The sequence below is a fragment of the Sphingobacterium sp. HJSM2_6 genome, assembly GCF_049316305.1.
GTDB lineage: Bacteria > Bacteroidota > Bacteroidia > Sphingobacteriales > Sphingobacteriaceae > Sphingobacterium.
In genome coordinates, this window is sequence record NZ_JBMOXB010000020.1 from 1 (window position 1) to 82702 (window position 82702).

Below are 82702 nucleotides of genomic sequence, written 5' to 3' on the forward strand. Positions count from 1 at the left end.
ATGGGAGTTGTTAATGTGCTAACAGCTCCTATCCAAAGGTTCACAAATCTTGCTAATAAAATAGTATTGTAATAGCTTACTTCCTGGTCTTAGGAAATACCTTAGGGGATCATAAGGAGTGATTTGACTTCAAGTCTAATAATTTTATTGCTTATATTTCTTCTTCCTCTTCATAGAATTCCAAGAGGGAAGCAATATAGGTATCATTCCATCCTTCGACGATTTCCTCGTAGGCTTCTTCTGGAATATTTTGATGGATAACTTCTAAAGAGGTTCCTTTTTTATGTTCGTGTAATTTGAGTGTAACGATGGAATCTTCTTCTTGTTCACCGAAATACCATTGTTGTACAATTTTTTGGTAGGGCTTAAGTTCGAGGAACTTACCCGTTATTGCAGCATCCCACATGGAAAATTCGCCTCCAATTTGTGGGTCTATTTCCACTAAATCACCAGTCCATAATCGGATGGTAATCTCCGTCGTCAAGGCTCTATACAGTTCCTCTGGGCTTGCTGGTATGATGTAGTATTTCTTAAAATCTTTCATTTGCTTATTAAAAAAAGGATAATTCCTGTAAATTTACATAGATTTATTAGCAAAACATGAGTAATATCCTGCCAAATGCGCTTATTAGAAAATTAGGTGCCAATCCATATTTCGATGAACAAGCATTTTTAGATGCTCATGAAAACGGAAATAAATTAACTTCAATTCGCACAAATCCATTTAAAAGAACTTCTTTTGATTTTAATTTGGGAACACCTGTACCATGGTGTGATACGGGTTTTTATTTAAATACTCGGCCTAAATTTACACTTGATCCCCTATTTCATGCGGGTTGTTACTATGTACAGGAAGCCTCTTCCATGTTTATTGCACATATTGTCGCTCAATTGGGATTAGCAGATGACCCCATTAAAGCATTGGATCTATGTGCTGCACCTGGTGGTAAAAGCACATTATTAGATTCGTATTTAAATCCTAAAAGCTTCCTGGTAGCCAATGAAATTATTAAAGCTAGAGCCAATATCCTTCAGGATAATTTAATGCGCTGGGGCCTGTTTAATATCGCTGTCAGCAATAATGATCCTGCGGCATTTAAACGTTTACCTGGCTTTTTTGATTTAGTTTTGGTAGATGCACCTTGCTCGGGATCTGGCATGTTTAGAAAGGATGAGGATAGTATTGATGAATGGTCTGAAGCTGCCGTAAAACTGTGTAGTGAACGACAGAAACGAATTTTGGCAGATATGATGCCTTGTCTTGCGAGTTACGGAACCTTGATTTATTCGACTTGTTCGTATTCAGAGGAGGAGAATGAAGCTATTGTAGATTGGCTTATGGAGGAATATGGTTTTGAATCTATTCAGATTCCTATCAATGAATCTTGGGGTATGGAAGAAACCAGGTCTAGCATGAAGCAAGGTTATGCTTATCGTTTTTATCCACATCGAGTGGAAGGGGAAGGCTTTTTCGTCGCTGTATTGAAGCTGAAAGATGTTCAGCCTTCGTTTGCGCTTAAGAAATTGAAAGTGGAAAAGCCTGTAGTTAGCTTCGAGCAGGTTAAACAATGGTTGAATGCTGGGCATGATTTAACAACCTTGGTTCACAATGATGAAGTGCATGTCTTTTTAAAGGAACATGAATTGTACGTAAAGGCGATACAACAGGTGCTCTACTTGAAAAATGTAGGAACAACTATTGGAAAGTGGATGGGAAAGGAGCTATTGCCTTCGCATGATTTGGCAATGAGTATTTATTTGAATGCTGATATTCCTGCTGTGGAATTGGATTTAAATGCGGCGCAAGATTACCTTCGGAAAGAGTCGCTGGATATGAAAAGTTTTGATTCGGTGGGTAAGGGATGGTGCTTGGTGAAGTATAAAGGCATTTCATTGGGCTGGGTAAAGGCATTGGGCAATCGGGTAAATAATTACTATCCGAAAGAGCTTAGAATAGCTAATTTATAAGAGGCCTTCTGATTGTTGATGTTCGACGATGAGTGCACAAATGTCTTGAGCAACTTCATCCTTTGACTTGAGTTCAAAGGGAAATTCTTCTCCTGATCGCTTGATAACCGTGATTTTATTCGTGTTATGTGCAAATCCGGCACCTTGATCGTTCATGGAATTGAGGACGATAAAATCGAGGTTTTTTCTTTGGAGTTTGTCCTTGGCATGCGCTATTTCATTGTTGGTTTCTAACGCAAAACCTACTAAAGTTTGTTTTTCGGTTTTTAATGTTCCTAAATGACTTAGAATATCTTTGGTTTTCGTTAATGCGATGCTAAACTGCTCTTCTTTTTTCTTAATTTTTTGCGTAGCGACTTCTTGTGGGGTATAGTCTGCAACCGCTGCACTCATGACTATAATAGCTGAATCCGAAAAATTGCTTTGCATAGCATTGAACATATCATTCGCAGAAACCACATCTATTCGTTTTACCGATGCTGGAATTGGTTGGCTGCTTGGCCCACTAACTAGAGTAACTTCTGCGCCTAATTTCTGCAATTGAGCCGCGATGGCATAACCCATTTTACCTGATGAATGATTCCCAATAAAACGAACAGGGTCTATAGCTTCATAAGTTGGTCCTGCTGATACTAATGCTTTTTTACCAAATAACGGTTTGGACTGTTGGAAAAAATGGTTGATGTATGCGAGCATATCTGCTGGTTCGGCTAATCGGCCTTCACCTATTAAACCACTAGCGAGTTCTCCATTGCCAGGCGGAATGATATCATGACCATATTGTGTTAATAGCTGAATGTTTCTTTGGACCGCTGGGTGTTTCCACATGTCTAAATCCATCGCTGGAGCAAATGCAACGGGTCCTTTGGCAGATAAATAAACGGCTAATAATAGATTGTCACATAACCCTAAAGCACATTTGGCAAGCGTATTTGCTGTTGCTGGTGCTATGAGAAGGAGATCTGCTGACTCGGCAATATGGACATGGTTATTCCACTCTCCTGTGTTTTCCTTATAATAATCCACCAAAACGGGCTTATTAGATAAGGTTGAAAGGGTAAGGGGGCTAATGAATTGGACGGCCTCATTCGTCATGATGACTTGAACCTCGGCCTCTGCTTTGCGAAGAAGTCTTATTAAGGTTGCAATTTTATAAGCGGCAATACTGCCGCTTATTCCAATTACAATATTTTTGCCTTTCAAAGACATAGAATTAGTTTATTCTTGTTCTTTAGATGGATTTCTGTAATACACCTTCTCATGTAAAAATTCGTCTAGCGCTACTAAAGATGGCTTTGGCATGCGCTCATAGTGTTTTGAAATCTCGATTTGTTCACGATTTTCAAATACCTCTTCCAAGTTATCATTGCTACTAGCAAACTCAGAAAGCTTTTGATTAAGCTCTTCCTTTATATCTACAGAAATCTGATTAGCACGTTTGCTAATGATTACGATTGATTCGTAAAGGTTATCGGTACCTTTGTCCAATTCTCTTAAGTCACGAGTGACTGTTGAATTTGGAACTGTATTTTTATTTTGGCTCATATATACTTAAATATGTATGTTCTAAATATTGTTTGCTTATTAAATTAATTCGTTTCTACTGGTACAGCAGATTTCTCTGTTACCCCAAGCTCTTCTTGACGTTTCTTGCGCGCCTCTTCATCATCGTTAACTAACTTGATTGCTGCTGCAATTTTACGTTCTGCACTGGATCTAAGGGAGTTCAACTCCGCATTATACTTGCTTTCTGGGAAGTGTTCTGTGAAAGAATCGTAGTAGTCTAACATCTGATTGAACCTGTCTTCTTGACGGTGAGGAAAGCTATTGTCTGCGAATAAATATTGTGATTTTACCAATAAGAATTCTACTTCTTCAGCATGTTTGGTATCAGGATATTGTTTTAATACGTTTTCCAACGCAATAACTGCAGCTCGGTAATCATCTGGTAAGCCCATGTTAAAGTATAACTTGGCATTATCAAATGCTTTTTTCTCCAACTTATCTCTTAAGTCTTGAATTAAATTTCCAGCTTCTTCAGCGCGTTCTGATTCAGGGTATAGATTGACAAATAATTGAAGCTGGTCAATGGCCTTCTTCGTATTATCTTGGTCTAAATTTGATCTTGGTGAATCTAAATAATAACAATACGCAGACATGAATCTACACTCTTCTGCTCTTGCACTATTTGGATAATTGTCTGCAAATGATTTAAAGTGATATCTAGCAGAAATATAGTCCTTTAGACGATAACTCGCATAGGAAGTATAATAGAATAAATCTTCCGCTTCTGCAGTTCCTCTATACTTGGCTACTAATTCTTCAAATAATGTTAAGGCTTTGGAGTACTTACCTTTCTCGTAGTACTTCACAGCTTCCTGATACTTCATTTGAATATTATTACTGGCTCTTAATTTTTCGAATTTACTTTTACAGCTCGTTAATCCGCTGAAAAGCAATAAAACGACAATAAGGCTAAATACATGATTCTTTAAAAACATTTTACAAAGATACGTCAATTAATACTAATTTTCAATTATATTTATTACACGAAAATAATGCTTTAAATACGAGTTTAAACCAGCACGCTAGCCTTTTAACACTCTTTAACTTACGGGTTTTTGTTCTCCTTAGCGCTCGTATTTTAATTGGCATGTACTTTTTCATGTTTAATAATGAAATGAATAGGGCACACTTTGGTCAAAACAATGTTGAAATCAAGGTTGAAAAAGGAATTTTCTAAGAAAATGATTATATTTACACATAAAAATTGATTTTAGATTATTGTAACAAAAATGGATTTATTAGAGAGAGTAGAGCAGGCATTAGATTCAATTAGACCGTATTTGGAAACAGATGGTGGCAATGTTTCTGTGGAAGAAATCACACCAGATAATGTGGTCAAGTTGAAATTACTTGGTACTTGTGCGAATTGCTCTATGAGTATCATGACATTTAAGGCTGGTCTTGAACAAGCAATCAAGAAGGCTGTGCCAGAAATAGTAGCGGTTGAAGCAATTAACCTAACGGATATGAATGATCCAAATGCTATTAATCCGAATCAATTATAAAGAGATTGGAAGAGGTTAACACAATTTAACATCGTCCTTTTTGGATTTAATTTACATTTGTAGGGTGATACCATTGAAACTGAAATATATAGGACTTATACTGATTTTGTTTTTGAGTTTGACAAGTCAAGCGCAACAGAAGAAAATTGTCCAATTTTCAGGTTTTGTTACAGCTACGGGTACGGATGTGGCTGTCCCCTATGTGACCGTGAGAAACGCGAGTTATGGTAATGAAACTTTTGCCGCAAATCATGAAGGGTATTTTACTTTTGTAGCGCATACCGGTGATGTTATAGAAATTTCCTCTATCGGATACCAATCGGTATCAATCACTATCCCTAATGTAGAGGATGATAAGTATTCTGTATCTGTGGAAATAATGCCATTGGTTAAGGAACTTCCTGTTATCGTGATGGGTAGACCCATGCCTTGGGCTAGTATTGAAGAGTTTAATCGGGAGTTTTTATCCTTGAATGTGAATAATGATGAGGTGCTTTCGGCTAAGCGAAATTTAACGCCTCAGGCTTTAGCTTCTCTTTCACGGGTATTACCACGCAGTGCCGAGGAAATTCAAGCATTTAATAATTTACAAAGACATATGAATATGTCGAATAAAGCCATTAACCAAAACATGGCTAATCCGCTGTTGAATCCTTTTGCTTGGGGGAAATTGATCAATCAAATTAAACGTGGTGATTTTAGTCGGGAACGATTGAAATACTAGTTTGAATCTAGCATATTAATCTTATTAAATTCTCGAATATTTAAGCGACTAGCTAAGTATGATACTAGGGTAGATACAACTAATATCGTCACGATAATTATGAAAAAGTCTGAATAACGAATATCTACTGGATAGGCATCAAATAAAGAGCCTTCTGATGTTTTAACAAAGCCAAACACATCTTGTGCTATACAAAAGCCTAATCCTAGCAAGGCTCCAACGGTGCTGCCAATCAGGGCAATCATTATGCCTTGGTAAAAAAAGATATTTTGAATGAGCTGATGGTTTGCGCCTAAGCTTTTTAATACAACAATGTCTTTTTTCTTATCGATTACCAACATGGTTAAAGATCCGATAATATTGAATATGGCTATGATGCCTATGATGGTGACAATAAAGAATACTATCCATTTTTCGGACCGTACGGTCTTATACAGGGTTGGGTTTTGTTCTTCCCTATTTTTTACCAGATATTCTTTGCCAAGCTTTTTCTGTATTTCATTTTTTAGCTGTGCTGAGTTGTCATTACTTCCATAAAGCTCGATTGCGGTGATTTGATCGTATTCGTTTAGTAGATCTTTCGCAAAATCAATAGGCACCAGGATTAAATCATCAAAACCCGGTTGATTATTTAATATGGCGCTGGCAGGAATTTTCCTTGTCCGAATATCTTCAATAGGATTTATATTGTTTGGGGAAGCTTTTTTATCGGGAATGTTTAGTGTCAGTTGGTTATTTAAGCCCTGTATGGGGACTTGAAGATTTGCTTGAACCAGTGCGCCTAAGATGGCATGATCAATGCTGTCTAGCCGTACATTAAGGGTGCCAGCAAAGAGCATTTCGTGAGAGGCATGGGTCAAAATACTTTTTGGCTCAATGCCTTTTACTTTGGCTATAAATTGATGGTTATTGTACTCCGCAAGGACCTTATCTTCCAATACTTCGCTATAGGATGTTACTTTAGGGTTTTTGCGTAGTTCCTCAAATTTTGGATCCTTGGTGCTGAATACCTTGCCTTTGACAGGTTCAATCCGTAATTCGGGGGAAAATACACTGTATTGCGAAAGGATGAACTTTTCTAGACCATTATAGAAGGATAGGACGATAACTAATGCGGCTGTGCTAATTAAAACGCCGACAACGCTTATTGCCGAGATGATATTGATCGCATTAATCGTTTTTTTTGAAAATAAATACCGGTTTGCAAAGAATATAGGCAGCCTCATATGCTTATGCTCTTAAGAATGGATTGTTTTCCTTCTCGTCTTGGATATTGGTCGGCTGACCATGACCTGGATAGACAAGGGTATCTCCTGCTAAGGTGTAAATTTTATTAGCAATGCTGTTTAATAGTTGTTGATGGTTTCCTCCTGGTAAGTCAGTTCTTCCTATGCTCCGATAAAATAGGACATCGCCACCAATTAGAAATTTATGTTCTTCGCTATATAAACATAAATGACCTGGTGAATGGCCTGGTGCTAGGATGAGACTCAATTGGTTATTGCCTATCGTGATTTTATCATTTTCTGTAAGGAAACGGTCGGGAATAGGTGAGGGTTCGTACCTAATGCCCATCTGTGGTGCATAGTTTTGTACTTGGATGATTAATGGAAGTTCATTCTCATGAAAATTAGGTAGTACATGGTAGGTGTCACATATGAACTTATTCCCTAATACATGATCGATATGTCCATGGGTATTAATTAAGCTACATACGTTTAACTCATTCTTTTGGATATAGGAGGCAAAATATTCTTCTTCTTGATAATTGTGCATTCCTGGATCTACAACAACACAATTCTTTTCATCATCAAAAATGAGATAGGTGTTCTCTTGATAAGGATTAAATGTAAATGATTTTATATGTAGCATATCCAAAATTAGGAATTATTTCCATTTTAAGGATATTATTAATTGGTTTATATCGGTTTTAATAAAATCTAAAACAGGTTGTATTGAATCTAAATTTGGCTTTTCATTAAAATATAATGCGCCTCGTATAAAATGTTTGGTACTATCTGTTAAATAAAATTGATAATTGGAGGCTGTATTTCCCCCTATTTGATAGGCTATCCCAAACTTGTTTTCATTTGGGATACGGATGTTCTCTTGATCTATTGATGTAGCCTTACTGGTATGCTTGAATGCAAAGATTCGCGCATCTTCCGATAATTGTTCTAACGTGATTTTGTTTTGGAAATTAAAGTAACTGATGTGTAGTGTGGCATTGAATTGAGGGAATTGTATATTCTTCCAACATGGTTCCTCTTTGTCTGCATTGACAAAGTCTGTTACTTTTGCGTATGTGGGAATTGAAAATTCATAGGGACATCCTATAGTTGTTTGTACGTATTCTTTTTCAGGAAATGGAATGCGAAAGTATCCATTTGGTTTAGGGGAATAATCATTATTTGCACAAGATAGTATGCTTGTTGCTAGTAATATGAAGAATGATATGATTATTCTTGATTCCAAATTTCCCAATTTTTCTCTGCTTGAAGTATTAGCATTTCATAGCCGTTTTTAATAGTGGCGCCTTTTGATTTTCCAATAGTTAAAAACTTCGTTTCCTCTGGATTGTATATTAGATCGTATAGTAAATGTTCCTTGCTAATACCGCTGTAAGGTATATTAGGACATTCGTCTAAATTTGGATACGTACCTACAGGGGAGCAATTGATGATGAGTAAATGATCTTTGATTATATTTTCATTCAATTGATCATACGAAAGACTTTGTCCATTGGCTTTTCGACTTACGATCTGATAGTCAATACCAAGTTGTTTTAGACTGTAGATAACCGCTTTGGTTGCTCCACCATTTCCTAATATTAATGCCTTTTTGTGATGGCTTTTTAGTAGTGGTTTTATGGATTCAGAAAAACCATAGGCGTCCGTATTAAAGCCTTTTAAATAAGGTTCAGATTGACCTTCAATACGTTTAATTTGAATACAATTTACGGCTGCAATTTCCTTGGCTTCTTCAGAAAGTTCATTTAAGAGAGGGATAACCTCTTGTTTATAGGGAATAGTAACATTAACTCCATATAAGTTGGCCGTGTTATTGTATAATGCTTTAAAATCATTGATGGAAGGTATAGGATATAAATCGTAATCTATATGCTTGATACCTTCATTCGAGAATTTTTCTAAGTAATATTTTTTTGAAAATGAATGACTTAATGGATATCCAATTAATCCTAACTTCCTCATTTATTGTTTGTGTATTTTTTAATAATATCAATGATCACTTGGTTCCCTTGCAATTGAGGTAAGTATTCAAAAAGAATATAATTTTTTTCTGGATCTATATTTAAAGCTAAATCCAAGAAATTTAATGCATCATTATACTTGCCTGCGGCAAATAAATAGGCGACCATTCGATAATATAAAAGTGCATCATCAGGGTTGCATTTTATTGCCTCGGATATTACATCGATAGCTTCTTGTAGATGTGATTGTTCATACAGTAAGGAAGAATAATCTAACCATGCTTCTACATCGGTAGGATTTAGTTCAACCACTTTTCCGTAGGCTTCGATGGATTGATCATACTGTTTCAATTTATATCGTGCATCTGCAATAGCGAACCAATAATCTGGATTTTCATCATCTATTTCTAATGCCTTTTTATAAAAGTGCAAGGATTCAAAATAACGTTCTTCAAAATCTAATGTTACTCCAATACCAAACCAAGCATCACTTTGATTACTATCTAACTTTACTGCTTTTTTATAATATTTACGAGCCTCATCCATTTTCTCCAATTTCTCGTAACATTCACCAATGGCACAGTAAGTATCTGCTGTAGGTGGTTCATATTCAAAAGTTTGCTTATAGACCTCTATCGCTTCGTTGTAACGATCAAGATTAACTAAGGCATTTCCTTTATTAAAATATGCTGATGAAAAGTTGTCTTTAATTAATATTGCATAATCGTAGGCATCAATAGCCGCAGCAAATTGTTCTAATTTATGGTATGCATTTCCTAAGTTATACCATGCAGCGAAAGAATAGGGATCTGAATCAATATATTGAAGGTAAAATTGAACACTTTCTTCATGTTTACCTAAAACATCATAACAGAAAGCGATTTCGTACAAAGCTTCTTGGTTGTCTTTATTGATATTCAAACACATTTTCAAATTTTCAATTGCCTTCAGGTAGAAGCCTTGAATTTGATAAAGATTCGCAATTTGATAATACACTTCATCAGGATTTTCACTCAACTCCAATGATTTCATGAAGTTTTCCTCAGCCAATTCATGTTCCGATAGCGTGGAAAATATCGTCCCTTTAATAAGGTAAATGTCAGCCTCTGATGGCTCTAGAAACTCGGCTTTAGTAAGGGCTTCTAATGCTAATTCAAATTGATGTGTACTGGTTAATAACTGTGCTTTTTTGATGATGAAAAGGGTTTCAAAAGGGTGCTGAGCTATCGCATAATCGATAACTTGCAAAGCTTTTATAGGATCATTTTTAGAAATATAATAATCAATAATACTTTCAAATGCTTTAGTATCAAAGAAATATTGATCTTCATTTCTCAACATTTCCTCGTACCTATCTACAGAAAATTTTTGTTCTTCTGGAGAGTCAAATTCAAAATCTTCTTCCATATATCGACTAATTTATTAAATATGCAGCAATTATTCTCTTAGTTATGTTGAAAATAGCGTTTTTTGTTGAGCATTCTTTTATTTTGTTTTCCACATATCCACAGTATATTGACTGCTTGACTGTTAAAAAGTAAAATCTGTAAAATATATTTTAATAAAAAAGCCAGTTCATATGAACTGGCTTTTTATATAAGCAATTGTTAAAATTAACAATTATTTTTTGATTTCAACACGACGGTTTTGAACACGTCCTTCTTCAGTGCTGTTAGAAGCAATTGGATTAGCTTCTCCGTAACCTGAAGCTGTGATGCTTGAAGCAGACACACCAGCGTTAACTAAGTATTGTTTTACAGCGTTAGCGCGGTCTGTAGATAAAGTCAAGTTGTAAGCTTCAGTACCTTCAGCAGATGCATATCCATCTAAAGAAACTGATGAACTGTTATCTTTCAATTCTTTAGCTAATTTATCTAAAGTAGAGTAAGATTCAGTTTTCAATACAGAGCTATCAAATTCAAATTGAATTGGAGAATAGTAAGCTGAAGTATTGTTAGTTAATTGTTGAGGCTCAGGAAATTTGATTGGACATCCAGAACCGTCAACTACTGTACCAGCAGGAGTTCCAGGACATTTGTCAAATTTATCAGATACACCGTCACCATCAGAATCTTTGCTTAATTGATCAACAGTACCTTCTAAAGCAGATACGCGTTGTTTTAAAGCTTCAACTTCGTTACGTAATGAAGGATCTTTCAACTCATCATATAATGTAGCAACTGGGTTAGCGAACGTTAAGTTTTCTTTATCACGAGAACCTAAAGTGAATTCTAAACCACCGTATACATTAGAGAATTTTTGTTTTCCGTCATATCTTACTGGTCCGTATAACAAGTTATCATCAGTGAAGTTCATTGTGTAACCTAAGTTCAAGGCAACAACTTCAGATAATTTGAATTTAACACCAACACCAACTGGTACGAATCCAGTTAAACGGTTGTCACGGTCACCAGTTTGAGTACGATCTCCGAAAACTTCTTCACCCCATTGTCCTTCGTTGTTGTAAACAGGATTTCCAGTGAAATCAGTAGTACCGTATTGTACTGGGTTATGAGCCATAACACCTAAACCTACTTTAGCGTAGAAATTAACTGCATTTTCTCTTCTTAAGAAATCAACAGTACCTAATTGGAATACTCCATTTAAGCTAGCTGCCCAATTTACTGAAGTGATTGCAGATTTTGCACCATTTGCAGTTTCAGAAGCAGTAATCATTTCGTGGTTGTAAGTTTTGATCTTACCACGGTTTCCTTCTAATTCTAAACCGAATAAGTGAGAGAATTGTTTACGGATAGTTAATCCATAATATTCACCTACTTTATTTTGGAAATAACCAACTTTTTGACCGAAACCATTTTGGCCACCTAAAATAGTGTTTGGAGTTGTGATACCACCTTGTACTCCGATAGACCAAGTTTTGTATTGAGATCTACCACCAAATACTGTTGGGGTTTGTGCTTGAGCATTTTCTGCAAAGCCTAAAGCGGCTACTAGAGAAGCTGCAACAGCTGTTTTTTTAATTGTAGAATAGTTCATACTCTTTTTTTTAAGGTTATTAAAATTTTTAATTGTTTCTAGTTTAAAAATCATTTAACATTACTTAACAATAACAATGCCAAAAAATGTTAAACTTCTCATACATAAGTCTTCTGATTTAAATCAGAGGGTTTTGCCGCGTAAAAATAGTTATTAACATTTTATAACGCAAATATTTTGATAAATCTTTATTACAAATCAATAAATTATTAATTCACGCCATTCCTTTGTAGTTTTTTAGCTACAAAATTAAGTGTATTGCGGCCAATGTTAATCCACCCAAAATAGCGCTCACAGGTATTGTCAAAATCCATGCCCACAATAAACTGATGGTTACTCCCCATCGAACTGCAGAAACTCTTTTAACAACCCCTACACCAATGATGGATCCTGTAATAGTATGTGTGGTAGAAACTGGAATACCAAAATGTTCGGTAATACCAAGAGTAATTGCTCCAGCAGTTTCCGCACTTACTCCCTCTAATGGAGTTACTTTGGTAATTTTTGTACCCATGGTTTTCACAATTTTCCAACCACCACTCATGGTACCTGCAGCAATAGCAGCGTAACAAGCTAATGGAACCCATTCTGGCATGGCTTCAAAGTTTGGAATAATACTTTGAGCAATTAAAGCTGTGGCAATAATACCCATTACCTTTTGTGCATCGTTACCACCATGAGCAAAACTTAAGCCTGCAGATGAAACCAATTGCAGTATCTTAAACCATTTTTCAGCAACACTTGGACGAGCTTTTTTACAGATATTAATAATGATTAAAGTGATAATGATGGAAATCATCATACCTACCAGCGGTGCCAAAACGATAAATGATAGAATTTTTAGTGTAGCACTGACATTAATAGCATCTAAAGGATTGGAACCCATAAACAAGGCATAGGTCATACCAGATCCAGCAAATCCACCAATTAAGGTATGACTAGAACTGGAAGGAATACCGTAATACCAAGTAAACAAATTCCAGGCAATCGCCGCGACCAGTCCAGCAAATATCACCTCGAGGGTTATATACTCCTCGATGACGGTTTTGGCAATCGTGTTTGCAACTTTATGATCTGTAAAAACGAAGTAGGCAACAAAATTGAATATTGCGGCCCAGAGAACGGCCATAAATGGGGTCAATACTTTGGTCGATACGATGGTAGCGATAGAGTTGGCTGCATCATGAAAGCCATTAATATAATCGAATGCTATAGCCAATACAATGACTATAACTAATAGCGTAGTTATTCCCATTATTTCTTATTTATGGAATGATCAATAAAAAAATGCTTATGCATTTTTTACTAAAATACTTTCTAAAACATTTGCTACATCTTCACACTTATCTGTAGCATCTTCCATAGCAGAAAGAACTTCTTTGTTTTTAATTAAGTTGATTGCATCTTTTTCATATTCGAACAATTCTGCAACAGCTTTATCAAAAATATAATCCGCTTTATTTTCAACACTATTAATTCTTACACATGAATCGGTGATATTGCGAATGTTTTTCAAATCTTTCAATTCATATAATGCTTTTGCAACATGTTCCGTTGCTTCTAAGATCAAGCTTGAAATTTCTTTCATCGCTTCACTAGCTACAGTAACTTTGTACAATTCCATTCTGTTGGATGCACCATGAATGAAATCTGCTACATCATCTAAGGAACTAGCTAATGCATGGATATCTTCTCTATCGAATGGTGTGATAAAGTTTTTACCTAATTCTAAGTGAATCTGATGGGTTAGGTTATCGCCTTTGTGTTCTAAATCTTCTAATAATTTAGAATTGTTTTTTCTTAATTGAAGGTCAGAAGTGTGCACACTTTCTTTAAGCAATTTAGCCATATCGATTAGATTAGACCCTGCTTGTTCAAATAGCGGAAAGAACTTTTTGTCCTTAGGGACAAAATATTGAAAAATGCTGTTAAAAGACATATTTTTTGTTTTATAATAGCGCAAAATTATGCACTTAATGTTAAGTTAATGTTAAGTTTTATAATATTGTTAAAACTCTTTAGACTTTACTCAATGTAAAAGAGAACGTTGTGCCTAATCCTTCTGTACTTCTAACATGTACATTTTGTTTATGAGCTTCAATAATATGTTTCACAATTGCTAATCCTAAACCTGATCCTCCGATGTCTCGGGATCTACTTTTATCCGTTCTAAAGAATCGCTCAAATACCCTTGGAAGGTTTTTTTCCTCTATTCCTTGGCCATTATCTGTGATTTCAATAAGGATTTGATCAATTAAGGGATGGGTTTTAATGGTAGTTTCTCCGCCATGTTTTCCATATTTGATGGAATTATCAATTAAATTAATCAATACTTGTTGTATTTTTTTTCTATCTGCAACAACAAACTGTGGTGTATTGTTTTTAATGGAGAAAAGTAATTTAATTTTATTTTCGTTCGCTTTATAGCTTAAATCATCAACAATTTCTTTTATCAATATGTTGAGGTCGAATTTCCCTTTTTCTATCAGCACTTCTCCAGATTCGAGTTTAGCAATTTCATCCAAATCATGGATTAGGTAGCTTAAGCGATCTAAATTACGGGAAGCTTTATTTAAAAAACTAAGAGCCATTTCCGGATCCTCTTGTAACATGCCATCTTGCAGAGTTTCGACATAGCCTTGAATGGTAAATAAAGGCGTTTTAAATTCATGAGAGATATTCGACAAAAACTCCTTCCTAAATTTTTCTTGCGCTTTGAGTTGGTCTATTTCCGAGGCCTTTTGCTTTGCCCAATCTTTCACTTCTTGCTCGGCATCTCCTATTGGATCATCAGACTTATGATCCCCTAGGGCATCCTTAAGTTCTTTGCCTAATTTTAAATTATGAATAAGTTTATAAACGGATTTAATACGTTCGTAAACAAATTTTTGAAAAACATAATTTAAAATAGAGAAGGATAATACAAAAGATAGGATTAAGATAAATGTAAATGTAGGCCAATCACGCTCATAATAGTAATTCATTCCCGATAAGACTAAGGAAAACACAAAACTAATGATGAGAATCAAGGACCTAAAATTCATTTTTCCTCGTTTTATGAACGTTGATTACGATAATTTTGCGATGATACTTTTACCTCCAGTAACTGTATCACCAATCTTTACATGAACTTTTGCATCCAAAGGTAAAAACAAGTCAACCCTGGAGCCAAACTTAATAAATCCAAATTCTTGACCTTGCTCTACTTGGTCTCCCTCTTTCACGTACCATACTATTCTTCTGGCTAAGGCTCCAGCAATTTGTCGAAATAAAATTTCTGTCCCATTGTTTTTCTTAACCACTACAGTAGTTCTTTCATTATCTGTAGAAGATTTCGGATGCCAAGCAACCAAGAACTTACCTGGATGATATTTGAAAAATGAAACTAGACCAGAAACAGGATTTCTGTTCACATGAACATTTATTGGAGACATAAAAATAGATACCTGTAGTCTGCGTTCTTTAAAATATTCCGTTTCTTCCGCTTCTTCGATTACAACTACTTTACCATCTGCAGGACATAAAATAACCTCATCATTTAGCGTAATAACTTTTTTAGGACTTCTAAAAAACTGTACGATGGTGACAAACAAAAATCCCGACAGGATATAGATAAACCATTTGATAAGCGTAGATGCATCATAATAATGTGCTATCGCATTGATAATGAAAATAAACAATACGACTATTGCTAAACTGGTGTATCCTTCTTTATGAAATTTCATAATTTTAATTTCTGCAAATATAATGATATTCCTTAAAAACTATGTTTCACAGGGACATGTCCTGGGATAATCATAGCTTATGATGTTGAATTAGACGCTTTAAATATATTAATGTGCCGCTAACCAATTGCTGCCTTCCCCAATTTCTATTTCAATAGGCACTTCCATAGATATCGCATTTTTCATTCGATCTTCTATGATTTTCTTAAATTGTGGTACCTCTGACTGTGGCACATCAAAAACAAGTTCATCATGCACCTGCATAATCATTTTGCCGGCAAGTCCTTGCTCTTCAATGTCCCGTTGAATGTTAAGCATGGCAATTTTAATCAAGTCGGCAGCCGAACCTTGAATCGGAGCATTAATCGCATTACGTTCCGCAAAACCGCGCACAGTCATATTTGCAGAATTAATGTCTCTTAAATATCTTCTTCTTTTCAGGATCGTTTCTACGTATCCTTTTTCTTTCGCAAATTCGATGATATCGCCCATATATTTGCGAATCCCCGTGTATTGTTTGAAATATTGATCTATAATTTCTGCAGCCTCTTTCCTCGAAATACCTAAATTTTGAGATAAACCAAATGCCGATTGACCATAAATAATCCCAAAATTTACCGCCTTTGCATTTCTACGCATATCATTTGTCACTTCCTCCAACGATACATTATATACTTTTGCAGCCGTAGCTTTGTGGATATCCAATCCTTGTTGAAATGCATCTAACATATTTGCATCCTTACTTAACTCGGCCATGATACGCAATTCGATCTGGGAATAATCCGCAGAAAGTAGCGTCCAATTTGGATCTCTGCTGATGAATGCTTTGCGCACTTCTCTTCCTTTCGCTGTCCGAATCGGTATATTTTGTAAATTAGGATTGGTGGAACTTAAACGGCCAGTCGCTGCAACAGCTTGATTGTAGGAGGTATGAATAAGCCCTGTCTGACTATTAATAAGAGTCGGTAAGGCATCCACATAAGTGGATTTTAATTTCTGTAATTGCCTAAACTCTAAAATATCTTTAACAATATCCGATTTGGAGGCTAATGTCAACAGAACCTCTTCCCCAGTTTTGTATTGCCCAGTTTTCGTTTTTTTAGCTTTGGGGTCTAATTGCAATTTATCAAACAAAACCTCTCCCAATTGTTTAGGTGATGCAATATTAAACTTCAAACCAGCCTTTTCATAGATTTGGGTTTCAAGAAGTTTCACATCAACCTCTATCTCTTTTGAAAAAACATGTAAGGTCTCTTCATCAATTTTAACCCCGTTTTGTTCAATTTTTGCCAACACTTGAACCAATGGAAACTCGACTTGTTGCGCCAGATCCAAGGTGTTTGTTTCAATCAGTATAGGCTTTAATTTCTCTTTAAGCTTTAACGTAATATCGGCATCTTCAGCCGCGTATTCTTTGATTTTTTCAAGCGCTACATCGCGCATATTGCCTTGGTTTTTGCCCTTTGCGCCTATTAATGTAGTGATGGATACAGGGATATATTGTAAATAAGTTTCTGCCAAGATATCCATATTATGTCGGGTATCCGGATCAATCAAGTAATGGGCTAACATCGTGTCAAAGATCTTTCCTTTCACCTCTACACCATATCTTGAAAGCATCAAAATATCGTATTTTAAATTTTGACCTATTTTTTCTATGGCTTCATTTTCAAAAACTTCTTTGAATAAGTTTGTGGTTTTCAACGCTTCTTGCTGATCTGCTGAAACAGGAACATAGAAAGCCTTTCCAGGCTCAAAACTAAAAGACATGCCCACCAATTCAGCCGTTAATGCATCCAATCCCGTAGATTCCGTGTCAAAGCAAATAGCTGTTTGAGATTTCAGGGTTGCCAATAATGATAGCTGATCCTCTAAACTTTCGCATAAAGTATACTGATGCTCTGTTGTTGTAATGTCTGAAAATGTACCGCTACTATCTTCTTCCGAATTGGCGGTTTTAGCCTGTAAATCAGCAGGTAAATCTGTTTGGATGGCAAATAAATCCATTTGCCCAGTTTTATTTCCTGTTTGCTCTAGTACAGTAAACTGGTCACCAAAGACTCTTTTCCCTAAGGTACGGAATTCTAATTCCATAAATAAAGGCTCTAAGAGCTCTTTGCTCGGTTCTTCCAAGATCAATTTATCCTCTTCTAATTCAACAGGAACATCAAGGATAATGGTCGCTAGCTTTTTAGAAATTAATCCTTGTTCTGCAAATGTTTCTACGTTCTCTTTAAGTTTTCCCTTTAGCTTATCGGTATTTTGAATTAGTCCCTCTACATTTCCAAATTCTTGAACGAGTTTCTTCGCTGTTTTCTCTCCCACTCCTGGAATTCCTGGAATATTGTCTACAGCATCACCCCACAAGCCTAAAATATCGATAACTTGAGATACGTCCGTAATTTCCCATTTTTCTAATATCTCAGGTACACCCAAAACCTCCGCGCCATTGCCCATCCGAGCAGGCTTGTAAATGAAAATATTGTCAGAAACCAATTGACCAAAATCTTTATCCGGAGTCATGCAATAAACTTGGTAACCTTCTTTTTCTCCTTTTTTCGCCAAAGTACCGATGATATCGTCGGCCTCGAAACCATCCATCGTAATGATGGGAATATTAAATCCTTCAATTAATCGAAAAATATACGGTATCGATGCAGAAAGATCTTCGGGCATCTTTTCACGATGTGCTTTATAGGATTCAAATTCTATATGACGGTTGGTTGGAGCTTCTGTGTCAAAAACAACGGCAATATGGGTAGGTTTCTGATTATTTAATACATCCAACAAGGTGTTTGTAAAACCCATTATTGCGCCTGTATTTAATCCATAAGAGGTTAATCTTGGCGTTTTACTCAACGCAAAGTACGCTCTATAGATTAGCGCCATCCCGTCTAATAGAAATAACTTTTTCAAATTCTTAATTTTTAGTAGTTAGCAAAGTTAACAATTTCAGTACACCCAAAGATTAATAAATTTTTACCATTTTTGCGAAGGTGTATTCGTAAGAAATACGGTAAATAATATATGATGCGAGGATTGGTAACTAAATCTACTGGAAGTTGGTATATCGTTGAGGATGATCAACATAAGCAATATGAATGCCGAATTAAAGGTAAGTTTAGAACCCATGGTATCAAAACGACCAACCCGATTGCTGTCGGGGATTTTGTAGAATTTGAACTGGAACATGGTCAACAAAGTGCCATTATCACCAAATTAGAACCTCGAAAAAATTATATTATTCGTAAGTCAGTTAACCTTTCTAAGCAAACGCAAATTATTGGGGCTAATTTAGATCAGGCCATACTATTGATTACCTTAGCATCTCCAGCCACCTCCACCGGCTTCATAGATCGTTTTCTCGTCACTGCGGAGGCGTACCATATTCCGGCGATTTTAGTTTTCAATAAATTAGATTTATTTTCTGAAGAAGGATTAGAAATTTTGGAAGAGTATACCCAGTTGTACGAGCAGTTGGGTTATCCATGTTTTGTGGTTTCTGCATTGGAGAAAAAGAACCTCCACCCATTGCAAGAACTACTTAAAGACAAAACTACCTTAGTATCAGGCCATTCTGGAGTAGGGAAATCGACGTTTATTAACGCCCTTATTCCTGATTTGGATTTAAAAACTGGTCATATTTCCGAATGGTCGGATAAGGGAAAGCACACCACAACTTTTGCCGAAATGTTTGACCTGCCATTTGGTGGTAAATTAATTGATACCCCAGGTATTCGTGAATTGGGGGTCGTCGATATTGAAAAACAAGAACTTTCCCATTATTTCCCAGAAATGAGACAACTGTTGAGTCAATGCAGATTCCACAATTGTCGGCATATCAATGAGCCTGGATGTGCCGTTTTGCAGGCTTTGGAAGAGGGAGACATTGACCCTTCTAGATACGACAGCTACATCAGCATCTATAACAATGAAAATAATCGGATCTAATTAAACATATTGGCCAAATAATTGTTTCTATTAGCAAATCGTTGTAAACCAATTTGATAATATGAGGCCAGTTTGGAAATGGATTATAGGAATTGTAGTATTTCTAATTATAGTAATAATAGGTGTAGGATTATATTTCAATAGCAATTGGAAGCCTATTTTGGAAACTAAACTTAAAGAAGTGGTTTCCAACTCTACAAATGGGCTATATTCCTTGAAATACGATGATTTAGATTTAAATCTAACCTTAGGGAATGTTACCCTCAAAAATGCAGAACTTATTCCCGATTCTGTCGTTTACCAGCAGTTGGTTCAGAAAAAACTCGCCCCAAACAGTCGATACCACATCAAGCTTGATGCCTTAAAAGTCCGTAGGTTTAACCTTTGGGATGTGATTATGAATCGAAAATTATTCATAAATAACATCGCATTCGACTCTCCAAGTATCCATTTGATGAGTGAAAGGCATGATTTTAATGATACCCTAGGCAATAAACAAAATAAGACTTTGTATGATAACATTAAAGAAATTTTCAGTTCTGTAAATGTTAAAGATATTGATATTCAAAATGTTAAATTTAAATTTTCTAAAATAGAACAAGGAAAATCCAGTGCTTTAGAGCTGGATAGTATTGCTATTAAAATCCACGATGTATTACTGGATGAGACATCCGTAAAAGATACCTCTAGGCTATTCTATACGAAGATGGTCGAAATTAATGTGCCTGGTTTTGAATATGAATTGTCCAATGGGATTTACCTCGCTAAATTTGATCATTTAACCATCAATACCTTGGAACAGAATGTGTTGATGACAAAAGTGGAATACAAACCTAAAATGAGTAAAGCAGATTACTTTAAGGAAAGGAATCAAAATGTAACCATGGCCGTGTTGAAGTTCGATACCCTGCGGTTCGAAAAACTTGATTTTAAACGGGTTATTGACGTACAACAAACCATTGCAAAATTAGTTCAAATTAAGAATGGAACAGTCTCCCTATATAATGACAAACGATACCCTAAAAAAACTTCCTCAAAAATAGGCATGTCTCCACATCAACAATTGATGAAAGTGAAGCAGTTGATAAAAATTGACAGTATATTGGTCGATAATATAGATTTGTTGTATAGTGAACATAGTGCAAAATTTAATCAAGAAGGGACGTTAACTTTTAATCAAGCTAAGGGAGTTATTAGCAATGTCACTAACGATAGTGTGACCTTACAAAATAATAAATTCATGAAAGCAGCTTTAGAAGCTAAAATAATGAATGCAGGATTATTAAAGATTCAATTTGCGTTTGATATGTTAAGTACTACTGGAGAACATACCTATAAAGGAAGCTTAGGCCGAATGAATGCCACAGCTTTTAACAAAATATTGAGACCTTTATTAAATGTGGAATTGGGATCTGGGAATATCCGATCGGTAAGTTTTAATATGCAAGGTACCGATCGAAAAAACTGGGGAGATTTTAGATTTGACTATGATCATCTCAAATTAAATTTGTTAAATGCGCCTAACCAAGATATGAGTAAAACTAAAAAAGGAATTTTATCTTTTGTAGTCAATAATATCCTGATCAATGATAGTAATCCAGATGCCAATGAAAAATATCATGTGGCTAAAGTTAATTACACCCGTGTACCCGAACATACTTTTTTCAAAACACTTTGGCAAAGTTTACTCGATGGGATTAAACAATGTGCTGGCATCAGTAAAGAAAGAGAAGCAAAATTAATGGGAACTGCTGAAAGTGTCAAAGATGTCGCCTCTGAATCCAAAAAAGTGATAAATAAAACGGGTAATTTCTTCAAAGGTCTGTTTAAGAAAAAAGACGACCAAGAAAATGAATAAATGGAAATGAAACTGCTTGATCAAATTCCCAAGCTTATTCCTATGTTTGTAAGTAATGGCTAATATTATCAGCTTCATAAAGTTTATTTTCCGATATCATAACAAAGTTGTAGATCGCATTTTGTTTTATGTGAGTCTTCTCTGCGCGTTGACGATGATTTTGCATGTCGGTTATATTACCAATCCTGAGATTGCTCTTCACAGTAAAAGAGTAATCATCATCATGTACTACGGATTGTTTCTTTTTGAAATTATTCGAACGGGCTCATCCATCTTAGCGGCTCGAGGAATTAATGTATCTCATTATTCTGGAGTAATTGTAGCAGGGTATTTCTTTTTGATCACGCTTGGACGTTTTATGGGGGGCTTTCTTGAGACCTTTTCCAAAGACGAATGGATGTACTTAGGTATTGCGATCGTATTTATTTCCGAGCTCTCCAAAAGCAGCCTATTCTTTGATAATTTCTACTTTAATCCGACCATCTTATTCGTGGTTTCCTTTCTGGGGCTTATCTTGTTAGGCGCATTTTTACTTATGCTGCCAAGAACCAGTATCGAGGCTCCACTAAGCTTCGTCGATGCCTTTTTTATGGCTACCAGTGCCGTGTGTATCACCGGACTTTCTGTAACAGATATCTCGACCAATTTCTCCTTGTTTGGCCAGTCTGTTATTTTGGCGCTTATCCAAATCGGGGGTTTAGGAATCATGACCTTTACAGGTTTTTTTGGGTATTTTTTCTCTGGCGGTTTTTCATTTAAGAATCAATTGATGTTTGGTGAAATCTTAGGGGAGGACAAATTGAACTCTGTGATTTCCACCTTATTGAAGATCATTTTTATAACCCTTTTATTTGAATTCATAGGCGCAGCCATTATTTTTACTACACTAGATCCTAAATTGTTTGATTCCTTAGGCGAACGTATTTTCTTTGCCAGTTTTCATGCAATCTCTGGGTTTTGTAATTCTGGATTTACCATCATTAAAGATGGTATCGTGAATGATGATTATCGTTTTAATTATAGTTTTCAAATGGCTTTAGTGTCCATGTTAATTTTAGGTAGCTTAGGGTTTGGAACTATTTTTAATTTTTATACATTTTTAAAAGAAAAGGTAAAATCTTTCTGGGCGATATACTTCAAAAAAGAAAGTTATAGGCATAAACCCATGGTTTTTACCTTCAACTCTCGATTTATTGTGTTATGTAATTTGGTCGTTATTGTATTAGGCACTATATCGTATTATTTTTTAGAACAACAACACAGTCTTCAAGCAGATAAATCAGAGATTGGAAAATGGGTAAGTTCTATTTTTATGGCCAATTCTGCTAGATCGGCAGGATTTAATAGTATAAATCTTAATTTCATAAATGTTCCCACCTTAATTATGATAGTTACTTTAATGTGGATTGGAGTTTCTCCAGGGTCTACTGGTGGTGGTGTAAAAGTAACCACAGTGGCTATTTCCATTATGAATATTATTGCCTTAGCTCGAGGAAAAGAATCCATCGAAATTTACAAACGTAAAATTGCTTCAGAATCTGTCAATAAGGCTTTTGCCATTATTATATTATCCATTTTTACGATTGCTTTGAGTTTTATATTCTTGAATTTTTCCGATCCAAATCAAGATCTCGTTGCTTTACTTTTTGAAGCAATTTCTGCTTATACCACCTGTGGTTTGTCTTTGGGAATTACCCCCTCACTCAGTGCTACAAGTAAAATAATTTTAATGATCACCATGTTCGTGGGTCGAGTAGGGATGTTGACACTATTAGTTGCGTTTATTAAAAATACCAAGAACAAAAGTTATATTTATCCAACCGAAAAAATATTGTTTTAATTGAAATGAAGTATATCATATTGGGATTAGGGCATTTTGGCAGATCGCTAGCCATTCAGCTGACGGAATTAGGGCATGAAGTTATTGCTGCAGATATCAATTTGACAATCGTAGAGCAAAATAAAGATAAAATTACCCATACGGTATGTATGGATACCACCGATAGAGAAGCGGTGAGTTCACTGCCTTTGAAAGAGAGTAATGCAGTTATAGTAGCCATCGGAGAGGAAGAAGGCGCGAGTTTATTAACGGTTGCCTTACTAAAGCAGCTTAAGGTTAAGCGTATTATTGGTCGTGTAGTTTCTGAGTTGCAAAAAACAGTCTTGGAAGCCATGAATATCGATGAATACATTATGCCTGAGGAAGAGGCCGCAGAAAGATTAGCATTACGCTTGGACAATATTGATATCGTCGATTCATTCAAAATATCCGAAAAATACAGTATTATCGAAACAAAAGTTCCCGAAAAATATATAGGAATGACGCTTAAAGAAGCAGATTTAACCAATAAATATAAAGTCATTGTATTAACCACCGTAAAAGTGGGAAATGAGGGGCTTAAAAATGGCACCTCTAAATCGGCTAAAGAGGCATCAGGAATTGCAAAATCGGATACAGTGCTGTTAGAAAATGATTTATTAGTGTTGTTTGGGGAACTGGCAAATATTAAAAGTTTAATCCAAAAGGGTTAATGTGTGTATAACACATTTCCTGTACTTCCCATAAAGTCTCATTTTGCGAAGCATACCCTTATTTAATGCCATGTAATCGCATGATTGCAGGATAAATGTCCCCTTAATCCATGACAATCTAGGAATTACAAAATTTCATCGTATTTATTGAAATCAATTATATATTTTTGGAGCTATCATTGGTAACCCATTATTACATTACATGAAAAATTGGTTTAAGGAAAATCAGAATCATCTTATTGTTATAGGTGTCTTTCTATTACTAGTCATTTTATATTTTACTCCAGTATGGCAAGGCAAAACATTACTCCAAAGTGATGTTATGCAGGCTAGAGGAAGTCAAAAAGAAATTTTTGATTTCAAAGAGAAAGATGGAAACACGCCATTATGGACAAACTCCATGTTTGGCGGTATGCCTACCTATCAGATTTGGTATGATCATGCAAATAACTTAACAACTCATATTGGTCCCGCTATCCGTACCTTATTTCCACCTCCTTCGGATGTGCTCTTATTATTCCTTTTAGGCGGGTATTTCTTGTTTTCTGTATTACGAATCAAACCTTGGCTTGCGGCTATTGGTGCAATTGCATTAGCTTTCTCTTCCTACAATTTTGTGTATGTCGAGGCAGGTCATATCAATAAGGCCTATGCCATTGCTTATATAGCGCCTATTATTGCTTCCGTTTTATTATGTTACCGGGGCAGTAAACTTTGGGGGCCTGTATTATTGGCTTTATTTCTAGCAATAGAGATTCGAGCGAATCACGTGCAAGTAACCTATTATTTGTTTATTGCATTACTGGTATTAGTAGGCCTTGAATTATATTATGCCATACGCGATAAAAAATTAAATAAATTTTTACAAGCATCAGGCTTGCAGCTTATTGCAGTCGTTATGGCTGTATTGGTGAATGCTTCCGTATTGTTTCCTACCTATGAGTACAGTAAATTAACCATTCGTGGAAAAGCAAATATTGAGAAGGCTGATGATTCGGGTAAATCCTCCACTGGTTTGGATAAAGAGTACGCGTATGCATGGAGTCAAGGGATTAGTGAGACCATTACATTTTTAATTCCGGACGCTTATGGAGGTAAATCTGGTGGATTGTTAGACTCTGAATCTAATGTGGTAAAATCTTTTGTTAAAATGGGTATACCAGAAGGACAGGCCCTACAATATGCAAATGGGTTAACTCCTACCTATTGGGGAGAGAAAAGCTTTACCCAAGGACCTTGGTATTTTGGAGCTGGAATAATCTTCTTATTTATTTTAGGAATTTTTATTGTTAAGGATCGATTGAAATGGTGGATTGTAGCAGCGACGATATTGACCATATTGTTATCCTTTGGTAAAAACTTCCCGCTGATATCGGATTTATTCTTTGACTACTTCCCGATGTATAATAAGTTTAGAGCCGTAGAGTCTATTTTAGTCATTCCTTCGGTTTTGATCCCATTATTGGCTATTATGGCTGTTAATGAGATTATCACTCGCAAAGAGCAAATTATTAATCTAGATAAAAAGCTCCTATATACTGCAGGTGGTTTAGGTGCGATCTGTTTAGTAGTTGCCTTAATGCCGAATATCTTGTCTTTACGTACCAATGAGCATCAAGCATATGTGCAAAACTTGCAACAAATGGTGCAAAGTCAAGAAATGGCCAATGAATTAGTGAATTCCCTGCTAATTGATCGTGCAGACATGGCATCTAAGGATGCTTGGAGGTCCTTTTTTATCCTGCTATTAACCTTTGGGTTTATCTGGTTTTATGTTAAGAAAAAAGCAAGTTTAACTATTTTACTTGCCGCATTGGCTGTGATTACGTTAGTCGATCTTTGGTCATTAGACAAGCGCTATTTAAATAATCAATCTTTTGTAGATAAATCTACCTACGATAGACCAATCCCTGAACGCGAAGTGGATCAATTGATTCATATGGATAAGGATCCTTCGTATCGAGTATTTGATTTGACTACTAGTCCTTTTCAAGATGCTAGTGCGTCTTATTTCCATAAAAGTATAGGTGGTTATCATGCCGCTAAGTTGATGAGATTTCAAGAGCTGTTGGAGCATCAATTTAATGGTAACTTCAATGAGGATGTGTTAGATATGTTGAACGTGCGGTATTTGATCACAAAAGATCAAACGAATAATTCAGATAAGATTCAGCGTCGAAGTACAGCATTAGGTAATGCTTGGTTCGTCAATAATATCAAATTCGTACAAGGCAGTAAGGCGGAAATGGAAGCATTGAATACATTTGATCCTAAAAAAGAAGCCATTATCAGTGAGGGTTTAAAAGATCAATTTGATAATAAAACCATTGGTCAACCGATTAATGCGGAAATCAAATTGACTTCCTACCATCCAGATACGTTGAAGTATGAGTATACAGCCGCTAATCAAGTGTTTGCTGTATTCTCAGAAATATTTTATGATAAAGGTTGGAAAGCTTATGTCGATGGGGTAGAAGTGCCAATCATTCGGACAAATTATTTACTAAGAGGACTTTCCTTACCTGGGGGCAATCATCAAGTGGAGTTTGTATTTAAACCGGCTTCTATGGAAATCAGTAATATGATTTCATTGATAGCGTCCATTATTTTAGTATTGGGAGTGGCTGCTGCCGCTTGGGTTTCCCTAAAACCTAAGAAAAAAGGATAAACATCAAAAAGATAGCCATTGGATTCCAATGGCTATCTTTTTGATGCATATGAAGACCTTCAGAATAAGGGCAATTGTGGATCCTTTATTCTGAAGGTTTTTCTATGATGGGGTGTTATACCAAGATTCAATACAGCTTGTCGATGTTTAATGGTTGGGTATCCTTTATTATTAAACCAATCATAATCTGGGTAATCTTTAGCAATTCCATGCATGTAATCATCTCGATAGGTTTTTGCTAATATGGATGCCGCAGCTATGGAAAGGTATTTCCCGTCTCCTTTCACAATGCAGCTGTAAGGTTTTGTTTGGTAAGGAATAAATTTATTGCCATCGATGATTAAATATTCTGGACTAATACTCAACAGATCCAAGGCTTTATGCATGGCTAGATAGGAAGCTTTGTGAATATTGATTCGATCTATTTCCTCCGCACTTACACTTGCCACAGCAAATGCCAGCGCTTCTTGTTCAATGATGGGCCTTAATAACATTCTTTTCTTTTCCGAAAGTTTTTTAGAATCATTTAATACAGGATTATAATAATCCTTTGGAAAGATCACTGCTGCGGCAAACACAGGGCCTGCCAAACATCCTCGGCCAGCTTCATCACATCCTGCTTCTATGAATACTCCTTGAAAATTAGCCAATAAACTTACTGCTTGCTCCATGTAAACAAAATTAACAATTTGTTTGAAGACAGCGGGTAGGGGGCCTGCAATATTTCTAGGAATGGATGAAGATTTGAAGCCAGTTGGAATGGATTCTTTATATGGTGCTGAGGCTTGAACAAGCCTAGTTCGTTCAACTTATTCTGGCCTTATTTATTCCTCAAATGTAATTTTGGCGAGTTAACTTTCAACATTGTTCAATAGTGTAAGCAAAAAAAAAATGATCCTTTATCCTGTAACTTATCTGTGATTAATATCTGTTTACATTAATTTACACTTCTTCTTTCTTTCTTTGCACAAGATTATATTTAATATGTAGAATTACTTATAATTTTGTCAATAAAGCGTTTAAATAAATATTTTATGAAAAAGATTATTATCAATTTGATTATGATATTTTCTTGCATGAGCTTATTGGCACAAAAAAAGAAAGAGCAATATCGATTACTACCTTCATTTCCTATTACAGTGGATGGAAGCTTAGCAGAATGGGGAGATCAATTGTTTATGATGGATCCAGACAGTAGTTGGGGTTTTGCAATCAGTAATGATGCTCACTTTATTTATGTAGCAGTGCAAGTTAAAGATCCAATATTGCAGCAAGACGCCACAAGACATGGTATATTGATTAACATAAATAAGGAGGCTAAAAAGAAAGATGCAGCACAATTATTATTTCCTGTGCCTGATGCGGAAACATTGAGAGCGATGGCAAATGATGATAATTTACCCAATTTAAATGTTAGAGAAGAGTTAATCAAACGAAGTAGAGGCTATCAAGTAAAAGGTTTTGATCAAATAGTAGATGGCTTATTATCTTTTGAAAACACCTATGAAGTGCATGCCGTGGCAAAATTACTGCCTAATGATCGATTGGTCTATGAAGCAAAAATACCTTTGGAAAGTGTCGCTATAAAGGATATACAAAAAGACGTTGCGATTCAAATCATGATTAATAACAGATTTGCGCAATTGCAAAAACTAATGAAAAATAGGCCTAACACGAGACAAAGTGTATATGGTAGAACGTATAATTCTTCGCCATCACTTAAGAATCCTTATAAAGTAAAAACGGATATCTGGTGGATTGGTAAACTCAATGAATAAAAGGCAATTAATAAAATATGAATAGATTTTTAACCGCTTTATTATGCTTATGCATACTGTCTTTAAGTAGTACAGTTCAAGGTCAAACTGCTCGAACAGTTGAAGGAATGCTCTTCGATACCGAATCGAGACCTATTTCTGGCGCTTCGGTTCGTCTTATCTCAGATAAGGATACGTTAACGACCAGTTCTTCAAATATTGGTTCTTATACCTTTGATAACGTAACAGCTACGAAATTTATAATTCGGGTAAGCAGTTTAGGCTTCGAAGCTTCCGAGAAAGAGGTGGACTTTCCTGCATCTCAAAAGGAAATCCGAGTTCCAAGTTTTAGCTTAAAGGTCAATGCTGCTCAAATCGAAGAAGTAGTAATCGAAGGCGTGTTAACTGTTCAAGTAAAATCGGATACGGTAGAATATTCTACCAAAGACCTGAAATTACGTGAAGGAGCGGTAGCGGAAGATGCAATAAAACGGTTACAAGGTTTAGATGTAGATAAAGACGGGAATGTTACCGCACAAGGGGAATCTGTCACTCGTGTTCGTATCAATGGGAAAGACTTTTTTGGTGGTGACGTTAAGACAGCAACTAAAAATCTACCAGCCAACATCATCGAAAAGATTCAAGTAGTGGATGATTATGGCGATATGGCTAATGTTACTGGTAATAAATCAGGCGATTCTGAAAAGGTGTTGAATATTCAAATAGATCCGAAATACAACAAAGGATACATGACCACTTTGCGGGTAGCTTACGGAAATGAAGACCGGTATCAAACTACGGCTATGTGGATGGGAATGAGTAATGCCTCTCAAGTTTCTGTTTTAGGAAACTTAAATAATATTAATGCGCCTTTGTTTGATTTTAATACCATGGGAGGCGGTGCCAGAAACAGGCAAGGAGGTGGAGGAAGATCTGGTGGAGGCATGTTTGGCAGTCAAAATGGATTGACAAATGTAGGTTCTATTGGTGTCAATATTCGTCATGACTTTTCGGAAAAATTAAAAGTCTATGGAAATTATTCCTTCGGAAGGGATGATAATAATACCCTTTCCAATCGAATTAACCAGTACACCTTGGAAGATGGTACTCAATTAGAAAATTCGAATTCAGATGGAAATAATATCTCTGCAAGCCATCGGGTAGAAGCGAACTTAGAATGGAACATTACGGATAATGACTATATTAAATTGACCCCACAATTTGGTTTTAACGATGCAAATGGGGAAACGATTTCTTCAGCAACCAATTTTTTTGACGATGTGCTGAATAATAGTGAAAATCAACAGGTATTTTCTACTACAGATGTCCCTCGTTATAGCATTAGTGGATTATACAATCGTAAACTAGGGGATAAAGGGCGTAATTTCTTTGTGAATTTTAACTATGATAATTCGGCCACGAATAACGATTATGATCGTGTGCTAGATCGTCTAATAGCCGATCCTGCCAATGTGAATACCCCATTAGCGGAAATATATCAGCAAACGCTGCAAGAGTTGCGAAATAAAAGCTGGAATGCAGGGACTACATTTTCTTATACAGAACCACTTAGCGATTTTAGCCATATAGAAGTTACTTATGATTTTAATAAAAATGCATACGACAATAAGAATAACCAAGATGCATTTGATGAAAATGGATTGCCTTTAGCTAGTGAGGATTTAAATTTCCACTATGCCCAAGATTATTCCTTTACAACTCATCGTTTTGGGGCTAATTATGCTTTTGAAAATGATAAAGTAAAATATTCATTGGGAGCTGCTGTTCAACCCTCGCTACTTGATGGTTTAGCTTCTAGCGATAACGCAAATACAAATATTCGTCGTAGAAACTTGAATTACATGCCTATCGCAAGATTTGAATATAAATTCTCTCGGCAGAAAAATATTTCCATAAATTATTCTGGAAGATCTACGGAGCCAAACATCAATCAGATACTTCCATATGAAGTGAGTATTAATGAAACCAATAGTACATTCGGTAATCCAAACTTGGATCCTGAATTTAGACATCAATTGAGTCTTCGTTTTCGGTCTGGAGATTTTCAAAAAGGAAATACATTTTTTGCTAATTTAAATGGATCATTAGTTAATGATCGTATCATTTCTTTTAGTAAGCGTTATAATGATCCTAGTCTAGGATTAGTGCAAGAATCTAGATTCTTAAATGCGGAAGATCCAGTTTATAATGCTAGTGGATTCTATCATTTTGGTAAATCGATTAAAGAAAAAACTTACAACCTGATGTTTATGGGGGGAGTTAATTACAATAAGAACTTGTCGTTTACCTCATCAGACCCTAATGCGCAAGTAGGTGAAAAGAATATCATTAATAATTGGGTGTTTTTTCAAGGTGCGATGTTTAGATATACACCTTCGGAAAATTTAGAAATTAATCCGGGTGTGAGATACAACTATAATTTCTCCAAGAACTCATTAAACAGTAATAATAATAATGTGTCTACTTGGACACCTACTTTAATTGCATCGATAAACATTACTAAAAACACAATCTTTGGCTTAGATTTATCTAAAAACTTTAATCAAGGATTTACTTCATTAACAAGCGCTAATCCATTTATAGTAAATACCTATATTGAACAAAGGTTGTTAAAAGGACAGCGTGGTACCATTCGTTTGCAAGCATTTGATTTACTTAATGAGCAAACAAATATTTCGAGAACGGTTCAAGACAATTATTTCTCAGATTCACAAACGAATCGTTTAGGAAGATATTTCTTATTATCGTTTACGTTTAAACTTCAAAAATTTTCTGGAATAGCTCCAGTGGAGGAAAGCAGATTCCCTGGTGGAATGCGTCCTCCTCGAATGTAATTTTCCTACCTATCAAAAACAAATGGTCCTCCAATTTATTTGGGGGCCTTTTTTTTTTAAGGCATCAGGCAAATTTTTATGGACTGAATTCAGTGTCGGGAAAGCTTTTTAATCGCTTATCGTAATGCTAATATCATCTTTTACGATCTTATCAAATTCGACTTTCTATTATCTCATGTCTCATATCTAAAATCTAAAATTAAGGTTACCTTTGCACAACCCTATAAAGAAGCTATGGATCCACAAGTATTTGAGTTAAGCAATGGTATACGCGTTATGTTTCGCGCGCATGAGTCATCAATTACGCATACATGCTTGCTAATTGATGCCGGGTCTAGGCATGAGGAATATGGCAAATTCGGAACAGCTCATTTTATAGAGCATTTATTATTTAAACGAACTGCGCGTCGTAGCACCAATCAAATTCTAAACCGATTAGAAGAGGTTGGTGGCGATTTAAATGCCTACACCACAAAAGAGTACACCTGCATACACGCCTCTTTCTTAAAGCCTTATTTAGAGCGAGGGCTTGACTTGTTTGAAGATATTATTTTTCATTCCGTTTTTCCCGAAGAGGAAATGGAAAAAGAAAAGGGGGTAATTCTGGATGAGATGGCCTCTTATTTAGATAGTCCGGAAGAAGCGATCATGGATGATTTTGAAGATATGGTTTTTGCGGGATCAGGCTTAGGGCATAATATTCTTGGATTGGAGGAAGACTTAAAGAACATCAACCAAGGGGATATTCAGCGTTATATCCAACAGCATTATGCAACCTCCAAGATAGTCTTGGCCATATCCGGAAATTATGAGTCTAAAAAATTGCTGAAAGTGTGTGAGAAAATATTTGGCAATATTCCTATGAAAGCCTGGGATCATGCCGCGGAAGCTCCCAACAGGGCAGCCGCTCAACAGCTGAGACTCGCTCGTCCCATCAACCAAGCACATTATGTGTTGGGTTCACTGGGCTATGGAATTTATGATGATCGGAAAACAGGCTTATTATTACTTAATAATTTATTGGGGGGCTATGGCATGTCCTCGATCTTAAATTTAAACATCCGCGAAAAGCATGGTATCGCTTATACGATAGAATCTAACTATTCCTTATACTCCGACAGCGGTTTATTTAGTATTTATCTAGGTACAGATGAAGAGAAACTAGAAAAAGCATTAAAGTTACTGCACAAGGAATTAAATAAACTTAAACAAGAGCCTTTATCTGCTACGTATTTTAACAGGGCAAAAACTAAATTTAAAGGTCAGATAGCCTTAGCTGAGGAAAACAGAATGAGTCTGATTATTGCTGAAGCTAAAAATATATTAGATTACAACCGCATTATCAGTCTTGCTGAGGTATTTAACAAGATTGATGCGGTAAGTGCCGAAGATATCTTAAACATTGCGAACGATATATTTGCAGCAGATCAATTATCTGAACTTGCATTTTTGCCCGAAGATTAAGGATATGTTTATATTTGTAAAATAAATTAAATCTATATGAAGACAGCTTATATTTTTCCAGGTCAGGGAGCTCAATTTGTGGGTATGGGGAAAGACCTATACGATTCGAATGAGGGAGCTAAGGCATTATTTGAACGGGCTAATGAAATCTTGGGTTTCCGAATTACAGATATCATGTTTGATGGAACTGAAGAAGATTTAAAGCAAACGAAAGTAACACAACCCGCTATATTTTTACATTCTGTTATTTTAGCAAAGGCTTTGGGAGAATCCTTTAAGCCAAGTATGGTTGCTGGACATTCCTTAGGTGAATTTTCTGCACTCGTTTCTGCAGGCGCATTAAGTTTTGAAGATGGTCTTAAACTTGTTGCCAAAAGAGCGAATGCAATGCAAAAGGCTACCGAACAAGAGCCAGGTACTATGGCTGCAATTTTGGGCTTAGCGGATGTGGTTGTCGAAGAAATATGTGCAGAGATTCAAGAAGTGGTTGTTGCGGCAAATTACAATTGTCCAGGTCAGTTGGTGATTTCTGGATCTGTAGCAGGTGTTGATGCCGCCTGTGAGAAATTATTAGCTGCTGGAGCGAAAAGAGCCTTAAAACTAAATGTTGGTGGCGCATTCCATTCTCCATTAATGGAGGCAGCAAAACAAGAATTGCAAGCCGCAATTTTAGAGGTTGATATTCAAATTCCAATATGTCCAATCTACCAAAACTATGATGCTTGTGCTTATCAAGAACCTGTAGCTATTAAGGAGAACCTAATTGCTCAATTAACAGGTGCTGTTCGTTGGACACAAACGGTTCAAACGATGTTGGCTGATGGCGCAGAAAGTTTTGTGGAAGTAGGTCCAGGAGCTGTATTACAAGGTTTAGTGAAAAAGGTTGATCGTCAAATACCGACTTCTTCAGCTAGTCTTACGGCCTAAATCCTACGGTATATATTTAACAAAAAGAGGAAGCATAAGCTTCCTCTTTTTGTTTCCGACTCAGGTTATACGATTGTTTTACAGCTATTTAATCCAATGTATTTCACGTGAAATATATTTAGGGATTTAGTATCGAAGGTAAATTCCCACCATAGCCCCATAAACCTAGTAAGTTTCTTGTCGAGTATTTTTCCAGTTTTTATGCAGGCTAAATTTGCGTTTCATAATTAGGAATATACCCTCAATTCTGTAAATTTTATAGGATCAAGGCAGCTGTTTTGTTCGAGATTTTGTCAGCATATTTGGTGAATTAATTTCTTTCTTCTTCGGATCTCATTCGGAACTCTATAGGATATGAATTGGATCTTTGATGGAGTTTTTCGGAAGAGATGCGACACAAATGCTATTCATATCCGCATTTGAACATAAAATCAATTAAGCGGTGCTACAGGGGAAAAGAATGGAGGGAATTGCTGGTAGAAAGGATAAAAAAAATCCCTTAAAGGTTAGTTTAAGGGATTTTCTTATGTTTTATTCCTATTAAATGCCGAAGGCTGCTTTCACTTGATCTAAGTGATCTAATTTTTCCCAAGTGAACAAGTCCACTTCCAATGTTTTAGATTCACCGTTAGAGTTTTCGAATGTTTTGGTTACGGTAACCGGAGTTCTGCCCATGTGTCCATAGGCTGCAGTTTCTGCATATATAGGATTGCGAAGTCCTAAGCGGGTTTCTATACCATATGGAGTCATATCAAATAAATCTGAAATGATGTTGGCAATTTCTCCATCAGTCTTATTTACTTTGGAGGTGCCATACGTATTTACATAGATACCCATTGGGTCTTTCACGCCAATAGCGTATGAGATTTGCACAAGGATTTCGTCTGCAACTCCAGCAGCAACCAAATTTTTAGCGATATGACGAGTGGCATAAGCTGCAGAACGATCTACTTTGGAAGGATCTTTCCCAGAAAATGCACCACCACCATGAGCGCCTTTACCACCATAAGTATCTACAATGATTTTACGACCAGTCAATCCGGTATCACCATGAGGTCCGCCAATGACAAACTTTCCAGTTGGATTAATGTGGTATTTAATATCCTCATTAAATAAGCTGTGAAGTTCTGGTTTTAATTGTGCTTTCACCCGAGGAATTAAAATATGGACAATGTCTTCTTTTATTTTCGCTTGCATTTCTGCCTCGGAAGCAAAATCATCATGTTGTGTAGAAATGACTATGGTGTCAATACGTACGGGTTTATGCTGATCGTCGTATTCTAGGGTTACTTGCGATTTCGCATCTGGACGAAGGTAGTTGATTTCGTCATTTGCTCTTCTTAAAATTGCAAGCTCATACAATAAACGATGTGCAAGATCCAATGCCAAAGGCATATAGTTATCCGTTTCGTTATTGGCATAACCAAACATGATCCCTTGGTCTCCCGCGCCTTGTTCTTGTTTATTGATGCGGTCTACTCCCTGATTAATGTCAGCGGATTGTTCGTGAATGGCCGACAAAACTCCACATGAATTGGCTTCAAACATGTATTCGGATTTTGTGTACCCTATTTTTTCGATGACTTGACGTGTTATTTTTTGTACGTCTAAGTAAATTTTAGATTTAACCTCACCAGCCAACACCACCTGTCCTGTAGTTACTAATGTTTCAATAGCAACTCTGGAATCCTCGTCCCACGCTAGGAAGTTGTCAATTAAAGCGTCCGAAATTTGATCTGCAACTTTATCAGGATGTCCTTCAGAAACAGATTCGGAGGTGAATAAATATGCCATAAGTAATTAAAAATATGTATTCAGAGGAGAAGGCAAGGCAGTTCGTGAAAAATCATTTGTCCCGAATGGTTTTAGCACTTTTTTACTGTGGTTGCAATCTCCCATTTACATTAAAAAAAATTTATAATGCAAAATGCAAATCAGTCCACATTTTGTGTGGCACAAAGCTACGATACTTTGTGATTATTTAAAAAGTATTTCGTTCAAATTATTATCTTTAGCGGAATTAAAAGATTGAAATGACAAAGAAGCGGATTCTGTTTGTAGTTAATCCAGTATCTGGAGGGAAGAAGAAAACGGCGTTTAACAAACAGGTATTGGAAGTATTGGATTTGAGTCGGTTCGAACCTACTTTTAAAATTACAAATCATATCAATCATGCCTATGAATTGGCCAAATCGGCTATTGATGAACAATTTGATGCGGTAATAGCGGTCGGTGGGGATGGAACGATTAATGAAATAGGCTCGGCATTAGTAGGAACAGCGATGCCTTTGGGCATTGTTCCAGAAGGTTCTGGCAATGGACTTGCCTTATATTTGGGGATTCCTATGAATGAGTCTGCCGCCTTACGAAGGATTAACCGATTTGATACCGTACCAATCGATTGTGGAAAAATTCAAGATCGATATTTCTTTAATATCGCTGGGATGGGTTTCGATGCTTCTGTAAGTGATAAGTTTGCTTCTGAATCTGTGCGAGGTCCAATTGGATACCTTCGAACGGTCATTAATGTACTGAGCGGATATAAACCTAAAAAATATAGCTTACAAATTGATGGTAAAAGTTATGAACGAGAGGCTTTTATGATTAGTGTTGCCAATTCTCCGCAATATGGCAATAATGCTTATATCGCGCCGAATGCCTCGATAAACGATGGTATACTGGACGTTTGTGTGGTTCATAAATTTCCACTTTATAGTTTGCCGATGATGATATTTCATCTCTTTAATAAAACGGCAGATCAGTCCGAATATGTGGAAATAATACCTGGGAAGCAAATTAGTATACAATTGGACGGTCAAAATTCGGTGCATGTCGATGGAGAACCCATTGATTTAGGAAGTCAAATCCATATAGAAGTGATGCCCAAGGCGTTAAATATAATTTGTTGATGAATATGAGTAAACCAAAAAAACAACGGTATGATGGGGTGGTGTTTTCCACGGCCTCGGATTTTGAATATACCGATTCTGCATTCGAATTGTTACAGGAAACCTTAAGCAACAATAAACAAAAGTTAAAAGTTGGTTTGGACAAGAAATCTAGAAAGGGGAAAACAGTTACTTTAATTACAGGATTTGTGGGAATTCAGGAGGATTTAGATATACTTGCTAAACAGTTAAAGCAGCGTTGCGGAGTTGGCGGTACGAGTAAAGATGGGGAAATAATGATACAGGGGGACTTTAAAGAAAAAATTATCCAATTTCTTCAATCAGAAGGTTATCAAGTAAAAAGTTTTGGGTAATGAAATAAAATGTCCTTGTAAAGCGTTAAATTACAAACCAATACTAACAGGAATTCAGGGAAAACCTAGAAAGTGCTGGAGGTCAAAGTAAGTAAACGCTTACTTAATTTTTGTATTTAACGATTTGATAATTTGCATATCAGAAAAAAAATAGTTTTCATTGTAAAAAAAAAGGAATGTCAAACCGTTATGTGAGACAAAATAGCATACATTGATTTGATTACTGCTGAAGAATATCAATGAAGTCGTAACACAACCTAACAGGTAATTCGGATATCTTCAAATTAATTTTGTTTTTAACATAAAATGCTATATTTGTTTTGAATTTATGTAAAATAACGGCTAATAACTTGCATAAAATTGAATTTAACTTTTAATAATTAAACAACAGTAAAAATCTAAAAATTAGTAAAAAATGGCAAACGCACCAAAAACTACATCAGCCCCAGCTAAACAAGAGAGTGGCAATGCGGGTAATTTATTTGCGAGTTTAGCAATTATCATTTGTTTAGTCATAGGTTATTTGGTTTATGAGTATGTAATGGGAGCACCATCAAACTTTATTGATGAAAACCCAGCAAACCAACCAAAACCAGGAAACTACTTCGGAATGGTGTACCATGCAGGATTAATTGTACCTGTACTTATCGGATTATTCTTAATGGTATTCGTTTTTGCAATTGAGCGTTTTATCGTAATTGGCAAAGCAACTGGTACAGGAAATGTAGGGAACTTTGTAAGAAAAGTTCAAGGTTTATTAAGAACTGGAAGCATCGATTCAGCTATCCAAGAATGTGATAAACAAAAAGGATCTGTAGCGAACGTAATCAAAGCAGGTTTATTAAAATACAAAGATGTTGAAGCAAATCCAGGATTAGATACTGAAAAATCAGTGTTAGCTATCCAAAAAGAGATTGAAGAAGCTACAACATTAGAAATGCCTATGTTAGAGAAAAACTTAACAGTTTTAGCAACATTAGTATCTATCGGTACATTAACAGGTCTATTAGGTACGGTAACAGGTATGATCAAGGCGTTCTCGGCCTTAGCAACAGGCGGTGCTCCTGACCAAGCGAAATTAGCAAACGGTATCTCTGAGGCCCTAATTAACACGGCTACAGGTATCGCAACTTCTACAGTAGCGATCATTTTCTATAACATCTTGACTTCAAAAATTGACACCTTGACTTATTCAATCGATGAGGCAGGTTTCTCAATTGTACAAACTTACGCTGCGAACCACAAATAAGATGTCGAAAAATAGTTGAAAATAATTTATGCAATTTTCAACCCTTTCGCATCATTATGATGAAAGTATAAGCGTATTCACAATTAAAGAAGAAAAGAAATGGGAAAAGCAAAAATAAAAAGAGCCGGAACATCCATCGATATGACTGCGATGTGTGACGTGTCTTTCTTGCTTCTTACATTCTTCGTATTGACAGCAACAGCGCGTCAGCCAGAAACGATGCCAGTAGATACACCAGCGTCTACCACTTTAGATAAATTACCAGATGATAATTTGGCAGTAATTACAGTGGGACACGGTGGTAAAGTTTTCTTCGGAATCAAAAACCCTAATGTTAGGGAAATGACTTTGAAGCAAATGTCTGCAAAATATCAGATTCCGTTTTCGGCAGAAGACTATGAGAAGTTTAAGTTTATGGACGATTTCGGGGTGCCAATTAAGCAATTACGTGGTCTATTAGCATTAGAAAAAGATAAACGTAAAGAAGATGTGCAAACGGGTATTCCTGTAGATAGTACAGAAACTGAAAGTAATGAACTTTATCATTGGGTTCAGCAAGCACGTATGGCATCTGTGGAGTTTAATCGCGATAGAGAAGCAAAAGAAAAGAATTTTGTGGATCCAGGACAGATGAAAGTGGCGATTAAAGCAGACGCTAAGGAGAAGTACTCAATTATGAATTTGATCATCGAAACCTTGAGAAATCAAAAACAAAACAAATTTAGTTTTGTGACCGGGTTACGTACTGAACAATAATTAGAAGAAAATGGCAGAATTAAATCAAGACAGCGGGGGTGGTAAAAAAGGCGGGAAAGTAAGGTCGAAGAAAAATGGAGGTAAAGTAGATTTAACCGCGATGGTGGATCTAGCATTCCTTTTGATTACATTCTTCATGCTTACAACATCGTTGAGTAAGCCACAAGCGATGGATATTGCGATGCCTGATAAGAATAAAGATCTTCAGGAAAAAAATCCAGAATTGGAAATTGCGGATAATCGTTCAATTACCTTATTACTAGGATCTGACAATAAAATCGTGTGGTATTACGGACAATTGGCTAAGCCAATCGTACCTCCAACAGTAGTTGATTATACCAAGGAAGGAATCCGCAAAGTTCTTTTAGAGAAAAAAGCGCAAGTTCCTCAAGCAACAGGTGGTAAAGACTTAATCGTCGTTATCCGTCCGAGTGACGAATCTGTACACTTGAACTTGGTAGACATATTAGATGAAATGAAAATCACAGATATTAAACGTTATATGATCTCCAAAATTAAACCTGAAGAGGTTGAGGTTTTAAAAACCAATGGAGCTTATAATGTTAACTAAGTGATATAAATCGTTAAAGAAATGATTGGTTCAAAATTAGACTTATTTAAGAAAGAATGGCTTGATGTCGTTTTCGAGAATAGAAATAAAGAATATGGAGCTTATGCCTTGCGTAAGTATGCCCCAAAGGCGACCAATATTGCTTTATTCTCGGTTTCGTCTGTCGTTCTTCTCTTTGTAGCTGTGAAAGCATTTGATATCAATATCTTTCCTGAGAAGGAGGCTGTTGAACAACAAATAGTAACTCCAGTTACCCTTGAGGATTTGGTGCCACCACCAGAGGAGGAAGAAGAAGAGCCTCTTCCACAAGAAGAAGAGCCACCTCAGCGTATCGCTCAAGATCCTCCTGCAGAAGATTTGATCCGTTTTCCGGAGCCTAAAGTGGTTGACTCTAGACAAGTTACTGAAGAAGTAGTTTCTCAAGAGGAAATCAAAGAGAAAAATGCAACACCAGCTAGGTTGACTTTAAAAGGTACACCAGGTGGTACAGCAGTTCCTCCAGGTGAATTTGGAAGTAAAAAAGTAGAGGGAGCTATTACAGGTTCTACTACTGGATCTCCTGATGGTGATGCAAACAAAGTGTACGATTTTGAGGCGGTTGAAGTACCAGCTGAATATCCAGGCGGTATTAACGCTTTCCGTACCTTTGTACAAAACAACTTAGTATACCCACAAGCGGCTATTGAAGCTGGTGTGAAAGGTACTGTGCAACTTTCTTTTGTCATTGATAGAACAGGACAAGTTACTGATATCAAAATTGATAGAGATTTGTCACACGGTATTGGTAATGCGGCCGTTAATGCATTGAAAAAATCAAAAAAATGGAACCCTGCGGTTCAAAATGGTCGTAAGGTACCTGTGAAATATTCATTGCCGATCCGCTTAGACTTATCGCAAATGTAATTCGTCATGGCGAATCCTTCAATAAAGAAAACTTTTAGACAGAAATCGCCCACACAGCGATTTCTGTCCATTTTAGGACTATTCATGTTCGGCTTTTATTTGGTATTGGGCTTATTAATTGTTTTTTGGCAAAATTTCCCCATTACTATAGATCCAACCTATAAAAAGCTTTTTGGAATACTCCTAATTGTATATTCATTTATGCGCTTTGCACGCTTGTGGCAAAATAATTTTAGGGATTAAATTAATCCTTAGCGTAGAATTATATTCTAAATTATATGATGCGTAGAATTTTGTATTCTTACTATTTATTAGCATTTGTGCTGTTAGCCTATTCTTGCTCGAGTTCGACGACTTCTAATAAGGAAGCTAGTCAAACCGAAGAGGCAGGATCTGTGCCGAGTTCCAATGATATTCTTACGGGCGAAATGACCATAATTGTCGATGAGGCTGTATTTCCTATCATCAATGAGCAAATGGAGGTATTTAAAAGTTCGTATACCAATTCGAATTTTAGGTTATTGCCTCTGCCAGAACGCGAAGCAATCAATGCGATTATTCAAGGGAAGGGTGCCATGGGCATTTTAGCGCGTGAGCTCTCTGACGAAGAAAATGCAGGGTTTAAACAACGTAATATTAAACCTAAAGTTTTTCCAATATTCTATGATGGCGTTGTTTTTGTAAATAATATCGCATCGCCAGATACTTCAATTACAATTCATACGTTAAAGTCATTGTTAAATGGAGAGAATACGGAGAAGCTGTTGTTGTTTGATAACTTGAATTCAAGTATGGTGAGAAGAATAAAAGAGTACGCGAAGGTGGATAAAATTTCTGCAAAATCTGTTAAACCTTTAACAAGTTCAGAGGAATTATTAACACAATTGGCAGAAAATAATAACCAAATTGGAGTTCTTTCCTATGGTCAGTATTTAGATTACAGAAGGAAGTTTGGAGAAGCAAATAAATTTCGTATCTTAAGCCTTCAAACATTGGCTGATGATGGTACAGAATCATATTTCAAACCTTCACAGACAACTTTTGCTACCGATGAATACGCATTGAAGACTACGTTTTATGTGTTGAATTATCAACCAAACATGGGATTGGGGATTGGTTTTTCTGCATTTCTAACCGGTGATCGTGGACAACGGGTAGCATTAAAGGCGGGCATATTGCCTGCTACAATGCCAGGAAGAGAAATTATAATAAGAGATAACATAAATTAGTTTATAACAAAGAGTAAAAAATAGATTATGACAAACAGCAAATTATTTTTAAGCCTTTTATTAGCGGGAGCTGTTGGAACAGTAAACGCACAAAGCTTGAAGGATGCAAAGGCTGCAATTGAAACGGAGCAATATGGAAAAGCGAAGGGAATTTTGCAACAGTTGGTTGAGAAGAAGGCTAAAGATGGAGAGAATTATTTTTATTTAGGGCAAATTCACTTAATAAATGATAAAGTAGATTCTGCTGCTATCGTATTTCAACAAGGAGTTACCAATGCTCCTAAAGAAAAATTAAATTTAATAGGTTTGGGTATTGTAGACCTTGAAAAAGGTAATGCAAGTGCTGCTGAACAAAAATTTTCAGAAGCAACTCAAGGAATAGGTAAAAAAGATTATATCAGCCTTTACTATGTAGGTAAAGCGTATAATGAAGCGCCAAAACCTGATTATAAAAAAGCCTTAGAATACCTGACCAAAGCAAAAGAAATGAATGCTAAGGATCCTTTGGTGCCTACTGCAATCGGTGATGCTTATGCTGGACTTCGTGAAAGTAGCCCTGCATTCGTGGCATACCGTGAAGCTTTAGCGTTAGACGATCAGTTATTAGCTCCTAAAATTGGTCAAGCGATTATTTCGAGAAGAGCGCAAGCTTACGATGTCGTTTTTGAAGATTTGAACGCTTTAGCGGCTGAAAATCCTAACTACGGACCTATTTACCGTGAATTGGCAGAGACTTATTACTTGTCTTCTTTAAAATTACCGGATTCTGAACAAGCGAAATACCGTGAAATTAACCAACAAGCGGTTGAAAATTACAAAAAGTATTTATCCTTGACAGGTGATAACTCAGTAGAGGCAAAAGTTCGTTATGCTGACTTCTTGGTATATTCAGGAAACTATGATGAATTGAAAACAGTTTCTCAAGAATTATCTACGATGCCAGGTGTAGATTCTAAAGTATTCCGTTATTTAGGATATATTGCATTTACCCAAGATAAGGATTATGCGAAAGCTAAAGAATATATGACGGAGCTATTTTCTAAAGTAGATCCTAGTCGTTTAATCGCGCGAGATTTCTATTTTGCAGGTATGTCTGAAGTAATTGCTGGTGATGAAGCAAAAGGTCAACAATTAATTAAAGATGCCATTGCTAAGCAAGGGGAAGATGAGGATTTAGACGCAGAGGTTTCAGAGATGGCTTTCTTAAGATATCAAGAAGGTGATTTGGAAACTGCGAAAAAATTATTCCGTGTACCTTCTGCGAATCCAAAATCTAATTATTATTCCGATGCGAATTATTATTTAGGTCAAATCGCTTACGGTGTTGGTTCTAAATTATTATCTGCTCAAGATGGCGTTGAATTAACTCCAGAAGAAGCAACAGCAAAATATAATGAAGCTAAGCCTCATTTGGAAGAAGCGATTAAATCATTGTCATTATCAGCAGCTGCGACTGAAACTCGTGCAGTTGAAATGTACAAGATTCCTTCTTTATACTTCAAAGGTTTATCGGAATTAGCATTGGATAATGTTATTAATGATCCAGAAAATGCAAAAGGTATTTTTGTAGACTCTTTCACTCAGTTATTAGCAGCTATCGCTGCTTCGACTAAGCAAGATGCAAATAATAATGTTTATGCGGCTGATGCCCATAATTACATTGGTTATTTTGCTTATTTGAAAGGTGATAATGAAAAAGCAAAACAACATTTTGCGGAAACATTGAAAATTAAACCAGAAGATGAATTGGCAAAGCAAATGATTGAAGCTTTGTAATTTATAATGATTCAAAATAACAAAAAAGGGACTGTTACTGATAACAGTCCCTTTTTTTATTAGCAGTTTTTGTTAAATTTGCTACACTACTAATAGACAGAAACTAAATATGACTGAGATAACTGGGCAGAGCACGTCTGTAGATTATATCCCTATCCTAATACAACTGGCAGTGGCCGTAGGTTTTGGTGTCACCACCATTATTGGTACCCATTTAATAGGTCCGAAAGTTCGTACAGAAAATAAATTAGGTTCTTTTGAATCTGGAGTGGAAGTGATCGGAAACGCTAGACAACCATTTTCCATTAAATATTTTTTAGTCGCTATTCTCTTTGTGATTTTTGATATTGAGGTCATTTTTATGTATCCATGGGCCGTTAACTTTAGGGAATTCGGTTGGGAAGGACTGATTGAAATGTTCGTGTTCATGGGCTTATTGCTATTAGGATTTATTTACATCATTAAAAAGAAAGCATTGGATTGGGATTAAAAACATCCAAATCTATGATAAGCTAATTAACACAATGAGCAATATAACATTGGCAGATAAACCTCCAGGTGTAGAAGGAGCGGGATTTTTTGCGACAACATTGGATAAAGCAATCGGATTGGCAAGGGCAAATTCCTTGTGGCCATTGCCATTTGCAACGTCATGTTGTGGAATTGAATTTATGGCGACGATGGGTTCTACCTATGATTTAGCTCGTTTTGGTGCGGAAAGACCAAGTTTCTCTCCTCGTCAGGCGGATATGTTATTGGTCATGGGAACTATCGCTAAGAAAATGGCCCCAGTACTTAAACAAGTTTATGTACAAATGGCAGAACCACGTTGGGTAATTGCTGTTGGAGCTTGTGCATCTAGTGGCGGTATTTTCGATACTTATTCAGTTTTGCAAGGGATCGATGAGATTATACCAGTAGATGTATATGTGCCTGGATGCCCCCCAAGACCAGAAGCGATTTTAGACGGGGTGCTAAGATTACAGGATATTGTAAAAAGCGAATCCTTAAATAGAAGAAATACTCCAGAGTATAAGGCATTATTGGAACAATACGGAATAGTAACAGATAATGGATAAGTTGACAAATGAACTAGTCCTAGAAAAGCTACAGACTAAATTTGCAGGTCATATCGCAAATGTTTCTGAGCCTAAGGGATTATTAACCATAGAAACGGATAGAGAGACCATCATCGACCTTTTATCTTGGATTAAAACGGATGAGACCTTACAATTTATCTACCTAACTGATATTACCGCAGTACATTATCCAAATTTGGAGCAATCGTTTGCCGTGGTTTATCATGTGCATAGTTTAGTCTATCACCTTCGTATACGGATTAAAGTATTTCTTGCTAAAGAAGATTTGACAATTCCTTCGGCTACTACAGTGTGGTTAGGTGCGAATTGGATGGAACGGGAGACTTATGATTTTTACGGAATTAACTTTGCGGGTCATCCAGATCTTCGGAGAATCTTGAATATGGATGATTTAGACGTTTTTCCGATGCGTAAGGAATATCCTTTGGAAGATCCTAATCGGGTAGATAAGAAGGATTTTTATTTTGGACGTTAAGTGATACAGAGCAATGAGTAAACCTATTACCAGAATATCCCACAATTCCCCTGTTTTTGACGATAATGATCCTCAAGATGAATTACTAACCCTAAATATAGGGCCTACGCATCCTGCTACGCATGGTGTGTTTCAAAATGTAGTTCAAATTGATGGGGAACGTATTGTGAGTGGGGTATCAACTATTGGATATATTCACAGAGCATTTGAAAAGATCGCAGAACATAGACCTTTTTACCAAATAACCCCATTGACAGACCGCTTGAATTATTGTTCTTCACCGATCAATAATATGGGTTGGCATATGACCGTGGAAAAGCTTTTGGACATTGAAATCCCTAAACGCGTTCAGTATATGCGTGTGATTGTGATGGAATTAGCTCGAATAGCGGATCATATTATTTGCAACGGTATATTGGGTGTGGATACGGGTGCGTTCTCCGGTTTCTTGTATGTGATGCAAGAGCGTGAATTTATTTACGAGATTTACGAAGAAATTTGCGGCGCACGTTTAACGACCAATATAGGTCGTATAGGAGGTTTTGAACGTGATTTTAATGCGGTAGCCTTTGAAAAAATCAATGAGTTTTTAGAGCGTTTCCCTCCAGTATTGCGGGAATTTCAAGATTTATTTGATCGGAATAGAATTTTTATAGAGCGGACCTCTAATGTAGCTTCAGTAACGCCTGAAGAAGCATTGGCTTATAGTTGGTCTGGTCCAATATTACGTGCTACAGGTGTAGATTACGATGTTCGTGCGCATTCTCCATACTGTTCTTATGAAGAGTTTGACTTTGACATTCCAGTTGGAACCAATGGCGATGTTTATGATCGTTTTATGGTGCGGAACGAAGAGATGTGGCAGTCTATGCGCATCATTAAACAAGCATTAGAAAAAATTGAAAAAGAGCCGAAGGGTGTTTTTCATGCAGATGTACCCGCATTTTACTTACCTCCGAAAGAGCAGGTGTATACGAATATGGAAGCCTTGATTTACCATTTCAAAATTGTAATGGGTGAATGGGACGCTCCAAAGGATGAGGTATACCATGCGGTGGAAGGTGCAAATGGGGAGTTAGGTTTTTATTTGATCCATGATGGTGGGCGTACGCCTTATCGTCTACATTTTAGAAGACCTTCTTTTATCAATTATCAAATGTTTGCGCCAATGAGTAGCGGAATGCTTCTTTCTGATGCGATATTAAATATGAGTAGTTTAAATGTTATAGCAGGAGAATTAGATGCTTAGTGTTAAAGAAAATCTTATAGTCGAATTTTCAGCAGCGCTTTTGAATAAATTTTCAGAAGTGGTGTCTCGGTATCCAGAAGGGAAACAGAAATCGGCACTTTTACCCATATTGCATTTAGTACAAGAGGAATATGGATGGCTGAGTGTGGATGCGATGGATAAAGTGGCTTTGTTTTTAAATATTCAACCTATCGAAGTTTATGAAGTAGCAACATTTTACACCATGTACCTGTTGCAGCCTCAAGGTAAATATTTGCTTGAAATATGCCGTACAGGTCCTTGCTGTTTAGTAGGAGCTGAGAAAATCATGAATCACCTGGAAGAGAAATTGGGGGTTAAGGAAGGGGAAGTGACTGCAGATGGCTTGTTTTCTTGGAGAGGTGTGGAATGTTTAGCAGCCTGTGGTTTTGGCCCTGTTTTACAAATTGGCCCAAGCTATACATTTTATGAAAACTTAACTACCGAAAGTGTAGATGAGTTGATAGGTAATTTGAAAGATCAATCATTAAATAAGGCTTAGCACTATGGGACGTAAGTTATTATTAGAACATATCGGAGTGCCAGGTATCCAAGGTTTCGGAGTATATCGCGAAAAAGGAGGATACCGTGCCGTAGAAAAAGCCTTAAAAAGTATGACTCCAGAGGATGTTGTGGAGGAGGTCAAGAAATCTGGTCTTCGTGGTCGTGGTGGTGCGGGTTTTCCGACAGGCATGAAATGGAGTTTTTTGGCAAAACCAGAGGGCGTATCGCGTTATTTGGTGTGTAATGGGGATGAATCTGAACCTGGTACATTTAAAGATCGATATTTGATGACTCATATCCCTCATGCCTTGATTGAAGGTATGATTGTATCGAGTTATGCGCTAGGGGCTAATACCTCCTATATCTATATTCGTGGGGAAATGATGCCTCAAATCCGCATTATGGAAAAAGCAATTGCTGAAGCTAAAGCTGCGGGTTTTTTAGGTAAAAATATATTAGGTACAGGTTACGATTTGGAGATCTATGTTCAACCTGGTGGTGGTGCATATATCTGTGGTGAAGAAACGGCCCTTTTAGAATCTCTAGAAGGCAAGCGTGGTAACCCAAGAATTAAACCTCCTTTTCCAGCTGTTGCAGGATTATATGGCTGTCCAACAGTGGTAAATAATGTGGAGTCGATAGCAGCGACTGTTCCAATTGTGAATGATGGTGGTGAAGAGTATGCAAAAATTGGTATCGAGCGAAGTACTGGAACCAAATTGATATCAGCTTCAGGAAATTTAGTGAGACCTGGGGTTTATGAAATTGAAATGGGCTTGTCAGTGGAAGAGTTTATTTATTCAGATGAATATTGTGCTGGTATAGCCAATGGTAAGCGACTGAAGGCTGTAGTGGCCGGAGGATCGTCTGTGCCTATATTGCCTGCAAATTTAGTTACTAAAACAATAAAAGGTGATGCTCGTTTGATGACTTATGAATCCTTGGCGGATGGCGGCTTTGTAAGCGGTACTGCAATGGGTTCTGGAGGTTTCATCGCATTTGATGAGGATCAATGTATAGTGCGCAATACTTGGAATTATACGCGGTTTTATCGTCACGAAAGTTGTGGACAGTGTTCTCCTTGTCGGGAAGGTACTGGCTGGATGGAAAAAATCTTGCATAAGATTGAGAACGGCTATGGCAGTATGGAAGATGTCGATTTGTTGTGGGAAATTCAACGAAAAATCGAAGGTAATACCATATGTCCACTAGGTGATGCTGCGGCATGGCCTGTGGCTGCAGCAATTCGTCATTTTAGAGACGAGTTTGAATGGCATATTCAACATCCGCAAGAGGCATTATCAAGAAATTATGGTTTAGCACATTATGCGGATCCGTTAGTTCCTGTATTGGAATAAGTAGGGCATCTTTAAGGAAAGATTACTCATGGCAGAAGAAATACAAAAGTTCAAAGTAAGTATCGATGGCATTCCATTAGAGGTTGCTCCAGGTACTACGATATTAAATGCAGCAAGACAAATTGGGGGGGAAGTGGTGCCTCCAGCGATGTGCTATTACTCTAAATTAGAGGGTAGCGGTGGTAAATGCCGTACTTGTTTGGTGAAAGTAAGTAAGGGTTCTGAAAAAGATCCTCGACCTATGCCTAAATTGGTTGCTTCATGTAGAACCACCGTGATGGATGGGATGGAGGTGCTCAACATTACCTCATCAGAAGTGTTGGAAGCTCGGAAAGCGGTTGTTGAAATGTTACTCATTAATCATCCACTGGATTGTCCAGTGTGTGACCAAGCGGGCGAATGTAAGCTTCAAGATTTAGGATATGAACATGGATCTGATCAAACACGGTATGAGTTTGAACGTCGTACGTTTGATCGAATTGATATAGGGGATAAAATCCAATTACACATGAATCGCTGTATTCTATGTTATCGTTGTGTATTTGTGGCAAATCAGTTAACAGAGAAAAGAGAACATGGTATTCTTAACCGAGGCGACCATGCGGAAATTTCTACTTTTATTGAAAACGCATTGGATCATGATTTTATCGGTAACGTGATTGATGTTTGTCCGGTTGGGGCATTGACAGATAAAACTTTCCGATTTAAAAATAGGGTATGGTTTACTAAGCCTGTGAATGCGCATCGGGATTGTCCTACTTGTTCTGGAAATGTTACTTTATGGTACAAAGGTACGGATGTAATCCGTGTTACGGGTAGAAAGGATGAGTTTGATGAAGTGGATGAGTTTATCTGCAATACCTGTCGTTTTGATAAGAAACATACCAATGACTGGAAATTGGAAGAGCCAACTCCGGTTAGTGAGCAATCGGTGATCGCTTCTAATCATTATTATGCATTTAACCCTCCACCGGTAATTAAGGATAACCCTTTGTTGCAGGAAGCTAATGTGGAGCAGTTTGCGAGATCTGAAAAATTAAAATAACAACGGACAAAATGGAAACAGCCTTTATAATAGAAAAGTTAATTTTAGTTGTTATTGTTTTCGTCGTAACGCTTGTAATTGCGATGTATTCTACCTTAGCAGAACGTAAAATTGCTGGTTTTATGCAAGACCGTTACGGTCCAGACCGTGCCGGATTATTTGGTTTATTACAGCCTTTATGTGATGGCGGGAAATTCTTTTTTAAAGAAGAGATTATCCCTGCTGGCGCTCATAAGGGGTTGTTTATCTTAGGTCCTACTATTGCGATAATAACCGCATGTATTAGTTCGGCAGTAATTCCATGGGGACAGACTTTAACGATCGGTGACCGTGCAGTTTCGCTGCAGGTGGCTGATGTGAATGTAGGTATTTTATACATCTTCGGTGTGATCGCACTGGGGGTATATGGAATCATGTTGGGAGGTTGGGCTTCGAATAATAAATTCTCCTTAATGGGGGCTATTCGTGCTGCATCGCAAAGTATCAGTTATGAAATTGCTATGGGTCTTTCTATCATTGCTTTGCTAATGGTGACTCAAACACTTTCTATTGGTGAAATTGTGGCGCAACAATCAGGATTTGTGAATTGGAATATCTGGGTACAACCTTTGGGTTTTTTAATATTCATCACTTGTGCCTTCGCGGAATGTAATCGGGTTCCTTTTGATTTACCGGAATGTGAGACGGAACTGGTTGGTGGATATCATACGGAGTATTCGTCGATGAAACTTGGACTTTACATGTTTTCGGAATACATTAATATGTTTGTTTCTTCTTCATTAATGGCGGCCTTATATTTTGGGGGATATAATTTTCCATTTATGTATGATTTAGGTCTTTCGGAGAATTGGATAACAATCATAGGCGTACTGGTATTCTTCTTAAAAATATTTGGATTTATCTTTTTCTTCATGTGGATTCGTTGGACATTGCCGCGATTCCGGTATGATCAATTGATGAATTTAGGATGGAAAATGCTGATCCCTTTGGCAATAGCCAATATTGTTTTGACAGGAGTCATTACTATTATTAAAGACACTTATTTTTAATCTGACACTGATTATGCAATCATTATCAAATAGAAAAAAGGTACTTGAACAGAAACCAATGAATTTTTGGGAGCGCATTTATTTGCCCGCTATTGCCAAAGGTTTGTCGATAACTATCAAGCACTTTTTTAAAAAAATACCTACGGTTAAATACCCCGAGGAAGTTCGTCCGTATTCTAAGAATTTTAGAGGCCAACACTCTTTAAAACGGGATGAATTGGGACGTGAGCGTTGTACCGCTTGTGGTTTATGTGCATTATCTTGCCCTGCTGAAGCGATTACCATGACTGCGGGAGAACGTAAAAAAGGAGAAGAGGAATTATACCGCGAAGAGAAATATGCTGTAGTTTATGAAATTAATATGCTGCGTTGCATTTTTTGTGGATTGTGCGAAGAGGCCTGTCCTAAAGAAGCGATTTATTTGGATGGTAGCCATGTGACAGCAGATTATTTGAGGAAAGATTTTATTTATGGTAAAGATAAATTGCTGGAAGCAAAGTTTGATATTACGCAGTTATCACCAGCAAAAACAACAAACTAAATCATGACTATATTTTATTTTGTAGCATTCTTGTCTATATTTTTTGCATTGATGACCATCTTTACAAAAAATCCGGTGCATAGTGTGTTATATTTGGTTATCACCTTTTTCACCTTTACTGTTCATTACATTTTGTTAAATGCGCAGTTTCTTGCTGTGGTAAACTTTATCGTCTATATGGGCGCAATCATGGTTCTTTTCCTATTTGTTCTGATGCTTTTGAATTTGAATAAAGAAACGGAACCCATGAAGTCAAATTTAGTGAAGTTTATGGGCGCAATAGCTGGGATGTGTTTGTTAGCGACATTCTTAGGCGCATTTAAAGTAATTGAAACGAATAATGGCTTTGTAGAAGCACATGAAAACATCGGCTTAGTTAAAAACTTAGGTAAAGTATTATTTAGCGATTTTTTATTGCCATTTGAGATTTCTTCAATACTGTTATTGACGGCGATGATTGGCGCAGTTTTATTAGCTAAAAAAGATTCACGAGTAGAAAAACATGGATAGTCTCATTCAAAATATGCAGGGAATACCCCTGAACCATTATCTGATATTTTGCAGCATCATCTTTGTCATAGGTATTATTGGTGTATTGATTAGACGCAATGTCATCATCATCATGATGTCTATCGAGTTGATGTTAAATTCGGTAAACCTATTGCTAGCAGCATTTTCTGCCTATCGTGGCGATCCTAGTGGACAAGTATTTGTCTTTTTTATCATGGCATTGGCAGCTGCTGAAGTAGCAGTTGGTTTAGCCATCATCATTATGGTGTATCGGAATACGAAATCAGTGGATATTGAGTCCTTGAATAAATTAAGGTGGTAATTTTTTAGAATAAAGAAAGATATTGAATATGATAGATTTAATTTGGCTTATACCACTGATTCCTTTTCTAGGATTTGTCGTGTTGGGGTTGCTAAGAAATATGCTTCCAAAAATCGTCATCTCGGTGGTTGGTTGTGGAGTCATATTGGTTTCCTTTTTATTGAGTTGTGGATTGTTTAAGGAAGTTTGGGATGCCAGACAACTTGGTGAGACTGCTGAATTCAGTAAAGAAATTTTTAATTGGTTCACAGTTGGTAGTTTAAGTATCAATTTGAGCTTTTTGGTGGATCCATTGAGTTCCATTATGCTGTTAATTATTACAGGAGTAGGGTTTTTAATTCACCTTTATTCTTCGGCTTATATGGCTAATGATACAGGTTTTGGTAAGTATTTTGCCTACTTAAACTTGTTTGTGTTTTTTATGCTCCTATTGGTCCTAGGTTCTAATTATTTAGTGATGTTTATCGGTTGGGAAGGCGTAGGATTGTGTTCTTACTTGTTAATCGGATTTTGGTATAAAAACACTAGCTATGCTAAGGCGGCAAAAAAGGCCTTTGTAATGAATAGAATAGGAGATTTAGGATTTCTAATCGCCTTGTTTTTCATATTAGCAAATTTTGGTTCTTTAGAATTCAATGAGGTTTTAGGGCAAGCGGGTCTTTTGCCAATGGGCGATAGTACCTTGTTAGTTATAACCTTATTGTTATTTGTAGCAGCAACCGGTAAATCTGCTCAAATACCATTGTTCACCTGGTTGCCAGATGCAATGGCTGGCCCTACACCCGTATCGGCACTTATTCACGCAGCGACGATGGTGACGGCCGGAATATATATGATTGCACGTTCAAATATCATGTTTACCCTGTCTCCGATAACAATGCAAATCATTGCTATTATTGGTGTTGCAACGGCACTGTTGGCGGCATTTATTGCAATCACTCAAAATGATATCAAGAAAGTATTAGCTTATTCCACGGTATCTCAACTAGGCTATATGTTTTTAGGATTAGGGGTTGGAGCTTTTACAGGTGCTTTTTTCCACGTATTGACGCATGCTTTCTTTAAAGCGCTGTTATTTTTAGGAGCTGGTTCTGTAATACATGCCATGAGTAATGAGCAAGATATGCGCTCTATGGGTGGCTTGAAGAAGTTTATGCCAGTTACTTATGTGACGATGCTAATAGGAACGATTGCTATAGCGGGTATCCCTCCTTTATCAGGATTCTTTTCTAAGGATGAGATTCTAGCTTATGCCTTTGTATCTAGTCCGGTGTTTTGGGTGTTAGGTTTCTTAGGCGCATTGTGTACTGCATTTTATATGTTTCGTTTATTGTACCTTACCTTTTTCTCTTCATTTAGAGGAACAGAGGTTCAAAAGAAACACTTGCATGAATCTCCTTGGCCGATGACCTTGCCACTGATTGTGTTGGCCATATTGGCAGCGGTAGCGGGATTGTTGAATATTCCAGAAGCTCTACACGGTGGAAATTGGTTGAAAGAATTCTTAGCACCAGTATTTGCACAAACCAATGCTATTGCTGAACCATTTCACTTATCGCACCAAACGGAGTATTTGTTGATGGGTGCATCCGCTTTAGGAGCAATCATCATGGCGGTTATAGCTTATAATCGATTTGCGAAATCAAATCAATTGGACGCAAGCAAGAGCTCCGAGGAGCCGCAAGGTCTTTTACAGCGCCTATCCTATAATAAACTATATATTGATGAACTATACGACAGCGTATTTGTAAAGCCATTAAATGGTCTTTCCAAGGTGCTTTATAAGTTCGTCGATCGTGCTGGTATCGATAGCCTAATTAATGGGCTTGGCGATATGTTTGTGTCTTCGGGTAAAGGAATTCGTCTTTTACAAACGGGACACGTAGGGTTTTATATTTTTATGATGGTAATTGGGGTTATTGCCTTCATGCTTTACGGATTATTTACCATCTAGAACAGAATTTTAGGAATCAATGGATAACCTTTTTATACTGCTATTATTACCGGTTGTAAGTGCTATTATTCTGGCATTTATAAACAGCAATGCTTCCCGATGGGTTGCTTTCGTGTTGTCATTGCTACAACTTATTTTAACGATACCATTTCTATGTCAATTTGTTCCTGACGCATCGATTCAATTTGCGCAGTCATGGACATGGATTGCCAATTTAGGTATAGAATTTAAAATAGGTATAGATGGAATTAGTCTACCGATGTTGTTACTTACGAATGGATTAATACCGCTAATTATTTTGTCAAGCTTTGGACATGCCAAGAAGGGGAACTTTTATGCGTTAATATCCTTTATGCAAGCGGGGCTTGTCTTGGTATTTATCTCCTTAGATGCCTTTTCATTCTATGTAGGATGGGAAGCGGCTTTAATACCTATATATTTTATCTGTGCTTTATGGGGTGAGGGTGATCGCATAAGAATTAATCTTAAATTCTTTATTTATACCTTTTTCGGCAGTTTGTTAATGTTGATTGCCATCATATATTTATACCAACAGACAGGTGCTAAAGATTTATCTTGGACTACCTTGACCTCCTTAACTTTAACTGATGCTTCGCAACGCTGGATATTCTGGGCATTTTTTGTAGCATTTGCTATAAAGATTCCATTATTTCCTTTTCATACTTGGCAACCGGACACGTATACACATGCACCCGCTGCGGGAACGATGTTACTGTCAGGTATCATGTTGAAGATGGGTATTTTTGGTTTGTTACGTTGGTTATTGCCTTTGGTACCTTCGGCGGTCGCTAGTTATGCACACGTGGCACTGATCCTATGTGTTATTGGTGTTGTATATGGTTCCATTATCGCATTTAAAATCAAAGACGCTAAACGTTTAATTGCATATTCATCCATTGCACACGTTGGATTAATCTCCGCGGGTATTTTCTCCTTTACGCAAGAAGGTTTACAGGGTGCGATTTTACAGGCCGTAAATCATGGTATATCTGTTGTAGGCCTTTTCTTCATTATTGATATAATTCAAAACAGAACAAACGTCCGTAATATGACAGACTTGGGAGGTTTGGCTTCTAAAATGCCAATCCTTGCGACGTTCTTTTTAATTATTCTGATGGGTGCTATTGGACTGCCATTAACAAATGGTTTCATCGGTGAATTTTTATTATTGAAAGGTATTTTTGCTGTTCCTGAATATGGGTTATGGTACGCCGTTTTCGGAGGTACAACATTAATCTTTGGAGCAATATATATGTTGAGATTATTTCAAAAGACCATGCTTGGTCCATTGGATGTAGCATATCAACAGGTTTCTGATGTGAAAGGATTTGAAGTTCTTGTCTTATTAATTATTTCAACCTTGGTTATCGTTTTAGGTGTATTTCCAAATGGATTATTGCATTTATCAGAAGCATCAGTAGGACAATTATTACAACAAATTAAATAGAACAAGTTTAACAATATATTATGGGTGCGATTATCACACTTTCTCTTTTAGGTATTTTAGTGCTGTATTTAGGCTTGTTCAAAGCAAAGAATGCGTTGTTACCTGTGAGTATATTAGGATTAGTTGCTGCATTAGCTTTTGAGGTGTGCGCATGGAATCAAGTGGCAGAGCCTTTGTACAAAGGGATGGTATTATTTGACCATTTTGCATTGTCTTTCTCCATCGTTTGTATTTCGTTAACGATTCTAATCTTATTTCTTTCCAAAGAATACTTTAAAAGTATCTCAGATAATATTGCGGAGTATTATACCTTAATCTTGTTTTCGTTGACAGGAGCATTAATGGTCTGCAGCTATAATAATTTCGCGATGTTGTTTATCGGTATTGAAATTATGTCTGTTGCTTTGTACATATTGGTGGGTATTCGCCGAAGGGACAAAAATTCCAATGAGGCCGCATTAAAGTATTTTTTAATGGGAGCCTTTTCAACAGGTTTCTTATTGTTCGGTATCACATTAATGTACGGTGCTACAGGATCATTTGATTTGTTAGCCATTAAGCAATATGTTATTGATAATCCTACCGCTATATCCCCATTATTCTATGCGGGAATTCTATTGTTACTGGTAGGTTTATGTTTTAAAGTGGGCGTAGCTCCATTCCATTTTTGGACTCCGGATGTCTATGATGGCGCACCAATTCTAATCACTAGCTTTATGAGTACGGTGGTTAAAATTGCTTCTTTCGCTGGATTTTTGCGATTATTTAGTACGGTTTTAATTCCTTTAAATGAATTCTGGACACCGATTTTGTTAACTGTCGTGATCTTGACGCTGTTTGTTGGGAATATTAGTGCATTGATGCAAACCAGTTTCAAGCGTATGATGGCTTATTCCAGTATCTCCCATGCGGGGTATATGTTATTTGCTATTCTTTCAATTGGGCCTAATTCTGCATCAGGCATCTTGACGTATTCCATAGCCTATGGATTAGCATCCATTGTTGCTTTTGGATCATTAATGTTATTAAAGAAACACATCGGATCGGATCAGTTTGAGTCATTCAATGGACTGGGGAAGACAAATCCAGGATTAGCTTTTGCATTAACTATTGCGATGCTATCTTTGGCCGGTATTCCATTAACGGCAGGATTCATTGGCAAATTCATTATGTTTAGCAATGTGATGAGTGATTACCATACGGTACTCTTGGTGTTAGCCGCTATAAATGCCGCAGTTTCTGTATATTATTATTTGCGTGTGGTAGTTCACATGTATTTCATGAAGCAAGAACATGAAGAAGTATTAACCTTGTCCATGAATTATAAAGTTGTATTTTTTATTGCAGTCTTATTAACCATTATATTGGGGGTATTTCCCAATACCATATTGGGTTTGCTATAATAGCAGAAAGATTTCACAAGATATTTACAAGGCACAACATTTATGTTGTGCCTTTTTTCGTTTAATAATTTGAACTTTCGCAACAAATTGTATCTTTATAATAATCCAGTTGATTTATGAGAGGAGTACGATTTTATGGTTTCTTAATACTTTTATTCTCTGTTCTGAGCCTCTCAGAGAATGCTATATATGCTCAATCCTTAATTAAAGGCTTAGTTGTAGATAAAGAAACTGACTTACCTTTAGCCGGTGCAAGCATCTCATATACCAATAGCAATATCGGCACATCTACCGATAGTCTAGGTAAATTTCAATTATCAGCCAAGCTATCGAATAAGGCGCTAATCATTCAAGCTTTGGGCTATAAGACTCAGATAATTCAAATTCCATCGGATTTGAAGGATTGGGTAATTGCCTTGGAGTCTACTTCCAGTGTTATTGAGGCGATTTCCATTACCCATCGAGGAAAGTATACTAATAAAAATAATAAAGCTGTCGAATTAATCGATTTGGTTATAGACCATAAATATAAAAATAGGTTAACTGGCAAAGACAGCTTGCAATTCAACCAATACGACAAGCTGAAGTTTGGGTTTTTAAATCCCAAAGCTACTTTTGAAAGAGGATTACTGGACTTAAATTTCTTGTTCGAAAACATTGATAGCAATAGTATTGCTGATAAAAAGCTGTTGACTGTATTTTTAGAAGAAAGTAATGCACATGTATATGGAAAGCAAAATCCTTCCAAATTTAAAAAGCAGATATATAGCCAAAAGAAAACAGAATTTAACAAGCGATACATCAATAACCCCAATATTCAGGAGTTTATGAACTACATGTTCCAACCTGTAGATGTATACGATGAAAGTGTTTTTGTGATAAACAAACAATTTTTAAGCCCTATTGCAGATAATGCAAAACTCTATTATCGCTATTATTTGACCGATACCGTCTTCAATAAAGAAGGGTATTTTATTCAATTAGCTTTTGAACCAAGAAACGATATTGATTTGTTATTTAAAGGCACTTTAACCATTGCTATGGATGGATCCTATGCCGTTAAGTCGGCTGAAATGGCCATTAGTGAAAATAGCAATTTAAATTTCCTAAAAGAAGGGACTATTTCTTTCCATTACAGTAAACAAGAACAAGGAATCATGCTATTGGACAGTACCCAATTCTTCGCTAGCTTTGGTATACGCAAAGGGGAATCATTCTTCGCCAATAGAACCTCTATCAATACGAATTATCGACTTAACCAGCCATTTCCAGAACAAATATTTCGTGGAGCTCCCGTTGAAGTGTTGGCGAATGCAGAACAAGGCACTTTGGAAAGACCTATCAATTTAAATAGCGCTGAAGCGAAAACCTATGAAAACATCGAACGCTTAAACAATAAGAAAAGTTTCAACGCATTATTGGCTACAGGGTATTTATTGGCACAGGGATATTACGTATTAGGCAAACTGGAGTTAGGGCCATTAGAGTACCTGTACAGCAGAAATAACATAGAGGGCAATCGCTTTAGGATAGGTGGAAGGACAACCCAAGAATTAACCGATAAAGCCTATTTAGAGGGGTATTTGGCCTATGGATTACGGGACGAACGATTGAAATATTATTTGAAGGGCGCCGTTTCCTTAAATGGAAATTCTGTAGTTAAATTTCCTGCACATTATATAGAGGCAGCAATCCAGCATGACATTTTAGAACCTGGGATGGGCCTATCTTATCTAAAAGGCGATAGTTTTTTTAGATCCATACGTAGAAATAGTCCGACCAAATGGTTTGATACCAAGGCTTATCAATTACAGCATGTTATCGAATTTGGAAACCATATCAGTGTATCGACAAGCCTCACCCATATGAATAGAAACACCGTGGGTGATTTAAGGCTGGTAAGCAGTGCAGATCCCGATCAATTGCTTCGCCAAATCTACAGCAATGAGGCGCAGGTTGACCTGCGTTGGGCACCCAATGAGAAGTTTTTTTATCGTAACCTAACAAGAAGGTCAATTGTAGAGCGCTATCCAGTTTTTAATGTTAGCTATACGCGAAGTTTAGCCGGTCTTTGGAACACGTCCTATCCGTACGAGAAATTTAGGGCTTCCGCATCCAAGCGACTATTCTTAAACCAACTTGGATTTGCTGATGTGCAATTGACGGCTGGGAAAATATGGGGAACCTTACCATATCCATTATTAGAACTACCAAATGTGCGACAAAAGGAAGATCGTCACAAGGTAGATTATGACCTCATGAACCCGATGGAGTTTGCGGCGGATGAATACCTGAAGTTAGGGTTTTACCATCAATTGCAAGGGTTTCTACTCAATAAGATTCCATTGATAAAAAACCTTAAATTACGGGAAGTATGGGGAGCTCAGATGTTTTACGGAAAGTTGAGTGATCATAACAATCCTTACCTAAGTCAAGATGTTGTTCATTTTGATAAAAATAACGATGGGGAAATTATAACCCAAGTATTAAATAATACCCCATATTGGGAAGGTTCGGTAGGTTTAGACAATATCTTGCGAGTGTTGCGGGTAGAATATGTCAAAAGGCTTAGCTATGCGAATTATCCCAATAGTACGAAAGATAGAATTCGAGTATCTGTAAACATAAATTTCTAACCATGTCTTATCAAAATTTACTCATCCAACACGAAGGTCATACTGCTACGATCTATATTCATCGAGAAGCCAAATTGAATGCGTTAAATTATGCAACCATTACAGAGCTCAAACAAGCATTCCAAGCGTTGGAGAACAATCCCTTAGTATGGGGGGTGTTACTTACAGGCTCTGGAAGCAAGGCTTTCGTTGCTGGAGCAGACATCTCAGAATTTCAAGATAAATCTCCGGAGGAAGGAATAGCTTTAGCCCGATATGGCCATGAGCTTATGGATAAGATTGCCAATTTTTCAAAGCCTGTTTTAGCAGCTATAAACGGTTTTGCATTAGGAGGAGGTTTAGAATTAGCCTTGTCCTGTCATATTCGGATTGCCTCTAGCCAAGCAAAAGTAGGCTTACCCGAAGTGTCCTTAGGATTGATTCCAGGATATGGAGGTACACAGCGGTTGACCGCTTTAATAGGGAAAGGCAAAGCTATGGAAATGATTCTTACGGGCGATATGTTGACTGCACAAGAAGCCTTACAATGGGGATTAGTCAATCATGTCGTAGAAGTCGAGGAATTAATTCAAACCGGACAATCCATCCTGTCAAAAATATATACCCGTTCTAAAACTGCGATCTCTGCAGCCATACAAGCGATCAATGCCCAGGATAACAATGCCGTAGATGGATTTGAACAAGAGATAAAAGCTTTCGGACAGTGCTTTCATAGTCCTGATTTTGCAGAAGGCGTACAAGCGTTCTTAGAAAAGCGAAATCCTAAATTTTAACCCAAGCCTATGAAACTATAGATTCTAAAATACTTAGGATCAATAACCATTCGACTCAATAGGATTGGTGCCCAGCTGATTCCTACCCTCCGATTAACTTGTTAACGAGGCGATGTACTCGATAATCGCTTGTCTATCCACATCGTCGTAAAAAATAGGAGGTCTTAAAACAAATTGCTGAATTTGTTATTTATTACTGTTGAGAGTAACACTAATACACAGACCTATTCAAACTATTTACAAATTAAGTTATGAACAATAATGATGTTTTTTCGCAAAAGGAACGGAATATTATTATCCTAATCATTGTGTTGATTCTAGGAGGTATCATTCTTTATGCAACCTCGGGGATATTCGAAGCCATTTTGGGAACCCTTATTATGTATACCCTGTTCCGCAATTTAAATATCTATTTTATCGAGCGTTGGCATTGGCCTAAACCGCTTTCTGCGATAGTAATTATCATTATTTCCATATTTATTATTGTATTGCCATTTGTAGGAATTGGAAAAATGCTCATTAACAAAGCGATTGAGTTACAGCAGAATCCGCAATGGATTCAACGGGTAATGGATTCCATCAACCATTTCGTTGGCGATAAAATCGGTCAACCGGATTTAATTCAAAAACAGTTAGAAGATAGCTCCTCCTACTTTGGCGGACTCTTAACATCCGCATTGGGAACTGCAGCCAACGCATTTTTAGAAATTACTGTGATGTACTTTCTACTTTATTTCTTGTTTACAGGTTATAAGGGCTTTGAAGGAAGTCTCATCCATTACCTACCCTTCGATGACGAGAAGGCTTATGTGTTCGGAGAAGAGCTTAAAAACATCACCTATTCCAATATTATTGGGCAGACCATTATAGCGATCATCCAGGGGGCTTGTTTAGCCTTAGGGTTTTATATATTCGGGGCCAAAGATCCCCTGTTTTGGGGCGTCATATGTGCCATTCTATCGTTTATCCCTTTACTTGGGCCACCATTGATTTTTGTACCTGCGGCCATCATTTTACTCTCCGAAGGCCAAACATGGCAAGGTACAGGATTATTAATCTGGGGTTTTGTTTTAGTTATTAATATCGATAATGTGTTGCGGTTGATTATAGCCAAGAAAGTCGGAGACATTCATCCCATTATTACCGTAGTAGGTGTGATTATCGGAATACCATTATTTGGGCTTATCGGTTTGGTTTTTGGGCCATTGCTATTGGCCTACTTTCTCATTGCCGTGCGCATATACAAAGCCAATAAACGCTTATCATTAAAACAAGACTATTTGCAAGAGCGATTGGATGAGTAAACCTTATTCCATCACATACCCAATCATATACTCCTGAAAACGTTCATAATGCACCTGATAAGTTTGGGTGGAATCGTTTACTTGCAGTAACACCTCCATGGATCCAGACGCTTGGTATTCAAAAGGTTGAACGGTCATGTGGTTTAAAAAGGATACGCCTTTATTACCCTGCAGTTTGTATAAGGCTTCTTTGGCACACCAACAGGCATACAGTTGATTCACATAATTTTCTTCCTGTAGGTGACTAAGTTCCTCCGTTTTGAGGAATTTATTTTTAATTCGGATAACCTTGTCTTTAACGATTTCCAAGTCTATGCCACACATGCCTTTCGCATTAAGCATGACACCTGCATAATCGAAGGAGTGGGTTAAGGAGATTTCGTAGGGGAAATCAGGCAGGTAAGGTTTGCCATTTTGATCCGAAGGACAATTAATGTAATCTGTAGTTTGCAATAAATAGCGCAACAATACCCGTGTTGCTAACCAATGTTGCTTCCGCTTTCCTTTACTTAAGGTTTTTAATTTTTCCTTTTCCTGATCATCCAATTGCAGAAAGCTGATTAATTCTGCTTCAGACTCTTCTATTTTCCATAAAGCAATGCGACAGTCCGCATTTATTTCCTTTAAATAAGCTAGTGCCATAGTCAAATGTAGTATTTTGTCACCTGAATTCCATCATGTATACCCTGCATATTTCCGTGACATTAACAATTTTTTAATCAGCATGCCACTTGGAATTTTATAAAAGCCCTTGACTATTTAATATTTGTAGGAGTAAAGGCAATAATGTATTTTTGAATCCTGCTAAAAGGCAGTAAATGAGCTTCAGCATATGATATTATCAGACAAAAGAATTTTAGAAGAAATAGAGCAAGGCAGCATTGTAATTGAACCATTCGATCGCAAATGTTTAGGAACAAATTCATATGACGTACACTTAGGCAAATACCTAGCCACCTATGTAGATGAAGTGTTAGATGCGAAGAAGCATAATCAAATTCAACATTTTGAAATTCCAGCGGATGGATTTGTGCTCATGCCGGGCATGTTATATTTAGGGGTGACCTTGGAATATACCGAAACCCACGGGCATGTCCCATTCTTAGAAGGTAAATCCAGTACAGGACGATTAGGTATTGATATCCATGCGACAGCAGGAAAAGGAGATGTAGGTTTCTGTAATACTTGGACTTTAGAAATTTCTGTCGCGCAGCCTGTAAGAGTTTATGCAGGAATGCCTATTGGTCAGCTTATTTACTTTGTGGTGGAGGGTGATATTGAAACCTTGTACAACAGTAAAGGAAACGCAAAATATAATAGCAAAACCATACGTCCAGTAGAGAGTATGATGTGGAAAAATGCATTTTAGCTATAAACGAAAATTAGAGAAAATTCAAGCGATGCCTGAATTTTCTCCAATTTCCTAAAGAGCTTGCCATGCAAACGCCGAACTAGACCAAGGAGATCCCTTCTACCTACCTTATCGTAAAGATGTGGGTCATGTTTTCGTCGAAGCTAGAACAGATCTCCCGTAGATTTTCTCCCAGCTAATTCTTAGCCTCTTCCAAACTCCATCAAATAAGATTTCAGGAATTCATCCAACTCACCATCCAGTACTGCTTGGGTATTCGAGGTTTCGGTGCCTGTGCGTAAATCTTTAATTAATTTATAAGGATGCAAGACGTAATTTCTGATCTGCGAACCCCATTCGATTTTCTTTTTAGAGCCTTCGATAGCAGCCGTAGCTTCTTGTCTTTTACGCATTTCAATCTCGTAAAGCTGTGATTTCAAAAGGCGCAATGCATTTTCTTTATTTTGTAATTGCGATCTCGTTTCCTGGTTTTTTATGATAATCCCAGTAGGCTTATGGTGCAATCGTACCGCCGTTTCTACTTTGTTCACATTCTGTCCTCCCGCACCTCCAGATCGAAAAGTATCCCATTCAATTTCAGAATCCTTCACATCAATTTCGATGTTGTCATCCACGAGGGGATACACATAAACAGAGGCAAAGGACGTATGTCTTTTTGCATTCGAGTCAAAAGGTGAAATTCGAACAAGACGGTGTACACCGTTTTCCCCTTTCAAATATCCATAGGCGAAATTTCCAGAAAGTTGTAGTGTAACAGATTTTATGCCGGCCACATCACCTTCTTGATAATCTTGCTCCGTGACTTTACAACCATGCTTTTCGCCCCACATAATGTACATGCGCATCAACATCGCTGCCCAATCGCATGATTCCGTACCACCAGCCCCTGCTGTAATCTGTAGAATAGCATCTAGCTGATCCTCCTCGGCGCTCAACATATTTTTGAACTCCAATTCCTCAACATCCGTCAACGCTATTTGGTATTGTTCTTCTAGTTCTTTATCGCTGGCATCTCCACTTTGAAAAAATTCGTATAAAACTCCCGTATCTTCAATAGTAGCTTGTACCGCATCGAATTGATCGGTCCAAACTTTATTATTTTTTATGGAATGTAGAACTTTTTCAGCGGCTTTTGGTTCGTCCCAAAAGTCCATTTGCAGGGTAATCTGCGTTTCTCGGTCTATTTCTTCTTTCTTCGCATCGATGTCAAAGATGCCTCCTCAGGGAAGACATTCTATCCCTCAAGTCTTGAATTTGTTCTTTGGTCATAGGACAAAGATAACATAAATTGAGGATTCCTTATTTCCTAATCCTTATATTTGAAGAAAATCGTCAATTCATATGTTACCAAAAATAGATTTTAGTACCACACAAGCCTTCAAGTATTTAACCGATCACTACATCAGTTTATCCGAACAAAGTTTAAAGGATTTATTTGAATCCGATGCTGAACGTTTTTCCAAATTTTCACTGCATCTTGGAGATATCCTATTAGATTATTCTAAAAATAGAATCAATGAGCAAACAATGGCTTTATTGGTGCAGTTGGCAAAGGAATGCCAATTGGATCAAGCTATTCAAGCCATGTTTTCTGGGGAAAAGATCAACGAAACAGAAGGTCGTGAAGTTTTACATACCGCATTGCGTAATCAATCCAATGAGCCCGTTTTAGTAGCTGGCCAAGATGTAATGCCTCAAGTTCGTGAAGTACTCGGTCGAATGAAAGATTTCAGTCATCGCATTATATCGGGGGCTTGGAAAGGCTACACGGGCAAGGAAATTACCGATGTTGTAAATATTGGTATTGGTGGATCTGACTTAGGCCCTGTGATGGTGACCGAAGCATTAAAATCTTACAAGACACGCTTAGATGTACATTTCGTTTCGAATGTCGATGCTACGCATATAGCAGAAACCCTAAAGGGGTTAAATCCAGAGACCACCTTGTTTTTGATCGCTTCTAAAACATTCAGCACTCAAGAAACCATGGCAAATGCTCAATCAGCGAAAGCTTGGTTTCTAGCTTCTGGAGCTCAAGGAGCGGATGTAGCAAAACATTTTGCCGCATTAAGTACCAATGCTGTTGGTGTTTCAGCTTTTGGTATAGATACCCAAAACATGTTTGAATTTTGGGATTGGGTAGGCGGTCGTTATTCCTTATGGTCTGCTATTGGACTATCAATCTGTTTGGCTATAGGTTATGAACATTTTGAAGAATTACTGATCGGAGCACACGAGGCCGATGTACATTTCAAAACAGCCGCATTTGAGGAAAACATACCAGTTATTTTAGCTCTACTAGGGATTTGGTACAATAACTTTTTTGAAGCAGAAAGCCACGCTATCTTACCTTATGACCAATATCTACACCGCTTTGCGGCCTATTTCCAACAGGGCGATATGGAAAGTAATGGTAAATACGTAGACCGCCAAGGCAATCGTGTCGATTACCAAACAGGGCCTATTATTTGGGGTGAACCTGGAACCAATGGTCAGCATGCCTTTTATCAATTGATCCATCAAGGAACTAAACTAATTCCATGTGATTTTATTGCGCCTGCCATCTCGCATAATGCGTTGGGCAATCATCATCAGTTATTGTTATCGAATTTCTTTGCGCAAACAGAAGCCTTGATGAATGGAAAAACAGAAGAGGAAGTGGTGAATGAGTTGTTACACGCCGGTAAATCATCGGAAGAGATTGAAAACTTGAAAAACTTTAAAGTTTTCGAAGGCAATCGACCTACAAACTCTTTTTTAATTAAGAAAATTACGCCAAGGACCTTAGGAAGTTTAATCGCAATCTATGAACATAAAATATTTGTTCAAGGAATCATTTGGAATATTTTCAGCTTTGACCAATGGGGGGTGGAATTAGGAAAGCAGTTGGCGAATCGAATTCTTCCGGAATTGGAAAATGATCATTCCATCAGTTCACATGATTCTTCGACCAATGGATTAATCAATCAATATAAAGATTGGAGAACCAGCTAGGTTATTTCAACTGTAGCATCGTATAAATTTTAAAACAGGCAGCTGACAGAATCAGCTGCCTGTTTTTTTTTGTTCGACTAAACATAGATTCCCGACGAATGCATTGTAATAATCAGCGTAATTAAAATTTATTTACGACCTTTAAAGGACGAGGTCTACCATCACCTAAAACTAAACATCATGATTTCAACTACTTATCCTTCCATTTTTTTTCGCTATTCTTTGGTCTTTATAATCCCGTTCATCAGTAGTATAGGACTAAGTTATGGACAAGCAAGTGTCGAGAACAGTCAAAAAACAGACCCCATTATTCAAGAGATTGTGGCTGAAGCATCGCGTAATTCCGAATTGGAACTACTGGCATTTGAATTATTGGATGTCGTAGGTCCGCGTTTGGTTGGAACACCAGGGATGATCCAAGCGAATGAGTGGGCGGTCCAGACCTTTAAACGTTGGGGCATTACCGCAAACAATCAGGAATTTGGAGTATGGCATGGATGGGAACGAGGAATTTCCCATATCGATATGACTTATCCGAGAAATAAAAGCATAGCCGGAACACAATTAGCCTGGAGTCCCAGCACGCATGGCAAGGCAATCGAAGCAGAAGTTATTAGTTTTCCAGAATTGAAAGATTCTTTAGCCTTTCGGTCGTGGCTACCTCAAGTAAAAGGAAAATTTGTGTTAATCGCTATGCCACAACCTACTGGTCGTCCAGATGCCAATTGGAAGGAGTTTGCCACCCAAGAATCTTATGAAAACATGAAAAAAAACCGGGACTCCTTGCAGACTGCTTGGAATAACCGGATCAAAGCAAGCGGTTTATCCATCAACTCCATTCCAGCTGTGCTGGAAGAGGCTGGCGCTGCGGGAATATTGACGAGTTATTGGTCAAAAGAGTTTGGAGCGAATAAAATCTTTGGTGCACGTTCCCAGATTGCTCCGTCCTTGGATATTTCGTTGGAAGATTATGGCCTGTTGTACCGCTTGGCTACACGAGGCTATAAGCCTAAAATTAAAGTAGAAACTTCGTCTAAACAGATAGGGAGTGTACCATCATACAATACCATTGCAGAAATTAAAGGGTCTGAATTTCCGGAGGAATACATCATCCTTTCGGCCCATTTAGATTCTTGGGAGGGAGGCTCTGGAGCGACAGATAATGGTACGGGAACTATAGTGATGATGGAAGTAGCGCGGATATTAAAAAAAATACTACCAAACCCGAAACGTAGCATTCTAATCGGGCTTTGGGGAAGCGAAGAACAAGGCCTGAATGGTTCGAGAGCTTTTGTGTTGGATAATCCAGAAATGATGGAACGTGCGCAGGTCGTTTTTAATTTAGATAATGGAACAGGTCGAGTAAGTACGATAGGGGGATCAGGATTTGCCCATGCCGAAGAATTTATGGGGCGTTGGCTCCATGCAGTTCCTACGACGATTACCCAGCAAATAAAAACGAACTTTCCAGGTACACCAAGTGCGGGGGGATCCGACCATGCTTCATTTGTGGCCGCAGGAGTCCCTGCGTTTATGCTTAGTTCCCTTTCTTGGGGTTATGGACAAAATACCTGGCACACCAATTTAGATACTTATGATAAATTGGTCTTCGATGATTTAATTACTAATGTTATTTTAACAGCGATTTTAACCTATCAAGCTTCCGAAGAACCGGGGCTTGTCAATCGCGAGAAGAGCATATTGCCGGTAGGTAAAGACGGTCGTAAGCCAGATTGGCCAGCTATACGACAACCTAGGCGCTCTGGAGTTGGTTATTAATGCTTGCAGTAAACTAAGTTAAAATCGATAAAGAAATCCGCAATTTCAAGACTTGAAAATCTTTCAATACGCAGAAAGGGAGCAAATTTTGCTCCCTTTCTGTATGCAGTAAAAGACTGATCTTATTTTTTTGTACGAATATAGTCTGTCATAACTTTGGCACTTTCATCCAACTCAAAGTCGAAATCAAATTTAGGCTGCGGTTGTCCTTCTTTCCAAGCAGGTAAACCTAAAAACGATAACTGCTTATTCACTCTTTCGCGATTTTTGAGTCTATTTTTTTCACGCTCTGCTTTTAATTTTGTTTCATTTAATGAAATGGAAGGGATGGAATCGAATTTGTTGAATTCTTCAATATCTTCCAACAAGAACGAATATGCAGGTGATTTTGCCATCCTTGCTTGGTGAATTTCATTTAACTTACTCGTTACAGCACTTAAATCTGCAATTTGGGTAAAAGTCGAAGGTTTTATCTGATCCCAAGGTAAGGCAGAAGGTTCTGAACTTTCACCAAATTTTTCCGCAGTGTATTGTGTTGGGAACGTTAAATCCGGAATTACTCCTTTATGCTGGGTACTACTTCCAGTAATGCGGTAAAACTTACCAGCAGTGATATTGATTTGACCAAACTCTGGAGCACCATTTGGCGTGTCAGGGTCTGTGCCTCCAGCGGCTTTGATTAAGAGGCGATCCGTCGCACTAATAAATCTAGCCATATCTGTTGCGCTTTGTACAGTACCTTTACCATAGGTTGTAGAGCCTAATATTATTCCACGACCGTAATCTTGTATCGCTCCTGCAAAAATTTCAGAGGCGGAAGCGGAGAAACGATTGATCATTACCCCAAATGGGCCTTCCCATAAGGCGCCTGGTTCTTGGTCACGATCCACTTGAACACGGTCGCGCGTGTCTCTAACTTGCACGACAGGCCCTTGATCGATAAACAAGCCAGTCAATTCGATCGCTTCTTGTAAAGATCCACCACCATTACCTCTTAAATCCATTAAAATCGCATCAACTTGATCCTTTTTTAAACTATCAATCAATAATCTTACATCCCTGGTGGTACTTTTGTAATCCTTTTCGCCACGACGTAAGGCTTCAAAGTCAATATAGAATTTCGGTAAATTGATTATTCCAATACGGTAATCTTTACCATCTTCACCTTTTATGGTTTTAATTTCGCGTTTGGCAGATTCCTCCTCTAAGATAATTTTATCCCGAGTTAAAGTGACAATTTTAGGAGCAGCTGCCAAGTCTGAGCTGGCAGGCAATATTTTTAAGCGCACGACTGTGCCTTTTTTACCTTTTATTTTGGCTACAGCGGCATCAATTCTCCAGCCGATGATATCTTCAAACTCTCCATCTCCTTGCGCAACAGCGATGATGCGATCATTTATTTGCAATGATTTCTCTTTAAAGGCAGGACCTCCAGCAATAACCGCTTTTATAGTCACCATTTCATTCTCCATCATGAGTTGTGCGCCGATTCCCTCCAAGGTGTTCGACATGCTTTCATTGAACGCTTGTGCAAAGGAAGGGTTGTAATAATTGGTATGCGGATCCACAGCTGCAGTCAAGGCTCCCATAATTACTTGAAAGGCATCATTTGCATTTGTTTTTTTAGCTTGCGAAATCAGGTTGTTATAGCGAGTGCGCAATGTTTCTTTACTTTTATCTAAATCAAATTTAGCAGAATCTCCAGTTGCTAATTTCAAATTCAATAAATCATATTTAACACGCTTTCTCCATTGCTCCTTAACTTCAGCCTCCGAATTAAACCAATTTAATTTCTCACGTAGCACTGTTAAAGATTCATCTTTGGTGAAATCATGATTTACATCGATTTGTTGCAAGGCTATATTCAAACCTTCCAAATAACGTTCTGTGTATTTATTGAAAATTAAAAAAGCACTAGACAAATCACCTTTTTTGAAATCTTGACTCAAGGTATTTTTAAACGCATCAAATTCGGTGATATCCGATTTCAACATGTAATTTTTACTTTGATCGATTCCATCCAATAAATTCTTATAGACGATGTTTGAAATCGAATCAGTCATAGGGACCTTTTTGTAACTATAGTTTTCTAATAGATTGGCTACAACTTTCGCTATGGTTTCATGTTGAGTCGTTGGGCGCAATTGTAATCCTTTTTCCTCTAAATCAACGCGGGGTTTTGCACCACAGGCAACCACAGATATTAAGGCTAGACAAAAAATTAAATTTTTAAACATATCACTGAATTTCTTAAAACTGTTCATTATAATAATCGAATGAAAATTCGAAGTTGTAAATTTTTTATAATCGTTTATTCGGATAAAATTAATTAAAATTATGACAATGTATCATCCGTAATCGTAAAATATTCGTATCAATTGTCTTGATTAAGCCATATTAGTAGACATTTAAGAAGCTTTCGGAATGAAATAATCCCATAAATGCGAAAGCGCTGGATTTACAGCAAGGTTTTGCTGCTGGATGGAAAGATTTCTTGCCTCAATTTCCAATAGTTATCTAAGGCGATTTCAGCCTCTTTAAAGTCACCCATTAATAAGTAGATATCGCCCAATTTATCGCTTATGGCTAATTGTAGGGTTTTATTATCTTCTTGTTCTGCTAATGATTTGGCTTGCTCCAACTCCAATTTGGCCACCGAATAATTCTGCTGAATATATTTTGAGTAGCCTAAGCGATACTCAATTTCGGAAAGCGGAGAAACAATGGCTTTACTCTTTGCCAAATCTCTCGCCTGTATTAAGAACCACTGCGCTTCGGTGTGCTTGTTCTGTAATTGATAGATCTTGCTTAGCTTGATCCAAGCTTTAATTTTTCCATCGTAATTTTTGACCTTATTAAATAATGGAATTGCCCTTCTGATAATGCTGTTTTCAGCTGCTCGATACTCTTTATTGTAGGCGTCATTAAGCCCGATAGCGACATAAGAAGTTCCTTGATCGATTAAATCCTTTTTTGCAATGGCTTGTTTTAGGTATAGCTCTTGGAGTTGTCCTGCAGCCGCATGCATGCCATTAAATCGATAGGCATTGGCCAAATTAAAATCTATGATGGATCGGTCGGGACTAGCACCTGCCAGCAGCTGGGCCCGCTTAAGGTAATCTAAGGCCAGCGTCATGTCTTTATTTTTTAAAAGGTCCAACGCAAATAAATTAGCGGCCGCCGCGGCTAATAAGGCTTGATTATTGGATTCCAACTTTTGGATCAGTTCTTTCCATTGTACATCGGTACTGGGAAGGGGTTGGAAGGCCTGTTTTAATTGATTGGTCGCTGAGGGAAAATTAAATTCGTTCAACAGATCTTGGTAATCCAATTGCCTCGCTATGGTATCGTAAAAATCTTTTTTTTCTTTGTACGAATCCGTGATGGTTTCTTCTTTTGTTCTAGGTGTTGGAAGGACATATACCATTGGACCTATTCCGTGAAATGCGATATCGTATTTTGTCACAAAACCTGAAGGATCTAAGGGTGTTTCTTGCGTTTGTGCATCTAATCGAAAACCTACGATGAAGAATAGTAAAGCAAGAAATAGAGGTTTAATTTCAATCATTTCTTTTTACGTATTTATCAAATGTATCATTTTATTTATTTTTTCAATCAATTTGCAGACAGATTTGAGTCTTTTTAACAGTTCATTACTAGCTGAATTCCTTGAAATGATGCGTTGTGTTTTGTTCTAGAAAACGCTGTTCTTCGTTGGATCTCCTTCGGATCTGGTACGGATCTTTATTGGATATTTTACGGGTCCAAGCGATGAATATCCGATTAAGATCCGAAGGATGTCCTTAAGTATTTCGGCGATTCTGAAAGGAGGCTAGGGATAGGACCGCTTTGCTAAAGGCTGTTTGTAGGGAGGTTTCCTCCAGACGATTGTACCCTCAAGCATTTCCTGCGACCATGGAATACGGGGCGTTTAGGAAATCAAAGCGCAGGGTTCTAAGCTGTTGGGTGGTATTGAGGTAGGCAAAGCGCTGTCAGAGTCCTGGGTTTATTCGTCAAATACATACGATGATTGTCATTCAGATTTAAAATCAATAGCTTTGTTTGACATGGCAACACAAATCCCTTTAGCAGAACGAATGCGTCCTACACGGATCGCTGATTATGTAGGACAAAAACATATCATTGGAGAAGGTGCGGTATTGTGGAATACATTGCAACAGAAATCCATTCCTTCAATGATCTTTTGGGGTCCGCCGGGTGTTGGTAAGACGACCTTAGCATTGCTTTTTGCCCAAGAATTGGGGAGACCTTTTTATAGTTTGAGTGCCATAAAATCGGGGGTAAAGGAGGTTCGGGAGGTGTTGGATAAGGCAGAACTTATGCGGCAATTTAATGAAGAACAACCTGTTTTATTTATTGATGAAATCCACCGCTTTTCCAAATCTCAACAAGATTCGTTGTTAGGCGCAGTGGAAAAAGGTTTAGTCACCCTGATAGGTGCTACGACAGAAAACCCATCATTTGAAGTAATATCCGCCTTATTATCCCGCTGTCAGGTGTATGTATTGCAGGAATTATCAAAAGATGAATTGATTGAAATTATCAATCATTCCTTAAAGTATGATTCCATTTTAAAGGATCAAGGAATTGAAATTGCAGAATATGATGCTATGCTACAACTGTCTGGTGGAGATGCTCGTAAATTGTTAAATATTTTGGAATTGGTTAGTCAAGCATCAAATTTTAAAAAAGCAGTAATTAATAATAACTTTGTGGCCACACAAGTTCAGCAAAGTAGTATACGCTATGATAAAGCTGGAGAACAACACTATGATATAATTTCGGCATTCATCAAATCCATTCGAGGTAGTGATCCAAATGCAGCAGTTTACTGGCTTGCCCGAATGATTGAAGGTGGGGAAGATCCAAAGTTTATCGCTAGGCGTTTACTAATATTGGCTTCGGAGGATGTTGGAAACGCGAACCCCAATGCATTGCTGTTAGCAAATAATTGTTTTCAAGCAGTGAATGTGATTGGTTGGCCGGAATCACGAATTATATTGGCACAAGTGGTCGTTTATTTGGCTAGTTCTCCAAAAAGTAATGCGAGCTATGAAGCTATTAATAAAGCGCAATCGATCGTGAAACAAACAGGCAATTTATCTGTTCCTATTCATTTGAGAAATGCACCGACGAAATTGATGAAGGAATTGGATTATGGAACAGATTATCAATATGCGCATGCGTATGCAGGTCATTTTGTCGATCAGGAATACCTGCCTAATGAACTGGCTGGCACGAAGATTTATGATCCGGGGAAAAATGCAAGTGAAGATAAGTTGAGGCAAGGATTAAAAGAGAAATGGAAGTTGAAGTATGGTTATTAAGAGTTATCACGTAAATTATATTGGAAATGTCTGATACGTTTACCGCAATAGATTTTGAATTAGCAACGGCTAATTACAACAGTATATGCTCTGTGGGCATCGTAAATGTGTTGGAAGGAAAAATTGTTAATGAATTTTACAGTTTGGTAAGACCGCCAGATAATAAATATATGTGGCAAACATCCCGAGTTCATGGGATAAAAGCAAAGCATACCAATGCAGCACCAAGCTTTTTAGAGTTATACCCAAGTATTAAAGAGCTGTTGTTGGCTCAACGTATGGTTGCGCATGATGAATTGCTGGATCGTTCGGTGCTTAAAGAGACCATGAAATTTTATGGTTTGCCATACCATGAATTGTTATTGGCAAATCTTTGGGAATGCACCAGCAAAATCTATCGAGCGATAGGTTTTGAACGTACGAAGTTGAGTATTTGCTGCGAATTAATGGGGGTTGAATTGCAACATCACGATGCCTTGTCTGACGCTAGAGCAACAGCAGAACTCTATTTAAAGCGTGATTTGGCTATAGAAATTAAAAAATTAGGTTAGTTATGAGTAAAATTATTAATGTCATTTTATCGGGTGGTGTCGGATCTAGGTTATGGCCCTTATCCAGAAAATCAAAACCGAAACAATATTTGCCCATCTTTGAGGGTAAAACTTTATTTGAACTGACTGTAGAAAGAAATCAACCGTTAAGCTCGCAAACTTTATTGGTGGGCTCCAAGCAGAATAAAGATTTAGCGAAACCTTTTTTAACACAGGTTCCGCACGAAATAATTGCAGAATCTGTACCGCGAAATACGGCAGCAGCTATTGCATTTGCTGCTTTTCAAGCCGATCCTGATGATATTTTAATCGTCACTCCATCGGATCATTTGATTGAAAATCAGGAAGCTTATCAAGAGGCTATCAATCAAGGGATTGTTTTTGCTCAAGAAGGTTTTATCGCTACGTTTGGTATTATTCCTGAACGCCCTGAAACGGGTTATGGGTATATTGAGCACGATGGTAATACGGTGTTATCTTTTAGAGAGAAACCAAATGAAGAAACGGCTCGAGATTTTATTAAGAAAGGGAGTTTCTTGTGGAACTCTGGTATTTTTTGCTTTAAAGCGGGCGTCTATTTAGAAGAGCTTATGCATTTTGAACCCAAGTTATACTCTTCTGCCGAAGTGGCGTTTGAATATGCAGCAGATTTGGAGTTGGATGTAGAGCATTCGCAGTTGATTCCATCGAAAAGTATAGACTATGCCGTGTTGGAACGTAGTGAATTAATAAAGGTAGTTCCTGCCCGATTCAATTGGTCTGATATGGGAGCCTTTGATTCTTTGTTTAGCTATTTTAAAGAGAAAGGTCACCCTGTGGATGAACGTGGCAATATAGTTGTAGGTAGTCAGGTGCATACTGTTTTTGTTGGCTTGTCAAACTGCATGTTAATCAATACAGCAGATGCGGTATTGGTATTGGATAGAGCAAAAGCACAAGATGTAAAACAGGTCTATGAATTACTGGAGAAGGAAAACTCCGCACTTGTTTAAAATTGGAACTGTAGCGAATGTAGAAAATCATTCGTATCTTAAATGTTAAATCAATTTATACATGTGCTGTAATGAATACAGTATCGGCCTGAAAAGCAAACAACAACAAGCGTATGGGATTTTGGAGTAAAATTTTTGGAAGTAAAGAGAAGCAGTCAGAGGCTCATTTTAACAAATTATCGTGGATAGGATGGGATATACACAACCATATACTGCCTGGAATCGATGATGGGAGCGATTCTATCGAACAATCTATCCAATTAATTGAAGGGTTAAAAGAATTAGGAATTCATCATGGGGTGTCTACTCCACATGTCATGGCAGGTGTTCATAATAATACGCCTGAGACTATTGAGGCGGCTCACTCTTCGTTAAATCATGCATTAAAAGAGAGTCACATTAATTTTACACTGGGTTTTAGTGCAGAATATATGATCGATGATCAAATCGATGAATGGATTCAAGCGAATAAACTTTGTGTCATTGCGGATAAGTATATGCTGATTGAAATGTCTTATTTAGCAGAATCAAAGGCATTGTTTAATATCATTAAATCGATTCAAGAATTAGGCTATCAGCCTATTCTTGCGCATCCGGAACGGTATAACTACTACCATAATAATTTTAAAATATTTGAAGAGATTAAGGCTGCCGGATGTTTATTGCAGCTCAACTTACTTTCGGTAAGTAAATACTATGGCGAAGGGGTGAAAACTTGTGCACTGACGCTGATTCGTGCCGGGATGTATGATTTCGTAGGAACGGATATGCACCATGATAGACACTTGGAAGCATTAAAGAATGTGGTGAATAAATACGATTTGAAAGATCTGCTGAAAGATTGCCCCATTCGAAATGCAAAACTCTATGATGAAGAAAAAATAAAGCGATTGAGTATAGCTTAAGAGAAAATAAAAAACGCCATTCGGAAAATACTGAATGGCGTTTTTATTTTTCTAAATATTTCCCAGATTTTTACGAATTTTATTGCCTATTTATTAACGATGAATTTTTCAAAATTAGGTTTTACTATTTTCTGCTTATTATTTTTCTTTTGGACTCCAATGGTTTCCAGTCAACCTAAAGTTATTATAGAAGACATTATCTCGGTTAAAGATCCTCAAAAACAATTGGAACTGGCACTGCAACTTCCTGTCAGTTTTGGGAAGGATACGCTACAATTGCAGCAACAATTAGGATCATTATGGAAATTTGCCGATGAAACAAATAATATACCTGTGAAATGGGCTTATTATATGTTGATGGCAGATGGTTACTCGATCGCTTTTGATCAAGTGAATGAGCGTTCGGATTTTTATTTCAAGAAAGCGTCCAATTTGCTAATCAAAGGGAATTATGCTGCATTAAAAATTACAGGTCTTATTCGGGAGGGGTATTATCATTTTACGTACCGAGAGGTTAAGGAAGCTTTTCCGTTTTTTTTGCAAGCTAATGAAATGAAATCCAAAGTAGATCTCGAAAAGATACCTTTACTTCCCCTGCATTTTGGCTTTATCGGTAACTTTTATAGTTACATTGGCAATCAAGATCAGGCTATTCGATACCTCCAAGCAGCACTGCCATTTACTGAAAAATTGAGTCGAAAGCGGATTGATATGGTGAATGCCATCGCTGTTTATAAGGAACGTGACTCCTTGTTGGATGATGCCTATCATTATTATAAACAGGCTTTACATATTGCAAAATTGGCGAAGGACTCGGTATGGATAGGGATAATTTCTGGTAATATTTCCGAGCAAGAATTGCGGAAAGGGAATTTGGAGCAGGCTATCGTCTTAGTCAAGCAAAATATTGCCCTATCTACAAAGTTTAATGAATATCTTGATGCTATGCGAGCTAACTTATCATTAGCGTCTATTTATATCCTGCAAGGTAAGTGGGTTTTAGCGCAAGATGCTGTATGGGCGAGTCAACAACTGATGGAGGACAAGCCTTATTTTTTGCCTTTTCGAATGAAATCCTATAAATACCTCGCGGAAATAGCAGCAGGTATGCATAAGCAAGCGGATGAACTCCAATATTTAAATAAATATGTTTATCTCCGGGATAGTTTAGCCAAGAAAGAGAATAATGCCGCATTACAAAAAATTTATTGGCAATGGGAAACTGAAAAATTTAACCTGGCATTAAAGGAGGAACAAGATAAAAGAGATCAAATAAAACAGGTTTATCAATTTGTTGGTATGTTATTGATCTTCGGTTTTATCATTGTTGTGTTATTAATTCATCGGTCTAAATCAAAAATAATAATCCGTAGTACGATGCTGGAGAAAGAACAGCTTCGATTGTCCTATGAAAAGCAATTGGTCGATCATGAACTGGTTATTCTAAAAAATAGTTTAGAAGAATTTACTGCAACGATCAAGCAAAATGATTTGACTATTCATCAATTGCGAACGGAAATTAGTGAAGTGGATCAAAATCCTGAATATCAACAGCAAATTTCCAGTAACCTGAATGAATTATTGGAAAGTCACATCATGACGGATGAACGTTGGATCCGGTTTAAACATGTTTTTGAACGGGTGTACCCGGATTATTTAGCACAAAAAAAACAAGCGAATCCTAAATTATCGGAGAATGACTTGCGGCTTTTAGCGTTGTTGAAGTTGGATTTGAGTAATCGAAGTATGAGTGATTTACTGGGTGTATCCATCGAAGGGGTAAAAAAGGCGAAACAAAGATTAAAAAAGAAGTTGGATGGGACCTTGGAAATCATGGTAAACTAGGTCTACTGTTTCTGATTTTTTACTGTAATTTATTTTCATAATAGGATATTTTAATAGATTTTATTGATTTTTAGCCTTTGGTTTACAGGTAATAGCTGGGTATATTTTCGTAGCAGGAGTCTGGTTTCTACGAAATATTGGCTCAGTTTAGTTTTTATTTCGCTTATTTTCAGTGAATATAGTAATTTGTCCACCCCCTAGACCCTATTTGTCCCCTTTAAAAAATAGGATAATTGTTTTCCCTCATGTAACTTTGTCTTTACATAACGAAACCAAATTATTAAAAATTATGAATCCTACCATCTGGGTATTATTACTTGCTATTGCTATCTTTCTTGTTTATTTATATAAACAATATCAGCAAAAACATTCTTTTGCTAAAAAAGCTGAATTAAAGGTTCAAGTTTTTTTAGATCAAAAGTTAAGTGAACATTCTAAACACTATGGTTGTATCATTTTTCAATTACCGAAATATCATGAGCAATTAAAAGAGGTGGTGATTACTAGTGTTAGAAGCTCGGATAAATCCATGAGGATTAATAATTTTGATAAGCTTAATTTTTTTATTGTTCCTGGCAGAACCATAGAATCAGCGAAAAGATCCATCGGTTTTTATATCTCGAACGCTTCGTTCAATAAAAATCTTACAACCAGCAATGATCTTTTAATTAAAGGATATTTTATTTCCTTGGATAATACTCGAACTAGTTTTTTGAAATCATCTAATTATCAGATGGAATCGATGGATGCGAGTGAACTTAATCCCATTCATCGAGCGGATAAGCTTTCGCTTCAATAAACTGATTTAGGTTTTATTGCTTGTCTTTTTTTTATTGAGGCTGTAGAAGATTTGTAAGTTTCCTTTTACTTGAGTACTTTTGTTACTCAATATTCTGGAATGTTGGATACGCTCATTACCTCAAAAACTAGGTTGAAACTGCTAATCAAGTTTTTCGTTTTATCAACGAATAGGGGATACTTGCGTGGTATTGCGGAAGAGTTTAATGAGTCGACAAATGCTATTCGCAAAGAATTGAATCAATTAACGGAAGCGGGTTACCTATTGAAATACCAGAAGGATAATAAAATCTATTATCAGGCGAATACAAACCATCCACTTTATCATTCTTTAAATCATTTAGTCAGGACTTACCTCGGCGTGGATGAATTAGTCGATTTTGTGCTTAGCCGTTCTGGAAAAATAAATCAAGTATCATTATTAGGGGATTATGCTCGTGGAATTGATTCAGGAACGATTGAATTATTGATTCTTGGGGATTCATTGGATTCTGTATATTTATTACAACTTTCTCAAAAAATGGAAGTAATTTTAAATAAACAGATTCAATTGTATTTTGAGAAACCTAAAGTATTTTTAGAACAGATTATATTGTATAGTGAGGAGGATCCTCTTGGATTAAGAGAAGAATCAATTTAAAAGATAACATGAGAGTAACAAAAATAGCTTGTATAGGTGCGGGATATGTAGGGGGACCAACCATGTCTGTGATTGCTCAAAAGAATCCACATATTCAAGTCACTGTCGTTGATTTAAATAAAGCGAGGATTGACTCCTGGAATGCGCATGATTTGAATGAAATTCCTATTTACGAACCTGGCTTAGCTGAAGTTGTTGGGGAAGCTCGGGGTCGTAATTTATTTTTTTCTACAGATGTGGATGGCGCAATTCGTGAAGCTGACTTAATTTTTATTTCGGTGAACACCCCGACTAAAACATACGGAAAGGGGAAGGGTCAGGCTGCTGATTTGAAATTTATTGAATTATGTGCCCGACAAATTGCTGATGTTGCCCAATCGAATAAAATAATTGTAGAAAAATCAACCATTCCTGTTCGTACAGCTGCAACTATTAAAAACATATTAGATAACACCGGTCAAGGTGTTCAATTTCAAGTCTTATCTAATCCTGAATTCTTAGCGGAAGGTACTGCCATACAGGATTTACACCATCCCGATCGCATATTAATAGGTGGGGAAGATCCGGAGGCTATTGCGGCATTGAAGGCGGTCTACGAAGCTTGGGTGCCTTCGGAACGAATCATCACGACCAATTTATGGTCATCTGAACTTTCTAAATTGGTGGCTAACGCTTTCTTAGCTCAACGGGTATCTTCTATCAATTCCATATCGGAACTGTGTGAGGTGACCGGGGCTAATGTGGAAGAAGTGGCTCATGCCATCGGACAAGATTCTAGGATAGGGTCAAAGTTTCTGAAGGCATCGGTTGGCTTTGGAGGTTCATGTTTCCAAAAGGATTTATTAAACCTAGTCTATATAGCTCGTTCTTATAATTTGCATGAAGTGGCGAATTATTGGGAACAGGTAATTTTATTAAATGACCATCAAAAAATTCGATTTGCAGAAAAAATAATTAATTCCATGTACAATACCGTAAATGGCAAGAAAATTGCTTTTATGGGCTGGGCGTTCAAAAAGAATACAAATGATACGCGGGAGTCTGCAGCTATTTATGTTGCCGACCATTTATTGGAGGAACAGGCACAACTAACTGTCTATGATCCAAAAGTGTCTGCTATTCAAATGTATAAGGATTTGGATGCTTTGGGAAATCGTTCTCCTGAAGAGAATAGGGCACTTTTGAAGGTTGTCAATGATCCCATGGAAGCGGCGAAAGACGCTCATGGCTTGGCGATTTTAACGGAATGGGATGAATTTAAATCGCTAGACTGGATGCAAATTAAGACAGTGATGAAAAAACCTGCATTTATTTTTGATGGGCGAAAATTGTTGGATGCTGAGGAGATGAAAGCCCTGGGTTTTATTTATTATGCAATTGGAGAAAAACACTAACCAATCAATTATTAGCTACGATTTCTAAATGGAAAAGAAAGAAAAAAAAGGAAAAAATGAGTTGCAAAGGGATTATAATCCTGGTCCTCGTGTCGGGATAACCTTCAGTACCTTCGATTTATTGCATGCTGGCCATATCATGATGCTTGCAGAAGCAAAACGCCAATGTGACTATTTAATATGCGGGCTGCAAATGGATCCTACATTGGATCGCCCAGAAAAGAATGCACCTTCACAGACTGTGGTGGAACGTTATATTCAGTTAAGAGGTTGTGTGTATGTGGATGAAATCGTTCCTTATTCAACGGAACAAGATTTAGAGGATATTTTGAAATCTTTTAAATTGGATGTTCGAATTGTAGGTGATGAATATAAAGATCGGGATTTTACCGGTCGTAAATATTGTGAAGAAAAAGGCATTGCATTGTACTTTAATAGTCGTGATCATCGCTTTTCAAGTTCAGGTTTGAGAAAGATCGTGGCGGATAAAGAAAATGCAAAGAATGGTAAAGGATAAAATTATTATATAAATGAGTAAGATTTTAATAACAGGTGGGGCTGGATTTATTGGTTCTAATCTAACAGAATATTTTTTAGGTAAAGGTCATTCCGTGGTTGTATTAGATAATTTTGCCACTGGGCATAGGCATAATATTGTTCAACATGAAGGAAATCCTAATTTTGAATTAATTGAAGGAGATATACGTAATGTTTCAGATTGTGAAAAGGCAGTAAAGGATGTTGATTATGTTTTGCATCAGGCAGCTTTAGGCTCTGTACCTCGATCTATTAAGGATCCACAAACTTCAAATGAAGTGAATGTTTCAGGCTTTTTGAATATGTTAGTTGCTGCGAAAGATGCTAATATTAAGCGTTTTATTTATGCTGCATCTTCATCTACTTATGGGGATTCTGAAAGTTTGCCGAAAGTAGAGGATAAAATTGGTAAACCGCTTTCTCCCTATGCTATTACTAAGTATGTGAATGAACTATATGCCGAAATATTCTCTAAAACATATGGAATTGAAACTATTGGTCTACGCTATTTTAATGTATTCGGTCGTCGTCAAGATCCTAATGGGGCTTATGCTGCGGTTATTCCATTGTTTGTAAAGAAATTTATGAACCATGAAAGTCCGGTTATTAATGGAGCTGGCGACTATTCGCGCGATTTTACTTATGTGGATAATGTTATCCAAATGAATGAAAGAGCAATGTTGACTGATAATCCAGATGCTGTAAATACGGTATATAATACCGCGGTAGGTGATAGAACTACACTTACTCAATTAGTAGGATATTTAAAGGAGTTCTTATTGGCATACGATTCCGAAATTGCTAATGTGGATGTAATTCATGGTCCCAATAGGCAGGGGGATATTCCACATTCCTTAGCTTCGGTTGATAAAGCTAAAAAACTTTTAGGATACGAACCTTCTCATGCAATTAAAGACGGCTTAAAAGAGGCTGTAAAATGGTATTGGGATAATTTAAAATAGTTCAAGATTAAGAAATTTACTACAGTTAACAATTAAACATGAGAAAAATTGCTGTTATTGGTTTAGGGTATGTAGGATTGCCACTTGCAAGATTATTTGCTACGAAATATCCTGTTATTGGTTTTGATATCAACCAAAAGCGAATAAATGAACTTCAACAAGGTAAAGATTTTACTTTAGAGGTAGAGGATGATGTATTGCAAGCTGTTTTAGTTGAATCAAACCCTTACTTAGCAAATGGATCAAATGGTTTGTATTGTTCAAATCAGTTGAGTGATATTGAAAATGCAAATTTCTATGTTATTACTGTTCCGACTCCAGTCGATAAACATAATAGACCTGATTTAACTCCTTTATATAAGTCTTCTGAAACAGTTGGAAAAGTATTAAAGAAGGGTGATATTGTAGTGTATGAATCTACTGTATATCCAGGAGTAACTGAAGAAGAATGTATTCCTGTTTTGGAAAAAGTTTCTGGTTTAAAATTTAATGTGGATTTTTTTGCAGGTTATTCACCAGAAAGAATTAATCCGGGAGATAAACAACATACAGTAGAGAAGATATTAAAAGTGACATCTGGATCAAATCCAGAAATTGGTAAACTAGTTGATGAAGTTTATAAATCAGTTATTTTAGCTGGGACTCATTTAGCACCAAGCATAAAGGTTGCTGAGGCTGCGAAAGTGATAGAAAACTCTCAAAGAGATATTAATATTGCATTTGTTAACGAATTAGCTAAAATTTTTAATATCCTTGAAATTGATACCCATGCAGTTTTAGAAGCTGCTGGAACAAAGTGGAACTTTTTGCCCTTTAAGCCAGGATTAGTAGGGGGACATTGTATAGGGGTTGATCCTTATTATTTGGCTCAAAAAGCACAGGAACATGGATACCATCCTGAAATAATATTAGCTGGGAGAAGATTAAACGATTCAATGGGTGAATATGTAGCATCGCAAGTAGTGAAAACGATGATTAAAAAAGGTATTAATGTTAATGGGGCTGAAGCTTTGATGTTGGGTGTAACCTTTAAAGAAAATTGCCCTGATGTTAGAAATACAAAGATTGTTGATGTAATAGCGGCTTTAGAAGATTATGGAATTCAAGTTTCTACTTATGATCCGTGGGCAAATCCAGCTGAAGTTCAACATGAATATAAATTGAATAGTACTAAAGAATTGCCTTCAAGTAAATTTGATGCTATCATTTTGGGGGTTGCCCATAATGATTTTAAGGAAATTAATCTAGACCTTTTGAAGAAGGACATTGCTGTTATTTACGATGTCAAGGGTGTAATTTCTGAAAAGGCAGATAATAGGCTGTAAAATTATATATTATGAATTCTAAAACCATATTAATAACCGGGGGAGCGGGCTTTATTGGCTCTCATGTAGTTCGTGAATTTGTTCAAAAATATCCTGA

Annotated in this window: 73 protein-coding genes; 52 read left to right on the plus strand and 21 right to left on the minus strand. The window is 37.1% G+C overall.

Annotated elements, in window-relative coordinates; translation table 11 throughout:
• Positions 1–151: 151 nt before the first annotated feature.
• Positions 152–544 carry an SRPBCC domain-containing protein gene (locus ACFRAE_RS15775; protein ID WP_422798135.1) on the minus strand — a complete coding sequence of 131 codons (393 nt, stop codon included), beginning with the start codon at positions 542–544 and terminating at the stop codon, positions 152–154.
• A 56-nt stretch (positions 545–600) separates the two neighbouring features.
• Between ACFRAE_RS15775 and ACFRAE_RS15780 the strand changes: the two genes are divergently transcribed.
• Positions 601–1968: a methyltransferase RsmF C-terminal domain-like protein gene (locus ACFRAE_RS15780; protein ID WP_422798136.1), complete on the plus strand. Its 1368-nt coding sequence runs from the start codon at positions 601–603 to the stop codon at positions 1966–1968.
• Here the strand turns inward: ACFRAE_RS15780 and coaBC are convergent.
• The 3 genes from coaBC to ACFRAE_RS15795 are packed head-to-tail and all read right to left on the minus strand — an operon-like array spanning position 1963 to position 4469.
• A complete protein-coding gene (gene coaBC, locus ACFRAE_RS15785) occupies positions 1963–3177 on the minus strand; it encodes a bifunctional phosphopantothenoylcysteine decarboxylase/phosphopantothenate--cysteine ligase CoaBC (protein WP_422798137.1) in 1215 nt (404 codons plus the stop codon). The two genes, ACFRAE_RS15780 and coaBC, sit on opposite strands and share 6 nt — an antisense overlap.
• Before the next feature lie 9 nt (positions 3178–3186).
• On the minus strand, positions 3187–3513 hold the full coding sequence (locus tag ACFRAE_RS15790; RefSeq protein ID WP_422798138.1) for a DNA-directed RNA polymerase subunit omega: 327 nt from the start codon (positions 3511–3513) through the stop codon (positions 3187–3189).
• 44 nt (positions 3514–3557) lie between these two features.
• Positions 3558–4469 (minus strand): outer membrane protein assembly factor BamD, encoded by a 912-nt coding sequence (locus ACFRAE_RS15795; RefSeq protein ID WP_422798139.1) that lies wholly within the window; start codon positions 4467–4469, stop codon positions 3558–3560.
• Between the two features lie 294 nt (positions 4470–4763).
• On the opposite strand from ACFRAE_RS15795, the gene ACFRAE_RS15800 reads away from it, so the two are divergent.
• Positions 4764–5039: a NifU family protein gene (locus ACFRAE_RS15800; RefSeq protein ID WP_422798140.1), complete on the plus strand. Its 276-nt coding sequence runs from the start codon at positions 4764–4766 to the stop codon at positions 5037–5039.
• A 112-nt stretch (positions 5040–5151) separates the two neighbouring features.
• Positions 5152–5763, plus strand: coding sequence for a hypothetical protein (locus tag ACFRAE_RS15805; protein ID WP_422798141.1), 612 nt, complete (start codon positions 5152–5154; stop codon positions 5761–5763).
• Here the strand turns inward: ACFRAE_RS15805 and ACFRAE_RS15810 are convergent.
• The 11 genes from ACFRAE_RS15810 to polA form a co-directional block, all read right to left on the minus strand.
• Complete coding sequence (locus tag ACFRAE_RS15810; protein WP_422798142.1) at positions 5760–6989, minus strand: ABC transporter permease; 1230 nt, start codon at positions 6987–6989, stop codon at positions 5760–5762. The genes ACFRAE_RS15805 and ACFRAE_RS15810 overlap by 4 nt on opposite strands.
• Before the next feature lie 4 nt (positions 6990–6993).
• Positions 6994–7635, minus strand: a complete 642-nt coding sequence (locus tag ACFRAE_RS15815; protein ID WP_422798143.1) for an MBL fold metallo-hydrolase — start codon at positions 7633–7635, stop codon at positions 6994–6996.
• 15 nt (positions 7636–7650) lie between these two features.
• Positions 7651–8238: a gliding motility lipoprotein GldD gene (gene gldD, locus ACFRAE_RS15820; protein WP_422798144.1), complete on the minus strand. Its 588-nt coding sequence runs from the start codon at positions 8236–8238 to the stop codon at positions 7651–7653.
• A complete protein-coding gene (locus ACFRAE_RS15825; protein WP_422798145.1) occupies positions 8223–8975 on the minus strand; it encodes a shikimate dehydrogenase family protein in 753 nt (250 codons plus the stop codon). The genes gldD and ACFRAE_RS15825 overlap by 16 nt, the downstream gene beginning before the upstream one ends.
• Complete coding sequence (locus ACFRAE_RS15830) at positions 8972–10381, minus strand: tetratricopeptide repeat protein (RefSeq protein ID WP_422798146.1); 1410 nt, start codon at positions 10379–10381, stop codon at positions 8972–8974. Before ACFRAE_RS15830 ends, ACFRAE_RS15825 begins: the two co-directional genes overlap by 4 nt.
• A 213-nt stretch (positions 10382–10594) precedes the next feature.
• Complete coding sequence (locus ACFRAE_RS15835; RefSeq protein WP_422798205.1) at positions 10595–11971, minus strand: OmpA family protein; 1377 nt, start codon at positions 11969–11971, stop codon at positions 10595–10597.
• A 241-nt stretch (positions 11972–12212) separates the two neighbouring features.
• Positions 12213–13226 (minus strand): inorganic phosphate transporter, encoded by a 1014-nt coding sequence (locus tag ACFRAE_RS15840; protein WP_422798147.1) that lies wholly within the window; start codon positions 13224–13226, stop codon positions 12213–12215.
• A gap of 36 nt (positions 13227–13262) precedes the next feature.
• A complete protein-coding gene (locus ACFRAE_RS15845) occupies positions 13263–13910 on the minus strand; it encodes a DUF47 domain-containing protein (protein WP_422798148.1) in 648 nt (215 codons plus the stop codon).
• A 79-nt stretch (positions 13911–13989) separates the two neighbouring features.
• Positions 13990–15015, minus strand: coding sequence for a sensor histidine kinase (locus ACFRAE_RS15850; protein ID WP_422798149.1), 1026 nt, complete (start codon positions 15013–15015; stop codon positions 13990–13992).
• Positions 15016–15039: 24 nt separating this feature from the next.
• Positions 15040–15696 (minus strand): phosphatidylserine decarboxylase family protein, encoded by a 657-nt coding sequence (locus ACFRAE_RS15855; RefSeq protein ID WP_422798150.1) that lies wholly within the window; start codon positions 15694–15696, stop codon positions 15040–15042.
• A 108-nt stretch (positions 15697–15804) separates the two neighbouring features.
• Positions 15805–18612: a DNA polymerase I gene (gene polA / locus ACFRAE_RS15860; protein WP_422798151.1), complete on the minus strand. Its 2808-nt coding sequence runs from the start codon at positions 18610–18612 to the stop codon at positions 15805–15807.
• Positions 18613–18726: 114 nt separating this feature from the next.
• Between polA and rsgA the strand changes: the two genes are divergently transcribed.
• From rsgA to ACFRAE_RS15885, 5 genes are all read left to right on the plus strand, one after another.
• Entirely contained in the window at positions 18727–19647 is a 921-nt protein-coding gene (gene rsgA, locus ACFRAE_RS15865) for a ribosome small subunit-dependent GTPase A (protein ID WP_422798206.1), read from the plus strand.
• 61 nt (positions 19648–19708) lie between these two features.
• Complete coding sequence (locus ACFRAE_RS15870) at positions 19709–21505, plus strand: hypothetical protein (RefSeq protein ID WP_422798152.1); 1797 nt, start codon at positions 19709–19711, stop codon at positions 21503–21505.
• A 154-nt stretch (positions 21506–21659) separates the two neighbouring features.
• Positions 21660–23345: a TrkH family potassium uptake protein gene (locus tag ACFRAE_RS15875; protein WP_422798153.1), complete on the plus strand. Its 1686-nt coding sequence runs from the start codon at positions 21660–21662 to the stop codon at positions 23343–23345.
• A 5-nt stretch (positions 23346–23350) separates the two neighbouring features.
• Entirely contained in the window at positions 23351–24037 is a 687-nt protein-coding gene (locus ACFRAE_RS15880; RefSeq protein WP_422798154.1) for a potassium channel family protein, read from the plus strand.
• A gap of 202 nt (positions 24038–24239) precedes the next feature.
• Entirely contained in the window at positions 24240–26705 is a 2466-nt protein-coding gene (locus tag ACFRAE_RS15885; RefSeq protein WP_422798155.1) for a YfhO family protein, read from the plus strand.
• Positions 26706–26764: 59 nt separating this feature from the next.
• Here the strand turns inward: ACFRAE_RS15885 and ACFRAE_RS15890 are convergent, their stop codons facing one another.
• Positions 26765–27376, minus strand: coding sequence for a ribonuclease HII (locus tag ACFRAE_RS15890; protein WP_422798156.1), 612 nt, complete (start codon positions 27374–27376; stop codon positions 26765–26767).
• A 363-nt stretch (positions 27377–27739) separates the two neighbouring features.
• Between ACFRAE_RS15890 and ACFRAE_RS15895 the strand changes: the two genes are divergently transcribed.
• From ACFRAE_RS15895 to fabD, 4 genes are all read left to right on the plus strand, one after another.
• A complete protein-coding gene (locus tag ACFRAE_RS15895) occupies positions 27740–28483 on the plus strand; it encodes a hypothetical protein (RefSeq protein ID WP_422798157.1) in 744 nt (247 codons plus the stop codon).
• A gap of 17 nt (positions 28484–28500) precedes the next feature.
• Positions 28501–31317, plus strand: coding sequence for an outer membrane beta-barrel protein (locus ACFRAE_RS15900; protein ID WP_422798158.1), 2817 nt, complete (start codon positions 28501–28503; stop codon positions 31315–31317).
• 234 nt (positions 31318–31551) lie between these two features.
• Complete coding sequence (locus ACFRAE_RS15905) at positions 31552–32781, plus strand: M16 family metallopeptidase (protein ID WP_422798159.1); 1230 nt, start codon at positions 31552–31554, stop codon at positions 32779–32781.
• Positions 32782–32817: 36 nt separating this feature from the next.
• Positions 32818–33708, plus strand: a complete 891-nt coding sequence (gene fabD, locus ACFRAE_RS15910; RefSeq protein WP_422798160.1) for an ACP S-malonyltransferase — start codon at positions 32818–32820, stop codon at positions 33706–33708.
• A 540-nt stretch (positions 33709–34248) separates the two neighbouring features.
• Here fabD and metK read toward each other — a convergent pair.
• On the minus strand, positions 34249–35502 hold the full coding sequence (metK, locus tag ACFRAE_RS15915) for a methionine adenosyltransferase (protein WP_422798161.1): 1254 nt from the start codon (positions 35500–35502) through the stop codon (positions 34249–34251).
• Between the two features lie 239 nt (positions 35503–35741).
• Between metK and ACFRAE_RS15920 the strand changes: the two genes are divergently transcribed.
• From ACFRAE_RS15920 to ACFRAE_RS16040, 25 genes are all read left to right on the plus strand, one after another.
• Entirely contained in the window at positions 35742–36617 is an 876-nt protein-coding gene (locus tag ACFRAE_RS15920) for a diacylglycerol/lipid kinase family protein (protein ID WP_422798162.1), read from the plus strand.
• A 5-nt stretch (positions 36618–36622) separates the two neighbouring features.
• Complete coding sequence (locus ACFRAE_RS15925) at positions 36623–36970, plus strand: translation initiation factor (RefSeq protein WP_422798163.1); 348 nt, start codon at positions 36623–36625, stop codon at positions 36968–36970.
• 415 nt (positions 36971–37385) lie between these two features.
• Positions 37386–38219: a MotA/TolQ/ExbB proton channel family protein gene (locus ACFRAE_RS15930; RefSeq protein WP_422798164.1), complete on the plus strand. Its 834-nt coding sequence runs from the start codon at positions 37386–37388 to the stop codon at positions 38217–38219.
• Between the two features lie 99 nt (positions 38220–38318).
• Positions 38319–38975 (plus strand): ExbD/TolR family protein, encoded by a 657-nt coding sequence (locus ACFRAE_RS15935; protein WP_422798165.1) that lies wholly within the window; start codon positions 38319–38321, stop codon positions 38973–38975.
• A gap of 10 nt (positions 38976–38985) precedes the next feature.
• The gene (locus ACFRAE_RS15940) at positions 38986–39546 is read left to right on the plus strand and encodes an ExbD/TolR family protein (RefSeq protein WP_422798166.1); all 561 of its coding nucleotides are present in this window, start codon (positions 38986–38988) and stop codon (positions 39544–39546) included.
• Positions 39547–39567: 21 nt separating this feature from the next.
• Positions 39568–40449, plus strand: a complete 882-nt coding sequence (locus ACFRAE_RS15945; protein WP_422798167.1) for an energy transducer TonB — start codon at positions 39568–39570, stop codon at positions 40447–40449.
• A 278-nt stretch (positions 40450–40727) separates the two neighbouring features.
• Positions 40728–41678 (plus strand): PstS family phosphate ABC transporter substrate-binding protein, encoded by a 951-nt coding sequence (locus tag ACFRAE_RS15950; protein WP_422798168.1) that lies wholly within the window; start codon positions 40728–40730, stop codon positions 41676–41678.
• A 27-nt stretch (positions 41679–41705) separates the two neighbouring features.
• The gene (locus ACFRAE_RS15955; protein ID WP_422798169.1) at positions 41706–43454 is read left to right on the plus strand and encodes a tetratricopeptide repeat protein; all 1749 of its coding nucleotides are present in this window, start codon (positions 41706–41708) and stop codon (positions 43452–43454) included.
• Between the two features lie 109 nt (positions 43455–43563).
• Positions 43564–43944 carry an NADH-quinone oxidoreductase subunit A gene (locus ACFRAE_RS15960; protein ID WP_422798170.1) on the plus strand — a complete coding sequence of 127 codons (381 nt, stop codon included), beginning with the start codon at positions 43564–43566 and terminating at the stop codon, positions 43942–43944.
• Positions 43945–43978: 34 nt separating this feature from the next.
• A complete protein-coding gene (locus tag ACFRAE_RS15965) occupies positions 43979–44533 on the plus strand; it encodes an NADH-quinone oxidoreductase subunit B (RefSeq protein WP_422798171.1) in 555 nt (184 codons plus the stop codon).
• On the plus strand, positions 44526–45029 hold the full coding sequence (locus ACFRAE_RS15970; RefSeq protein WP_422798172.1) for an NADH-quinone oxidoreductase subunit C: 504 nt from the start codon (positions 44526–44528) through the stop codon (positions 45027–45029). Before ACFRAE_RS15965 ends, ACFRAE_RS15970 begins: the two co-directional genes overlap by 8 nt.
• A gap of 13 nt (positions 45030–45042) precedes the next feature.
• Positions 45043–46278: an NADH-quinone oxidoreductase subunit D gene (locus tag ACFRAE_RS15975; RefSeq protein ID WP_422798173.1), complete on the plus strand. Its 1236-nt coding sequence runs from the start codon at positions 45043–45045 to the stop codon at positions 46276–46278.
• Positions 46271–46798, plus strand: a complete 528-nt coding sequence (gene nuoE, locus ACFRAE_RS15980; RefSeq protein WP_422798174.1) for an NADH-quinone oxidoreductase subunit NuoE — start codon at positions 46271–46273, stop codon at positions 46796–46798. Before ACFRAE_RS15975 ends, nuoE begins: the two co-directional genes overlap by 8 nt.
• A gap of 4 nt (positions 46799–46802) precedes the next feature.
• Complete coding sequence (nuoF, locus tag ACFRAE_RS15985) at positions 46803–48158, plus strand: NADH-quinone oxidoreductase subunit NuoF (protein WP_422798175.1); 1356 nt, start codon at positions 46803–46805, stop codon at positions 48156–48158.
• A gap of 28 nt (positions 48159–48186) precedes the next feature.
• Entirely contained in the window at positions 48187–49203 is a 1017-nt protein-coding gene (locus ACFRAE_RS15990) for a 2Fe-2S iron-sulfur cluster-binding protein (RefSeq protein WP_422798176.1), read from the plus strand.
• Positions 49204–49214: 11 nt separating this feature from the next.
• Positions 49215–50252, plus strand: a complete 1038-nt coding sequence (nuoH, locus tag ACFRAE_RS15995; protein ID WP_422798177.1) for an NADH-quinone oxidoreductase subunit NuoH — start codon at positions 49215–49217, stop codon at positions 50250–50252.
• Positions 50253–50265: 13 nt separating this feature from the next.
• Positions 50266–50793, plus strand: coding sequence for a NuoI/complex I 23 kDa subunit family protein (locus tag ACFRAE_RS16000; protein ID WP_422798178.1), 528 nt, complete (start codon positions 50266–50268; stop codon positions 50791–50793).
• 3 nt (positions 50794–50796) lie between these two features.
• Positions 50797–51303 carry an NADH-quinone oxidoreductase subunit J gene (locus tag ACFRAE_RS16005; protein WP_422798179.1) on the plus strand — a complete coding sequence of 169 codons (507 nt, stop codon included), beginning with the start codon at positions 50797–50799 and terminating at the stop codon, positions 51301–51303.
• Positions 51296–51625 (plus strand): NADH-quinone oxidoreductase subunit NuoK, encoded by a 330-nt coding sequence (gene nuoK, locus ACFRAE_RS16010; protein WP_422798180.1) that lies wholly within the window; start codon positions 51296–51298, stop codon positions 51623–51625. The genes ACFRAE_RS16005 and nuoK overlap by 8 nt, the downstream gene beginning before the upstream one ends.
• Positions 51626–51653: 28 nt before the next feature.
• The gene (nuoL, locus tag ACFRAE_RS16015) at positions 51654–53579 is read left to right on the plus strand and encodes an NADH-quinone oxidoreductase subunit L (RefSeq protein WP_422798181.1); all 1926 of its coding nucleotides are present in this window, start codon (positions 51654–51656) and stop codon (positions 53577–53579) included.
• 19 nt (positions 53580–53598) lie between these two features.
• A complete protein-coding gene (locus tag ACFRAE_RS16020; RefSeq protein WP_422798182.1) occupies positions 53599–55047 on the plus strand; it encodes a complex I subunit 4 family protein in 1449 nt (482 codons plus the stop codon).
• 20 nt (positions 55048–55067) lie between these two features.
• On the plus strand, positions 55068–56450 hold the full coding sequence (locus ACFRAE_RS16025; protein ID WP_422798183.1) for an NADH-quinone oxidoreductase subunit N: 1383 nt from the start codon (positions 55068–55070) through the stop codon (positions 56448–56450).
• 116 nt (positions 56451–56566) lie between these two features.
• A complete protein-coding gene (locus ACFRAE_RS16030; RefSeq protein ID WP_422798184.1) occupies positions 56567–59086 on the plus strand; it encodes a DUF5686 family protein in 2520 nt (839 codons plus the stop codon).
• Between the two features lie 2 nt (positions 59087–59088).
• Complete coding sequence (locus tag ACFRAE_RS16035) at positions 59089–59859, plus strand: enoyl-CoA hydratase/isomerase family protein (protein ID WP_422798185.1); 771 nt, start codon at positions 59089–59091, stop codon at positions 59857–59859.
• A 251-nt stretch (positions 59860–60110) separates the two neighbouring features.
• Positions 60111–61163, plus strand: coding sequence for an AI-2E family transporter (locus ACFRAE_RS16040; RefSeq protein WP_422798186.1), 1053 nt, complete (start codon positions 60111–60113; stop codon positions 61161–61163).
• 3 nt (positions 61164–61166) lie between these two features.
• Here the strand turns inward: ACFRAE_RS16040 and ACFRAE_RS16045 are convergent, their stop codons facing one another.
• A complete protein-coding gene (locus tag ACFRAE_RS16045; protein ID WP_422798187.1) occupies positions 61167–61805 on the minus strand; it encodes a 4'-phosphopantetheinyl transferase family protein in 639 nt (212 codons plus the stop codon).
• A gap of 190 nt (positions 61806–61995) precedes the next feature.
• Here ACFRAE_RS16045 and dcd point away from each other — a divergent pair, with 190 nt between their 5' ends.
• Positions 61996–62532, plus strand: a complete 537-nt coding sequence (gene dcd / locus ACFRAE_RS16050; RefSeq protein ID WP_422798188.1) for a dCTP deaminase — start codon at positions 61996–61998, stop codon at positions 62530–62532.
• Between the two features lie 185 nt (positions 62533–62717).
• Here the strand turns inward: dcd and prfB are convergent.
• Positions 62718–63804, minus strand: a protein-coding gene (gene prfB / locus ACFRAE_RS16055; RefSeq protein ID WP_422798189.1) for a peptide chain release factor 2 whose coding sequence is annotated in 2 segments (ribosomal slippage) — positions 62718–63752 and positions 63754–63804 — 1086 coding nt in all. Because the reading frame shifts where the segments join, the coding sequence is not laid out codon by codon here.
• 72 nt (positions 63805–63876) lie between these two features.
• Between prfB and pgi the strand changes: the two genes are divergently transcribed.
• Positions 63877–65529 carry a glucose-6-phosphate isomerase gene (gene pgi / locus ACFRAE_RS16060; protein ID WP_422798190.1) on the plus strand — a complete coding sequence of 551 codons (1653 nt, stop codon included), beginning with the start codon at positions 63877–63879 and terminating at the stop codon, positions 65527–65529.
• Positions 65530–65709: 180 nt separating this feature from the next.
• On the plus strand, positions 65710–67308 hold the full coding sequence (locus tag ACFRAE_RS16065) for a M20/M25/M40 family metallo-hydrolase (RefSeq protein ID WP_422798191.1): 1599 nt from the start codon (positions 65710–65712) through the stop codon (positions 67306–67308).
• Positions 67309–67430: 122 nt separating this feature from the next.
• On the opposite strand, the gene ACFRAE_RS16070 is transcribed toward ACFRAE_RS16065, so the two are convergent.
• Positions 67431–69545 (minus strand): carboxy terminal-processing peptidase, encoded by a 2115-nt coding sequence (locus ACFRAE_RS16070; RefSeq protein WP_422798192.1) that lies wholly within the window; start codon positions 69543–69545, stop codon positions 67431–67433.
• Between the two features lie 221 nt (positions 69546–69766).
• The gene (locus ACFRAE_RS16075; protein ID WP_422798193.1) at positions 69767–70876 is read right to left on the minus strand and encodes a tetratricopeptide repeat protein; all 1110 of its coding nucleotides are present in this window, start codon (positions 70874–70876) and stop codon (positions 69767–69769) included.
• Positions 70877–71375: 499 nt separating this feature from the next.
• On the opposite strand from ACFRAE_RS16075, the gene ACFRAE_RS16080 reads away from it, so the two are divergent.
• From ACFRAE_RS16080 to ACFRAE_RS16135, 12 genes are all read left to right on the plus strand, one after another.
• On the plus strand, positions 71376–72656 hold the full coding sequence (locus ACFRAE_RS16080; RefSeq protein WP_422798194.1) for a replication-associated recombination protein A: 1281 nt from the start codon (positions 71376–71378) through the stop codon (positions 72654–72656).
• Positions 72657–72682: 26 nt separating this feature from the next.
• Positions 72683–73207 carry an exonuclease domain-containing protein gene (locus ACFRAE_RS16085; RefSeq protein WP_422798195.1) on the plus strand — a complete coding sequence of 175 codons (525 nt, stop codon included), beginning with the start codon at positions 72683–72685 and terminating at the stop codon, positions 73205–73207.
• Between the two features lie 2 nt (positions 73208–73209).
• Positions 73210–74199 (plus strand): mannose-1-phosphate guanylyltransferase, encoded by a 990-nt coding sequence (locus tag ACFRAE_RS16090; protein WP_422798196.1) that lies wholly within the window; start codon positions 73210–73212, stop codon positions 74197–74199.
• 113 nt (positions 74200–74312) lie between these two features.
• Positions 74313–75104, plus strand: a complete 792-nt coding sequence (locus tag ACFRAE_RS16095) for a tyrosine-protein phosphatase (protein WP_422798197.1) — start codon at positions 74313–74315, stop codon at positions 75102–75104.
• 99 nt (positions 75105–75203) lie between these two features.
• A complete protein-coding gene (locus ACFRAE_RS16100) occupies positions 75204–76949 on the plus strand; it encodes a tetratricopeptide repeat protein (RefSeq protein WP_422798198.1) in 1746 nt (581 codons plus the stop codon).
• A gap of 289 nt (positions 76950–77238) precedes the next feature.
• Entirely contained in the window at positions 77239–77748 is a 510-nt protein-coding gene (locus ACFRAE_RS16105; protein WP_422798199.1) for a hypothetical protein, read from the plus strand.
• A gap of 69 nt (positions 77749–77817) precedes the next feature.
• Positions 77818–78387: a winged helix-turn-helix domain-containing protein gene (locus ACFRAE_RS16110; RefSeq protein WP_422798200.1), complete on the plus strand. Its 570-nt coding sequence runs from the start codon at positions 77818–77820 to the stop codon at positions 78385–78387.
• An 8-nt stretch (positions 78388–78395) separates the two neighbouring features.
• Positions 78396–79781 carry a nucleotide sugar dehydrogenase gene (locus ACFRAE_RS16115; protein WP_422798201.1) on the plus strand — a complete coding sequence of 462 codons (1386 nt, stop codon included), beginning with the start codon at positions 78396–78398 and terminating at the stop codon, positions 79779–79781.
• Positions 79782–79809: 28 nt separating this feature from the next.
• Positions 79810–80298, plus strand: coding sequence for an adenylyltransferase/cytidyltransferase family protein (locus ACFRAE_RS16120; RefSeq protein WP_422798202.1), 489 nt, complete (start codon positions 79810–79812; stop codon positions 80296–80298).
• A 13-nt stretch (positions 80299–80311) separates the two neighbouring features.
• Complete coding sequence (locus ACFRAE_RS16125) at positions 80312–81280, plus strand: SDR family oxidoreductase (protein ID WP_422798203.1); 969 nt, start codon at positions 80312–80314, stop codon at positions 81278–81280.
• A 38-nt stretch (positions 81281–81318) separates the two neighbouring features.
• Positions 81319–82605 (plus strand): nucleotide sugar dehydrogenase, encoded by a 1287-nt coding sequence (locus ACFRAE_RS16130; protein ID WP_422798204.1) that lies wholly within the window; start codon positions 81319–81321, stop codon positions 82603–82605.
• An 11-nt stretch (positions 82606–82616) separates the two neighbouring features.
• Positions 82617–82702, plus strand: an 86-nt coding sequence (locus ACFRAE_RS16135) for an NAD-dependent epimerase/dehydratase family protein (protein WP_422798207.1), incomplete at its 3' end; no start/stop codon positions are given.

Excerpts from the sequence above, each read along its gene's own strand:
- ACFRAE_RS15775 (WP_422798135.1), bottom strand. The coding sequence starts at position 544 with ATGAAAGATTTTAAGAAATACTACATCATACCAGCAAGCCCAGAGGAA.
- ACFRAE_RS15780 (WP_422798136.1), top strand. The coding sequence starts at position 601 with ATGAGTAATATCCTGCCAAATGCGCTTATTAGAAAATTAGGTGCCAAT.
- coaBC (WP_422798137.1), bottom strand. The coding sequence starts at position 3,177 with ATGTCTTTGAAAGGCAAAAATATTGTAATTGGAATAAGCGGCAGTATT.
- ACFRAE_RS15790 (WP_422798138.1), bottom strand. The coding sequence starts at position 3,513 with ATGAGCCAAAATAAAAATACAGTTCCAAATTCAACAGTCACTCGTGAC.
- ACFRAE_RS15795 (WP_422798139.1), bottom strand. The coding sequence starts at position 4,469 with ATGTTTTTAAAGAATCATGTATTTAGCCTTATTGTCGTTTTATTGCTT.
- ACFRAE_RS15800 (WP_422798140.1), top strand. The coding sequence starts at position 4,764 with ATGGATTTATTAGAGAGAGTAGAGCAGGCATTAGATTCAATTAGACCG.
- ACFRAE_RS15810 (WP_422798142.1), bottom strand. The coding sequence starts at position 6,989 with ATGAGGCTGCCTATATTCTTTGCAAACCGGTATTTATTTTCAAAAAAA.
- ACFRAE_RS15815 (WP_422798143.1), bottom strand. The coding sequence starts at position 7,635 with ATGCTACATATAAAATCATTTACATTTAATCCTTATCAAGAGAACACC.
- ACFRAE_RS15825 (WP_422798145.1), bottom strand. The coding sequence starts at position 8,975 with ATGAGGAAGTTAGGATTAATTGGATATCCATTAAGTCATTCATTTTCA.
- ACFRAE_RS15830 (WP_422798146.1), bottom strand. The coding sequence starts at position 10,381 with ATGGAAGAAGATTTTGAATTTGACTCTCCAGAAGAACAAAAATTTTCT.
- ACFRAE_RS15835 (WP_422798205.1), bottom strand. The coding sequence starts at position 11,971 with ATGAACTATTCTACAATTAAAAAAACAGCTGTTGCAGCTTCTCTAGTA.
- ACFRAE_RS15840 (WP_422798147.1), bottom strand. The coding sequence starts at position 13,226 with ATGGGAATAACTACGCTATTAGTTATAGTCATTGTATTGGCTATAGCA.
- ACFRAE_RS15845 (WP_422798148.1), bottom strand. The coding sequence starts at position 13,910 with ATGTCTTTTAACAGCATTTTTCAATATTTTGTCCCTAAGGACAAAAAG.
- ACFRAE_RS15850 (WP_422798149.1), bottom strand. The coding sequence starts at position 15,015 with ATGAATTTTAGGTCCTTGATTCTCATCATTAGTTTTGTGTTTTCCTTA.
- ACFRAE_RS15855 (WP_422798150.1), bottom strand. The coding sequence starts at position 15,696 with ATGAAATTTCATAAAGAAGGATACACCAGTTTAGCAATAGTCGTATTG.
- rsgA (WP_422798206.1), top strand. The coding sequence starts at position 18,727 with ATGCGAGGATTGGTAACTAAATCTACTGGAAGTTGGTATATCGTTGAG.
- ACFRAE_RS15870 (WP_422798152.1), top strand. The coding sequence starts at position 19,709 with ATGAGGCCAGTTTGGAAATGGATTATAGGAATTGTAGTATTTCTAATT.
- ACFRAE_RS15875 (WP_422798153.1), top strand. The coding sequence starts at position 21,660 with ATGATTTTGCATGTCGGTTATATTACCAATCCTGAGATTGCTCTTCAC.
- ACFRAE_RS15880 (WP_422798154.1), top strand. The coding sequence starts at position 23,351 with ATGAAGTATATCATATTGGGATTAGGGCATTTTGGCAGATCGCTAGCC.
- ACFRAE_RS15885 (WP_422798155.1), top strand. The coding sequence starts at position 24,240 with ATGAAAAATTGGTTTAAGGAAAATCAGAATCATCTTATTGTTATAGGT.
- ACFRAE_RS15890 (WP_422798156.1), bottom strand. The coding sequence starts at position 27,376 with ATGGAGCAAGCAGTAAGTTTATTGGCTAATTTTCAAGGAGTATTCATA.
- ACFRAE_RS15895 (WP_422798157.1), top strand. The coding sequence starts at position 27,740 with ATGAAAAAGATTATTATCAATTTGATTATGATATTTTCTTGCATGAGC.
- ACFRAE_RS15900 (WP_422798158.1), top strand. The coding sequence starts at position 28,501 with ATGAATAGATTTTTAACCGCTTTATTATGCTTATGCATACTGTCTTTA.
- ACFRAE_RS15905 (WP_422798159.1), top strand. The coding sequence starts at position 31,552 with ATGGATCCACAAGTATTTGAGTTAAGCAATGGTATACGCGTTATGTTT.
- fabD (WP_422798160.1), top strand. The coding sequence starts at position 32,818 with ATGAAGACAGCTTATATTTTTCCAGGTCAGGGAGCTCAATTTGTGGGT.
- metK (WP_422798161.1), bottom strand. The coding sequence starts at position 35,502 with ATGGCATATTTATTCACCTCCGAATCTGTTTCTGAAGGACATCCTGAT.
- ACFRAE_RS15920 (WP_422798162.1), top strand. The coding sequence starts at position 35,742 with ATGACAAAGAAGCGGATTCTGTTTGTAGTTAATCCAGTATCTGGAGGG.
- ACFRAE_RS15925 (WP_422798163.1), top strand. The coding sequence starts at position 36,623 with ATGAGTAAACCAAAAAAACAACGGTATGATGGGGTGGTGTTTTCCACG.
- ACFRAE_RS15930 (WP_422798164.1), top strand. The coding sequence starts at position 37,386 with ATGGCAAACGCACCAAAAACTACATCAGCCCCAGCTAAACAAGAGAGT.
- ACFRAE_RS15935 (WP_422798165.1), top strand. The coding sequence starts at position 38,319 with ATGGGAAAAGCAAAAATAAAAAGAGCCGGAACATCCATCGATATGACT.
- ACFRAE_RS15940 (WP_422798166.1), top strand. The coding sequence starts at position 38,986 with ATGGCAGAATTAAATCAAGACAGCGGGGGTGGTAAAAAAGGCGGGAAA.
- ACFRAE_RS15945 (WP_422798167.1), top strand. The coding sequence starts at position 39,568 with ATGATTGGTTCAAAATTAGACTTATTTAAGAAAGAATGGCTTGATGTC.
- ACFRAE_RS15950 (WP_422798168.1), top strand. The coding sequence starts at position 40,728 with ATGATGCGTAGAATTTTGTATTCTTACTATTTATTAGCATTTGTGCTG.
- ACFRAE_RS15955 (WP_422798169.1), top strand. The coding sequence starts at position 41,706 with ATGACAAACAGCAAATTATTTTTAAGCCTTTTATTAGCGGGAGCTGTT.
- ACFRAE_RS15960 (WP_422798170.1), top strand. The coding sequence starts at position 43,564 with ATGACTGAGATAACTGGGCAGAGCACGTCTGTAGATTATATCCCTATC.
- ACFRAE_RS15965 (WP_422798171.1), top strand. The coding sequence starts at position 43,979 with ATGAGCAATATAACATTGGCAGATAAACCTCCAGGTGTAGAAGGAGCG.
- ACFRAE_RS15970 (WP_422798172.1), top strand. The coding sequence starts at position 44,526 with ATGGATAAGTTGACAAATGAACTAGTCCTAGAAAAGCTACAGACTAAA.
- ACFRAE_RS15975 (WP_422798173.1), top strand. The coding sequence starts at position 45,043 with ATGAGTAAACCTATTACCAGAATATCCCACAATTCCCCTGTTTTTGAC.
- nuoE (WP_422798174.1), top strand. The coding sequence starts at position 46,271 with ATGCTTAGTGTTAAAGAAAATCTTATAGTCGAATTTTCAGCAGCGCTT.
- nuoF (WP_422798175.1), top strand. The coding sequence starts at position 46,803 with ATGGGACGTAAGTTATTATTAGAACATATCGGAGTGCCAGGTATCCAA.
- ACFRAE_RS15990 (WP_422798176.1), top strand. The coding sequence starts at position 48,187 with ATGGCAGAAGAAATACAAAAGTTCAAAGTAAGTATCGATGGCATTCCA.
- nuoH (WP_422798177.1), top strand. The coding sequence starts at position 49,215 with ATGGAAACAGCCTTTATAATAGAAAAGTTAATTTTAGTTGTTATTGTT.
- ACFRAE_RS16000 (WP_422798178.1), top strand. The coding sequence starts at position 50,266 with ATGCAATCATTATCAAATAGAAAAAAGGTACTTGAACAGAAACCAATG.
- ACFRAE_RS16005 (WP_422798179.1), top strand. The coding sequence starts at position 50,797 with ATGACTATATTTTATTTTGTAGCATTCTTGTCTATATTTTTTGCATTG.
- nuoK (WP_422798180.1), top strand. The coding sequence starts at position 51,296 with ATGGATAGTCTCATTCAAAATATGCAGGGAATACCCCTGAACCATTAT.
- nuoL (WP_422798181.1), top strand. The coding sequence starts at position 51,654 with ATGATAGATTTAATTTGGCTTATACCACTGATTCCTTTTCTAGGATTT.
- ACFRAE_RS16020 (WP_422798182.1), top strand. The coding sequence starts at position 53,599 with ATGGATAACCTTTTTATACTGCTATTATTACCGGTTGTAAGTGCTATT.
- ACFRAE_RS16025 (WP_422798183.1), top strand. The coding sequence starts at position 55,068 with ATGGGTGCGATTATCACACTTTCTCTTTTAGGTATTTTAGTGCTGTAT.
- ACFRAE_RS16030 (WP_422798184.1), top strand. The coding sequence starts at position 56,567 with ATGAGAGGAGTACGATTTTATGGTTTCTTAATACTTTTATTCTCTGTT.
- ACFRAE_RS16035 (WP_422798185.1), top strand. The coding sequence starts at position 59,089 with ATGTCTTATCAAAATTTACTCATCCAACACGAAGGTCATACTGCTACG.
- ACFRAE_RS16040 (WP_422798186.1), top strand. The coding sequence starts at position 60,111 with ATGAACAATAATGATGTTTTTTCGCAAAAGGAACGGAATATTATTATC.
- ACFRAE_RS16045 (WP_422798187.1), bottom strand. The coding sequence starts at position 61,805 with ATGGCACTAGCTTATTTAAAGGAAATAAATGCGGACTGTCGCATTGCT.
- dcd (WP_422798188.1), top strand. The coding sequence starts at position 61,996 with ATGATATTATCAGACAAAAGAATTTTAGAAGAAATAGAGCAAGGCAGC.
- pgi (WP_422798190.1), top strand. The coding sequence starts at position 63,877 with ATGTTACCAAAAATAGATTTTAGTACCACACAAGCCTTCAAGTATTTA.
- ACFRAE_RS16065 (WP_422798191.1), top strand. The coding sequence starts at position 65,710 with ATGATTTCAACTACTTATCCTTCCATTTTTTTTCGCTATTCTTTGGTC.
- ACFRAE_RS16070 (WP_422798192.1), bottom strand. The coding sequence starts at position 69,545 with ATGTTTAAAAATTTAATTTTTTGTCTAGCCTTAATATCTGTGGTTGCC.
- ACFRAE_RS16075 (WP_422798193.1), bottom strand. The coding sequence starts at position 70,876 with ATGATTGAAATTAAACCTCTATTTCTTGCTTTACTATTCTTCATCGTA.
- ACFRAE_RS16080 (WP_422798194.1), top strand. The coding sequence starts at position 71,376 with ATGGCAACACAAATCCCTTTAGCAGAACGAATGCGTCCTACACGGATC.
- ACFRAE_RS16085 (WP_422798195.1), top strand. The coding sequence starts at position 72,683 with ATGTCTGATACGTTTACCGCAATAGATTTTGAATTAGCAACGGCTAAT.
- ACFRAE_RS16090 (WP_422798196.1), top strand. The coding sequence starts at position 73,210 with ATGAGTAAAATTATTAATGTCATTTTATCGGGTGGTGTCGGATCTAGG.
- ACFRAE_RS16095 (WP_422798197.1), top strand. The coding sequence starts at position 74,313 with ATGGGATTTTGGAGTAAAATTTTTGGAAGTAAAGAGAAGCAGTCAGAG.
- ACFRAE_RS16100 (WP_422798198.1), top strand. The coding sequence starts at position 75,204 with ATGAATTTTTCAAAATTAGGTTTTACTATTTTCTGCTTATTATTTTTC.
- ACFRAE_RS16105 (WP_422798199.1), top strand. The coding sequence starts at position 77,239 with ATGAATCCTACCATCTGGGTATTATTACTTGCTATTGCTATCTTTCTT.
- ACFRAE_RS16115 (WP_422798201.1), top strand. The coding sequence starts at position 78,396 with ATGAGAGTAACAAAAATAGCTTGTATAGGTGCGGGATATGTAGGGGGA.
- ACFRAE_RS16120 (WP_422798202.1), top strand. The coding sequence starts at position 79,810 with ATGGAAAAGAAAGAAAAAAAAGGAAAAAATGAGTTGCAAAGGGATTAT.
- ACFRAE_RS16125 (WP_422798203.1), top strand. The coding sequence starts at position 80,312 with ATGAGTAAGATTTTAATAACAGGTGGGGCTGGATTTATTGGTTCTAAT.
- ACFRAE_RS16130 (WP_422798204.1), top strand. The coding sequence starts at position 81,319 with ATGAGAAAAATTGCTGTTATTGGTTTAGGGTATGTAGGATTGCCACTT.